The sequence below is a fragment of the Iamia sp. SCSIO 61187 genome, from assembly GCF_019443745.1.
Classification (GTDB): domain Bacteria; phylum Actinomycetota; class Acidimicrobiia; order Acidimicrobiales; family Iamiaceae; genus Iamia.
On sequence record NZ_CP050948.1, the window covers coordinates 5,035,441 to 5,138,143 of the forward strand.

Annotated in this window: 93 protein-coding genes, 3 tRNA genes, 2 pseudogenes and 1 riboswitch (1 of these 99 cut by a window edge); of the genes and pseudogenes, 34 read left to right on the plus strand and 64 right to left on the minus strand. The window is 75.5% G+C overall.

Features of this window, described 5'->3' with window-relative positions; all coding sequences use genetic code 11:
• Positions 1 to 595, minus strand: partial view of a hypothetical protein gene (locus HC251_RS24255; protein ID WP_219943190.1) — the 5' portion only. 359 nt of this gene lie to the left of the window's left edge; 595 of the gene's 954 nt are visible here — the first part of the coding sequence; its start codon is at positions 593 to 595; its stop codon lies off the left edge, out of view.
• 188 nt (positions 596 to 783) lie between these two features.
• On the opposite strand from HC251_RS24255, the gene HC251_RS24260 reads away from it, so the two are divergent.
• Positions 784 to 2,760, plus strand: coding sequence for an SEC-C metal-binding domain-containing protein (locus HC251_RS24260; RefSeq protein ID WP_219943191.1), 1,977 nt, complete (start codon positions 784 to 786; stop codon positions 2,758 to 2,760).
• 109 nt (positions 2,761 to 2,869) lie between these two features.
• Here the strand turns inward: HC251_RS24260 and HC251_RS24265 are convergent, their stop codons facing one another.
• The 6 genes from HC251_RS24265 to HC251_RS24290 all read right to left on the minus strand — a co-directional run bounded on the left by HC251_RS24265 (position 2,870) and on the right by HC251_RS24290 (position 6,369).
• Complete coding sequence (locus HC251_RS24265; protein WP_219943192.1) at positions 2,870 to 4,336, minus strand: hypothetical protein; 1,467 nt, start codon at positions 4,334 to 4,336, stop codon at positions 2,870 to 2,872.
• Positions 4,337 to 4,890: 554 nt separating this feature from the next.
• Complete coding sequence (locus HC251_RS24270) at positions 4,891 to 5,259, minus strand: DUF5615 family PIN-like protein (RefSeq protein WP_219943193.1); 369 nt, start codon at positions 5,257 to 5,259, stop codon at positions 4,891 to 4,893.
• Positions 5,256 to 5,486, minus strand: a complete 231-nt coding sequence (locus HC251_RS24275) for a DUF433 domain-containing protein (protein WP_219943194.1) — start codon at positions 5,484 to 5,486, stop codon at positions 5,256 to 5,258. Before HC251_RS24275 ends, HC251_RS24270 begins: the two co-directional genes overlap by 4 nt.
• 49 nt (positions 5,487 to 5,535) lie before the next feature.
• Positions 5,536 to 5,934 (minus strand): hypothetical protein, encoded by a 399-nt coding sequence (locus HC251_RS24280; RefSeq protein ID WP_219943195.1) that lies wholly within the window; start codon positions 5,932 to 5,934, stop codon positions 5,536 to 5,538.
• Positions 5,935 to 6,022: 88 nt separating this feature from the next.
• Positions 6,023 to 6,096, minus strand: a tRNA-Arg gene (locus tag HC251_RS24285).
• Between the two features lie 27 nt (positions 6,097 to 6,123).
• Positions 6,124 to 6,369: a hypothetical protein gene (locus HC251_RS24290; protein WP_219943196.1), complete on the minus strand. Its 246-nt coding sequence runs from the start codon at positions 6,367 to 6,369 to the stop codon at positions 6,124 to 6,126.
• Positions 6,370 to 6,468: 99 nt separating this feature from the next.
• On the opposite strand from HC251_RS24290, the gene HC251_RS24295 reads away from it, so the two are divergent.
• Positions 6,469 to 7,386 (plus strand): alpha/beta hydrolase, encoded by a 918-nt coding sequence (locus tag HC251_RS24295; protein ID WP_219943197.1) that lies wholly within the window; start codon positions 6,469 to 6,471, stop codon positions 7,384 to 7,386.
• Positions 7,387 to 7,399: 13 nt separating this feature from the next.
• Here the strand turns inward: HC251_RS24295 and HC251_RS24300 are convergent, their stop codons facing one another.
• The 3 genes from HC251_RS24300 to HC251_RS24310 all read right to left on the minus strand — a co-directional run bounded on the left by HC251_RS24300 (position 7,400) and on the right by HC251_RS24310 (position 13,144).
• Positions 7,400 to 11,233, minus strand: coding sequence for an SCO7613 C-terminal domain-containing membrane protein (locus HC251_RS24300; protein WP_219943198.1), 3,834 nt, complete (start codon positions 11,231 to 11,233; stop codon positions 7,400 to 7,402).
• Between the two features lie 403 nt (positions 11,234 to 11,636).
• A complete protein-coding gene (locus HC251_RS24305; RefSeq protein ID WP_219943199.1) occupies positions 11,637 to 12,626 on the minus strand; it encodes an acyl-ACP desaturase in 990 nt (329 codons plus the stop codon).
• Between the two features lie 161 nt (positions 12,627 to 12,787).
• On the minus strand, positions 12,788 to 13,144 hold the full coding sequence (locus HC251_RS24310; RefSeq protein WP_219943200.1) for a transglycosylase SLT domain-containing protein: 357 nt from the start codon (positions 13,142 to 13,144) through the stop codon (positions 12,788 to 12,790).
• Between the two features lie 244 nt (positions 13,145 to 13,388).
• On the opposite strand from HC251_RS24310, the gene cas5 reads away from it, so the two are divergent.
• Positions 13,389 to 13,700 (plus strand): CRISPR-associated protein Cas5, encoded by a 312-nt coding sequence (gene cas5, locus HC251_RS24315; RefSeq protein WP_219943201.1) that lies wholly within the window; start codon positions 13,389 to 13,391, stop codon positions 13,698 to 13,700.
• 86 nt (positions 13,701 to 13,786) lie between these two features.
• On the opposite strand, the gene HC251_RS24320 is transcribed toward cas5, so the two are convergent.
• The gene (locus HC251_RS24320; protein ID WP_219943202.1) at positions 13,787 to 14,434 is read right to left on the minus strand and encodes a hypothetical protein; all 648 of its coding nucleotides are present in this window, start codon (positions 14,432 to 14,434) and stop codon (positions 13,787 to 13,789) included.
• Between the two features lie 128 nt (positions 14,435 to 14,562).
• On the opposite strand from HC251_RS24320, the gene HC251_RS24325 reads away from it, so the two are divergent.
• Positions 14,563 to 16,080 (plus strand): glycosyltransferase family 39 protein, encoded by a 1,518-nt coding sequence (locus tag HC251_RS24325; protein WP_219943203.1) that lies wholly within the window; start codon positions 14,563 to 14,565, stop codon positions 16,078 to 16,080.
• A 123-nt stretch (positions 16,081 to 16,203) separates the two neighbouring features.
• On the opposite strand, the gene HC251_RS24330 is transcribed toward HC251_RS24325, so the two are convergent.
• A tRNA-Ser gene (locus tag HC251_RS24330) sits at positions 16,204 to 16,292 on the minus strand.
• A 197-nt stretch (positions 16,293 to 16,489) separates the two neighbouring features.
• On the opposite strand from HC251_RS24330, the gene HC251_RS24335 reads away from it, so the two are divergent.
• From HC251_RS24335 to HC251_RS24355, 5 genes are all read left to right on the plus strand, one after another.
• Positions 16,490 to 17,128: a hypothetical protein gene (locus HC251_RS24335; RefSeq protein ID WP_219943204.1), complete on the plus strand. Its 639-nt coding sequence runs from the start codon at positions 16,490 to 16,492 to the stop codon at positions 17,126 to 17,128.
• 31 nt (positions 17,129 to 17,159) lie between these two features.
• Complete coding sequence (locus tag HC251_RS24340; protein ID WP_219943205.1) at positions 17,160 to 18,014, plus strand: hypothetical protein; 855 nt, start codon at positions 17,160 to 17,162, stop codon at positions 18,012 to 18,014.
• 128 nt (positions 18,015 to 18,142) lie between these two features.
• Positions 18,143 to 21,700 (plus strand): BTAD domain-containing putative transcriptional regulator, encoded by a 3,558-nt coding sequence (locus tag HC251_RS24345; protein WP_219943206.1) that lies wholly within the window; start codon positions 18,143 to 18,145, stop codon positions 21,698 to 21,700.
• A 114-nt stretch (positions 21,701 to 21,814) separates the two neighbouring features.
• Positions 21,815 to 22,966 (plus strand): LLM class flavin-dependent oxidoreductase, encoded by a 1,152-nt coding sequence (locus HC251_RS24350; protein WP_219943207.1) that lies wholly within the window; start codon positions 21,815 to 21,817, stop codon positions 22,964 to 22,966.
• Positions 22,967 to 22,970: 4 nt separating this feature from the next.
• Positions 22,971 to 23,966 (plus strand): DMT family transporter, encoded by a 996-nt coding sequence (locus tag HC251_RS24355; protein WP_219943208.1) that lies wholly within the window; start codon positions 22,971 to 22,973, stop codon positions 23,964 to 23,966.
• A 35-nt stretch (positions 23,967 to 24,001) separates the two neighbouring features.
• Here the strand turns inward: HC251_RS24355 and trmB are convergent, their stop codons facing one another.
• From trmB to HC251_RS24385, 6 genes are all read right to left on the minus strand, one after another.
• On the minus strand, positions 24,002 to 24,649 hold the full coding sequence (trmB, locus tag HC251_RS24360) for a tRNA (guanosine(46)-N7)-methyltransferase TrmB (RefSeq protein WP_219943209.1): 648 nt from the start codon (positions 24,647 to 24,649) through the stop codon (positions 24,002 to 24,004).
• Positions 24,650 to 24,704: 55 nt separating this feature from the next.
• Entirely contained in the window at positions 24,705 to 25,778 is a 1,074-nt protein-coding gene (locus HC251_RS24365; RefSeq protein ID WP_219943210.1) for an ABC transporter ATP-binding protein, read from the minus strand.
• A 38-nt stretch (positions 25,779 to 25,816) separates the two neighbouring features.
• Positions 25,817 to 27,439, minus strand: a complete 1,623-nt coding sequence (locus HC251_RS24370) for an iron ABC transporter permease (protein ID WP_219943211.1) — start codon at positions 27,437 to 27,439, stop codon at positions 25,817 to 25,819.
• Between the two features lie 62 nt (positions 27,440 to 27,501).
• Positions 27,502 to 28,680 carry a thiamine ABC transporter substrate binding subunit gene (locus tag HC251_RS24375; protein WP_219943212.1) on the minus strand — a complete coding sequence of 393 codons (1,179 nt, stop codon included), beginning with the start codon at positions 28,678 to 28,680 and terminating at the stop codon, positions 27,502 to 27,504.
• Positions 28,668 to 28,780: riboswitch (TPP riboswitch) on the minus strand. It overlaps the preceding gene by 13 nt.
• Positions 28,781 to 28,812: 32 nt before the next feature.
• The gene (locus HC251_RS26120; protein WP_219943213.1) at positions 28,813 to 31,887 is read right to left on the minus strand and encodes a LuxR family transcriptional regulator; all 3,075 of its coding nucleotides are present in this window, start codon (positions 31,885 to 31,887) and stop codon (positions 28,813 to 28,815) included.
• A 198-nt stretch (positions 31,888 to 32,085) separates the two neighbouring features.
• Entirely contained in the window at positions 32,086 to 32,934 is an 849-nt protein-coding gene (locus HC251_RS24385; protein WP_219943214.1) for an alpha/beta fold hydrolase, read from the minus strand.
• Between the two features lie 68 nt (positions 32,935 to 33,002).
• Between HC251_RS24385 and HC251_RS24390 the strand changes: the two genes are divergently transcribed.
• Positions 33,003 to 33,743, plus strand: coding sequence for a YafY family protein (locus HC251_RS24390; RefSeq protein ID WP_219943215.1), 741 nt, complete (start codon positions 33,003 to 33,005; stop codon positions 33,741 to 33,743).
• Positions 33,744 to 33,809: 66 nt separating this feature from the next.
• Here HC251_RS24390 and HC251_RS24395 read toward each other — a convergent pair whose 3' ends face one another.
• Positions 33,810 to 34,400 carry a dihydrofolate reductase family protein gene (locus HC251_RS24395; RefSeq protein ID WP_219943216.1) on the minus strand — a complete coding sequence of 197 codons (591 nt, stop codon included), beginning with the start codon at positions 34,398 to 34,400 and terminating at the stop codon, positions 33,810 to 33,812.
• Between the two features lie 328 nt (positions 34,401 to 34,728).
• Between HC251_RS24395 and HC251_RS24400 the strand changes: the two genes are divergently transcribed.
• Together HC251_RS24400 and HC251_RS24405 are read left to right on the plus strand one after the other, a co-directional pair.
• A complete protein-coding gene (locus HC251_RS24400) occupies positions 34,729 to 35,070 on the plus strand; it encodes a nuclear transport factor 2 family protein (protein WP_219943217.1) in 342 nt (113 codons plus the stop codon).
• Between the two features lie 61 nt (positions 35,071 to 35,131).
• On the plus strand, positions 35,132 to 35,920 hold the full coding sequence (locus HC251_RS24405) for a nucleoside phosphorylase (protein ID WP_219943218.1): 789 nt from the start codon (positions 35,132 to 35,134) through the stop codon (positions 35,918 to 35,920).
• A gap of 127 nt (positions 35,921 to 36,047) precedes the next feature.
• Here HC251_RS24405 and HC251_RS24410 read toward each other — a convergent pair whose 3' ends face one another.
• Positions 36,048 to 36,620, minus strand: a complete 573-nt coding sequence (locus tag HC251_RS24410) for a hypothetical protein (RefSeq protein ID WP_219943219.1) — start codon at positions 36,618 to 36,620, stop codon at positions 36,048 to 36,050.
• Between the two features lie 263 nt (positions 36,621 to 36,883).
• On the opposite strand from HC251_RS24410, the gene HC251_RS24415 reads away from it, so the two are divergent.
• A complete protein-coding gene (locus HC251_RS24415; RefSeq protein ID WP_219943220.1) occupies positions 36,884 to 37,402 on the plus strand; it encodes a GNAT family N-acetyltransferase in 519 nt (172 codons plus the stop codon).
• Between the two features lie 37 nt (positions 37,403 to 37,439).
• On the opposite strand, the gene HC251_RS24420 is transcribed toward HC251_RS24415, so the two are convergent.
• From HC251_RS24420 to HC251_RS24455, 8 genes are all read right to left on the minus strand, one after another.
• Positions 37,440 to 38,177, minus strand: coding sequence for a DUF899 domain-containing protein (locus HC251_RS24420; protein ID WP_219943221.1), 738 nt, complete (start codon positions 38,175 to 38,177; stop codon positions 37,440 to 37,442).
• Between the two features lie 101 nt (positions 38,178 to 38,278).
• On the minus strand, positions 38,279 to 39,148 hold the full coding sequence (locus tag HC251_RS24425; protein WP_219943222.1) for an MBL fold metallo-hydrolase: 870 nt from the start codon (positions 39,146 to 39,148) through the stop codon (positions 38,279 to 38,281).
• Between the two features lie 160 nt (positions 39,149 to 39,308).
• Positions 39,309 to 40,577, minus strand: a complete 1,269-nt coding sequence (locus HC251_RS24430) for a cation:proton antiporter (RefSeq protein WP_219943223.1) — start codon at positions 40,575 to 40,577, stop codon at positions 39,309 to 39,311.
• Positions 40,578 to 40,620: 43 nt separating this feature from the next.
• On the minus strand, positions 40,621 to 41,631 hold the full coding sequence (locus HC251_RS24435; protein WP_219943224.1) for a potassium channel family protein: 1,011 nt from the start codon (positions 41,629 to 41,631) through the stop codon (positions 40,621 to 40,623).
• A 224-nt stretch (positions 41,632 to 41,855) separates the two neighbouring features.
• Positions 41,856 to 43,820, minus strand: coding sequence for a hypothetical protein (locus HC251_RS24440; RefSeq protein ID WP_219943225.1), 1,965 nt, complete (start codon positions 43,818 to 43,820; stop codon positions 41,856 to 41,858).
• Between the two features lie 173 nt (positions 43,821 to 43,993).
• Positions 43,994 to 44,081, minus strand: a tRNA-Ser gene (locus tag HC251_RS24445).
• Positions 44,045 to 45,523 carry an alpha-L-fucosidase gene (locus HC251_RS24450; protein WP_219943226.1) on the minus strand — a complete coding sequence of 493 codons (1,479 nt, stop codon included), beginning with the start codon at positions 45,521 to 45,523 and terminating at the stop codon, positions 44,045 to 44,047. Before HC251_RS24450 ends, HC251_RS24445 begins: the two co-directional genes overlap by 37 nt.
• A gap of 91 nt (positions 45,524 to 45,614) precedes the next feature.
• Positions 45,615 to 46,607, minus strand: coding sequence for a fatty acid desaturase family protein (locus HC251_RS24455; RefSeq protein WP_219943227.1), 993 nt, complete (start codon positions 46,605 to 46,607; stop codon positions 45,615 to 45,617).
• A gap of 78 nt (positions 46,608 to 46,685) precedes the next feature.
• Between HC251_RS24455 and HC251_RS24460 the strand changes: the two genes are divergently transcribed.
• The 3 genes from HC251_RS24460 to HC251_RS24470 all read left to right on the plus strand — a co-directional run bounded on the left by HC251_RS24460 (position 46,686) and on the right by HC251_RS24470 (position 48,666).
• Positions 46,686 to 47,024 carry a hypothetical protein gene (locus HC251_RS24460; RefSeq protein ID WP_219943228.1) on the plus strand — a complete coding sequence of 113 codons (339 nt, stop codon included), beginning with the start codon at positions 46,686 to 46,688 and terminating at the stop codon, positions 47,022 to 47,024.
• Positions 47,021 to 47,842, plus strand: a complete 822-nt coding sequence (locus HC251_RS24465; RefSeq protein ID WP_219943229.1) for a PaaX family transcriptional regulator C-terminal domain-containing protein — start codon at positions 47,021 to 47,023, stop codon at positions 47,840 to 47,842. The genes HC251_RS24460 and HC251_RS24465 overlap by 4 nt, the downstream gene beginning before the upstream one ends.
• 83 nt (positions 47,843 to 47,925) lie before the next feature.
• Positions 47,926 to 48,666, plus strand: coding sequence for a sulfite exporter TauE/SafE family protein (locus tag HC251_RS24470; RefSeq protein WP_219943230.1), 741 nt, complete (start codon positions 47,926 to 47,928; stop codon positions 48,664 to 48,666).
• On the opposite strand, the gene HC251_RS24475 is transcribed toward HC251_RS24470, so the two are convergent.
• A complete protein-coding gene (locus tag HC251_RS24475; protein ID WP_219943231.1) occupies positions 48,614 to 49,216 on the minus strand; it encodes a TetR/AcrR family transcriptional regulator in 603 nt (200 codons plus the stop codon). The two genes, HC251_RS24470 and HC251_RS24475, sit on opposite strands and share 53 nt — an antisense overlap.
• A gap of 68 nt (positions 49,217 to 49,284) precedes the next feature.
• On the opposite strand from HC251_RS24475, the gene HC251_RS24480 reads away from it, so the two are divergent.
• Positions 49,285 to 50,220, plus strand: a complete 936-nt coding sequence (locus HC251_RS24480) for an SDR family oxidoreductase (protein ID WP_219943232.1) — start codon at positions 49,285 to 49,287, stop codon at positions 50,218 to 50,220.
• Between the two features lie 22 nt (positions 50,221 to 50,242).
• Entirely contained in the window at positions 50,243 to 52,054 is a 1,812-nt protein-coding gene (locus HC251_RS24485; RefSeq protein ID WP_255566544.1) for an ABC transporter ATP-binding protein, read from the plus strand.
• A gap of 38 nt (positions 52,055 to 52,092) precedes the next feature.
• Here HC251_RS24485 and HC251_RS24490 read toward each other — a convergent pair whose 3' ends face one another.
• The 6 genes from HC251_RS24490 to gluQRS form a co-directional block, all read right to left on the minus strand.
• Positions 52,093 to 52,809 (minus strand): dienelactone hydrolase family protein, encoded by a 717-nt coding sequence (locus HC251_RS24490; RefSeq protein WP_219943233.1) that lies wholly within the window; start codon positions 52,807 to 52,809, stop codon positions 52,093 to 52,095.
• Between the two features lie 13 nt (positions 52,810 to 52,822).
• Positions 52,823 to 53,539, minus strand: coding sequence for an MBL fold metallo-hydrolase (locus HC251_RS24495; protein WP_219943234.1), 717 nt, complete (start codon positions 53,537 to 53,539; stop codon positions 52,823 to 52,825).
• Positions 53,540 to 53,736: 197 nt separating this feature from the next.
• Entirely contained in the window at positions 53,737 to 54,621 is an 885-nt protein-coding gene (locus HC251_RS24500) for a S9 family peptidase (RefSeq protein ID WP_219943235.1), read from the minus strand.
• Between the two features lie 25 nt (positions 54,622 to 54,646).
• Positions 54,647 to 54,886: an antitoxin gene (locus HC251_RS24505; RefSeq protein ID WP_219943236.1), complete on the minus strand. Its 240-nt coding sequence runs from the start codon at positions 54,884 to 54,886 to the stop codon at positions 54,647 to 54,649.
• Between the two features lie 30 nt (positions 54,887 to 54,916).
• Positions 54,917 to 55,867 carry a L,D-transpeptidase gene (locus HC251_RS24510; protein WP_219943237.1) on the minus strand — a complete coding sequence of 317 codons (951 nt, stop codon included), beginning with the start codon at positions 55,865 to 55,867 and terminating at the stop codon, positions 54,917 to 54,919.
• Between the two features lie 66 nt (positions 55,868 to 55,933).
• Entirely contained in the window at positions 55,934 to 56,821 is an 888-nt protein-coding gene (gluQRS, locus tag HC251_RS24515; protein ID WP_219943238.1) for a tRNA glutamyl-Q(34) synthetase GluQRS, read from the minus strand.
• A 197-nt stretch (positions 56,822 to 57,018) separates the two neighbouring features.
• On the opposite strand from gluQRS, the gene HC251_RS24520 reads away from it, so the two are divergent.
• Positions 57,019 to 58,728, plus strand: coding sequence for a glycosyltransferase family 39 protein (locus tag HC251_RS24520; protein ID WP_219943239.1), 1,710 nt, complete (start codon positions 57,019 to 57,021; stop codon positions 58,726 to 58,728).
• A 44-nt stretch (positions 58,729 to 58,772) separates the two neighbouring features.
• On the opposite strand, the gene HC251_RS24525 is transcribed toward HC251_RS24520, so the two are convergent.
• The 8 genes and pseudogenes from HC251_RS24525 to panB form a co-directional block, all read right to left on the minus strand.
• Complete coding sequence (locus HC251_RS24525) at positions 58,773 to 59,447, minus strand: maleylpyruvate isomerase N-terminal domain-containing protein (protein ID WP_219943240.1); 675 nt, start codon at positions 59,445 to 59,447, stop codon at positions 58,773 to 58,775.
• A 53-nt stretch (positions 59,448 to 59,500) separates the two neighbouring features.
• Positions 59,501 to 60,931: a replicative DNA helicase gene (dnaB, locus tag HC251_RS24530; RefSeq protein WP_219943241.1), complete on the minus strand. Its 1,431-nt coding sequence runs from the start codon at positions 60,929 to 60,931 to the stop codon at positions 59,501 to 59,503.
• A 331-nt stretch (positions 60,932 to 61,262) separates the two neighbouring features.
• Positions 61,263 to 61,709 carry a 50S ribosomal protein L9 gene (gene rplI, locus HC251_RS24535; RefSeq protein WP_219943242.1) on the minus strand — a complete coding sequence of 149 codons (447 nt, stop codon included), beginning with the start codon at positions 61,707 to 61,709 and terminating at the stop codon, positions 61,263 to 61,265.
• Positions 61,710 to 61,885: 176 nt separating this feature from the next.
• Positions 61,886 to 62,140, minus strand: a pseudogene (rpsR, locus tag HC251_RS26125) (30S ribosomal protein S18); the annotation flags it as partial.
• A complete protein-coding gene (gene ssb / locus HC251_RS24545) occupies positions 62,140 to 62,670 on the minus strand; it encodes a single-stranded DNA-binding protein (RefSeq protein ID WP_219943244.1) in 531 nt (176 codons plus the stop codon). The pseudogene rpsR and the gene ssb, both read right to left, overlap by 1 nt.
• Before the next feature lie 18 nt (positions 62,671 to 62,688).
• A complete protein-coding gene (gene rpsF, locus HC251_RS24550; RefSeq protein WP_219943245.1) occupies positions 62,689 to 63,036 on the minus strand; it encodes a 30S ribosomal protein S6 in 348 nt (115 codons plus the stop codon).
• A 242-nt stretch (positions 63,037 to 63,278) separates the two neighbouring features.
• On the minus strand, positions 63,279 to 63,935 hold the full coding sequence (locus HC251_RS24555; protein ID WP_219943246.1) for a DUF192 domain-containing protein: 657 nt from the start codon (positions 63,933 to 63,935) through the stop codon (positions 63,279 to 63,281).
• A gap of 221 nt (positions 63,936 to 64,156) precedes the next feature.
• On the minus strand, positions 64,157 to 65,038 hold the full coding sequence (gene panB / locus HC251_RS24560) for a 3-methyl-2-oxobutanoate hydroxymethyltransferase (RefSeq protein ID WP_219943247.1): 882 nt from the start codon (positions 65,036 to 65,038) through the stop codon (positions 64,157 to 64,159).
• A gap of 138 nt (positions 65,039 to 65,176) precedes the next feature.
• Between panB and HC251_RS24565 the strand changes: the two genes are divergently transcribed.
• Positions 65,177 to 65,365, plus strand: coding sequence for a hypothetical protein (locus HC251_RS24565; protein WP_219943248.1), 189 nt, complete (start codon positions 65,177 to 65,179; stop codon positions 65,363 to 65,365).
• On the opposite strand, the gene HC251_RS24570 is transcribed toward HC251_RS24565, so the two are convergent.
• Complete coding sequence (locus tag HC251_RS24570) at positions 65,362 to 67,575, minus strand: transglycosylase domain-containing protein (protein WP_219943249.1); 2,214 nt, start codon at positions 67,573 to 67,575, stop codon at positions 65,362 to 65,364. The two genes, HC251_RS24565 and HC251_RS24570, sit on opposite strands and share 4 nt — an antisense overlap.
• Before the next feature lie 105 nt (positions 67,576 to 67,680).
• The gene (locus HC251_RS24575; RefSeq protein WP_219943250.1) at positions 67,681 to 68,097 is read right to left on the minus strand and encodes a DUF5318 family protein; all 417 of its coding nucleotides are present in this window, start codon (positions 68,095 to 68,097) and stop codon (positions 67,681 to 67,683) included.
• A 138-nt stretch (positions 68,098 to 68,235) separates the two neighbouring features.
• Here HC251_RS24575 and HC251_RS24580 point away from each other — a divergent pair, with 138 nt between their 5' ends.
• Together HC251_RS24580 and HC251_RS24585 are read left to right on the plus strand one after the other, a co-directional pair.
• On the plus strand, positions 68,236 to 68,997 hold the full coding sequence (locus tag HC251_RS24580; protein WP_219943251.1) for a class I SAM-dependent methyltransferase: 762 nt from the start codon (positions 68,236 to 68,238) through the stop codon (positions 68,995 to 68,997).
• A 44-nt stretch (positions 68,998 to 69,041) separates the two neighbouring features.
• On the plus strand, positions 69,042 to 69,353 hold the full coding sequence (locus HC251_RS24585) for a hypothetical protein (RefSeq protein ID WP_219943252.1): 312 nt from the start codon (positions 69,042 to 69,044) through the stop codon (positions 69,351 to 69,353).
• A 67-nt stretch (positions 69,354 to 69,420) separates the two neighbouring features.
• Here the strand turns inward: HC251_RS24585 and HC251_RS24590 are convergent, their stop codons facing one another.
• The 8 genes from HC251_RS24590 to HC251_RS24625 form a co-directional block, all read right to left on the minus strand.
• Complete coding sequence (locus HC251_RS24590) at positions 69,421 to 69,801, minus strand: type II toxin-antitoxin system death-on-curing family toxin (RefSeq protein ID WP_219943253.1); 381 nt, start codon at positions 69,799 to 69,801, stop codon at positions 69,421 to 69,423.
• Positions 69,798 to 69,995, minus strand: a complete 198-nt coding sequence (locus HC251_RS24595) for a ribbon-helix-helix protein, CopG family (protein WP_219943254.1) — start codon at positions 69,993 to 69,995, stop codon at positions 69,798 to 69,800. Before HC251_RS24595 ends, HC251_RS24590 begins: the two co-directional genes overlap by 4 nt.
• A gap of 47 nt (positions 69,996 to 70,042) precedes the next feature.
• The gene (locus HC251_RS24600) at positions 70,043 to 71,599 is read right to left on the minus strand and encodes an acetolactate synthase large subunit (protein ID WP_255566545.1); all 1,557 of its coding nucleotides are present in this window, start codon (positions 71,597 to 71,599) and stop codon (positions 70,043 to 70,045) included.
• A 35-nt stretch (positions 71,600 to 71,634) separates the two neighbouring features.
• Positions 71,635 to 73,041 carry an FAD-binding oxidoreductase gene (locus HC251_RS24605; RefSeq protein WP_219943255.1) on the minus strand — a complete coding sequence of 469 codons (1,407 nt, stop codon included), beginning with the start codon at positions 73,039 to 73,041 and terminating at the stop codon, positions 71,635 to 71,637.
• 58 nt (positions 73,042 to 73,099) lie between these two features.
• Complete coding sequence (locus tag HC251_RS24610; RefSeq protein WP_219943256.1) at positions 73,100 to 75,331, minus strand: hypothetical protein; 2,232 nt, start codon at positions 75,329 to 75,331, stop codon at positions 73,100 to 73,102.
• A 68-nt stretch (positions 75,332 to 75,399) separates the two neighbouring features.
• A complete protein-coding gene (locus tag HC251_RS24615) occupies positions 75,400 to 76,872 on the minus strand; it encodes a hypothetical protein (protein WP_219943257.1) in 1,473 nt (490 codons plus the stop codon).
• Positions 76,872 to 77,375, minus strand: coding sequence for an RNA polymerase sigma factor (locus HC251_RS24620; protein WP_219943258.1), 504 nt, complete (start codon positions 77,373 to 77,375; stop codon positions 76,872 to 76,874). The genes HC251_RS24615 and HC251_RS24620 overlap by 1 nt, the downstream gene beginning before the upstream one ends.
• Before the next feature lie 113 nt (positions 77,376 to 77,488).
• On the minus strand, positions 77,489 to 78,904 hold the full coding sequence (locus HC251_RS24625) for a CCA tRNA nucleotidyltransferase (protein WP_370651324.1): 1,416 nt from the start codon (positions 78,902 to 78,904) through the stop codon (positions 77,489 to 77,491).
• A 101-nt stretch (positions 78,905 to 79,005) separates the two neighbouring features.
• On the opposite strand from HC251_RS24625, the gene HC251_RS24630 reads away from it, so the two are divergent.
• Both HC251_RS24630 and HC251_RS24635 read left to right on the plus strand, forming a co-directional pair.
• The gene (locus tag HC251_RS24630; protein WP_219943260.1) at positions 79,006 to 79,626 is read left to right on the plus strand and encodes a helix-turn-helix domain-containing protein; all 621 of its coding nucleotides are present in this window, start codon (positions 79,006 to 79,008) and stop codon (positions 79,624 to 79,626) included.
• On the plus strand, positions 79,623 to 80,405 hold the full coding sequence (locus HC251_RS24635; protein WP_219943261.1) for a hypothetical protein: 783 nt from the start codon (positions 79,623 to 79,625) through the stop codon (positions 80,403 to 80,405). The genes HC251_RS24630 and HC251_RS24635 overlap by 4 nt, the downstream gene beginning before the upstream one ends.
• 248 nt (positions 80,406 to 80,653) lie before the next feature.
• On the opposite strand, the gene HC251_RS24640 is transcribed toward HC251_RS24635, so the two are convergent.
• Positions 80,654 to 81,736 carry a type IV pilus twitching motility protein PilT gene (locus tag HC251_RS24640; RefSeq protein WP_219943262.1) on the minus strand — a complete coding sequence of 361 codons (1,083 nt, stop codon included), beginning with the start codon at positions 81,734 to 81,736 and terminating at the stop codon, positions 80,654 to 80,656.
• A gap of 85 nt (positions 81,737 to 81,821) precedes the next feature.
• Positions 81,822 to 82,829 (minus strand): histone deacetylase, encoded by a 1,008-nt coding sequence (locus HC251_RS24645; protein WP_219943263.1) that lies wholly within the window; start codon positions 82,827 to 82,829, stop codon positions 81,822 to 81,824.
• Positions 82,830 to 82,900: 71 nt separating this feature from the next.
• On the opposite strand from HC251_RS24645, the gene HC251_RS24650 reads away from it, so the two are divergent.
• The 10 genes from HC251_RS24650 to HC251_RS24695 all read left to right on the plus strand — a co-directional run bounded on the left by HC251_RS24650 (position 82,901) and on the right by HC251_RS24695 (position 93,129).
• On the plus strand, positions 82,901 to 83,650 hold the full coding sequence (locus HC251_RS24650; protein WP_219943264.1) for a GNAT family N-acetyltransferase: 750 nt from the start codon (positions 82,901 to 82,903) through the stop codon (positions 83,648 to 83,650).
• Positions 83,647 to 85,710: a DUF6049 family protein gene (locus tag HC251_RS24655; RefSeq protein WP_219943265.1), complete on the plus strand. Its 2,064-nt coding sequence runs from the start codon at positions 83,647 to 83,649 to the stop codon at positions 85,708 to 85,710. Before HC251_RS24650 ends, HC251_RS24655 begins: the two co-directional genes overlap by 4 nt.
• Before the next feature lie 71 nt (positions 85,711 to 85,781).
• Positions 85,782 to 86,627, plus strand: coding sequence for a DegV family protein (locus HC251_RS24660; RefSeq protein ID WP_219943266.1), 846 nt, complete (start codon positions 85,782 to 85,784; stop codon positions 86,625 to 86,627).
• Positions 86,628 to 86,819: 192 nt separating this feature from the next.
• On the plus strand, positions 86,820 to 88,508 hold the full coding sequence (locus HC251_RS24665; RefSeq protein ID WP_219943267.1) for a serine/threonine-protein kinase: 1,689 nt from the start codon (positions 86,820 to 86,822) through the stop codon (positions 88,506 to 88,508).
• Positions 88,505 to 89,086, plus strand: coding sequence for an RNA polymerase sigma factor (locus tag HC251_RS24670; protein WP_219943268.1), 582 nt, complete (start codon positions 88,505 to 88,507; stop codon positions 89,084 to 89,086). The genes HC251_RS24665 and HC251_RS24670 overlap by 4 nt, the downstream gene beginning before the upstream one ends.
• Positions 89,083 to 90,066, plus strand: coding sequence for a hypothetical protein (locus tag HC251_RS24675; protein ID WP_219943269.1), 984 nt, complete (start codon positions 89,083 to 89,085; stop codon positions 90,064 to 90,066). The genes HC251_RS24670 and HC251_RS24675 overlap by 4 nt, the downstream gene beginning before the upstream one ends.
• A 48-nt stretch (positions 90,067 to 90,114) precedes the next feature.
• Positions 90,115 to 90,486, plus strand: a complete 372-nt coding sequence (locus HC251_RS24680) for a hypothetical protein (RefSeq protein ID WP_219943270.1) — start codon at positions 90,115 to 90,117, stop codon at positions 90,484 to 90,486.
• Between the two features lie 92 nt (positions 90,487 to 90,578).
• Positions 90,579 to 91,541, plus strand: a complete 963-nt coding sequence (gene trxB / locus HC251_RS24685) for a thioredoxin-disulfide reductase (RefSeq protein WP_219943271.1) — start codon at positions 90,579 to 90,581, stop codon at positions 91,539 to 91,541.
• An 86-nt stretch (positions 91,542 to 91,627) separates the two neighbouring features.
• Complete coding sequence (gene trxA / locus HC251_RS24690) at positions 91,628 to 91,954, plus strand: thioredoxin (RefSeq protein ID WP_219943272.1); 327 nt, start codon at positions 91,628 to 91,630, stop codon at positions 91,952 to 91,954.
• 161 nt (positions 91,955 to 92,115) lie between these two features.
• Positions 92,116 to 93,129, plus strand: coding sequence for a peptidoglycan-binding protein (locus tag HC251_RS24695; RefSeq protein ID WP_219943273.1), 1,014 nt, complete (start codon positions 92,116 to 92,118; stop codon positions 93,127 to 93,129).
• 316 nt (positions 93,130 to 93,445) lie between these two features.
• On the opposite strand, the gene HC251_RS24700 is transcribed toward HC251_RS24695, so the two are convergent.
• The 9 genes and pseudogenes from HC251_RS24700 to rpmH form a co-directional block, all read right to left on the minus strand.
• Positions 93,446 to 94,348, minus strand: a complete 903-nt coding sequence (locus tag HC251_RS24700) for a ParB/RepB/Spo0J family partition protein (RefSeq protein ID WP_219943274.1) — start codon at positions 94,346 to 94,348, stop codon at positions 93,446 to 93,448.
• Positions 94,335 to 95,249: a ParA family protein gene (locus HC251_RS24705; protein WP_370651267.1), complete on the minus strand. Its 915-nt coding sequence runs from the start codon at positions 95,247 to 95,249 to the stop codon at positions 94,335 to 94,337. Before HC251_RS24705 ends, HC251_RS24700 begins: the two co-directional genes overlap by 14 nt.
• Positions 95,250 to 96,982: 1,733 nt before the next feature.
• A pseudogene (locus HC251_RS24710) lies at positions 96,983 to 97,177 on the minus strand (O-methyltransferase); the annotation flags it as partial.
• Between the two features lie 1,601 nt (positions 97,178 to 98,778).
• Positions 98,779 to 99,432, minus strand: a complete 654-nt coding sequence (locus HC251_RS24715; protein WP_219943276.1) for an RsmG family class I SAM-dependent methyltransferase — start codon at positions 99,430 to 99,432, stop codon at positions 98,779 to 98,781.
• A gap of 16 nt (positions 99,433 to 99,448) precedes the next feature.
• Positions 99,449 to 100,369 (minus strand): RNA-binding cell elongation regulator Jag/EloR, encoded by a 921-nt coding sequence (gene jag / locus HC251_RS24720; RefSeq protein WP_219943277.1) that lies wholly within the window; start codon positions 100,367 to 100,369, stop codon positions 99,449 to 99,451.
• 5 nt (positions 100,370 to 100,374) lie between these two features.
• Positions 100,375 to 101,568 (minus strand): YidC/Oxa1 family membrane protein insertase, encoded by a 1,194-nt coding sequence (locus tag HC251_RS24725; RefSeq protein ID WP_219943278.1) that lies wholly within the window; start codon positions 101,566 to 101,568, stop codon positions 100,375 to 100,377.
• Entirely contained in the window at positions 101,568 to 101,942 is a 375-nt protein-coding gene (gene yidD / locus HC251_RS24730; protein ID WP_219943279.1) for a membrane protein insertion efficiency factor YidD, read from the minus strand. Before yidD ends, HC251_RS24725 begins: the two co-directional genes overlap by 1 nt.
• Positions 101,939 to 102,277, minus strand: a complete 339-nt coding sequence (locus HC251_RS24735; RefSeq protein ID WP_255566777.1) for a ribonuclease P protein component — start codon at positions 102,275 to 102,277, stop codon at positions 101,939 to 101,941. Before HC251_RS24735 ends, yidD begins: the two co-directional genes overlap by 4 nt.
• Entirely contained in the window at positions 102,274 to 102,408 is a 135-nt protein-coding gene (rpmH, locus tag HC251_RS24740) for a 50S ribosomal protein L34 (protein ID WP_219945796.1), read from the minus strand. Before rpmH ends, HC251_RS24735 begins: the two co-directional genes overlap by 4 nt.
• Between the last annotated feature and the right edge of the window lie 295 nt (positions 102,409 to 102,703).

Sequence of the window (102,703 nt, forward strand, 5' to 3'; positions counted from 1 at the left end):
CGGGCTTGGCCCACTCGTGGTACTTCGTCTCGACGCCGACGATCCCGCGTCGCCCGCCGCCGAGGTCGAGCAGGAAGGCGACGTCGAAGGCGCTCCGGTTGCCCAGGTAGGCGGGGTCGCCGCGGCCGGGCGAGTGCTCGAAGCGCACCTCGGCAACCCGGCCAGGGGTGTCAGGCCAGAGGTCGTGCACCAGGTCGTCGGCGAGGGCCAGGTCGGCCCACGCGGGGCCGAACAGGTTGAAGCACAGCGGCATCGACGAGAGGAGGTCGCCCCAGAGCCGCCTCGTGTTGAGCGTCTGCCACGGCTCCTTGTGGGCGATCCGGTGGCGAACAGCGTCGTGCGCAGCCGGCGTGAGGAAGTTGGCACCTGTGGCCACGGCGTGGTCGTGGTCGATGCGGCTGCCGATCGGCCGTTCCCCGCCTCCACGGGCGGCGGGCACGGACTGCGACCCGATCGGCAGCCCCTGGGCCTCCCGCCAGTGGGCCTGGCGCAGGCGCAACGTCCGCCGGAACGCCGTCATCTCCGCGCCGGGCACCCGGTCGACGCCTTCCCACACCTGCGCCGCCTCCAGCTCCGCCCGGCTCGGTCCGCCCATGGCCCGAGCCTGCCACCGATCGGCCCGGGATGTGGCGGCGCCGGGCCGGTCCAACCCTGCGATGTCGCGGAGAGAGGACGTGACGAACGGGCGAGAGCGGGGTACGCAGCGCCCGAGGGACGCGGCCGCCCTCTCCCGCACGGGGCCACCGACCGCCGGACATCGACTCCCACGTTCCGGAGGCTCCCATGCTCGACGACGACACCCTGCTCGACCGCGCCCTGGCTGCGCTGACCACGCCGCTCACCCGGGCCGAGCTGGCCACGGCCCTCGACCTCGCCCCGCACGGCCACGAGGCCGAGGCGGTGATCGACGAGCTGCTCATCGGTCGGCGGGCGGTCGACGTCGGCGACGGTCGCATCGCCTTGGCCGCCGGGCTGCTCGACGGCCTCGTGTCGTGGCATCGCCTCGAGCCGGTCGAGGCGGGGACCCGTCGCCTCGCCTTCGGGGTCGACGGCCTGATCGCCCTCGACCTGGCGCCCGATCCGTTCGACGTGCTCGTCGGCGACGTGGCCGTCGAGGTCGACCCGCCCGACCTCACAGACGGCGACATCGACCGGGGGCCCTCGGTGCAGATCCCCGACGACTGGGCCCCTCACCTCCGGGCGGGAGACCTGGTCGCCCTCGTCCTCGACGGTGACCGGGTGCGGCTCCGCTCCGAGGACGAGGTCCCGCCGCGGATCGCCGGCGCGTCGGACGAGATCGCCGTCGGCGCTCTGGCGTCGGCCCTCACCGCAGCCGCCGCCGTCGCCGGGGCGCCGCTCACCCACCTGCGCGACCGGGACCGCCCCCCGGAGGACCAGTGGGTGCTGGACCTGTCCGAGGCCGGCCCGCTCCTCCTGGCCGACCACCGCGGTGCTCTGCGCGGCCTGGACAGGTTGCCGCTGCGCGAGGCCGTCGCCCGGGTGGGCCTGCAGGTGAGAGGCGGTGTGGTCGCCGGCCCGGCGGTCGACCGGCGACAGCTCGAGACCTACCTCGTGGGCCGGATCGTCTTCCCCGACGCCCCGTGGGAGAGGAGCCGCGAGGTCGAGGCCTGTGGCATCGCCTACGGCGCCATCGCCGGGCCCGAGACCGACACGTACGACGAGCGGGCGACGGCGAGGGCGCTCGACCAGCTGCTCCGCTCGCCCACCGTCGCCGACGCGATGGTCCGTCACCTGCGGCTCGTGAACGCCACCGTGGTCGGCGTGGCCGAGCGGCGCATCCGGACCGTGCGGCGCAAGTACCGGCAAGCTCCCGGCCCGGCGTGGGTGCACGCGTCGCTCCTGCTGCGCCAGGCCCGAGCCCACGATGCCCGGCGGGTGCTCGAAGGGGTCGCGAGCGCCATCGGCGTCGACGGCGCTCACGCCGAGTGGCAGCTCGCCCTCGAGTGCGCCGCCCACCTCCGCTTGGTCGCCGGCGACCTGAGCGGTGCCATCGAGGTGCACCGTCGGGTCGGCGCCGACGTCCTCGCCGACCGCCTCGACACCTGGGACCCGCCGCCACCCGACGTCGGCCGGAACGACCGGTGCCCGTGCGGATCCGGCGCCAAGGCCAAGCGGTGCTGCCTGGGCTCGCCGACGCCGCTCCCCCTCGCGGGCCGGACTGGGCTGCTCTGGGAGAAGATCACCGGCTGGGCCCTGGGCCAGCAGATCCTCAGCTTCATGTCGACGATGATGCTGGGCCGGCTCACCGCCGTGTACGGCCTCGACCCGTGCACGGGCTTCGACGCCGCCTTCGACGCCGTGCTGCTCGAGGGCGGCGGGGTGGGCGCGGTGCTTGACGAGGTCGGCGGCCTGCTGCCGGACGACGAGCAGGACCTGGCCGTGCGCTGGCGCCACGGTCGTCACCGGCTCTGGCACGTCCAGCCCAGCGAGGGGGCATCGCCGGTGTGGCGAGACGTGATCAGTGGCGAGCGAGCGGTGGTCGCCGGGCGGTTGGACCACGTCCGTGAGGTCTCCGGTCTGCCGCCGGTCGGCGCCCACGTCGTCGCCGCCCTGCTCCCGGGACCGCTCGGCCACCACCTCGTCGGGGCACCGGTGGCGGTCGTGGCCGCCGACGTCACCGAGGTGCGGGACCGCATCGCCGCCGGCCCCGACGTCGTGGCGCTCGTCGTCCTCGTCGCCGACCTGCACCGCCGAGCGGCCACCGGCGGCGACCCCGGCGGGCTGAGCGACGCCGCCTGACGGTCTTCGGCTGTCCAGCCCGAGGCGTGACCGGCAACGAAGTCGGGGTTCTCTTGAGGGTCGAAGGCTCACCGACAAGGCTCCGCAGCGGTCCAGGCCGCGCCCGGGATCAGTCGAGGGTGGCGAACCAGCGGCGGTTCACCGGGAGGGTCCGGCTGAGGACCTCCTCGTCCTCCAGCAGCGTGAGCACGGCCCGACGCACGTCCCGGTCGAGGGGGCGGTTGGCCAAGCCGAGCATCTGCACCACCTGCGGGGTCGGGTCGAGGTGCAGGCACCCGACGAGGCGGGATCCGGCGAACAGGCCGACCAGGGTGGCCGACCCCTCCACCACCGCCGGCCCGAACGTCCCGACGCAGCTGCGCAGAAGGCGGCCCCACCGCTCGAGGTCGCGAACCGTGCGGGGGAGGACGAGCGTGACCCCAGCCCGCTCGCTCCCGTCGACGGCGGCGGCCCACGACGGCATCGGCAGCGCAGTCGCCGGGACGACCGGGGCGGTGGCGGCCGGGGCGACCACCATCCGCTCGGTGAAGCGACCGTGAGGGGTCGGACGGACGACGGCACGGGGGGTCGCCGTCGGTGCGGACGGCAGGGGCTCGGCCGCGAAGAGGCGTGGGCTCCTATCCCCGTTCCCTGCGTCGGGCCCGGCCGCGGGCAGGGCGGGGTCGGCTCGAGCGGCGATGGCCTCGGTCTCGGTGGTGCGGGCTGGCGGGCGGCGAGCCCGTCGCCGGCGGACGGGTGGGGACGGGGCCGGCGGCGCGGTGCGCACGAGGGAGCGGCAGTGGTCGAAGAGGCCGACCAGGCCGGACGGCAGACGGCCCTCCAGCCGGGGCTCCACGTCCGGCCAGATGCGGGACAGGGCCACGAGGTCGTCGATGCCCGACGCCGTCGTCCCGGCCTCGGCCAGGAGCCGCCGCGCCCGGACCGGCCCCAGCCGTCCCACGACCGGACGGACCGCCGCCACCTCGTCGACCGTCAGCGTGCGGTGCGGCGGGCCCGACCAGGTGAGCTCGTCGAGCAGAGCGACGATCCGGTCGCCGTCCAATACGGTGCGGCCGGCCACCGCCAGGGCGAGGGCGGCCAGCCCCGGCGGACGGGGCCCCGACCCCTCGCCGGCCAGCGCCCGGGCCATGGCCCCGACCGTGGGGCGCGTCGCCGAGGCCCCGAACGCCCGGCGCGCCCCGTCACCGGCCCGACGGCAGGCCACGATCGGCACGGCCCACCGGGGCACCTCGGCGAGCGGCGTGCAGCCGGCGTCGTAGGTCGCCCCGAGGAGGGGGAGGGCGGCGCCGCCCAGGTGCCCGAGGAGGCCCAGGCCGTCGTCCTGCGGCGCCCACCCATCGCACCGGGACGCCACCCGACCGAGCGACCGGCGCACGTCGTGCCCCACCGCCGCGAGCGACGTCCGACCCTCGGACGCGGCATGGTCCAGGCACGCCACGACCGCGGCCGGGTGGGCGCTCAGGTCGACGCCGACATCGGGCCGTCCGAACATGGCCCGCACCACGACCCGCCCGGCCTCCGGGACGAGGCGCACCGCCGGCCGCTCACCCACCCGCACGACCTCGGCCCCGTCCACCCGTCCACCCCTCGGCACCCGGCCAGGACACCACGTCCCGGGCGGACGAACAAGTGTCCGCCGGTGTCCTCCTCGGCGTCGGTCAACGGGGGTGCGATCGAGGTGTTCGGAGCCAGCGGCAGACGGGGACATCTCCCGCTCGGCATCACGACGGCTGCCGCCCACGGTGCGCTCCAGGCAGCGGCGCCGGACGTCGGCCGATCGCCCCAGGTAGACCTTGATCCGCCAGGCCTCGCCGCCCCGGTGTTGCACGTGCCCTCAGCGAGGACCTCTCGTTGGCCATGACCCGTCGGGATGGCCGACGGATTGCCACGAGAGGTCCGGTTCGAGGCGATGGTCAGGTCGTCGAACCCGATGACCTGCACATCCTTGCGCGCTCGGAGGGACTCGAACCCCCAACCTTCTGATCCGTAGGCGGATCCCGTAGGTCCGTCTCGTGTTGTCGCGTGCCGCTCTACCAGGTCAGGTGCGGTGCGCGATCCGGCGAGTGCGACCGAATCCGGCTCGGTGACGCCTGGTGGTTGCCAGAGGGATTGCCAAGCGTCGAGGACTCCTCATCGGATCGGAAGGTCCCTGATGGCGAGCCGGGTGGGGCTCAGCGAGACGATGACACCCCGGTCGAGGTCTTCGGCGATCTGCGGGAGGTTGGCGACGAGGAGGTCCGTGTGCACCTCCGCAACGAGCTCGGCGACGTGTCGGAGGTGCACCACCGAAGGGCTCTTCGTCCGCCGCATCGCGAGCAGCGCACCGAAGTCGCTGTCGGCAGTCACCACGACGAGGCCGTCCTCCGCGGCTCGATCGAAGATCTCGTCGTCCGTCGCCGTGAGAAGGTCGAGGTCCGCGACATGGACCGCGTCGAACCCGGCTTCACGCAACGATTCGGCAACGCGTGGCGAGAGGTTCGCGTCGAGCAGCAGCCTCACGCCGGCCGGGCGACCGGCACCTCGCGCTCGTTCACCGCAGCAGCGGCGTACTCGAGAGCGGCGAGCACGTCATCGCGCTCGAGGTACGGGTAGTCGGCCAGGACCTCGTCGGTCGTCCGGCCGGCGGCGAGCTGGCCGAGGACCATGCCCACCGTGACCCGCGTGTCGCGGATGGTCGGCAACCCACCCATGCGGGCCGGATCCACGACGATGCGCTCGAACGTCATGTGGCAAGCCTACGACGGCCTCGGTGTCGACACCGCTCCTCCACCCGGCTCAGAGGGTGACGCCCTCAGCGAGGACCTCGTCTCGTAGCCGCTCCTCGAGCGAGTCCGGCGTGCCGACGTCGACCTTCACTCCCAATGCCTCTTCGAGCTCGGCGCCTATGGCGAGGATCTCGATCGTGCGGGGAGCGACGCTGGCGCGCTTCACCTCCAGCCAGCGGTCGAGCAGCTCGCCGAACGTCATCGGCGCCGCACCCGCGTGGCGGCCCTCGTCGACCTCGACGGCCAGGCGGGCCATCCCCCGCTCGGCGTCGCGTCTGGTGCCGCGCACCGTCCGCTCCAGGTAGCGCTTCCGGCCGTCGGCCGAACGCCCCAGGTAGACCTTGATCCGCCAGGCGTCGCCGCCGCGGTGTTGCAGGTGCCCTCGCATGAGGACCTCCTCGTTGGCCATGACCCGCCGGGATGGCCGACGGATTGCCAAGAGGGGTCCGGTTCGAGGCGATGCTCAGGTCACGAACCCGATGACCTGCACATTCTTGCGCGCTCGGAGGGACTCGAACCCCCAACCTTCTGATCCGTAGTCAGATGCTCTATCCAATTGAGCTACGAGCGCAGGGATGCAGACCCTACCGGACCCGCTCTAGGGCGCTCCACCCAGCTTCCGCCGCAGCCAGCGGCGCACGAGGGCGAAGGCGGCGGCGACCACGGCGAAGAAGACGACCACGGCCACCATCCCGGTGCCGGCGCCCCGGGCCGCGCCGGCGGCGCCGGCCCAGAGGAGCACGAACGGCACGAGCACGAGGATCGCCACCACACCCACCCAGGCGCGGTTGGGCGCGTCGGCGGCGGCTGGCTCGTCGTCGTCCCAGTCGTCCCATGCGGACATGACCCGAGGCTACGGCCGCTGTGCTCCGCTCGGCCGAGGACGTGGCAACACCTCAGCGTCGCACTCCCGGCCTGCCGTCCGGCGTGGGACGATCGGGCGGTGAAGTGGGCGTCGGTCGTCGTGGCGATCACCCTGGTGGTTGCGGCCTCGGCGTGCACCCCGCCGTCGCCGGCACCGCCGGCCGTGACGTGCACCAACCGCACGACCCGTACGACCCGGGACATCCCGTACGCCTCGGTCCCCGGCGTCGACCCGGCGCTCCTGGCGCTCGACCTCACCATCCCGGATGCCCGCGAGGGGTGCGGGCCGACGCCGGTGGTCGTGTGGGTGCACGGCGGCGGGTTCGCCGTCGGCGACAAGGCCAACGGTGTCGACGCCATGGAGGGATGGGCCGCGGTGCAGGGCTGGGCGTTCGCCAGCGTCAACCACCGGCTCTCACCCCGTCCACCGTCCGACGACCCGGATCGGGTCCTCCACCCCACCCACGTCGGTGACGTCGCCGATGCCGTCGGCTGGCTGGTCGACCATGCGGCCGAGCGCCGCCTCGACCCCGAGCGGATCGTGCTGGTGGGCCACTCCGCCGGTGCGTTCCTCGTCTCGATGCTGGCCACCGACGACCGCTACCTCGCCGACGCCGACGTCGAGCTGAGCCAGGTGCGGGCCGTCGCCAGCCTCGACACCCGCTACGACATCGTCACCGAGATCGCCGAGGGCGGGGCCACCGCCGAGGCCATGTACCGCAACGCCTTCGGCGACGATCCGGCGGTGTGGCGCGACGCCTCGCCGCTCACCCACGCCGGGACCAGCCCGGATGAGCCGCCGTTCGTCGTCGTCACGCGCGGCCAGCCGGCCCGGGTCGAGTCCGCCCGCACGTTCGCCGCCGCGCTGGACGAGGGGACCCTCGTCGACGCCTCGCCCCTCACCCACGCCGAGGTGGGCGACGCCCTCGGCGAACCGGGCGACACCGTCATCACACCGGAGGTGACCGCCGCCTTCGAGGCCGCGCTCCGAGCCTGAGCCCCGCCCTCGCTCAGCGGAGGCGGGTGAAGGCGTCACGGGCCTGGCGCAGGTCCTGGCGGCGCTGCTCGAAGGTGGCGCCGACGGCGAGGAGCACCAGACCGGCCACAGCGAAGGTGACGTACCGGGGCAGCTCGACGCTGACGGGCCCGAGGTGGCGCACGGCCAGCACGCCGACCGCCGTCGCCCCGATCGCCAGCGGGGCCTGAAGGCGGGCGGCAGCGCCCCACACGGCGGCAGCGGTCCCGAGAGCGACGACGGCGACGGTGCGCACCGGGTCCGGGTCGACCAGGGCCAGGACCGTGGTCGGCCCGGCGGCGGCGACCAAGCCCACGCCGAACCGCTCCCACGACCCGAGGCCGCGGCGGGCGCCGACCACGCCGCCCACCAGCAGCGCCCACGCCGCCAGGGGGACGGTGTAGGCCTCGATCACGTCGACCTCGGCCCGGCCGGTCTGGATCCACCCCAGAACGACGGCAGCGGCGGTGGCGACCAGCCACGCCGGCCGGCGGCTCGGACGCAGGGCGGCGCCCGCGGCGGTCACGCCCACCACGGCGACGAACGGGCTCAGCTCCAGGACCGAGCCGACCCCCAGCGCGGCCACGGTCGTGCCGGCCAGCGCCACTGCGACCATGACGTCGACCACCACGGCCGCGCCCGCCTCGCCCCGCCGCTCGAGCACGGCGGCGATCGGTGAGGCCACGGCTGCCGCCAGGGCCACGGCCAGCGGGCCGGAGGGACCCGGCGCCTCGAGCACCCAGGCGTCGAGGGCCACGCCGCCCAGCACCACGCCCAGCGCCGCTCCGACCCAGACCGATGCGTCGGGCGAGCGCCGCAGCACCTGCTCGACGGCGAGGGCCGACACCACCACGCCCACCAGCACCGTCCACCCGATCGCCCACGGCGTCGACGCCACGGCGACGGCGGTGCCGAGGAGGGCGACGACGCCGGCGGCGACCAGCAGCTCGGGGTCACGGGGCCGCAACCGGACGACGGTGCCGACGGCCAGGACGACCACGCCCAGCCCGGCGACGGTCGCGGCCACGGTCAGGCCGGCGGCCACGGGCACGACGGCCAGGGCGGCCACGCCGACGAGCACGCCGAGCGCCCGGCCCACCCGCCGGCGCAGGAGCCCGACGGCGCCGACCACGCCGGCGACGGCGAGGAGCTGCACGACGGTGGCACCGCCGGGGACGTCCGCCCCCGAGCGCTCGAGTGCCGGGCGCAGCCAGTCGACCACGACGACATCGGCCCCGACGCCCGGCGCCTCGGTGGCCCGCTCGACCAGGGCGGCGACGACCGTCAGCACCGTCATGGCCGGGACGACCGCCAGTGCCGCGGCGGCGACCAGGGCGACGCCGACCGGGGCGGCCCAGGGCCGCTCGGGATCCCGGACGGACAGCGCCGCCGCTCCCAGGGCGACGACCGCGGCGCCGGCGAGCACGGCCGCCACCCAGCCGTCGGCCTCGAGGCCACCGGCGGCCAGCGCCACGCCGAGCAGCACGGGCACGACGGCGGCACCCAGCCCGACCGCCGCCGACGGACGATCCGCTCCGGCCAGCGCCGCCCCCACGGCGAGGGCGGCCAGGGCGGCGAGCAACGCCACCGACCCGGCCGGGCCCGCCGCCGGCGTGTCCAGCCACCCGGCCAGGCCGAGGAGCGTCGCCCCGGCCACGGCCGCGACCCAGGCGGTCGCCCCACCGGCGACCAGCACCGAGCGCACCCGCCTGGGTTCGACCAGCGACGCGAGCAGGGCGGCGGCCAGCGCCTCACCGATCAGCACGGCGACCAGCAGGCTCGGCGTCGCCTGGTCGACGACGGCCAGCACCACGGGGAGGAAGGCCAGTCCCGTCCCGGCGGCCACGACGTCGGTCCGGCGCACGACCGTGCCCACGGCGATCGACGCGCCGGAGAGACCGGCCATCACGGCCAGGGCGCCGAACCGGTCGACGGGGTCACCGCCGGTGATCTCGGCGACGGTCAGCACCACGGTGCCGAGGGCGGTCGCCGACCAGAGCGCCCACCCGCCGACGGTGGCGACGCCCCTCTCGGCGACGGTGAGGAGGCCGTCCCGCCCGGCCAGGCCGAGGGCGACCACCGCCTGCACGGCGGCGACGGCGAGGAAGGTCGTGGCCGACCACGGCTCGGCCGCCACCAGCAGGGCCGGGGCCAACGCCAGGGCGGTCCCGGCGGCGCCGAGGAGGTCAGCCGTGGGGTCGCCGCCGGTCGCGGCCCGGGCCGGAGGACGACCCTGCGGGCGCTGGCCTCGACCGACGCTCCCTACCCGGCCCATGGTCGCCGCCCGGCGGGCGAGGGTGATGGTGGCGGCGGCGAGCACGGCCAGGACGACGGCCGACACCCACGGGGTGGTGCCGGGGGCCCGGTCGCCGACCTGGTCGAGGGCCAGCACGAGGCCCCCGGCGGCAGCGGCCACCCAGCACACCGGTCCCCCGGTGCCGGCGACGGCGGTCTGGGCCCGGCTCAGGACGCCGAGGCCCACCGTGCTGGCGGCTAGGGCGACGAGCGCCTGGACGGCCAGGGTCGCCACGACGACCGTGGGCGAGCCCGTCCCGACGGCCAGGAGAAGGGCGGGGACGAAGGCCAGCGCCACGCCGGCCCCGTCGACCACCTCGGCGACGCGGGGCGCGTCGCCGGTGAGCTCGTCGACCTCGGCGGCGGGGGCCTGGCGCCGCACGGCGGCCAGGGTGGCGATGGCCAGGGCGGCGAGGACGGCGGCCGGGCCGACGGGGTGGGCCACCGGGTGGGTGGCCAGGCCGGCCCCGGCCACGACCAGGGCGCCGGCCACGGCGGTCAGCCACGAGCCGGCGGCGCCGACGGCGACGACGGCCCGGTCGAGGCGACGGTCGGCCAGCCGGACGGTCAGGACCCCGGCCCCGACGGCCTGGAGGGCGAGGGCGGCGACGACGGCCATCGGCTGGTCGCCGGCCGCCAGCACGAGCGGCACGAAGGCGAGGGCGGTGCCGGCCAGGGCGAGGGTGCGGATCCCCGTGCGCCGCCCGGCGGCGATGGTCCCGCCGGCCACCAGGGCGAGGCCGCCGACCCACGCCCACTGGGCGGGGACGACGCCGTCGAGGCCGACCCGGGCGACCTGGACGTCGGCCAGGGCCAGGGCGACGGTGACGGCACCCAGCGACTCGGCCGTGGCCACCAGGTCCCGGCGGCGGCAGGCGACGGCCCCGGCGCCGATCACACCGGTCAGGCCGACGACGAGGGCGCCCTGGGCCCAGGCGGCCAGGTCCGACCAGCTCACGGCGGCGAACACGGCCACGGCGGCGACCAGGCTCAGGGCACCGAGCCCGACGAGCACCTCGGCGGCGGTGAACGAGGGGCGGGGTCGGCCGAGGCTCGGTGGTGAGGTGGAGGGCGGGGTGGGGGGCGCGGTCGTCGCCGCGGCTGCGGCGGTCGGGGCCGACGTCGGCGCGCCCGGCAGCGGGGGGACGGCGGTCGGGGCGCCGACGGGGGCGGGCGACCACGGGGCAGCGGGGGCCGGGGGCGGGGCGACGGCCGGAGCGGGGCCGGGGACGCTCGCGGGACCCCGGTCATGGCCCCGGGTGGGCTCGGGGGCCGAGGGCGTCGGCACCGACGGCCGGGGAGCGGGACCGCTCGCCGGCGCGGCCGGGGCCTCGGCGTCGGTCAGGAGGCGGCGGACCAGGTCGTTGCGGATCCGGCACAGGTCGAACAGGTCGTGGTCGACCCGCCAGAGCGTCTCACCGTCGGGGCCGGAGAACGTCGCCCCGCAGCGGTCGCAGCGGGTGGCGCTCAGCCGGTCGGAGCAGATCGGGCAGGTCGTGGCCGACGGCGGGGGGAAGGACACGGTGCGGGGCATGGCCCCACCGTCCGCCGATCAGCCCCGGCCGGGGACCCGGTGCCGCCCCCACGTCGCCCTGGGGGGTCACCTATGGCGTGGCCGACGACCTCGTCCTGGTGTCGTTCGGAGCCAGGCACGCAGTGACCGTCGTGTGACACATCCAGGCTGGTCGGGCCAGGTCACGGCGAGCCTGGCACCTCTCGACCGTCGCAGGACACATCGACCTGGTGGTGCGCCTCACGACCTCCGCAGGACAGATCGACCTGGTGGTGCGCCTCACGACCTCCGCAGGACACATCGACCTGGTGGTGCGCCTCACGACCTCCGCAGGACACATCGACCTGGTGGTGCGCCTCACGACCTCCGCAGGACACATCGACCTGGTGGTGCGTCTCTGGACTTCTCAGGACGCACCGGCGGGTCAGGCGTTGGTGAGCTCGGGCTCGGGCTCGGGGGTGGGGGTGCCGACCTCGTCACGGGACGGGGTGGCGTCGCCGGTCCGGGCCCGCTCGGCGGCCTCGGTCTCGGCCCAGCGGTCGGCCAGGCGGCGGCCGGCGCGGCCGACGCGGTCGATGCGCTTGAGGAGACGGGCCCGGGAGGCCTCGGCCTCGGGGGTCAGGCCCTCGAGCTCCTCGAGCGCCCAGTGGCGGACCACGACGGGCACGAGGATCTGCTCGTGGTGGACCTTGAGGTCGTAGATGCCGGCCTTGGCGATGGCGAGAGCGTGGCTGGCGAAGTCCTTGATGCCGGTGCCGGGCATCTCGAACTCGGTGACCTGGCGCTCGATGGCCTCGACCACCGGCGACGGGTCGATCTCGAGGGCGGCCGAGACCAGGTCACGGTAGAGCAGGTGGTGCAGGTTCTCGTCGGCACCGACGCGGGACATCACGGCGTAGCCGGCGGGGTCGTCGAGCAGCTTGCCGGTGGAGCGGTGGGCGATGCGGGTGGCCAGCTCCTGGAGGGCGACGTACACGAGACCGTCGACCGGGGTCTCGGGCTCGGGGACCACGCCGTGGGACACCTGGTGCATCCGGGCCCGCTCGAGAGCGACGGGGTCGACCATGCGGGTCACGGTCAGGTAGTCGCGGATGACGATCGAGTGCCGCCCCTCCTCGGCCGTCCAGCGCCGGGCCCACGTGCCCCAGGCGTCACCGTCGCCGAACATCCGGTCGATGGTGTGGAAGTAGTACGGGAGGTTGTCCTCGGTGAGGAGGTTCACGAACAGCGAGCTGCGCACAGCGTCTGGCAGCGGGGCCTCGTCGCCGGACCACTCGGAGGTGCCGGTGGCCTCGCCCACCCGGTCCCACGGGACCAGCTCGTGGGGGAACCACTCCTTGGTCTTGGCCAGGTGGCGATCGACCAGGCGCTCGAGGGTCGGGGTCAGCTCGGCCAGCAGGGTCGCGTTCTCCATCCCCCCACCCTACCTACCGGTCGGTAGGGCGAAACGATCGGGTCCGGTGACACCTGGCCCACCCCCCGGTCGGGGGACCATCGGGGGGCGGCCGAGACGCGCCGGAGGCGGCGCCCCCGGGGGGACGCCGCCTCCGATCAGACCTTCAGGTGCGGGCCGCCTCAGGCGTACCGGCAACCCCAGGGGCTCCAGCTACCGCCGGCCTGGTCGAAGATGCGCTTGGCGACCCGGGAGTTCACGTAGGGGTCGTAGATCTGGGTCCAGCTGTAGCCCATGGCCTGGACCATCGGCTTGTGCACGGTGTTGATCTGGAACAGGCCGTGGTTGCCGCCACCCGGGCTGACGGCCCGGGGGTTGAGGCTCGACTCGCAGTCGGCGACCCGCACGGCCTTGTCGTACTGCGAGCCGAAGCTCTGCTGGATCGCCGTCCTGACGCTCGTCTGCTCGTCGCAGGCGCTGAGGCCGGCGATGAGCCCGATGACCAAGGTCAGGGAGAGGGCGAGGCGCTTCACGTACATGGGCTCCTTGAGAGTGCGTCCCGCCTGCCCCCGGCCCGTCCCTGCGGCGCAGGATCTGACGGGGAGAGCGGGGGGGCCCGGACGAGCGTCGGTGCTCGGTGGGGGAGGGCTCCCCGGCGGCTGAGGGCGTCAAGATATGACGGACCGGTTACGAAACGCAAGATCACGTGACGTGATCGGGGTCACACCGGCTCGGCCGGGCCCCTCCGGGGGCGGGCCGGGGGGCCGCCTACGCTGCCCGGTCATGGCCCTCGCGCCCCCCTCCCGACCCGCCCTCGCCTGGTTCGCCGTCCTCGACGGCGGGGTCGCCGCCCTGTCGGTCCTGGCCCTCAGCCCGGCCGCCTACGACGCCGCCCGCCGGACGGTGCCGCTCCCGAGCCGAACTGCACTGCAAGGGCTGCTGGGCCTGACGGGAGCGCTCCACGTCGGCGAGGCGATCTACGCCCGGCGCACCGCGGCCCGCCACGGGCTCGCCGTCGGCCCGTGGACGCGCCAGACCTTCGTCGTCGGGTTCCCCTCGCTGCTCGCCCTGCGCCGGACCATCGCCGCCACCTGAGGCCGCCGTCCCGCAAGCGACATCGTCGTCACCTCGGCGTCACACACCGCGCCCGGCGGTGCCCTCGCCGCTCGGTCGGGGTGACCTCAGCCGGCGGCGAGGACGACGGCGGCGCCGAGCCGGGCGCCCAGGTCCGCCGCCGGCGCCCGCACGGCCGGCGTCGCCCGCAGGGTCTCGGTGGGCTGGACGAGGGCGACGACGACGTCGCCGGCGTCGGCCGGGGGCGGCGCTCCCCCCTCGGCGACCGGGTGCGTGCTGGCCACGGCCTGGCCCACCACCCGGCCCAGGCCGAGCGGGGCGACGGCGACGCCCTCCGACCGGGCGGCACCGCCGGGCCCGGCCGCCATGGCCGGGGCGACGAGGACCAGGAGGGCGACCGCCGCGGCGGCGCCGAGGGCGAGACGCCGGGCGACGCGCCTGTCGAGGCGCTGCGAGGACCGGGCCCGGGCCGCGGCGACGGCGCACCGGGGCGGGGAGACAGGTGGACGTCGGACGTCGAATCGCCAGCGAATCGCCGTCCGACGGGCGACCCCGGGCGACGACGGGGTCGCCGCGGGGCTGGCGGGGGTCGCGGCCGAGCTCGCCGGGAGCGGCTCGGCGGCGGTCTGGGCCAGGGCCGCGAAGGTGGCGTCGTCCAGCACCGGGACGGCATCGAGGGTGGCGGGCTCGGTGAGCAGCAGGCGGCGTCCCGCCGGGCTCGACGGGCTCGCCCAGGGCGACGTGGTGGTGGGCACGGGACCTCCGTAGGACGACCCTGTTGTCCCACCGACCCCTTGGAGATCGGTTGTGGTTCGCTGGAGCCGCCCGCGGCACCGCCGTCGACGGGTCTCGGCGCCGGCCGGGGGCAGTAGGTTCGGCGCCGGTGGAGGCCACCGCGACCCGATCCCGCCGCGGTCTGGTCGCCCTCGTGGCCACCGTCGCCGTCGTCGCCGTGGCCTTCCTCGTGGCGGTGGCGCCGTGGGCGACCGACGACTTCGGCTACTCCCTCGACGGGTTCAACGGGGCGGCGTGGGGCCTCGGCGCCCGGGCCCTGGCCGACGACCCCCTCGACAGCCGGCTCGGCGGCGTCCGCCCCGAGGGCGACCGCTACGCCAACCACCCGCCGCTCACGGTCTGGAGCGCGGCGATCGGCAGCGCCGTCTCGGGCGACGAGCCCGCCGCCGTCCGGGCGCCGGCGCTGCTGGCCGGTCTGCTGGCCCTCGCCGTCCTGGCCCTGCTGCTGCACGACGCCGGGCTCCGACCCGCCGCCACCGCCGCCGGCGTGGCCCTCGCCGGGACCAGCGGGATGTTCCTCACCTACGGGGCCATGCTCGACACCCCGGTCGTCTCGCTGCCGTTCGGGCTGCTGGCCCTCGCCGCCGCCCAACGGGTGTGGCAGCGCCGCCCGCCCCCGACGCCGGCCCTCGTGGCGATCGGGGCCGTGGCCGCCCTGGCCGGCTGGCAGTCCGCCCTCGCCGCCGGCCTCGGCGGCGCCACCTGCCTCCTCGCCGCCCCGGGGGAGGGCCCGTCACCCCGGCGTGGTGCGGTCGCCCTCGGGGCGGGGATCGCCGCCGGCGCGGCCGTGACCCTGGGCTGGGCGGCCTGGGTGCACGGCGGGCTGCGGCCGCTGATCGACCAGGCCGGTTTCCGCAGCGGCGTGCGTCGGTCGGACGCCGCCGCCGGCTGGCTCGACCGCCTCGGACGCCACCTCGACGACCTCTACGGGCCGGCCCCGGTGCTGGCGGCCATCGCCGTGGCCGTGGCCCTCGGGCTGGTCGCCGGCCCCGGGCGGGCCGACGGGACGCGGTGGTGGCGGCCGGCCGGCCTGCGTCCCGTCCTCGCCGTCCTCGTGGTGACGGTCGTGGGCTACACGCTGCTGTTCCGCAACGGGGCCGCCGTGCACGACTACTGGACCTACTGGGGCGTCGCCCTCGTCGGCGCCGGCGCCGCCGCCGTGGTCCAGGTGCTGACGGCCGACGACCGATCACCGCTGGCCCGCCTCCCCGACGGGATCCGGACCGGGGTCGTCGGGGTCGTCGTCGTGGCCCTGGCGGTCGCCGGGTACGGGCGCCAGAGCGGCGCCGAGACCCGCATCCGCGAGGGCCTCGACGTGATCCCCGTGCTCGAGCAGGTCGACCGGCCGGACCGGCCGACCCAGGTCGTCGTGGCGGTGCGGGGCTCGTCGGGCGAGCTGCCCTGGGTGCACCACATCGTGCACGGCCGGGCGGTGACCGCCGACGACGTCGCCTCCCTGCGCCGGCTGCCCCCGGACCTGCCGGTGCTGGTCATCCTGCGGGGCCCGCCGTCGCCCGCCCTCCGGGCCCTCGCCACCGACGTCGACGAGGACGGCCGGTTCCTGCTCGTCCCCGCCGGGGACCTTCTCCGCCACCTCGGCGGCTGACGGCGGGGCGCACGGATGGTGCCTGGCACCATCCGTGCTGCACGCCGTGGTGGGGCCGGGCGCGCAGCATCCCAGACCGGATCGCCGGGGTGGAGCCCGGCTCACAGATCTGGGATGCCGCAGCGGAGAGGGTGGGATTTGAACCCACGGTGGGTGTGACCCCACACCTCCTTAGCAGGGAGGCCCGATCAGCCTGACTCCGGCACCTCTCCGTGACCGCCGATGGTACAGGCCCGGCGCCGCCGGCTCGTCTCGGAGGCGGCGCGGGCGCTCAAGCGGGGCACAAGGCCGCCACAAGGGGGCCCGGCGAGGGTGGCGCCATCCCACCGGGGCGGCCGGCATCCCCCTGCCGGTCGCCCCCCTCACTCTCACGGCCGCCACCCGGTCGCCGCACCACCCAGGAGCACCCATGAAGAAGTCCCGGACCCGCACCGCCGGGCGCGTCGCCCTGGCGACCGTCCTCAGCGCCGGCCTCCTCCTCACCGCCTGCGGTGACGACGACGACAGCACCGCCAGCGACGACACCGCGGCGGAGACCACCGAGGAGTCCACCGAGACCACCGAGGAGGCGCCCCTCGACGACGCCACCACCGAGGTCGAGGACGGCGTCCTCACCGTCGAGCTGGTCGACTACGCCTTCGAGAACCTCCCCGAGTCGGTGCCGGCCGGGACCCAGCTCGCCGTCGAGAACACCTCGACCGAGGAGTTCCACGAGCTGATCGCCTTCCGCCTCCCCGACGACGAGGAGCGCACCTCCGACGAGCTCGTCGAGCTCCCCGAGGACGAGCTGATGGCGCTCTTCGCCGGCCCGCCCGCCACCGTCTTGCTGGCCGGCCCCGACGGCGGCGAGCAGACGGCCGCCGTCGGCGACGGCACCCTGACCGAGCCCGGCCGCTACGTCCTGTTCTGCTCGATCCCGACCGGCGCCGACCCGGCCGAGCTCGAGGCCCAGGCTGCTGACCCCGAGGCCGGCCCGCCCGCCGAGGACCCCGACGCCGGCCCGCCCCACTTCGTGCACGGCATGCACGCCGACCTCGTCGTCGAGTAGTCCCAGCCCCGACGACGACGACCCCCCGACCGTGCTCCTCCCGCAGCCCGACCTGACCCGTTCGCCCCGGGACCAGGACGAAGGGACGAGGAGCACGGTCGGGGAGGTCCTGGCCATCGCCCCGGACACCTACGTGGTGCCGGGGTGGTGGTCGTCCCCCGGACGCGCCGGCGGCCTGGCCCTCGGGAGCCTCGTGGTGCGGGGCCGGTCGTGCGCGGTGGTCGACACCGCCCCCGCCCCCCTCGCCGACGACTGGCTCGCCGCCGTCTTGGCCCTCGTCGACCCGGGCGAGGTGCGCTGGATCGTGGCCTCCGCCCTCGACCCGGTGCGCGCCGGGTGCGTGCCCGCCCTCCAGACGCTCGCCCCCCGGGCCACCGTGGTCGTCCCGGGCCGGGGCTGCGCCACGCTCGACCTCGGCGACGGGACCGTCGTCCACGTCCACGAGGACCCCGGCCCCGGTGCCCCGCCCGCCCCTGCGCCGAGCACGACGGGCGGGCCGTCCGCGCCGGCGCCGCTCCCGGCGGTGCCGCCGGGCCAGCTGGTCGTGGAGGTGCGCCACCGGCGGCTGCTGTGGACCGACCTGGTCGGCGGACCGCTCCCCCGCCCGGCCACCGACGTGGCCGTCCTCGACGACGCCACCCTCGTCGCCGCCCTCGCCGGCCGCCCCCGACCGCTCCTCGCCGGCGAGGCGGAGCGGACCGCGGCGCTCGACCTGCGCGTCCTGGCCTCGCCCCTCGGGCCGGTGGCCCGGGGCCGCTCGATCGGGCGGGTCCTCGACCTGACCGAGGCGGCCGAGGCCCGCCGCCCCGCGACCGCCCTCCCGCTCGCCGCCCTCACCGGCCCGCTCGGGCGCGAGCCGTGGAGCGGCCCCGCCCCGGCCCCGTGACACCCCTCCGGGGTGCCGGGCACCGACCGCGCCACCGACCGGCCGCCCCGTCGACCCCCCGGCCGACACCACCACCCCGGCCCGCCGCGAGACCGGCGATCCCGGCCGGGGCGGTACGGTCGGCGTCCGTGGGGGGACCTCCGATCACGGTGCGCCTGCTGGGTCCGGTCGAGGTCGACGTGGCCGGCGAGCCGCTCGGCCTGCGGGCCCGGCTCCCCCGCAACCTCCTCGTCGCCCTGGCCCTCCAGCCCGGGCGGGTCGTCGGCACCGACGCCCTCGTCACCGCCCTGTGGGGCGACACCCCGCCCGACAGCGCCCTCGGCACCCTCCAGTCGTACGTGTCGACGCTGCGCCGGGCCCTCGGCGACCGCGAGCGCGACCAGCCCGTCCTCGACCGCCGGGGCGACGGCTACGTCCTCGTCGTCCCGCCCGACGCCGTCGACACCGTCCGGTTCGAGCAGATGGTCGCCGAGGCCCGCCGGGCGGACCCGGCCGCGGCCCACGACCTGCTGGCCGACGCCCTCGCCCTGTGGCGGGGACCGGCCCTCGCCGACGTGGCCAGCGAGCCCTTCGCCCGCGCCGCCGCGGCCCGACTCGACGAGCTGCGGGTCGGCGCCGAGGAGGAGCGCATCGACGCCGGGCTGGCCCTCGGCCGCCACGCCGAGCTCGTCCCCGAGATCGAGGCCCTCGTCGCCGCCCACCCGCTGCGGGAGGGGCTGACGGCCAAGCTCGTCGTCGCCCTCTACCGCTCGGGCCGCCAGGCCGACGCCCTGCGCGCCTTCGAGCGGACCCGCACCGCCCTGCTCGAGGAGCTGGGCATCAGCCCGTCGGCCGAGCTGGCCGCGCTCGAGGGGGCGGTGCTGCGCCAGGAGCTCGACGCCGCCCCGCCCCCGCAGGCGCCGCCCACGCCCGTCCCGACCCGCCCGCCGACGGCGGCCATCGAGCCCGTCGACCTCCCCACCGCGGTGGCCACGACCCGCCGGGCCGACAGCCCGTTCGTCGGCCGGGAGTCCGAGCTCGACCGGCTCGAGGTCGCCTGGGCCGACCGGGACCGGGGCCGGCGCGTGCTGGCCGTCAGCGGCGACGCCGGCATCGGCAAGACCCGCCTGGTGGCCGAGGTCGCCGCCCGCGTGCACCGCCGGGGCGGGATCGTGCTGTGGGGCGCGTGCACCGCCGACACCGCCTCGGCCTACCGCCCCTTCGTCGAGGCCCTCCGCCCGCTCGGGCGGCGGGCCGCCGGCACCGGCCCGGCCGGCCCCGGTGCCGCCGCCCTGGCCCGGCTGCTGCCCGAGGTCGTGCCCGCCGGCGAGCCGGTGCCCACCGGCGGCACCGGCGACGACCGGGGCCCGCTCTTCGACGCCGTCACCGACCTCCTCGCCCGGACCACCGAGGGCACGCCGACGCTGGTGGTCATCGACGACCTGCAGTGGGCCGACCCGGCGTCGTGCGCCCTGCTGGTGCACCTGGCCCGGGCGACCGAGCTGGCCCACGTCCGCCTGGCCGTCACCTACCGCACGGCCGAGACGACCCTCCCCCACCCCTCGGCCCGGGCCCTGGCCGACCTGCGCCGCCTGCGCCTGGTCGAGCAGCTCCCCCTGGCCGGCCTGGACGACGCCGCCACCGCCGCCCTCGTCGCCGGTCTCGCCGGCGACCGGCGCGACGAGCTCGACGACGACCTCCACGAGCGCACCGAGGGCAACCCCTTCTTCGTCGAGGAGCTCGTCGCCCACCGGCTGTCGTCCACCGCCCCGGCCGACCGCCTGCCCGTCGCCGTGGTCGACGTGGTCGAGACCCGCCTCGCCGACCTCGACCCCGAGCACCGCCGGATCCTGGCCTCGGCGGCGGTGCTGGGCCGCTCGTTCCCGACCGACCTCCTCGCCACCATCCTCGACCGCGAGGTGCCCGACCTCCTCGACGCCATCGACGCCGCCGTCGAGGCCCACCTGGTTGTCGAGGACGCCCCGCCCGTCGGCCGCTTCGCCTTCGCCCACGCCCTCATCCGCGACGGGCTGCTCGAGGGCATGACCGCGCTGCGCCGGGGCCACCTGCACCTCGCCGCCGCCGACGCCATCGCCGCCCTTGGTCCGCCCGACGACCTGCTGGCCGAGCGGGCCCACCACCTCGTCGCCGCCGGCGACCTGGCCGAGACCGTCTGCACCGTCCTGGCCCTCCACGCCGCCGCCCGGCGGGCCCTCGCCGTCGCCGCCTACGACGAGGCCGAGCTCGACTGCCGCCTCGCCCTCGACCGGGTCGACCTGGCCGCAGCCTCGCCCGAGGCCACCGACGTCCTCCTCACCCTGGCCGAGGTCCGCACCGCGCTGGGCGACGCCGAGGGGGCCCGCCAGGTCTACCGCTGGGCCGCCGACGCCGCCCGGGCCCAGGGCGACGGGGCCCGGCTGGGCCTGGCCGCCACCGGCCTCGGCGCCGGATCCGGCGTGGGCGTGCCCATGGACCTGCAGGTCGTCGATCACGAGCGGGTCGAGTGGCTGGAGACCGCCCTCGCCCTGCTCGACGGGGTGGACGAGCCGGCGACCGACGGGCCCGCCGCCGGCGTCGCGCCCGCCGCCCTCCGCACCCGGTTCCTGGCCCACCTGGCGGTGGCGGTCTACGACGACGACATCGAGCGGGCCGTCACCCTGAGCAAGCAGGCCGTCGCCGCCTCCGAGGAGCTCGCCGACCCCACCTACCGGTCGGCCGCCCTCATCGCCCGGCGCATGGCCCTGTGGTGCCCGGAGGCCGACATCGACGAGCGCGTCGCCGTCGGCGCCGCGGCCGTGCGGGAGGCCGACGCCGGCGGCGAGCTGCTGTACCGGATCGTCGCCCGGCTGGCCCACCTCTCCGACCTGATGGAGGCGGCCGCCCTCGACCGCTACGACGCCGTCCTGGCCGAGGCCGACGACCTGTGCCGGCCGCTCCACCAGGCCCGCTGGGACTGGCTGTGCGACATGTCGGGGGCGTCGGGGCTGCTGCTCACGGGCCGCTACGCCGAGGCCGACGAGGTCCTCGCCGCGACCATCGCCCGGGTCGGCGAGGCCCACGGCACCATGCCCCTCTACGTCGAGATGTCGTCGCGGATCGTGCTCGAGCGCGACCTCGGTTTGCTCGAGCGCAGCGTCGCCCGCCTGCGGCCGGTGGAGGGGATCGCCCCCCGCCCGATCTACGACGCCGCCGCCGGGTTCAGCCGGGTCATGAGCGGCGACCCCGAGGGCGCCGCCGCCTGCCTCCGCCCCCACGCCGAGGTCGGCCTGGCCGACGTCCCCCGCGACCACCTGTGGGCCATGACCGTCGGCTGGTACGGCGAGACGGCCCACATGCTCGGCGACGCGCCCACCGCGGCCCTCGTCGCCGACCTGCTGGCCGGGCGGGAGGAGCGCATGCTGTGCATGGGCGGGCTGGTCGCCGCCGGGCTCGTCGGTCGGGTGCGGGGGCTGGTCCTGGCCACCGCCGGCGACCTCGACGCCGCCGTGGCCGTGCTCGACCGGGCCCTCGACGGCCACCGCCGCCTCGGGCTGCGCCCGTGGGTCGCCCGCTCGGCCCTCGAGCTGGCCCGGGTCCTGCGCTGGCGGGGCGACACCGCCGACGAGGCCCGGGCCGTCGCCCTCACCGCCGAGGGCGAGGGCATCGCCGCCTCGTTGGGGATGGCCTCCCCGCCCGAGCCGATCCGCCCCGACGGGCTCGGCCAGTAGCGTCCGGACGCCGTCGGAGCCACCCGCACGGATGGTGCCTGGCACCATCCGTGGTCTTCCACCATCCGGTTCCGCCCCGGCGGCTGCGAGCCCGACCACAGGAGACGTCGAGACATGAGCGAGCGGTTGCGGTTCGGCGCCTTCCTCGGCCCCCACCACACCGTGGGCGAGAACCCGACGCTCGCCCTCCACCGCGACCTCGGGCTGCTCCAGGCGCTCGACGGCTTCGGCTACGACGAGCTGTGGGTCGGCGAGCACCACTCCGGCGGCGTCGAGATCATCGGCAGCCCCGAGGTGTTCCTCGCCGCCGCCGCCGAGCGCACCCGCCACGCCCGGCTCGGCACCGGCGTGGTCGCCGTCGCGTACCACAACCCCCTGTGGGTGGCGGAGCGGATCGTCCTGCTCGACCACCTCACCCGGGGACGGGTGATGCTCGGCCTCGGCCCCGGCGGCATCCCCACCGACGGGCTGATGGTCGGCGTCGCCCCCGAGGACACCCGCGAGCTGCTGGCCGAGGGCGTGCGCTGCATCACCGCCCTCCTGCGGGGCGAGGCCGTCACCAGCGACACCCCCGTGTGGCGGCTGCGCGACGCCCGCCTCCACCTCCAGCCCTACTCGCCGGACCTGGAGGTGTGCGTCTCGGTCGTCGCCTCCCCCACCGGCGCCGCCCTGGCCGGCACCCACGGCCTCGGCATGCTCTCCATCGGCGCCACCCAGCCGGCCGGGTTCGAGGCGCTGGCGTCGCACTGGTCGGTCGTCGAGTCCGCCGCCGCCGTGTCCGGTGCCGCGGTGGACCGGCAGCGATGGCGGCTCGCCGGGCTCCTCCACATCGCCGAGACCCGCGCCCAGGCCGAGCGCGACGTCGCCCACGGGATCGAGTCGTGGTTCCGCTACTACCAGTCGATCGTGGCCGTCCCGCAGGTCGACCTGGGCACGGCGTCGAGCGTGGGCGAGATGGTCGACTACATCCGGGAGTCGGGTCTCGGCGCCATCGGCACGCCCGACGACGCCATCGAGCAGATCGAGCGGCTGCGAGCCCGGGCCGGCGGGTTCGGCACCTACCTGGCCTTCCTCCACGAGTGGGCGAACCCGCAGGCGACGCTGCGCAGCCACGAGCTGCTGGCCCAGCGGGTCATGCCCCACTTCCAGGGCCACCGGGCCGCGGGCGAGGACGCCGCCCGGCGGGCCCGCGAGGCGCGGGCCGAGCTCACGGTGCGGGCCCAGGGCGCCCACGACGCCGCTGTGGCCCGCCACCGCGCCGGCTGACGAGGTGGCGGCGTCGGAGGCGGCTCGGGACGCGGCCCGTGCCACCGCCCGCCCGTCACGGGTGGTCGTCGTCGGCGTGCTCGCCGTCGGCATCGTCGCCGTCTCGGCCTCGGCCCTCATCACCCGCGAGGCCTACGACGCCACCGGCGGCGGGTCGACCGGTCGGGGCCTGCTCATCGCCCTCTCCCGCCTGGCCCTGGCCGCGGCGCTGACGCTCCCGGCGTGGCGGACCCGCGGCGACGCCCCGGCCGTCACCCGCCTGCTCCCGCCCGGCACCGGGGGCCGAGCCGTCGCCGGTGGCGTGCTGCTCGGGCTCCACTTCGGGACGTGGCTGCCGTCGCTGGCCTTCACCTCGATCGCGGCCAGCACCACGATCGTCACCACCGTCCCGGTGTGGGTCGTGCTCCTGGTGTGGGCGGCGCGGGGCCAGCGGCCGTCGGCCCGGACCGGTGTCGGGATCGCCATCGCCATCGGCGGCGGGGCGCTGGTCGCCCTGGGCGACGTCGACGGGCTCGACGCCGGGTCGAACCCGCTGCTCGGCAACGTGCTGGCCCTGGCCGCGGCCGTGACCTACTCGGCCCACCTCCTGCTCGGCCAGGAGGTGCAGGCCCGGGGTCTCGGGATCTGGCGGTGGACCACGGTGGTGACCACCGTGGGCGCCGTGGCCCTCGTCCCCCTCGTCGTGGCCACGGCGCCGGGCGAGGGGCCGTTCCCGCTCCGGTTCTGGGTGGCCGTCGTCGCCCTGTGCGTCGTGTCCCAGCTGGTGGGCCACTCGTCGCTGACGTGGTCGACCCAGTGGATCAGCCCCACCCTCGTCTCGGTGGCCATCCTCCTCGAGCCGGTGCTGGCCAGCGCCGGGGCCGCCGCCCTCTACGACGAGGTCCCCGGCGGGCTGGTGCTGCTCGGCGCCGCCGTCCTCGTCGTCGGCGTCGGCCTCACCACCCTGGCCGAGCGGCCGTCGGACCCCACCCCCGCCGACGAGCCCGTCCGCGCCCCCTGAGCACGGAGTGGGTCAGACCCACTCCGTGCCGGCGGTCAGCGGCGGGTGGCGCAGACGTCGTGGATCGTGCGGCCGGCGGCCCGGCCCAGGGCCTCGTAGGTGGTGACCGGGCGGTCGGGGCGCTCGGCGGTCGGATCGATGGCGAAGCGGCCGTCGGCCTCGACGGCGGCCACGACCTGGGCCGCGTAGCCCTCCCAGTCGGTGGCGACGTGGAGGGTGCCGCCGGGCGGCAGGACGCCGGCGACCGTGGCCACGAGCACGGGATCGACCAGGCGCCGGTGGTGGTGGCGGCGCTTGGGCCACGGGTCGGGGAACAGGATGCGGACGTCGTGCACGTCGCCCGGTGCGGCCTCGGCCAGGAGGCTGCGGACGTCGGCCTCGGCCAGCCGGACGTTGGTCAGCCCGGCCTCCTCCACGGCGAGCAGGGTGGCCGCCGCGCTGGGGCGGTGCAGCTCGACGGCCAGCACGTCGCGGTCGGGGTGGGCGGCGGCCCAGGCGACGGTGGCCTCGCCGTTCCCGATGCCGACGTCGAGCATCCGATCGGCGGAGCGGCCGAACGCCTCACCCAGCCGCTCGCCGAGCGGACGCCCCGGGTCGAGGTCGACGGCGTAGCGGGGGCCGAGCTCGGCCAGCACCCGGACCTTGGCCGCCGACATGCGGCCGCGCACCTTGGTCGTGGCCACCGTGCCCGGCGCGGGTGGGGGCCGGAGCGAGGCGTCAGCGGTCGGGTCGATCCCTTCAGCCTGCCCCGTCGGGGGTGACGGGGCGGACGTGGGCCGGGTCGACGGTGACCTCGACCTCGGCGCCGACCGCCGGCGGGGTGCTGGTGTGGAGGGACAAGACGACGCCGTCGACGTCGAGCACCACCCGCGACGTGGCGCCCCGGAAGCGCACGTCGAGGACCTGGGCCCGGTGGGCGATGAGCCCGACCCCGCCGCCGAGCCCGTCCTGTCCGTCCCCGTCCCCCTCCACGGGGGATGAGGGTCGACCGAAAAGGGTGAGGGCCGCCTCCTGGACGACGCAGGCCTCGGCGGGGAGGCCGAGGCGGCGGGCGTCGTCGGCGTCGAGGACGTCGGCGTGGCCGAGGAACCGGGCCACGAACGCCGAGCCGGGGTCGCGCCACACGGCGGCGGCCGGCCCGTCGCGGACGATGGCCCCGGCCCGCATGACCACGATCCGGTCGGCGACGGCGTAGGCCTCCTCCTGGTCGTGGGTGACGTGGACGGCGGCCAGGCCCAGCTCGCCCAGGACCCGGCGCAGCTCGACGGCCAGCTCGTCGCGCAGCACCCGGTCGAGCGAGCCGAGCGGCTCGTCGAGCATCAGCAGCCGGGGCTCGGGGGCCAGGGCCCGGGCCAGGGCGACGCGCTGGGCCTCGCCGCCGGAGAGGGTGTCGACGGTGCGGTCGGCGAACCCGGCCAGCCCGACCCGGGCCAGGGCGGCGTCGACGCCGGCAGCCTGCTCGGCCCGGCTGCGCCCGGCCATGCGCAACCCGAAGGCCACGTTCTGGCCGACGGTGCGGTGCGGGAACAGGGCGTGGTCCTGGAACATGAGGCCGAAGCCGCGCCGGTCGGGCGTGAGGCGGGTGATGTCGACCCCGTCCCAGCGGACGGTGCCCGCCGCCGGCGCCTCCAGCCCGGCCACCGCCCGGAGCAGGGTGCTCTTGCCGCACCCGCTCGGGCCCAGCAGGGCGACGACCTCGCCCGGCGCCACCGCCAGGTCGACCCCGGCGACTGCGGTCGTCGCCCCGAACCGCACCACGAGCCCCTCGACCGCCAACCCCCCGGCGGACCGGGGATCGGGTGCGTCCTCCACGGGGGGGATCTGATCACGGGTCCGGGTGGGGTGCGGGATCACCATCCGAGGGCGTCCCTGGGACGGAGGCGCTCGATGACGAGGACGCTGGCGACGGTGAGGGCGGCGAGCACGACGCCGAGGGCCATGGCCTGGCCCCGCAGGGCGGCGCCGGGCTGGCCGAGGAGGCGGAACATGGCCGTGGGGACGGTGGGGGCGTCGGGGCGGGCGAGGAACGACGTGGCCCCGAACTCCCCCAGCGACACGGCGAAGGCGAAGGCGGCCCCGACGAGCAGGGTCCGGGCCACCAGCGGCACGTCGACCTCCCACCGGGCCCGCCAGGGCGAGGCGCCCAGGACGGTGGCCGCCTCCCGCGTCCGGGGGTCGACGGCCCGCAGGGCCGGCACCAGCGACCGCACCACGAACGGCAGGCCCACCAGGGCCTGGGCGATGGGGACGATGGCGGCCGACGAGCGCAGGTCGAGCGGCGGTGCGTCGAGGGCGATGAGGAGCCCGAAGCCGAGGGTGACGGCGCTGGTGCCCAGCGGGACCATGAGGGCGACGTCGACAGCACGCGACGACACCCGCCCGGCGTGGGCCACCACCACCGCGGCCAGCCCGCCGACCACGACGGCGATCAGGGTGGCCGCCACCGCGTAGGTCAGCGACGTCCGCACCGCCTCCAGCGGGGCGACGGACAGGCCGGTGTCGCCGTCGGTGGCCAGGGCCCGGAAGTGGCCCACGCCGTAGCCGTCGCCCACGGCCAGCGAGCGCTCGACGAGGACCCCCACGGGCACCACCACGAGGAGGGCGGCGGGGGCCAGGGCGGCGGCCACCGCGAGCCGCAGCCGGGCGGTGGCCAACGGCCGGGGCGGCACCGGGTTGCGCACCACCGCGCCCGCCGCGGCCCGGCGCTCGGCCACGCCCACGGTGGCGACGAGGGCGACGACGACGAGCATCTGGAGCAGCGCCAGGGCGGTGGCCGTCGCCAGGTCGGTGCGCTGGGTGGCGTAGCGCCAGATCTCGGTCTCGACGGTGGGCCGGCCGGGCCCGCCGACGGTGAGGATCACCCCGAACGAGGTGAAGCAGAACAGGAAGACGATGCCGGCCGCGCTCCAGATCGCCGGGCCGAGCCGGGGCAGGGTGACCTCCCGCAGGACCCGCAGGCGGGACGCGCCCAGCACCCGCGCCGCCTCCTCGGTCCTCGGGTCGAGCAGGGCCCAGTGGGACCCGACGACCCGCACCACGACGGCGACGTTGAGGACCATGTGCGCCAGCAATACGGCGGCGACGGTCCGCTCGAGGTGGAACCCGTCGCTGCCGTCGACCCCGACGCGCTCGAACGTCGCCTGGAGGGCCGCGCCCACCACGAGCGTCGGGAGGACGAAGGGAACGACGAGCAGGGCCCGCACCAGCCGGCGGCCGGGCAGGTCGACCCGGGCCACGGCCCAGGCCGCCGGCAGGCCGACGACCAGGCTCAGCGCCGCCGACGCCGCCGCCTGGGCCACGGTGAAGGTGACCAGCCGGCCCGTCGAGCGCCGCCGCACCACGTCGAGCGCCGAGCCCTCGGTCAGCCCCCGCTCCAGGATCGTGGCGACGGGGTAGGCGAAGAACACGGCGAGGAACGCCACCGGCCCCACGGCGACCAGCGCCCACAGCAGCCGGCGGCGCACGGTCGTCACCCCCTTCCCGGCACCCAAGCGCGCCCGCGGTGCTCTTCGGTGCCGGGAACGGTGGGTGGGGGTCACCGGAGGACGATCTCGGTCCAGCGCTCGGTCCACTCGTCGCGCCCGGCCTCGATCTCGGCGGGGGTCAGGGTGAGCCGGTCCTCGATCACCGTGCGGTGGGCGACGTACTCCTCGGGCAGCTCGGCGTCGGGGTGCACCGGCTCGACGAACATGGTGAGCGGGATGTCCTCCTGGAAGGTGGGTGAGAGGAGGAAGTCGACGAGCAGGGCGGCGGCCTCGGGGTGCTCGGTGCCGCGCAGCACGCCGGCCAGCTCGACCTGGCGGAAGCAGGACTCGGCGACCACGCCGATGGCGGGCTCGTCGCGGGGCGGGTCGGAGTAGACGACGTCGGCCACCGGGCTCGACGCGTAGGAGGTCACGATCGAGCGCTCGCCCGAGCCGGCCCCGAAGCTGTCGTTGTAGGCCTCCTCCCAGCCCGAGGTGACCTCGACGCCGTTCTCCCGCACGTCGGCCCACCAGCCCTCCCAGCCGTCGGCCCCGTACTCGGCGATGGTGGCGAGGAGGAAGGCGAGCCCGGGCGACGAGGTCTCCGGGTTCTCGGTGACGAAGGCATCGGCGAAGGCCGGGTCGGTGAGGTCGTCGAGGGACTGCGGCGCGTCGGCCTCGTCCGGGAACGCGGTCTTCGAGTAGTTGAGGCACACGTCGCCGACATCGATCGGCGTGGCCAGGTCGTCGACGGCGATCTGGTGCTCCTCGGCCACCTCGTCGAGGGCCGCGGGCCGGTAGGGGACGAACAGCCCGGCCTCGGTGCCCCGGCACAGGAACGTGGTGTCGATGCCGAACATGACGTCGGCCACCGGGTCGCCGGCGGTGAGGATCGCCTGGCTGACCATGGTCCCGGCGTCGCCGGCGCTGACCACCTCGACCTCGACGCCCGTCTCCTCGGTGAAGGTGTCGAAGATGCCGTCGGAGACGGCGAAGGAGTCGTGGGTGGCAAGGGTGACGGTGGTGCCGTCGACGTCGGCCTCCGCCGCCTCCTCCGGGTCGATGGGCTCGGGGAGCTCCTCGGGCCGGCAGGCATCGGCGGCGGGCTCGGTCGTGCCCGACTCCCCGGCGCTGGTGGACTCGGGGTCGTCGGTGCACGCCGTCAGCCCCACGAGGAGGGCGAGGGGGACGGCCACGGCGGCCGCGCGGGCGCGGCGACGACGGGACGGGACGGTGGTCTGGTGGGACACGAGATTTCCTCCGCTGGCATTGCCCAGGTCAGGTGTGCGGGTCGACGGCGGGTCCTGCCGTCCTCTCAGCCCGTGGCCACGAGCTCCCCGATTCGGTTGTGGACCGACCCTACCCCTCGACGCCCGGACCCTCTACGGCGCGACCCCGGCGCGGTGGGCGACGGCGGCGGCCTGGGTGCGGGAGCGGACGCCGAGCTTGGCCAGGATGTTGCTGACGTGGACCCCGGCGGTGCGGGCGCTGATGAAGAGGGCCTCGCCGATCTCACCGTTGGTCCGGCCCTCGGCCAGGAGGGCCAGGACCTCGGCCTCCCGGGCGGTGAGCCCGAGGTCGCCGTAGGCGGCGCCCGGGTCGCTCGGGGCCTCCCCGCCTCCCCCGCCGGTCGGGGGGCGGGCACCGGTCGCGCTCGGGGTCGGACGGGTGGTCGGTCCGCCGGGCGGTGCCGGGCGGAGGTCCCCCAGGCGGGCCCGGCGGGCCAGGGCGTCGACCTCGGCGACGAGCGGCGTCGCCTCGATGGCGGCGGCCTCCTGGCGGGCGGCCCGGGCGACGATGCCCGCCTCGGCGGAGTCGCCGGCGGCGGCCAGGGCCTCAGCCCGCCGCCAGCAGGCGTAGGCCCGGTGCCAGCGGTGGTCGAGCTCGGTGGCGCGGTCGACCACGACGGCCCACCGTTCGGCCTCGCCGGTCGGGTCCTGGGCCCGGCCCCGGGCCACCTCGGCGGCCAGCAGGGCGGCGGCGAGCGGGAGGGGGAGCGTCACGAGGTGGGCGCCCTCGATCGACGGGGCCAGCGCGGCGGTCGCCTCCAGGGCGGCGCGAGCCGCGGCCCGGTCGGCGTCGCGGCGGCCGGGGTCGAGGGCGTGGTCGGCCTGGATGCGGGCCACGATGGTGAGGATCTCGGCGCGGAACTGGGCCTCGGACCCGTGCGCCCCGCGGTCGAGCACGACGGCGGCCGCCGGCGCCGGGTCCTCGCGGGCCCGGGCGAGCCAGGCGTGCTCGAGCCGGACGCGGGTCAACGCCCCCTCGAACTGCAGGTTGGACTCGCCGTCGATGATCGGGGCGATGCGCTCCACGACGGCGGGCACGGCGTCGGCCCGCCCCTGGCGCAGGTCGATCCACGCCGTGGTGAGGGCGCTGTGGAGCCAGGCGACGTGGCCCTCGCCCTCGACCCGCCGGTCGACCAGCGCCCGGGCCTCGGGCAACCGCCCCAGCCCGACGAGGACCTCGGCTGCGTTGAGCCGGGCGAAGCCGAAGCGCCGCAGCCCCCGCTCGAGGGCCCGCTCGTGGCCGGCGAGGGCCAGCGCCAGCGCCCGCTCGGACTGGCCGAGGAGCCGCAGGGCGTCGGAGAGGTTGACGTAGGCCCGGCTCTCCCAGTCGAGGTCCCCGGTCTCGGTGGCCAGGGCCAGGGCCGACTCCAGCAGGCCCAGGCCGGCCTCGACATCGAGGCCGGTGAGGATCAGGTCGTGGCCCAAGACGTGCTGGGCCCGGCCGAGGGTCGACCGGTGCCCCACCACCTCGGCGTCGGCCAGGGCGACCCGGGCCGCCTCCAGCCCGGCGTGCGGGTCGCCGGTGAGGGTCAGGCTGTGGGAGAGCTCGATCTGGACCCGGGTGCGGTTCCGGCTGGGCCGGTCGGGGAACGTCGCCAGGGCCTGGCGGAGCAGGTCGATCGACGCCGCCGCCCCGCCGGTGGAGCGGAGGACCCGGCCGAGCAGGGCCACCAGGGCGGCGCGGCCCTCGGCCCGGTCGTCGGGGCCCAGCCCCGTGTCGGGGTGGGCGTCGTCGTGGGCCAGCTCGGCCTCGATGAGGGCCTGGGCCCGGGCCAGGCGGTTGCCCAGGACCAGCCCGGTGGCGGCCTCGAGGGCGGCGTCGAGGCGGGTGCGGCCCGCCGCCGCGGCGGGATCGTCGACGCTGTCCCAGGTCTCGAGCACCCGCTGCATGTGCTCGGTCGCCTCGGCGAAGGCGTAGGCCCGTCGGGCCGCCTCGCCGGCCACGACGGACCAGCGCAGGGCCTGGGCTGCGTCGTGGGCCTCCCGCCAGTGCAGGGCGATGCGGGCGGCGATCGCCGGGTCCTGCTCGGCCCGGTCCCGGGCGGCCAGGCCGGAGGCGAAGGCGGCGTGGAGCGCCGTCCGCTCGGCGGGGAGGAGGTCGGCCTCGACGACCTCGCGGGCGAGGGCGTGGCGGAAGTCGACGCCCTGGTCGTCGGCCACCAGCACCTGGTGGGCCAGCCCGACCCGCACCCGGGCGGCCAGCTCGGCGGCATCGAGCCCGGTGACGTGGCGGAGGAGGGCGTCGTCGACCGGTCCCGTCGCCGTGCCCGGCCCCAGCGCCCGCGCCACCTCGCCCACCTCGGGCGGGAGGGCGTCGATGCGCAGCTGGAGGACGTCCTGCAGGCCGGGCGGGACGTCGGTGGAGTCGCACGCCTCCACGCCGGCGGCGACCAGCTCCTCCACGAAGAAGGGCAGCCCGCTGGAGCGGCTGACGACCCGCTCGAGCAGCCGGGGCTGGAGCTCGGCGCCGGCCAGGGCGGTGGCCAGGCGGGTGACCTCGTCGGCGTCGAGGGGCTCGACGGTGACCGACCGGACCGACGGCAGCCGCCGGAGCTCGACCAGCGCCGGACGGAGGGGGTGGGTGCGGTGCAGCTCGTCGGTCCGGTAGGTGAGGACGACGAGGACGCGCAGCCCGTCGAGGTTGCGGGCCAGGAAGTCGACCAGGTCGAGGGTGGACGCCTCGGCCCAGTGGAGGTCCTCCAGGACGAGGGCGACGGGCCGGTCCCGGCCCAGCCGGTCGAGGAGGCCGATCACCAGCTCGAACAGCCGGGCCGGGTCGGTGGTCATCTGGTCGAAGACCGCGGGCGCCCCGCCGGCCGGGCCCAGCTCGGGGAGGAGGCGGGCCAGGTCGGTGCGGGCCGGGCCCACGATGCGGTCGCGCTCGGCCTCGTCGAGGCCCCGCAGCAGGCCCCGCAGGGCGCCGGTGAGCGGGGCGAAGGGCTGGGCCCCCGAGCCCCGCGACGGCGTCGCCCCGAGCAGCCAGGTCCCGCCCGCCTCGAGGACCAGCGGCCGCAGCTCGGCGACCAGACGGCTCTTGCCCACGCCGGCGTCGCCGCCCAGCAGGACCACGCCCGGCACCCCGTCGACGGCCCGGCCCCACGCGGTCCGCAGCCCGCCCAGCTCGGCCGAGCGCCCGACCAGCTCCGACGCGGCACCCGGCACCTGCACAGCGCCCAGTGTGGCAGCGCCGTCCCCGCCCGGCGCCCGGGTTCCTGCCAACCGCCGCGACCTCTCGGCGCCGCCGGTGCGCCGCCCCTCGCCGCGGCGGTGTCGGGCGCTGCGCCTGGCCTCGTCGCCTCTGCTGTTCTGGCGCGACCCGGGGGCGCGGGCGCGCCCTGGTCGCGTCACGACGGTGCCGGGGGCCGCTCACCCGGTGACGGCGTCGAGGATGGTCGCCCACAGGGGGATCACCAGGAGGTGGCCGACGCCGTCGGTGGTGTGGCGGGTGACGTCGACCAGCCGGTCGGCCCACCAGTCGCCGTGGTGCGGGGCGACGACGTCGTCCTCGCTGTAGACGAGGTGGGCCGGCGCCCCGATCGACCGGGGGTCGAAGCCCCACGGCGCGATCTGGTCCGAGACGATGTCGGTGGCGCACCCGAGCGCCCCCTGGGCGAACGCCGCGGCCATCATCGCCCGCACCCGCCCTCGCACCGCGGCGTCGGCCAGCAGCGGCTCGTCGGCCGGGCCGGCCAGGAAGGCCATGCCGTCGCCGTCGCCCACGGCGGCACCGAGGATCTCGGCCAGGTGGGCCGTGGCCGTGCGCGGCTCGGGCCGCAGGGCGTCGAGCATGGCCTGGTGGTCGGCCGGGACGAACGACAGGTCCTCGGGCGACGGCGTCCCCACCAGGGCCAGGGCCCGCACCCGGTCGGGGTGGCGGGCGGCCAGGGCCGCGGCCACCCGGCCACCGTGGGACCAGCCCACGACGGCGGCCTCGCCCACGCCGAGGTGGTCGAGCACGGCGGCCACGTCGTCGGCCGCCCGGGTGATGGTGGGCACGACCTCGGCCGGGAGCGGGGTCGAGCCGCCGTAGCCGGGCCGGTCGACGGTGAGGAGCCGGATCCCGGCCGCCGCCGTGGCCGCCGGGTCGGGGTCGAGCACCCGGGAGCCGGGCGACGAGTGCAGCAGGACGACGACGGATCCGTCGGCGTCACCGTGGTCGTCGACGGCCACGTGGCGGCCGTCGGGGAGCGTGATGGCGTGGGTGGTGGTGGTCATGGGGCGTACTCTGCGGGGGCGCTGGTGACACCGTCCTGTCACCGTCTCGGAGATCTCCCGGAGCCACCGTGAACCGCACCGACAGGCTCTACGCCATCGCCGAGGAGCTGCGGCGGGCGGGGCCGGCGGGACGGACGAGCACGGCGCTGGCGGAGCGGTTCGAGGTGGCGACGCGCACGGTGAAGCGGGACGTGCTCGCCCTCCAGGAGGCGGGCCTGCCCATCTGGTCCACCGCCGGGCCGGGCGGAGGCTACGTCCTCGACGAGAGCGCCACCCTCCCACCGCTGACCTTCTCGTCCCGGGAGGCCATCGCCATCTCCGTCGCCCTGGCCATGGGGCCGGCGCTCCCGTTCGCCCCCGACGGCCGGTCGGCCCTGGCCAAGCTGCTCGCCGCCATGCGGCCCGAGGACCGGGCCGCGGCCGAGGCCCTCGGTGGGCGCATCTGGACCCGGACCCGCCCCGACGGGCGCGATCCCGAGGACCGCTCGGGGCCGATGCGCGCCGACGTCCGCCCCCCGGCGGCCCGGGTCGTCGACGAGGCCATCCGGGACCAGGTCGTGGTGGTGATCGACTACACCGACGGCCGCGGGGAGGTCACCGAGCGGCGGCCCGTCGAGCCGCAGGCCTACGCCCTCGACGGAGACCAGTGGTTCCTCCTCGCCTGGTGCCGGCGCCGCCGGGCCGGGCGGTGGTTCCGCCTCGACCGGATCGACCGGGCCGTCCTCACCACCGAGCGCACCACCCCACGCGACCTTGTCGAGGTGTTCGGGACGGCCCCCGACGACGCCGCCCCCCTGGTCCTGCGCTGACGGCCCCGGCGGGCGCACGGATGGTGCCAGGCACCGTCCGTGCGTCGCTCCGTCGGCGGCGGGCGGTCAGCCGCGCTGCACCGGGTAGCGGAGGTGCAGGGCCCGCCGGCCCGGGACCACGGTCGGGTCCTCGAGGAGCAGGTGCCCCTGCGCCAGCCTGGTGAAGTGGGGGATCCCCTCGCCGAACAGGACCGGGACGAGGCTGACGCACACCTCTTCCACCAGGCCGAGGTCGAGCGCCTGCTGGGCCACGTTGGCGCTGGCGATGGTGACGTCCTTCGTCCCCGCGATCTCCCTCGCCCGGGCGACGGCCGCCTCCACCCCGTCGACGAAGGTCGTCGTCGGCCACCGCGCCGCGGCATCCGACGGCGGGCGGTGGGTGACCACGACGACGGGGGCTCCCGCCGGGTGCCGGTCGCCCCAGCCGTCGGCGATGTCGAACAGCCGTCGTCCGGCGATGAGGGCCCCGACCTCCTCGGTGAGCCCCCGGAGGACCTCCGCGCTGGCGTCGTCGACGGCGAAGGTCACCTCCTCGTTGGGGTTGGGGACGCTCACGTCGCCGGCGCTGTACCAGTCGAACAGCTCGGCGGGCTGACCGTCGGGCTGGGCGATGTAGCCGTCCAGCGACATGGTCATGTGGGTCAGGACCTTGCCCATCGGGGGCCTCCTCTCGTCACGGGCGAGACCGCCGAGGGCCTCGCCGGGCGCTGCTCGCGCCCGCTCGGTGGCCCGCACAGGTTCGACGCTCGACGAGCGCGCCGCTCATCGGCCGCAGCCGCCCCCGGGCCGACCCCGAACGGGACCGGCCTTCGCCGTCGCCTGTCCTCCGACCCCACCCACCACCCTGAGCGACCTCGCTCCGCTCGGGCTGTCACACGTCCTCCGACCCCACCCACCACCCTGAGCGACCTCGCTCCGCTCGGGCTGTCACACCCCTTGCGTAGGGTCCGACGTACCCCATCAGCCCGGGCGGACAGGAGGCCCCATGACCGACACCCGCACCGCCGTCGAGACCTACTTCCGCACCTGGAGAGAGCGCGACTTCGCCGCCTTCTGCGCCAACCTGGCCGACGACGTCACCTTCCGCGGCCCCATGGGCACGGCCGAGGGCGCCGACGCCTGCGCGACCGGGATCGAGGGCATGAGCCAGATGCTCGAGGACGTGGCCGTCACCAAGATCTTCGTCGACGGCGACGACGCCGTGACCTGGTTCGAGCTCCACACCAAGGGAGGTGCCGTCCTGCCCGTGGCCAACTGGAGCCACGTCACCGACGGCCGGGTCGACCGCATCCAGGTCACCTTCGACCCGCGGCCGATGCTGGGCTGAGCGGCGGCGGCCGCCGGGGACGGCCGGTAGGTTCGCGGCCCCGACCACCCTGGAGCGCCCCATGGCCGACGACGACCGGCTCTACCACATCGGGTTCGCGCCGTCGGACCTGCCCGCCGGCACCGAGATCGCCCTGCTCAGCGGCGACCCCGGACGGTCGGCGCTCATCGCCACCGAGCACCTGGCCGACGGGCGCGCCCTGTCCCGCAACCGGGGGCTCGACGCCTTCGTCGCCACCCTCCCCGGGGGGCGGCCGGTCGTGTGCGCCACCAGCGGCATGGGCGCCCCGTCGATGAGCATCGTGGTCAACGAGCTGGTGCAGGCCGGCATCTCGACGATCATCCGCATCGGCACCAGCGGGTCGATCCAGGACCACGTCCGCACCGGCTCGGTGGTGGTGGCCCACGCCGCCCTCACCAACCAGGGCGCGGCCGACGACATCGCCCCGCCCCGCTACCCGGCGGCGGCCGACCCGTTCCTCACCGTGGCCCTCGCCCGGGCCGCGGCCGAGCTCGGGATCGACCACCACGTGGGCACGGTGGCCTCGGCCGACACCTTCTTCGAGGGCCAGGAGCGCTCGGCGTCGTCGGCCAACCCCCACCTGCTCCGCCGGCTGCACGGGATGATCGACGAGTACGCCGCCCTCGGCGTCCTCAGCTTCGAGATGGAGGCGGGGACGCTGTTCAAGATGGGCGGCGTCTACGGCTTCGCCGCCGGGTGCGTCCTCGGCATCGTGGCCCAGCGCACCGAGGACGAGCGGCCGAACCTGACCGAGAAGGACGCCGCCGTCGACCGCGCCCTCCACGCCGCCGTCGCCGCCGCCGACTCCTGGACCCCCCGGTCGGGTTGACGCCGGTCGAACCTGCGACACCACGCGGCATGCGACAGCAGGCCTGGGTCGTGCTGGCGTCGGCGTCGCACGTGTGGGTCGAGGGCGTTCTGAGCCACCGGCCGGCCACCGGTGGCCGCATCCTGGCTCAGAACGGACCCGAGGGGTCCGGGCGGCGGCGGGTCCGGGCGACGACGACCCCCGTGACGAGCACGGCGACGAGGGCGGCGGCCGGGGCGACGACGTGGGCCACCAGGGTGACCGAGTAGGTCTCAGGCGACACCTCCACCCCGTCGACGAGGACGAACCGCACCTCGTCGCTGAAGCCGGCCGCCCACCATCCGTCGACGTCGTCGCCGACCATCACCCGGCGCAGGCCCAGCTGGTCCCACGCCACCATCGGACCGGTCACGACACCGACGCTCGCCCCGACCACGGCGACCACGGCCGGGACCCCCACCGCGAGCCGTCGGGCCCAGCCGCGCCCCTCGCCGACCATCGCCGCGAGGGCGGCGATGAGCACCAGCACGGCGAGCCCGAGGAGCAGGACCAGGGCCACGCCGGGGGCGTCCGACCAGGCCAGGCTGGATCGAGCGGCCCGGTGGATCAGGTCGGGGTCGGCTCCCGGCGCCGAGGGCCGGTAGTCGCGCACCAGCCAGCCGGCGGTGACCGACGCGACGACGCCCGCGACCAGCGCCAGACCGACCAGGCCCAGCGTCACCCTCGCCACCCACCGTCTCCCCATCGCACGGAAGCATGCCAGGCCGTGGGACGCGACGTGCCTGGCACGTCGCGTCCCGGGACCGACGCGTCGATGGCGGCGCGCGACCACCGGGGTGGACCTGCGACGCGGCGCACCCTGCGACAGGCAGCCAGGTCTTCCTGGTCAGCTGTCGCATGGTCGGGTGGGTCGCATGGTGGGGACGGGCTGAGCCGGTGGCGCCGGCGGTCGGGGCGCCCCGGTGGGGGCGTCAGAATGGAGGGGTGGAGCCTGCTCGCGCCGTGGACGTGCGGCCCGCCACCGAGGCGGACCTGCCGGCCATCACCCACCTGTTCAACGTCCTCATCCCGACCACGGCGACGGCGTGGCGGGAGCACCTCGCCGACGACGACGAGATGGCCACCTGGTGGGCCGACCAGGAGGCCAGGGGCAACCCGGTCCTGGTCGCGGTGGCCGAGGGGCGGGTCGTGGGCTACGCCACCTGGACGGGCTTCCGGGGTGGCGACCGGTTCCCGGGCTACCGCCAGACCGTCGAGCACACGATCCACGTCGACGGTGACCAGCACGGCCGGGGCGTGGGGCGGGCCCTCCTCGAGGCGCTGGTCGACGAGGCCCGCCGGCGCTCGGTGCACGTCGTGGTGGGCGCGGTCGACAGCGAGAGCGAGGGCTCCATCGCCTTCCACCGGGCCCTGGGCTTCACCGAGGTCGGGCGCATGCCCGAGGTGGGTCGGAAGTTCGGCCGCTGGCTCGACCTCGTCCTCCTCCAGCGCATCGTCGACTAGGGCCACGGATGGTGCCTGGCACCATCCGTGTTCCGACTCAGCGGGCGAAGTCGGGGGTGGTGCCCCGGAGCGAGTCGCTCCGTCCCGCCGGCTCCTCCCAGTCCTCCTGGCGGCCCAGGGCGGTGAGGTCGAGGTAGGCGTAGGACCCACCGGTCCACTCGGCGCCGCGACCGAAGCTGCTGTAGGTGTGGAACACGTCGTCACCGACCCGCAGGAAGCAGCTGGTCCCCGGTTGCTCGCCCGACCAGCCCGCCCACGACGGGTCCTGCGCGGCCCACTCCGCCTGCGAGCGGTAGTTGTACTCGGCGGGCATCACGGACTCGTCCAGGGTGACGTGGAAGTCGTAGTTGAACCGGCTCCCGAACGACGAGTACCAGGGGAACGTCCAGCCCTTCTCGGCCCTGTAGGCCTCGATCCTCTCCAGCGGCGCCCGGGACACGTCGACGAGGCGCGTGTCGCGGGTGGCGAGGTGGGCGCGCAGGCCGTCGGACATCTCCTCGGCCCCGGCGGTGCAGCTGGGGCAGCCCTCGGTCCACTCGGGGTCGAACATGAAGTGGACGACGATCAGCTGGAGCTGGCCGTCGAAGAGGTCAAGCAACCCGACCTCGCCCTCGGGCCCGGTGAAGCGGTAGTCCGCCTCGACCCTCACCATCGGCAGCTGGCGGCGCTTGGTGCTGACGGCGTCGCGGGCCCGGGTCAGGGCCTTCTCCTCCTCCAGCAGGGCGACACGGGCGGCGCGCCACTCCTCGGGAGACACGATCGGGGGCGGCGGCATGGGGGCCTCCTCGGCGCGGGGGTGCGTCGAGGGTGGACCGACCGGCCCGCCCCGACTCATCGGTCGCCTGGAGCGGCCTGCAGACGGCGCCCGGTCGACGGTCAGCTGCGACCGACCGGGGTGAACCGGAAGGTCTCGGCCTCGGAGCGGACCCGTCCGGCCGGGGCGGTCGGGAAGTGGGTCCCGACGACCAGGGCGCCGGTCGTGGCCGCCGTCTCCAGGAGGCGGTGCCGCGTCGCCCGGGCCTCCTCGACGTCGGCGTCGGCGACCTCGGCGGTGTCGGGGGCGGCGCACTGGAGCGGGTGGTGGATGAAGTCGCCGGTGATCAGGCCGACCTCGCCCTCGGACTCGATCCACAGCGACACGTGCCCCGGTGTGTGCCCGCCGGTCGGCTCGAGGCGCAGGCCGTCTCCGAGGTCGGTGTCGGGCTCGACCACGTCGGCCAGGCCGGCGTCGAAGATGGGCTGGATCGACTCGGCGTAGGCCTCCTCCTCGCCCGGGACGTCGGCGGCGCGGCGGTGGGCCAGCTCGGCCTCGACGTAGAGGTGGCGCGCGGCGGTGAAGGTCGGGACCCACGCGTCGCCGTCGCGGCGGGTGTCCCAGCCGATGTGGTCGGCATGGAGGTGGGTGTGGACCACGAGGTCGACGGCCTCGGCGGTGAACCCGGCGTCGGTGAACCGGGCCCAGAAGGGCCAGTCCTGGTCGTTCCAGAAGGGGAGCTGGAGGCGCTTGCCGTTCCCCACGCACGGGTCGACCACGATCGTCCTGTCCCCGACCTCGACCACGAAGGCCTGGACGGCGAAGGCGATGGTGCCGTCCTCGGCCGCGAAGTCGGGGACGAGCCACGGGATCCGCTGGACCTCGGCGGCCGTGACGCCCGGGAAGAACAGCTCGGTCGGGATCCCGGCCGTCTCGGCCTCGACCACCCGCGTGATCCGCACCGCCCCCACGTCCCATCGCTGCAGATCCATGCCGCACTCTCGCACCTCGCTCGGGCCCGGCGCCTCTGCGGCGGAGGAGGTCGCCGGTGACCGCCTCGACGTGCCGGGATGCGGTGCGGATGGGCGAGGGTCGGCGTGACCGGTCATCCCCCTGGCCGACGGCGTGTGCCTGGCACGATCCGTCGGCCGGTCAGGGCAGCGGGCCCTCGAGCTCGAGGTGCTCGCCCTCGGGCGCCTCCTGGCCGGTGGCCCGGCGGTAGGCCCGGACCGCCGCCATCGACGTGATGGCGTGGCCGAGGACGGAAGCGGCCACCGCCAGGGAGCCGGCCACGAAGATCCGCTCGGCGTCGGCCACGGCGTAGCGCTCCACGTAGGCCAGGTAGTAGATCGCCGCCGCCCCCAGCGGCCCCGACCAGCCGATGAAGGCGGCCGACACCGGTCCCGTCCCGGTCACGACGAGGGCGGGGAAGGCGACGGGGAGGCGCCGGACGACGAAGGTCCACAGGGCGAAGGCGACGCCACCGACCCCCAGCACGGGCCACCACTCGTCGACCGGGAGCACCGTCCCGAAGGCGAGGAACACCACGGTCAGGGCCACCTTGGTCACCGAGCGGTGCACGGTGTGGATCGGCTCGCGCAGGTCCTCGGGCAGGCCCTCGCTGAAGAAGAGCCCGGCGACGAAGGCGGCGAAGATGCCGGACCCACCGAGCAGGTGGGCCAGGCCCAGGACGGTGAGAGCGACCCCCGTGCTGGCCAGGGGGAACCAGTCCTCCTCGGCGAGGCGCTCGACCCCGGCCACGTCGGTGAGCAGCCGCAGCCCGTAGCCCACCGCCGCGCCGACGACGACAGCGATGCCGATCTCGCGGCCGGCCTCGACCGCCCACTCGCCGAGCACCTGGCCGCCGTCCGCCGTCGCCCAGAGCCCCGCGAGGAGCACGAAGGGGAGGGCCAGCCCGTCGTTGGCCCCCGCCTCCACCTGGAGGCTCATCCGGACCCGCCGGGGCAGCGACCGGTTGGGTGTCACGCCGGTGACGAGGGCCGAGGCCACGCCGGGGTCGGTGGGGGTCAGGGTGGCCCCGAGGATGAGAGCGGCCGACGCCGGCAGGCCGACCAGCAGGCTGGCGCCGACGCTCGTGACCAGCCACATGGCGGGCATGACCACCACGAGCAAGACGACGAGGCGGCGCCGGTCGGCGCGGAGGTCGTCGGGTCGGGTGCGCAGAGCGATGTCGAACACCGACAGGGAGAGGGCGACGCGGGTCAGCTGCTCGAGGAGCTTCCCCCGCACCACGACCGACGCCGGGTCGAGCAGGTCGAGGGCGTGGGGTCCGACCACGACCCCGGCGGCCAGGGCCAGGAGGATCGGGCTCAGGGCGTACCGCTTCACCACCCGCGACGACAGCCCGAACAGGACCAGGGCGAGGCCGGCGAGGACGAAGACGCGGTCGGCGTGGATCACCGGGCGCACCGCCGGGGCGCCATCGCGCCGCGGCGCGACGTGGTCACGGTGCGCTCGGCTCCTCGGGCGCCGGCCAGCCGTCCTCGGCGAGGAGGGCGGCGAGGAGGGCCCGTCGGGGCTCGCTGGGCGCCTCGGCCTCGGTGTAGCGGTCGGGGGCCACGGTGGGGACCCCGGCGGCGACGAGCGGGGCCAGGTCGGGCGGCGGGAGCGGTGGGCCCGACGGCGTCAGGAACGCCGCGCCCAAGGTGTCGAGGAAGCCGGTGATCGCCCGGTCGAGGGGCCCGGTCGCGGCCCGGTCGGGGCGGTCGTCGGCGGCCACGCCGTGGTCGAGCAGGTGGAGGGCCTGGCTGAGGTTGGCCACGTTGATCGCGGCGGCGCTGTCGGCGGTGCGGCTGTGGAAGTAGTGGAGCACCGGGTAGGCGAGGTGCTGCTGGCGGATGCTGTGCACCAGCGGGGTGAGGGACACGAGGTGCTGGTCGAGCGAGCCGAACCCGGAGCCCGTCCAGGCGTTGGTGACGATCTCGTGGGGGGTCGATCCCAGCGACGCCACGGTGCTGGCCAGGCTGCGGCGCTCGGCGGCCGCCGACGCGACGGGGACGAGGTAGGTGATGGCCAAGGTGACGAAGACGAGACCGGACGCGGTGGCCATCACGGTGGCGACCTGCCACCAGCCGGTGCCCGGCCGGAGCTCACCGTTGCCCAGGGTGAACACCGTGTAGCCCGTGAAGTAGAGCCGCTCCACCAGCCCCGCGGGGCGACCGGTCGCGGCGTCGCGCACCGCGCCGTCGGCCGAGGCGAGCACGAGCGCCCACCCGAGGAGGACGAGACCCACCCACGTCGCGAACGTGATGAGCACGATCGACACGCCGGCGAAGGTGAGCCGCCGGTGCGAGGGCCACCGTCGGTGGGCGCGGAGGTGGCCCTGCCAGACCCAGGAGGCGAGGCGACGGGTGACGGGACCGCCACCGCTGCCGGCGGCGATCGTCGTCCAGGTGACGTCGACCAGGGCGACGACGACCAGCGTCAGACCCACCGGGCGGAGCAGGACCGTCACGGGTGACCGGGCGCCGCGCCGGCCGCCTGCGCGCCGGCGTTCCCGCCGGCGTCGCTCGGTGCAGGGTGGTCAGGGTGCGGCTCCACCGCCGAGGCGCCTTCCCGATCCGCCTCCTCGGAAACCCGAGGTGATCGGGGCGGCGGCGCAGCGCGACGATCCGCCCGGTCCGCCACGTCGGCGTCTCGCCGCTGCGCCCCTCCGGACGAACGCGGCCCGCAGCTGCGCTAGCAGCGGCCGTCGCTGCGGCCCCGGTTGGGGGCGAGGGTGAGCGCCACCTCGGCCTCCACCCGCCGACGGGCACGTTCCCACCGCTCCAGCGAGCGCGACACATCGGCGGGCACCGCGACGAGGCCCAGGTCCCGCAGCCCTCGGAGGTACTGGACCAGACCGCGCGACGGGTCCTCGGCGGCGATGAGGACGCGACGCAGATCCTCGCGGATGGCCTCAGGGGCCCCGTCCCGCACCGCGTCGGGGATCTGCACGACCCCGGCCTCGAGCGCTCGGCCGACGAGCTCGGCCTCGTCGGCCATCTCGGCGCGCGCCGACCCGGACGACCGGGCGGCGGCGACCTCGAGGTCACCGGGCCGGCGCTGCTCGATCCCGAACCCGGTCTCGAGGTGGAGCCGCCAGGGGGCACTGCCGTCCTCGCAGCGATCGCGGCCGAAGCGACGGAGGTCCACGCCGGTACCCCTGTCGAAGGTGAACTCGATGCCCCTGCGCTGGAGCTCCCCCAGGAACGTGTACCGGTGCGGGCTGAGAGAGCTGCCTCGGGAGAAGTCGATGACGATCGGGCCGTCGACGTCGAGCCTGTCGAGGCTGTCGCCCAGCTCTCGCAGCAGCTCCTGGGCGACGGGACGTTCGGCGAAGGCCTCCCTGCTCTCGATCGGCATGCCGGCGTCGGACCACACCATGGTCCCGGCGAGGATCGCCATCGCCACCAGCGCCACGGGCGCCACCCGCCGGCGAGACCACCCGCCCCGCGGCACCAGCGGAGCGACCGCCAGACCGATGGCCGTGGTGGCCAGGATCGCGATCGGCCACATCCAGTAGTAGTTCTGCGGGGCGAGGATCCCCCCGAAGGAGGGCGGGAGCTTGATCGCGGCGTAGAACCCACCGATCAGGGCGGTGGACGCCACCGCGACCATCGCCACATCGTGCGCCCGCCGCCGGACCGTCCAGGCCGTCGCCCCGAGGATCACCGCCCACGCCGCCAGCGCAAGCCACTCCGACGCCGAGGCCGGCGTCCCGGGCGTGACCAGCCTGACGGCGAACTCACCCATGCTCCCCGGCAGCCAGAACGGTGGCAGGAGCACGTGCGAGGTCATGCTGACCGCGCTCTGGAGGCCGCCACCTCCCTCCCTGATGTCGTCTCGGAAGAGGACCCCGCTGAGGTTGCCGATGCCGAACAGCTGGTCCCAGATCGGCTGGGCCCAGCACACGAGGCCCACCAGAGCCGCCAGCGCGACGGTGCGCACGGTTCGACGCTCGAACCAGTGGCCGTGCGTCGCGCGGGCGAGGGCGACGGTGGACACCGCCACCACCGCCACCGTCGGGTAGGCGTAGGAGAGGTGCGTCTGGAGGATGATGCTGGCCACGACGACTGTGGCGGGAAGGGCCCACAGACGCCCCGCCCACAGCGCGACGCAGAGCCAGAGCAGGCACCAGAAGGGCATGATCAGCGCGAACTGCTGTCGGGCCTGGAGCAGGGCGATGGCTCCCATGGACGCCTCGAGGGCGACGGTCCCGGCCATGGCGGTGAGGGCGCCCGTGGAGGGCCGGAGCGCCCGGGCCGTCGCCCACACCACGATGACGAACGCCGCGTTCCACGCCCCGAGCCCGACCGCCGCACCCCAGTACGGGTCGAGCCGCGTGAACGGAGCGATGAGGATCTGGTTGAGGGAGCCGAGGTTGTTCAGCTGGCCGTCGACCCCACCGGACCCGCTGCTCCAGTGGCCGATCAGCGGGTGGTGGTCGGTCAGGACGTCGCGCGACCTGATCACGATCTGGCCGGAGTCGCTGAGCGGCACCCATCGCACGACGATCGCCCAGACCACGACGGCGACGATGGGGGCGAGCGCCACCCCGAGCGCAGCCCACTCGATCCCGCTGACGCCAGGTCGCGTGGGCGGGAGACGGTCGGGTGTGCCGGCCGGTGCGGCCGGCGGAGGCGCGATCTCGGTGCCGAGCATGGCGGTCGGCGGCCCTCCTTCGGATCCGCTGGAACGTTCGCCGCCGCTCCGCAGCATCCGCCTCCGCGCCGAGGGTGATGGCCTCTCACTCCGATGGGGGTGGCAGGAGGGGGCGTCGGCCGCCGCCGGTCAGGACGGGGCTCGACACCCCCTCGAGCCCCTGCGTGCCGTGCTGGCGGAGCGGGGGGGATTCGAACCCCCGGGGCCGTGAAGCCCGGTCGCTTTCAAGGCGACTGCATTCGTCCGCTCTGCCACCGCTCCGCCTCGGAGCGTAGGCCGATCCGCACGGCGTGGGCGGCCGCGGGCGGGACGTCGTGGGGCCAGGCGAGGACGAGGTCGTGGCCCCACGCCGTCGCGGTGAGGTCGCCGTGGCCGAGCAGCGTCACCGGTCGCTCGGCCAGGGGGGCGAGGCCCGGCAGGGTCACCGCCGCCCCCGACGGGGTGGCGAGCAGCACGGCGTAGAGCGCGCCGTCGCGCTGGGTGAACCGCACGTCGACGCCCTCCTCGGTGGTGCCCGCCGCCTCCACCCAGGGCCGGGTGCCCACCAGGGCCTCGCCGGCGACGTCCATCCACCCGCCGAGGGCGCCGAGCCTGGTGGCCTCCCGGGCGAGGATCGTGCCGTCGGCGTCGGGGCCCACGTTGAGCAGCAGGTTGCCGTTCTTGGCGACCATGTCGACCAGGCTGCGGACCAGGTCGTCGGGGTCGATCAGGCGGTCGTCGGGCTCGGCCCGGTTGTACCCGAAGGCGGCCCCCATCCCCCGGGTCGCCTCCCACCGGTGGTCGGTGGCGGCCGGCGGCGAGTCGTACTCGGGCGTGCGGAAGTCGGCGAGCGGGTGCCCGGGCGCCGAGCCGGTCTCGGGCAGCCGGGGCAGGGCGGCCCGGACGGTGGCGTTGACCGCGCTCCGCACACGCGGCCGCTGCAGCCCCGGCGGCGGTGGGCGCCAGCGGTCGTTGATCGTCCCGTCGGGGACCCGCCGGAGGTAGTCGACGAGGAACGCCCGCAGGTCGAACCCGGCGGGCGCGCCGATGTCGCTCCACACCACGCTGGGCTCGTAGCGGTCGACGAGCTCGCGCAGGTGGGCGTCGACGTAGGCGACGTAGCCGGGGTCGCTCGGGATGCAGGCCAGGCCGTCGGCCGGCTCCCGGATGGGCAGGTCCTCCCAGGTCCAGTCGAGGCCCACGGAGTAGTACGTGCCGAAGCGCAGTCCCCGGCGGCGCACGGCCGCCGCCAGCTCGCCGACGACGTCCCGCGGCGCGTGCCACCCCGGGCGGCGGGGGTTGGGCACGTCGCTGGGCCAGAGCAGGTAGCCGTCGTGGTGCTTGGTGACGAGGACGACGTAGCCGGCCCCGGACCGGGCGAAGCGGTCGGCCCAGGCGTCGGGGTCCCAGGCGTCGAGGCCGGCCTCGAACGGCACCCGGAAGTCCTCGTAGGGCGCGTCGCCGTAGGTCGCGGCGTGGTGGCGCGCCGTCGGGCTGCCGGGGATGCGGAGGGCGTTGGCGTACCACTCGGCGTAGGGCAGCTGGGCGCCGAGGTCGCCCGGCCGCTGGCGCAGCAGGTCGAGCATGGTCTGGCCGGGGGGCAGCACCGGCGCCCAGGCGGGGACCGAGAACAGCCCCCAGTGGACGAAGATCCCGAGCTTGGCGTCGTCGAACCACGGCGGCGTCCGGTGCCCCGGGATCCGCTGGTCGCGTCGTCGGCTCATGTGGCAACCCCCCTGTCGGTGTCGATCGGGGTGGATGCTGCCCCATCGCCGGAGGCGGGCGCACGGATGGTGCCTGGCACCGTCCGTGGGGTCAGGCCGGGCGGGGGACCTCGTCGCCGGCGGCGAGCGAGCGCCACAGGGCGAGGTAGCTGGGGTGCTCGAGCTCGTCGGGGACCCAGCCGCTGGCCCGCAGCTCACGGTGCATCTGCGGCAGGTTCCGCCACGGCACGCCCATGTCGACGTGGTGGGCCAGGTGCCAGCCGATGTTGTACGGGACCAGGAAGAAGCGCGACACCAGGTGCTGGCGGACGGTGTGGGTGGTCCGCCGCCTGTCCCTCGACCGCTCCATGCCGCCGTGCTCGGCGATGGCCCGCAGCCGGTTGATGACCCGCCACTCGGTCATCCACGGCACGAACCACAGCAGGTACAGCTCGGGCCGGCCGAGGACGGTGGCGACGACGACGAAGCCGGCCTGGACGACCAGGATCCGCCGGGCGTGGGTGCCGAACTCCTTCATCCGGGCCCCCCGGATGAGCGAGCGCAGGTTCTTCCAGCCGCTCTTGCCCAGGGCGTCCCGGGTGAGCTTGCGGCGCAGCGACGCCCGGCTCACCGGGTAGCCCACGTAGAGGTTCATGTCGGGCTCGTGGGGGCCGAACTCCTCCTTGTGGTGGGCGATGTGGCCCCGGCGGTACAGGTCGGTGGAGATGAAGCCCGGGTAGCCCACGATCCAGCGCCCGACCCAGTCGTTGACCCGCTTGTTGGGGAACAGGAGCCGGTGGGCGGCCTCGTGCGAGAGGGCGGCGAAGGCGGCGTGGGTGCGGCCCATCCACACGAAGGCGACCAGGTACGCCAGCGGGTGGCCGATCCAGGCGGCGAGGGCGATGAGCCCGACGGACTGGGCGTAGACGCTGGCCACGGCGGCCACGTTGCGGGCGACCGGGATGCGGCGCAGCTCGGCCCGGACCTCGGGGACGGCCTTCCCGGTGATGCCGAGCCGCTCGGTCGGGAGGACGTCGGGCAGCAGGTCGGGCGCGGGGACCATCGTCGGACGGTCCACGACGGGCGGAGCGGTGGGTGCGGCCACGCCCCGATCTTACAGTTCGGGATCGCTCGTCGCCACCCCGTAATGGCGTTCGGCCCGGCCCCGTATGCTGGTCCGCCCATGGCCGTCGATCCCCCCGACCCCGCCGGCGACGGCACCCGCGTCGTGCGCCGGCCCTGGCGCTCGGCGCTGGTGCTGGTGTGCCGCGAGTGCGACGGAACCCGGGGCTTCGGACCCAAGCAGGTCCGCAAGGCGCTCAAGGCCGACGCCAAGGCGCACCTGCCGGCCAAGGCGGTGCGGGTCGCCTCGGTGAGCTGCCTCGACGTGTGCCCCAAGCGGGCCGTGACCGTCGCCGTGGTCGGCGTGGGCGAGACGGCGGTGACGATCAGCGACCGCGCCGGCGCGGCCCGGCTGGTGGACCGCCTGGGTCGGGCGATCGTCGCCGACGGCGGCGCGTGACCACGGCCGACGGCCCTTGGCGCCCCGACGAGGAGCGGCCGCTCACCGCCCGCTCGGTCGTGGCCTCCACCCTCCTCGGCGTGCGCCCGCCCCGGCTGCCGACCCGCGACCTCGTCGGCGCCTGCGAGCTGTTCGGCATCAGCGACGGCACGGCCCGGGTGGCCATCAGCCGCATGGTGGCGGCCGGGGAGCTGGAGGCCACCGACGGCGGCTACGCCCTGACCGGCGCCCTGCTCGACCGCTCGACCCGGCAGGACCTCAGCGCCGACGCCGCCACCCGCGCCTGGCGGCTCGGCGACGGGTGGACCATGGCCGTCGTCGTGGGCGAGGCCCGGCCGGCGGCCGAGCGCACGGCCCTGCGCCGGGCCACGGCGGCGCTGCGCCTGGCCGAGCGGCGCGAGGGGGTGTGGCTGCGCCCCGACAACCTCCCGGCCGGCGGCCTGCCCGAGGCCGAGGCGCGGGTCGCGGCGCAGTGCGACCGCTTCACCGCCGTCCCCGCGGGTGACCCCGCCGTCCTCGCCGCCGCCCTCTGGGACCTCGCCGGCTGGGCCGTGCGGGCCCGGCGCCTCGTCGCCGCCCTCGACCGCACCGAGGCGGCCCTCGCCGCCGGCCGGCGGGCGGCGCTGCCCGAGGGCTTCGTCCTCTCCGCCGCCGTGCTGCGCCACCTCCAGGCCGACCCCCTCCTCCCCCCGGTCCTCCTCCCCGACGACTGGCCCGGGCCCGCCCTGCGGCACGCCCACCGCACCTGGCGCCGCGCCTTCGAGACCACGTGGGCGACCCGGGCCCGAGCGGCCCGCGCCGACGCAGGAGGCGCCTGAGCGGGACAGCGCCGGCCCGAGCGGCCCGCATCGGCGCCGGACAGGTACTGGACAACCTCATAGACAAGTTATAGACAAGTGCGGTGGACGTGGGCGAGGTGGTGCTGATCGGCGGGGGCGCGCTGGTGACCTCGGCGCTGACCGCGGTGCTCGGCTTCGGGGGCGGGATCGTGCTGCTCGCCCTGCTGCTGCTGGTCGTCGACCCCATCGTGGCCATCCCGCTGCACGCCGCCATCCAGATCGCCTCCAACGGCAGCCGCACGGTGATCCGCCGGCGCGACGTCGACTGGGGCATCGTCACCCGCTCGTCGCTGCTCCTGCTGCCCGCCGGCGCCCTGACGGTCCCGCTGGCCCGGGCCGCGCCCGAGGCCGCCCTCCAGGTCGCCATCGCCGTCACCGTGCTGGTCGCCACGTGGGTGCCGGAGCGGACCGCCCTCGAGGTGCCGGCGCCCAGCGGGCCGGCGTGGATCGGCGTGGGCGCGGTCGCCGGTGCGCTCAACCCGCTCGTCGGGGCGACCGGGCCGCTCTTCGCCCCCCTCTACAAGGCGGCCAGCGCGACCCGCCAGCGCTTCGTCGGGACCTTCGCCGGCACCCAGGTCGCCGGCCACCCGGCCAAGCTGGTGCTGTTCGGGGCGGCCGGTCTGGCGCCCACCGGCCACCTGCCCGCCGTCGCCGCCGGGATCGTCGGCGTCGTGGTGGGGACCGAGCTGGGCAGCCGGGTCCTCGACCGGATGAGCGAGCAGCGCTTCCGCTCGCTCTACCTCGCCGCCATCACCGCGGTGGCGGTGTACCTCGTCGTCGACGGCGTCGCCGGGGCGGGGTAGCGGGGAAGCCGAGGGCGGTGAGCAGGGTGGCCACCGCCGTGCCCAGGGCGACGTCGAGGTCCCCCTCCCGGTGGAACTGCCAGACGGTCAGGGCGCCCTGCCACTGGGCCACGACGAGCCGCCCGACGCCGGGCGGGGCGCCCGGGAGCCGGCGCTCGACGGCGGCGGCGAGCGCCGCGATCCAGGCCTGGCCCCGCGCTCGCAGGACCGGGTCGCGCAGGTCCTCGCGCAGCAGGAGGATCTGGTCGGCCTCCTCGGCCGGGTCGTACTGGCCGCTCAGCGCGACCACCATCGCCACGACGCCCTCCGGGCCGGGGCCGGCCTCCTCGTCGGCCGCCGCGGTGGCGGCGTCGAGCATGTCCCACGCCCGCAGGAGGGCGGCCTGGAGGAGCCCGGCCTTGGTCCCGAACCGCTGGACGAGGGTGGCCGGCGCCAACCCGACCTCGGCCGAGAGAGCCGAGAACGTCAACGCCGCCGGTCCCCGGGTCTCGGCCAGGCGCAGAGCGTCGTCGAGGATCGCCTCGTCGGTCACAGACCTCTTGCGCGGCATCGGCGCATCGTATACGAATGGTCGTTCACAAACGATCGTTCACAAACGATGAGACGGAGGTCCGCACCATGGGCACGTTGGACGGGAAGGTCGCGCTGGTCGCCGGGGCCACGCGCGGAGCCGGACGGGGCATCGCCGTCGAGCTGGGGGCGGCCGGCGCCCACGTCTTCGTCACCGGTCGCACCACCCGGTCCCACCGATCCGAGTACGACCGGGACGAGACGATCGAGGAGACGGCCGAGCTGGTCGAGGCCGCCGGCGGCCGGGCCACGGCGGTGCAGGTCGACCACCTCGAGACCGACCAGGTCGCCGACCTGGTGGCCCGCATCGACCGCGACGCCGGGCGCCTCGACGTCTTGGTCAACGACATCTGGGGCGGCGAGAACCTGGTCGACTGGGACACCCCCGTCTGGGAGCACGACCTGGCCAAGGGCCTCCGCCTCCTGCGGCTGGCCGTCGACACCCACCTGGTGACGAGCCACCACGCCCTGCCCCTGCTGATCCGCCGGCCGGGTGGCCTCGTCGTCGAGATGACCGACGGGACCACCGAGTACAACGCCGCCACCTACCGGCTCTCGGCCTTCTACGACCTGGCCAAGTGGTCCGTGATCCGGCTGGCGTGGGCCCAGGGCCACGAGCTGGCCCCGCACGGCGCCACCGCGGTGGCGCTCACCCCGGGCTGGATGCGCTCGGAGATGATGCTCGAGCACTACGGCGTCACCGAGGACACCTGGCACGAGGTCATGGACCGGCCCCACGTCGAGCCCCACCCCGACCCCCGGCACTTCGGCATCTCCGAGACGACCCGGTTCGTCGGGCGCGCCGTCGCCGCCCTCGCCGCCGACCCCGACCGGGCCCGCTGGAACCAGGCCTCGCTGTCGTCGGGCCAGCTGGCCCAGGAGTACGGCTTCACCGACCTCGACGGGAGCCGGCCCGACGCCTGGCGCTACCTGGTCGAGGTCCAGGACAAGGGGCTCACCCCGAACCCGGAGGCCTACCGGTAGGCGCCCTCCGTAGGGTGCCGGGGTGGACGTCCAGCTGCCCACCACCGACACCCGCTCCCCCCTCCGACGCCTGTGGGCCTACACCGGTGGCCACCGGCGCCAGGTCGTGGCGGCCATCGCCGTCACCGTGCTCAACAAGCTGGCCGACGTCATGCCCGAGCTGCTCATCGGCGCGGCCGTCGACGTCGTCGTGCGGCGCAAGGAGTCCTTCGTCGGCGAGCTGCTCGGCATCGAGAGCCTGACCGGGCAGCTGACGGCGCTGGCCGTCGTGAACGTCGGCGTCTGGCTCGTCGAGTCCGGGGCCGACTTCGTCGCCCACCTCCTGTGGCGGAACCTGGCCCAGACCGTCCAGCACCAGGCCCGCATGGACGTCTACGCCCACGTCCAGGACCTGGAGCTGGCCTGGTTCGAGGACCAGTCGACCGGCGGGCTGCTGTCGATCCTCAACGACGACGTCAACCAGCTCGAGCGGTTCCTCGACATCGGCGCCATCGACATGCTCGCCACCGCCGTCAACGTCGTCTTCGTCGGCGCCGTGTTCTTCGTGGTCGCCCCCGAGCTGGGCCTGGTGGCCTTCCTCCCCATCCCGGTGATCATCTACGGCTCGATCCTCTTCCAGCGCCGGCTCGAGCCCCGCTACACCCGGGTCCGGCAGGCGGCCGGCGACGTCGGCGGGCTGATCGCCGGGAACCTGGCGGGCATCGCCACCATCCGGGCCTTCACCGCCGAGCGGCGCGAGGTGGCCCGCGTCGAGACCGCCAGCCGGGGCTACCGCGACGCCAACGGCGACGCCATCCGCCTGTCGTCGGCGTTCACGCCCATCATCCGCCTGGCGATCCTGGCCGCCTTCACCGCCACCTTGATCGTCGGCGGTCGCGCCGCCCTGCGGGGCGACCTCAACATCGGCATCTTCTCGGTGCTCGTCTACATGACCCAGCGCCTGCTGTGGCCGCTGACCCGGCTGGGCGAGACCTTCGACCTCTACCAGCGGGCCATGGCGTCCACCCGCCGCATCCTCGACCTCCTCGCCGTGCACCCGACGATCACCTCCGGCGCCGGCGCGCTCCCGAGTGGTGGCGCGGGAGACGTTCGCTTCGAGGCGGTCGACTTCTCCTACGGCCCCGGCACCGCCCCCGTCCTCAACGGGTTCGACCTCCACGTCCCGGCGGGCGAGACCCACGCCATCGTCGGCTCCACCGGCGCCGGCAAGTCGACGGTCGTGAAGCTCCTGCTCCGGCTGTACGAGCCGACCGCAGGGGCGGTCCGCATCGACGGGGTCGACGTCCGCGACGTCACGTTCGCCTCGCTGCGGGGGGCGATGGGCTACGTGGGCCAGGACGTCTTCCTGTTCCAGGGCACGGTCCGGGAGAACGTCGCCTACGGGCGCCCCGACGCCACCGACGAGGAGGTGGTCGAGGCGTGCCGCCGGGCCGAGGCCGACGCCTTCGTGCGCGAGCTGCCCCACGGCTACGACACCGTCGTGGGCGAGCGGGGCCAGAAGCTCTCCGGTGGTCAGCGCCAGCGGCTCTCGATCGCCCGGGCCATCGTGCGCGAGCCCCGCATCCTCGTCCTCGACGAGGCCACCTCGGCGGTCGACAACGAGACCGAGGCCGCCATCCAACGCTCGCTCGAGGCCGTCGGCCGCGACCGCACCGTCGTCGTCATCGCCCACCGGCTCTCGACCGTCCGCCACGCCGACCGCATCCACGTCCTCGAGCGGGGCCGGGTCGTGGAGTCCGGCACCCACGACGAGCTGGTCGCCACCGGCGGGCTCTACGCCGCCCTCTGGCGGGTCCAGACCGGCGAGGCCGACGCCCTCCCCGCCCTGGACTGACGGACGCGACGTGCCTGGCACGTCGCGTCCTCGTGGAGCTACGGGGCGAGGTGGTGGCGGAGGAACTCGAGGGTCTGCGGGCGGCTGACGGCGGCGGCGGCGGGGTCGTGGAACAGGGGCGCCCGGTCGTTCTCGAAGGCGTGGCCGGCGCCCCCGTGGATCCGGATCGTCACCGGCTCGGCCGGGCCCACGGCGGCGTCGACGGTCGCGATCTGCTCGGCGCTGATGTACGGGTCGGAGCCCCCGAAGTGGAGCAGCGTCGGGCAGCTGATGTCGCTCACCCGATCGGCGGCGTCGGCCACACCGGAGCCGTAGTAGGAGACGCACGCCGCCGGATCGCCGTCGGCCGCGACCAGCCAGGCGATCGTGCCGCCCAGGCAGTAGCCGAGGACCGCAGGGGTGCCGGTCACGGTCTCGTGGGCGCCCAGCACGCCGAGGGCGGCGACGGCGTCGGCCACGGCCGCGGGCACGTCGAGCTGGCCGGCCACGGCGGCCGCGGCGGCCAGGCCGGCCTCGTCGTGGGAGGCGGTGAAGCCCGGCTCGATGCGCCAGAAGAGGTCCGGCGCGCCCACGACGTAGCCCTCGGAGGCCAGCTCGGTGGCTACCGCCCGGATCCACTCCCCCACCCCGAAGATCTCCTGGACCAGCACGATGCCCGGTCCCGTCCCCGACGCCGGCAGCCACACCGGGAGGTCCATCGTCCCCCCGTCGAGCTCGACGGACAGGGTGGTCGCGGGGTCGACGGGATCGGTCACGGGGCCTCCGGGGTCATCGGGCGAACATCATCATCCACTGCTCCTGGGTCTGCGGGCGGAACACGACGTTCCGCTGGCGGACCTCGGCCATGGGGGCCGCCGGCTTCTCCGAGTAGAGGTGACCCGGGTAGAGGACGGCGTCGTCGGGCACCTGGCTGAGCCGCTGGGTGAGCGACAGGTACATCTGCTCGGGGTCGCTGCCGGGCAGGTCGGTGCGGCCGCACCCGTCGAGGAAGAGCGTGTCCCCGCCGAGGAGCTTGCCCTCGACCAGGAAGCACTGGCTGCCCGGGGTGTGGCCCGGCGTGTGGATCAAGGTGATCGGGATCTCGCCGACGGTCACGGTGTCACCGCTGGCGTGGCCCACGAGGTGGTCCTCGCTCACGCCGGTGGCCTTGGTGACCCACTCGACCTCGTCGGCCTGCACGTGCACCGGCACGTCGGTCCGGTCGAGCAGCTCGGCCAGCCCGGCGATGGGGTGGCCCATCAGGCTGCCGCCCACGTGGTCGGGGTGATAGTGGGTGGCGAGGGTTCCGACCAGCCGCATCCCGTCGGCCTCGAGCCGGTCGAGGACGCCGGGGACGTCGTAGGCCAGGTCGACGGCGACGGCCTCGCCCGTCTCCCGGTCGCCCACCAGGTACACGAAGTTGACCATCTGCTGGGCGATGGCGTCGTCCTCGGCGACGTCCATCCCGGCGAGCAGCTGGCGGAAGTAGAGGCGGTCGTCGGCCATGGGTTTCATGCTGGCACCTCGGGCCCGGTCCCACACCGTCCTGACACCGCTGCCGGCCAGGCGTGGCGCCTGGCGCGAACAGAACCGAGGATGGCGACGGAGGACGTTCCGATGAGCGGGACCGCACCAGCCGGCTTCGTGGCCACGCCTGTCCGCTCGCGCTCCTGGCACCGGTCGGCGGTCGGTCGAGGCGCCGGTCAGGCCCAGCGCTCGGTCAGCCAGGCGACGACGGCGGCCCAGGCGCTCGACTCGGGGTCGATGACCACGAAGTGGTCGCCGTCGGGGACGAGCTCGAGGGTGACCTCGTCGCCAGCCTCGACGGCCCGGTCGCGGTAGGCCACCGACTGGGTCGGCGGGACGACCACGTCGTCCACGCCGTGCACCAGCAGCGTCGGCCGCCCCAGGGGCAGGCGCTCGATGGGCGAGGCCAGCCCGTACCGGTCCCCCGCCTCGGACCCGGCGTTGCCGCCCATCAGGTCGTCGACGGCGCCGTCCCCCAGCCCCTCGAAGGAGCCGGCGGCCAGGTTGACCACGCCGGCGAGGGACACCACGCCGTCGGGAACGACCTCGGGCCCCGCACCCGGGGCGTCGGCCGGCAGCCCGGAGCGCAGCGCGGTCCACAGGGCCAGCGTCCCTCCGGCGGAGTGGCCGACGACGGCCACCCGGTCGAGGTCGAGGTCATGGTCGTCGGCCAGGACGGCGAGGTGGTCGACGGCGCGGCCCACGTCGGTGAAGGTGGTCGGCCAGCCGCCGCCGGGGCCCGACGGTCGGTAGTCGACGTTCCAGGCCGCCCACCCCTGCGCCGTCACCGAGGCGACGAGCGGGTCCATCAGGGTCCGGTCGTAGATCGGCCGCCAGAAGCCGCCGTGGACGAGCACCACGACGGGGTGGGGTCCGCCGCCCTCGGGGCGCGAGAGGGCCCCCCGCTGGAGCTCGTCGTCGTCGCCGTAGGCGATCACGTCCCCGGTGCCCTCCTCCTCGGTCGCAGCGTCGTCGTCCCCTCCGGGCCACGAGCACCCGGTCGCGGCCCAGGCCACGCCCGCCCCGGCCAGCGCCAGGGCGGCGCGGCGCGACAGCTCCACGCCCGGACCGTCGCCGCTCGTCCCGCTACTCCTGGGCCCGGGTCTTGGCCTTGGTCTTGTGGGCCTGCTCCTCGGCCTTGTCGACGCCCTTCTTGGCCGCGCCGGCGACCTTGTCGATCGTGTCGCGGTGCTTGCGACCGGTCTTGGCGTCGACGACCTCGGCCGCCTTGTCGATGCCGTCGTCGACCTTGCTGGCGTTGTCGGCGATGGCGTCGGTGACCTTGTCGATGGCGCCGCTCTTCTTGAACCTGTCCAGGAACCCCATTGCTGTCTCCTCTCGGGAGGTCGGTCGACCCTAGGCGACGACCTCCACCGGGGTGCCGGTGGGCGAGAGAGCGGTGACGGCGTCGATGTCCTCGTTGCGCATGCGCACGCAGCCCGCGCTCGCCGGGGTGCCGATGAGCGCCGGGTTCTGGGTGCCGTGCATGGCGACCTGGCCGACGCCCCCACCGAAGCTGGTGTGCACCTCGGAGAAGCCGGTGAAGCTCAGCTGCCCGGTGCCGTAGGCCCGGTGCGGCGGCGACAGGCGGACGACCCCGTCGACGAAGAACGTGCCGAGCGGCGTCGGCGACGACGCCTTCCCGGTGGCCACCGACGTCTGGAGCACCACCTCCTCGCCCCGGTAGACGGTGAGCCGGCGGGCGCCCCGCTCGATCACGATGTGGTGCTCGACGGTCCGCAGGGTGACGTCGCCGGCGCGGATCCAGGCGAGGGCCGAGTTGGGCCGGGACATGATCTGGGCCCGCAGCCAGCCCCCGCGGCGCTCCCGCACCAGGAAGGTGAGGGGCAGGCCCTCCCAGGTCGGGTTGTCCAGGGCCCGGCCGCTCGGGACGGGCACGTCGGGGGCCGAGAACAGCGGGACGCTCGGACCCACGGCATCGGCGACGGTGAAGCGCTCGGCCCACGGCCGCTCGAGCGGTGGGGCGATGGCCAGGCCGTCCTCGGCCGGCGTCGCCGGGATGGTCGGGGGTGCGGTGGTCGTGGTCGACGTGGTGGCCCAGCGGCCGTCGACCTCCGGCTCGGCCACCGCCGGCTCGCCGTCGGCGACCGTGGCGGCGATCTCGGGGGCGCTCCGGTCCACCACGACCAGCGCCACCCCGACGACCAGGACGGCGAGGACGCCGATGGCCAGGGCGGCGCGACGAGCCCGGCGGCGACGGTGCGGTCGCGGCGGCCCGGTGGTCGGGGCCGCACCGGGATCGGGCGGCTCGGTGGCCGCGACCGCGTCGGGATCGGGGGCACCCACGGCCCGCGACGCTACCGACGGGACCGGCCCGGCGGTCCTCGGGTCCCCCGGCCGGGGGAGGTCGGATCAGGGCACCACCCACGCCCCGTCCCACACGGTCGGGCGGCGGGGGAGGGCGGCCCGGTCGAGCGGCGGCGGGTCGGCTCCCGGGTCGGCCAGGCCGAGCGAGGCCGCCAGGCGGGCCCGCACCACGGGGGCGGCGACGCCGGCCCGGGTGGCGTCGGCGAGCGTGACCGAGCCGTGCCGCTTGGCCAGGCGGGCCCCGTCGGGGCCGAGGACGAGCGGCACGTGGAGGTAGGCGGGGGTCGGCAGGCCGAGCATCCGGGCCAGGTGGGCCTGGCGGGGCGTCGACGACAGGAGGTCGTCAGCCCGGACCACCTCCTCGACCCCCTGGTCGGCGTCGTCGACGACGACCACCAGGTTGTAGGCGGGCAGGCCGTCGTTGCGGCGCAGCACCACGTCGTCGACCACCCCCCGGATGGTCCCGTGGAGGGCGTCCTCGACGGCGACGGCCACGCCGTCGGAGCGCAGGCGCAGGGCCGGGGGGCGGCCCTCGGCCTCGCGGGACCGGCGACGGACGGCGGGCAGGTCCCGGCACGTCCCGGGGTAGGCGTCGGGGGCCTCGTGCGGGGCCCGGGTCGCATCGCGGATCTCGCGCCGGGTGCAGTAGCAGGGGTAGGTCAGCCCGGCGGCGACGAGCCGGTCGAGGGCGTCCTCGTAGAGGTCGCGCCGCTCCGACTGGCGGACCACGGCCCCGTCCCAGTCCAGGCCCAGGCGCCGCAGGTCGGCCAGCTGCCCGGCCTCGTGCTCGGGGCGCGAGGAGGGGTCCAGGTCCTCGACCCGCAGCAGGAAGGCGCTGCCGGCGCCGCGGGCGGCCCACCACGCCAGCAGGGCGGTGCGCAGGTTGCCCAGGTGGAGCGGGCCGCTGGGGCTGGGGGCGAACCGGCCGATCACGGGCCCAGGGTGGCACCTCGGCGCACGGGCGCGGCGCGGCCCGCCGACGATCCGTGCGAGCGCCTCGTCTGACGGCTCTCACCCGTCGGTGTGAACGGCGTGGGAACGGTCGGCGACATCTGGGCGCGCCCCGGGACGCGCCGGCCTCGGGCTTCGTACCGTGCCGCCAGCACGGGCGTCACGGCCCGGACCGACCCATGACCGCCACGACCGACGCCTCCCACGGCCCCCGCGCCGGGCTCCTCGACCCCCGGGATCGGTCGCGCTCGGGCCGATCGCTGCGGCGCCGGCTCGTCCCCCCTGCGGTCGGGGCCGTGGTCCTGCAGGGCCTGGTCGTGGCCGGCGACGTGATCCCCGCCGTCGACACGCTCGTCTACCTCGAGTCGGGCCGGAACCTGGTGGCGGGGGACGGCTTCACCCGCTCCGGCGGACCCGAGCTGCACTTCCCGCCGCTGGTGCCGGCCGCGCTCGGCGTCCTCACCCGGGTCCTGGGGACCGAGATGGGCGCGGTTCGGGTGTGGGAGCTGGCCTCCGGGCTGGCCCTCGCCGCGGCCGTCGTCGCCCTGGCCCGCCGGCTGTGGGACGACGACGATGCAACCGTCGTCGCCGCCTGGATCGGTGGCACCGTCGCCGGCCTGGCCCCGATGCTGGTGCGCCGGGGGTCGGGGTCCGAGGCCATCACCGCCGCCCTCCTCCTCGCCGCCCTGGTCGTGGCCCTCGGCCCCCGACCCTCGGCCGGAGGTGGGCGGCCCCGCCTGGGGGCGCTGGCGGGGGCGGGGGCCCTGGCCGGGCTGGCCTACCTGGCCCGTCCCGAGGCCCTGCTGCCCGCCCTCACCATCGGGGCCGCGCTCGTCGTCGACGGGCTCCGCCGCAGTCGCCGCGGCCTCGACCCGTCGGCCGCCGTCGTCTTCGGCCTCGGGCTGGCGCTGCTGGTCGGCCCGTACCTCGTCTACCTGCACGGGCACACGGGGTCGTGGGCGCTCACGGCCAAGAGCCAGGACGTGTCCATCGAGGCCTGGCGGGCGGTCGCCGAGGACGACCGGGCCGCGCGCGACCAGATCCTCTACGCCATCGACGAGACCGGGACGGGCCTGGCCGACGACACCAGACCCCTCACCGCCCTCGCCCGGGAGCACCCACGGGCGTGGGCCGGGATCGTCGGCGTGAACGTGCGGACCATCGCCCGGCTCTACCTGGTCCCGGCCTCGGACGAACGGGTCGCCCTCATCCCCCTCCCCCTGCTCGCGGCGGCGACGTGGGCCGCGGTGCGCGCCCGGCGACGTCCGGCGGTGGTGCTGGCCGCGGCCGTGGGCGCCCTGCCCCTCGTCACCTGCACCGTGTTCTTCGCCCAGCCCCGCTACCTCGTCCTGACCACCGCGGTCCTCGCCGCGCTGGCCGCCGGGGGCATCGTGTCGTGGTGGCGGCGGTTGCCCGGGCGGTGGCCGTGGGCCCTCGCCGCCGCCGTGCTCCTCTGGTCCGGGGCCGCGACGACGGCCGAGTCCTGGACGCACCTGCCCGGCACCACCCGGGGGGAGACCACCACCTACGCGACCGTCGGCGAGTGGTTCCGCACCTACACCGACCCCGACGCCCGGCTGATGACCCGGTCGTTCCACCTCCAGCACTACAGCCAGCGCCCGGTGGTCGCCCTGCCGGCCGCCGACCTCCCCGCCGTGATCGCCTTCGCCCGAGCCCGCTCGGTCCGCTACCTCGTCGCCGACGCCCGGACGATCCGGGCCCGCCGGGCCCCGCTCTACGACGCCCTCATCCTCGCCGCCGACCCGCCCGGCCTCCACGAGGTCGCCGTGTTCGGCACCGGGCGCCGGACGATCCGCATCTTCGAGCTGGACCCGGCGCCACCCCCCACCGGCCTGCCCCCGCTCCCGCTCGGGTTCGTCGGCGACTGAGCCCGGCTCGGCACCGCCCGCCCCCGCTCAGCCTCGATCCACGCTCAGACCTCGCGGAGCGGCGTGGCGCGCGGTCCGAAGACGAACAGCGGTGTCAGGTCGGGCGGGGGGATGGGGTCCCAGGCGAGGTGGCGGACCTCGGCCCGGGAGCGCCGGCCCAGGCGCAGTCTCAGCACCTCGAAGGCGGTGGTCCGCACCCGGTACGTCGGACCCGGCGCCGGCTCGGACCGCAGCGCCGCCCCGCCCGGCAGCACCACCTCGAGCGTCCACGGCGCGGCGAGCACCCCGACGAGGGCCTCGGCGGCGGCGCCCACGATCGGCTCGTCCCGGCCCCCGGGGCGGTCGAGGGCATGGCGGACGTCGTGCTCGTGGGACACCACGTCGAGGACGGCGGGCCAGATCTCCCCGGCGGTGACCACCTCCTCGAACGCCGGCGCCAGCTCGTCCCAGCGGGCCAGGAGGTCGTTCCCGGCAGCGGTGGCCGCCCGGGCCACCTGCTCGGCGGTGAGCTCCTCCGACGGGGGTCCGGTGATCCGCCCGGCCAGGGCGTCCTCCACGGTGCCGACGAGGTGCGCCACCACGCCCCGCACGGTCCATCCCGGGCAGGCCGGGACGGGCCGGTCCCACTCCTCCTCGGACACGGAGGCGAGGAGGGCGGTCAGACGGGCCCGTCCCCGGGCGTACTCCTCGCCCAGGAGACGGGGCGCCGTGTCGGTCACCCGGCCATCCTGGCCCAGCCGCCGTCGCCCTGCGCCGATGGCCGGCCGAGGGGTCAGGTGTCCTTGGGCATCGACTCGAAGCGGGTGTGGTGGCCGAGGAAGCTCAGCATCACCTTGCCGGTGGGCCCGTTGCGCTGCTTGGCGATGGCCAGCTCGGCCATGCCCTGGTTCTCCTGGGTCGGCTCGTAGACCTCGTCGCGGTAGAGGAACATGACGATGTCGGCGTCCTGCTCGAGCGAGCCGGACTCGCGTAGGTCCGAGAGCATGGGGCGCTTGTCGGCCCGCTGCTCCAGGCCCCGGTTGAGCTGGGCCAGGGCGACGACCGGGCACTCGAGCTCGCGGGCGAGCAGCTTGAGGCCACGGCTGATCTCGGCCACCTCGACCTGGCGGCTCTCGGCCGAGGTGCGGCCGGTCATCAGCTGGATGTAGTCGACCACCACCATCCCCAGGCTGCCGACCTCGCTCCGCAGGCGCCGGGCCTTCGAGCGGATCTCCATGATCGAGACGTTGGGGTTGTCGTCGATCCAGATCGGCGCCGTCCCCAGCCGTCCCATGGCCCGGGCGATGCCGTTCCAGTCGGACTCCTGGAGGCGGCCGTTGCGGATCTTCTTGGAGTCCACCCGCGCCTCGGAGCACAGGATCCGCTGGACCAGCTCGAGCTTGCTCATCTCCAGCGAGAAGACCAGGACCGGGTTGTCCTTCATGGCCGCGTGGGTCGCCATCCCGAGGGCCAGGGCGGTCTTGCCCATGGCCGGGCGGGCGCCCAGCACGACGAGGGCCCCGGGCTGGAGCCCGGCGGTGATCTCGTCCAGGTCGTGGAACCCGGTGGGTGTGCCGGTGATCTCCGAGCCCCGGTCGTGGAGCTCCTCGATGCGGTCCATGGTGGCGCCGAGGAGGTCGGTGAGCTGGGCGGTGCTGCCCTCGCCCTCGTGGCGGGCGATGTCGAACACCAGCGACTCGGCCTCGTCGACGACCTTGCGCACGTCCTCGGGCACCCCGTAGGCCCGCTCGGAGATGGAGCCAGCGGCCCCGATCAGCCGGCGCAGCAGCGAGTGGTCCTTGACGATGCGGGCGTAGTGGGCGGCGTTGGCGGTGCCGGGGGCGTCGGCCTGCAGGTCGACGAGGGCGGCGGTGCCGCCGGCGGCGTCGAGCAGGTCGCGCCGGCGCAGCTCGTCGGCGACGGTGATGGGGTCGGCGACCTCGCCCTTGGCGGTGAGGACGGTGATGGCCTCGTAGATGTGGGCGTGGGCCGGCCGGTAGAAGACGTCGGCCCCGGGCACGACCTCGGCCGCCGCGGCCACGGCGTCGCGCGACAGCAGCAGCGCACCGAGGAGGGCCCGCTCGGCGTCGAGGTTGTGCGGGGGCACCCGCGCCCCGGAGCCCCGGCCGCCGCCGCTGGCGGCGCGTCGCACCGCCGATCCCAGGTCCGATGGCGGTTCGTCGTCGAACGGGGGGGCGTCGTCGAAGGGGGGAGCGTCGGTCATCGCAGGAGCAGCTCAGGGGTCGAGGGCCGCCCGCCGGGGCGGGCGCGGGGGATCAGGGCGGTGGGCTGGGCGCGCCACGGGAGAGCCCGGCCACCCTGCCGGTCCGCTGCCTCCCCGCCGCACTCCCGGCGTCGCTCCACCATCCACCGATCGGGTCTGTGGAAACAAGAGGTCGCTCCCTGTGGAGCGCGGTGTGGACGAGGTGGACGGACTGTGGACGGCGGGCGACGACGAGGTGGCGCCGGGCGCGCCGGGGACCGACCCGCGACGGGTCGGCCCCCAGCGTCTGGTGCGATGCGATGCGCGGTCCGGGCGATGCCGGACCGGGACATCAGGCCCCCACGACCTCGATGCGGACGGGGAACTGCACGGCGGGGTGGAGCCGGGCGGTGAGCTGGTGCTCGCCGGTCTCCTTGATGGGCTCGTCCAGGATCAGGCGCCGGCGGTCGATGACGATGCCGGTCTGCTCCTCGATGGCCTCGGCCACCTCGGCGGTGCCGACGGAGCCGAAGAGGCGTCCCTCGGTGCCCGCCTTGGCCGTCACCGTGACGGTGGTGGGCACGAGGACCTTGGCGACCTCCTCGGCCGACGCCCGGTCGGACGCGTCCTTGATGGCCCGCCGACGGCGCATGCCCTCGGCCTGGGCCTCGGAGCCCTCGGTGGCCTTGACGGCCTGACCCGACGGGAGCAGCAGGTTGCGGGCGTGGCCGTCGGCCACCTCCACCACCTCGCCCTTGGTGCCGACGCCCTCGACGTCGGCGTGGAGCACGACGCGCATCAGGCCTCGACCTCCTCGGTCGTCGTCTCGTCGGTCGTCACGTCGAGCTCGCCCTCACCGTCGCGCCCGCTGGGCGGCGGCGCGGTCGGGCGCGGCATGGGACCGTCGGGACGCAGGCCCCGCTCGCCCCGCTCGCCGCGGTCGCGGCCCCCGCCACCCCGCTGCTGGGTGATGCGGTTGGTGTACGGCAGCAGGGCCATCTCGCGAGCGTTCTTGATCGCCATGGCGACCTCGCGCTGCTGCTGGGCGCTGTTGCCCGTGACCCGGCGGGCCCGGATCTTGGCCCGGTCGGACATGAACCGCTTGAGGAGGTTCACGTCCTTGTAGTCGACGTAGTCGACCTTCTCCTGCGACAGGACGCTGATCTTCTTCTTGCCGCGCCGGCCGGTGTCCTTGTTCTTGCTGCCCCGCTTGGGCTTCTGCTGTGCCATCAGAACGGCTCCTCATCCATGTCGTTTCCGCCGCCACCGCCGGAGCTGCTGCCCCGGTTGCCGCCACCGGCGCCACTGCTCTCGTCGCGGTAGCCGCCGCCACCACCGCCGCGGTTGCCGCCGCCGCCACCGCCGCCGTAGCTGCCGCCACCGCCGCCGTCGCTGCTGCGCTCGTTCTTGGTGACCTGGGCCGTGGCCCAGCGCAGGCTGGGGGCGATCTCGTCGGCCACCACCTCGACCTTGGAGCGCTTGTCGCCGTTGTCGGTCTCCCACGAGCGCTGCTCGAGGCGACCGCTCACGACGACGCGGGTGCCGCGCCCGAGCGACTCGGACACGTTCTCGGCCATCTGGGCCCAGCACTTGACGTCGAAGAAGGAGACCTGCTCCTCCCACTCGTTGGTCTGGCGGTTCTGCCAGCGGCGGTTGACGGCGAGGCCGAAGGTGGCCACCGCCTGCCCGCTCGGGGTGAACCGCAGCTCGGGGTCACGGGTGATGTTGCCCGTGAGGGTCACGCTGTTGTCGTTTGCCATCGGTCGTTCCTCCGGCCTCTAGGCCTCGGCCGCAGCCGGGGCGGCCTGCTCGCCCATGAGGCCGCGTCGGGCGGCCTCACCGTCGGGCAGGCGGATGAGCTTGTGGCGGACGACGTCGTCCGCGAGCCGCAGTGTGTTCTCGAGGCGGTCGAGCGCGCCGGGCTCGGCCAGGATCTCGAGCACCACGTAGAAGCCCGTGCTCTTGTGGTCGATCTCGTACGCGAAGCGCCGAGTCCCCCACTTGTCGGTCGTGGCGGTCTCGCCGCCGGCTTCGGTGATCTGCGCGTGGATCCGGTTGATCCCTTGCTGCACCGTGGATTCATCGAGGTCACCGTCGAAGATGACCATCAGCTCGTACGCTCGCATGGCGAGTCAGCACCTCCCTCTGGACCCGGGCGACCGGGGCGCCGGTCGGTCCGGCGCAGGGTTCGTTTGGAACCGCGCGATGCTAGGGGCCGCCGGGCCGCGACGCGAAGTCCGCCTCCGCCGGTGCGTCCCGCCGGGGGCGCCGTCCTCCGCCTGGGGCGGTCCGATCCTGTCCATGGGCCCATCATGCGCGAGGGGTGCGACAGTGGAGCGGCGGGAGGCGGCGCCGGGGTCGGGTGGGGTCAGTCCGCGGCCGTCCGCGGCGAGCAGGCGCCGCCCACCTCGAGGCGGGCGTCGGAGCCCTCGGCGAGGCCCAGGGGGGCGAGGCCGCCCTGCTCGACCTCGAGGGCCATCCGGTAGGGCCCCTCGGCCGGGTAGGACGGGCAGGCGTCCTCGGCCGGCGGGCAGGGGTCCATGTCGGCGGTGCTGACCACGGCGCCGTCGGCGTCGAGGTAGGCGATCGACAGCGGGAGGAGGGTGTCCTCCATCCAGAACCCGCCCTCGGCCTCGTCGTCGAACCGGAAGAGCATCCCGTCGTAGCCGCCGAGGTCGGTGACCTCCATCAGGCCGCGCTGGCGCTGGGCCGGGGTGTCGGCCACCAGCACGCACAGCACGACGGGCTCGCCGTCGGGACCGTCGACGATGCGGACCTCGACCTCCCCGAACCCGGGGATCTGGGTGCGGCCCTCGGCGAAGGGCCCCTCGACCGGCGGGAGCGTCGCGTCGGCGGGGGCGGGGCCCGAGGTCGACAGCGGGGTGGTGCCGGAGTCGTCCCGCTCGGTCGTCGTCGACGGCGTGTCGTCGGCGGCGGACCCGTCGCCGCCGCACGCTCCGAGCAGGATGGACACGACGAGCACGGCCAGCAGCCCGCCCCTCCGTCGCCGCCGCCGGTGGATCACCGGCCCATCATGCCCGGCCCGGCCCCGAGGCGGCCCTCGGTCGACCGGTTCTGTCGCGCTCAGGCGTCATCGGTGAGCGCCTGCCGCGACAGAACGGCGCCGACCCGCCGGCCGACCGGTTCTGTCGCGCTCAGGCGTCGTGGGTGAGCGCTGGCCGCGACAGAACGGGACCGACCCGCCGGCCGAGCCGTTCGCCAGACGTCCAGGTCTGCGTCCTGGGCTCAGCCGTCGGCGCCGTAGAGGCCCAGGGTCTCGGCCACCGCGGCGGAGAGGTGGTAGCTCTCGTCCGGGCCGGGGAAGGCGCCGGTGCGGACGTCGTCGGCGAAGCGGCCGATGGCGGCGGCGGAGTCGGCGCCGACGTCGGCGTAGCGGCGCACGAACTTGGGCGCCATGCGCTCCTCGATGCCGAGGACGTCGTGGTACACGAGGACCTGGCCGTCGCAGTGCGGGCCGGCGCCGATGCCGATGGTGGGGACATCGATGGCGTCGGTGACCATCCGGCCGACCTCGTCGGGGATGCCCTCGAGCACCACGGCGAAGGCGCCGGCGTGGGCGAGGGCCTTGGCCGCCCCGACCAGCTGGGTCGCGGCCTCGCTGGTGCGGCCCTGGACCTTGAACCCGCCCATGGCGTGCACCGACTGCGGGGTGAGGCCGATGTGGCCCATCACCGGGATCTCGGCGTCGACCAGGGCCTCGACCATGGGCAGCCGCTTGCGGCCGCCCTCGAGCTTGACCGCGCCGGCGCCGGCCTTGATCAGCTGGGCCGCGTTGCGCACCGTGTCGGCCCGGTCGACGTGGTAGCTCATCCACGGCAGGTCGCCCACGACCAGGGCCGACGGCTTGGCCCGGGCCACGGCCGCGGTGTGGTGGGCCATGTCGTCGATGGTGACCTGGAGGGTGTCGTCGTAGCCGAGCACGACCATGGCCAGGCTGTCGCCGACCAGGATCATGTCGACGCCGCCGGCGTCGGCGATGCGAGCGCCGGGGGCGTCGTAGGCGGTGACCATGACGAGCGGGTCGGCGCCGTCGCGCACCTTCCGGGAACGGATCGCGGGGGCGGTCACAGGACGACGGCGAGTGCCGTCACCGGTGGTGGGGGCCATGGGGCGTCTCCTCGGTTCCGTCCAGCGCCTGGTGGCTGCCAGCGGTCGGTCGAGAGCGTATCGACCACCCGGGACAACACGCCACCCGTGCCGCCGTGTTCCCGACCGGACCGTCGAACCCCGTTAGCGTCGGGTCCGATGGAACGTGGCTCCTGCGACTCCTGCGGCGAGGTCGACTGCGACGACCTGCTCGCCCTCCACCGCCTCTACGTCACCCCGGAGGCGTGGGACACCGACGGCTCGGTCACCCGGGTCGACGAGGTCGAGCGCTGGTGCGCGGCCTGCCGGGCCAACTACCCGCACGAGCCGGCCGGCGCCGCCTCCTAGCCGTCGGGCGCGGCCAGGTCGCCGTCGCCCCCGGCGCCCTCGGGCACGACCGGGTCGGTCGGCACGACCGGCTCGGTGGGCTCCACCTCGGCCGGCGCCGTGTCGGTGACCTCGGGCTCGGTGCTCGGCACCGTCCCCGTGCCCCCACCCGTGCCGCCGGTGCCGCCCCCGGTCGACCCCGAGCCGGACCCCGACGCGGGCACGTAGGACTCCTGCAGCTCGACGTCCCACGGCCAGCCGAACTCGAGGTCGGCGGGCTCGGGGAACTCGGCGACGGGGGTGTCGGCGGTGGCCAGCTCCATGAAGCGCCGCCAGATCCGGGCCGGGAACGTGCTCCCGGACACGGTCTCGCCGCGCAGCTGCTCCATGGGCCGGTTGCCCTCCGGGTAGCCCATCCAGAAGGCGGCCGTGAGCGTCGGCGTGTAGCCCACGAACCAGGCGTCGCGGTTGTCCTGGGTGGTGCCGGTCTTGCCCGCCGCGGGTCGGCCGAAGTCGGCGTCCTCGCCGGTGCCGTGGTCGATCACCTGCTGGAGGGCGTGGGTGACCCGGGACGCCTGGTCGACGTCGAGGACCTGGGTGCGCTGGGCGCCGAACTCCTCGATGACGTTGCCCTGGGCGTCCTCGACCCGGGTGATGACCCGGGGGTCGATGCGGGTGCCCTGGTTGGCGAAGGTGGAGTAGGAGGCGGCCATGTCGAGCACCGAGACGTCGCCGGCCCCCAGCACGAGGGACGGGAAGGGTTCGGGGAACTCGGCGGTGACGCCCAGGTCGTGGGCCATGTCGATCACCGCCTGGGGTCCCAGCTCGATCATCATCTCGGCGTAGGCCGTGTTGGCCGAGCGGGCGGTGGCCTCGGTCAGGGTGGTCACGCCACCGCAGCAGCCGCCGCCCACCAGCCAATCGGCCCCGCCGTTCGCACCGGGGAACACCGCGCTCGAGGGCGAGTGGATGAGCGACTCGACCGAGTAGCCCTGCCGCATGGCCTCGGCCAGGGCGAAGGCCTTGAACGTCGACCCCGCCTGGCGACCGCTGCCGCCGCCCTCGGTCCCGACGGCGAGGTTGACCTTCTGGGTGGCGAAGTCGGTGCCGCCGACCATGGCCCGGACCTGGCCGGCGTCGTCGATGGCCACGAGCGACCCCACCGGGTCGCCGGGCTGGTTCAGCGTCTCGGTCACCGCCGTGAGGGCGTGGCCCTGCATGGTGCGGTCGAGGGTCGTGTACACCCGCAGACCACCGCCGAAGACGGTGTCGTCGCCGTAGCGCTCGGCCAGCTGGGCCCGGACGTACTCGATGAAGTAGTCGCCCTGCACCTGCGACACGAGGGGGTCGACCTCGACGCTGTTGGACGCCTCGTAGGGGATCACCCCGCCGAAGAGGTTCATCTCGACGGCGTCGGCCTCGTCGCGCTCGTCCCGGGTGATCTTGTCCTCCTCGAGCATGGCGTCGAGGACGGTGCGGCGGCGGCGCTTGGCCTCCTCCGGGTCGGTGTAGGGCTCGGCCCGGTGCGGGGAGCGGATGAGCCCGGCCAGCAGGGCGGCGTCGGCCAGGACGAGGTCGCCCACGTCCTTGTTGAAGTACACCTGGCTGGCGGCCTGGACGCCGTAGGCGCCGCGGCCGAAGTAGATGGTGTTCAGGTAGTTCTCGAGGATCTGCTCCTTGGAGATCTCCTGCTCCAGCTTGATCGCCATGACGGCCTCGCGGATCTTCCGCGTGAGGGTCCGCTCGTCGGTCAGGTAGACGTTCTTGACGTACTGCTGGGTGATGGTCGAGCCGCCCTGGCGCGACGCCGAGTTGCCCATGATGTCGGTGTAGGCGGCCCGGGCGATGCCGAGCGGGTCCACGCCGCCGTGCTCGAAGAAGTCCCTGTCCTCGGCGGCCACGACGGCGTCGATGAGCACGTCGGGCATCTGCTCGAGCCGCACGTTGACCCGGTCCTCCTCGCCGTGGAGGGTGGCGGCGGCGTTGTCCTCGTCGCACTGCCCGGGCAGCACCTCGGAGGTGCAGATGAAGGTCGTCTGGGCCTCGACCGGCGGCTCGGTGGGCAGCTCGACCCGGGACACGACGAAGCCGGCGCCGGTGACGGCGACGATGGCCATCAGGGTGGCCAGGTAGAACAGCCGGCGCCACCGCCAGAAGATGTTGCGCCGCCTGACCTCGCCCGAGCGCGTCGTCTTCAGGTTGTGGGCCGGGATGGGTCGGTTGCGGAGCATGAGGAGGGGCGGCGCGCCGACGCGAGGGGGCGGGCACGGCCGGCGGGAGAGCCTACCGGGGTCCCTCCGGCGGAGTCCCGTCGCGGCGCCGGTCCGCGGGGCGGCTCAGGGGGCGGCGCGGCGGGCGGCGTCGCCCCGGCCGAGGACCCACGTCCGGGCCAGGTGGTTCCACCCGCACCCGGGGCAGACCTCCACCACGTAGCAGGTGAAGGTCCCGGACCGGCGGGCGAGGGCCTGCAGCTCGGACCGCTTGGTGATGCACCGCCCGAACGCCGGGAGGCGGGGCCCGAACACGTAGCTGACGAGGTGGAGCTTCTCCTCCTCGCAGATCGGGCAGTCGACCTGGGTGGCGTCGCCGACCTCGCGCGCGGCGCGCATCAGCTCGGGGTGGGCGTCGCAGATGTCGGTGCGGGCCAGGCGGCCGCGACGGTGCTCGGCGATCAGGTGGCGGCGGGCCAGGCGGTAGTCGATCTGGCCACCGCCCGATCCCGACCCGCGCATCTCGTCGGGGCGGAAGGGCACCCGACGAGGCTACCGAAGGGCACCGGGCCCGCGACGCCGGTGACGACGCCGACCGGACGGGACCGCCGGCGGCGCGGTCGCCGCTCCGGGGTCGGGGTCATCCGCGGCGGCCGGGGTCGGTCGGGCGAGACTCGGAGCATGACCGACGCCCCCCCTGGCCGCGCCTGGTCGCGCCCGACCGCGGCCGGCCCCGACGGCCAGACGCTCCCCACCGACGTGGCCACCTACGGCCCCGGCCTCCCCACGGAGGCCGAGCTCCGCCTCCTCGGCTCCCTCGAGGGCAAGCGGGTCCTCGACCTCGGGTGCGGGGCCGGCCACGCCGCCGTCGCCTTCGCCCGGGCCGGGGCCAAGGTCATCGCCGTCGACCCCTCGGCCGACCAGCTCGACATGGCCCGCGACGCCGCCGACCGGGCCGGGGTGAAGGTCGAGCTGGTGCAGGCCGGCCCGGCCGAGCTGGCCTTCGTGCGCGGCGACGGCATCGACCTGGCCTGGTCGGCCTACGCCCTGGCCGAGGCGCCGGACCTGGACCGGGTGTTCCGCCAGGTGCACCGGGTGCTCCGCCACGAGGCCCCGATCGTCTTCGCCCTTCCGCACCCGGCGTTCACCATGTTCGTGGCCGGGCGCCAGAGCCTGGAGGGATCGACGGGGTCGCCGCCGGTGCCCCGGCGGACCTACCACGACGCCACGCCGTACACCGTCGACCGGGGGGGCGACCGGGTCACCGACACGCCCCGCACCATCTCGACCCTGTTCACCTCGCTCACCCGCATCGGGTTCCGGGTCGACCACCTGCTCGAGCCGCCGGCGCAGCGCGACCAGGTCCCCGCAGGGGCGTGGGTCGAGGCCATGGCCTGGGTGCCGCCGACGCTCGTCCTGCGGGCCCGCAAGCAGGGCATCTGACGGCATCCGCGGCGGCAGTCCCCGTCACGGGGGAGACTGGGGCCGTGGCCGAGCCGGTCGGTGACGACGAGACCTTCAGCCGCGGCATCGAGCAGGCCCGTGCCGCCCTGGGCCGACCGGCGCCCACCCGCCGCCGGCCCCGGCCCCGCGCCGTCCCCGAGCCCGACGCCGCCCCCCCGGCCCGGCGGGCGCGCCCCCGGGCGGTGCCCGAGCCCGGGCCGGTCCCCGAGGTCCCCGAGGCGACCGACGACGACGAGCGCGACGCCCGCATCGCCGAGCTCGAGGCCGAGAACGCCCGCCTGCGCGCCGCCCTCGCCCGCATCGCCGAAGAGACCGGCCAGGCCCTGGAGGATTGATCCGACCGGCGCCAGGCAGGTTCGCTGAGCCGAGCGAGGACTCGCACGAGAGGCGGGCGTCGGCGCGTCAGCGCACGTCCTCGACGAGAGCTGCAAGGCGGGGTGCAATGTCGGCGATCTCGCGGAGCTCGCCCCGGGCGACGGCGATCACCAGGTTGTAGGCCTCGTCGTTCGTCCCGACCATTCGGTGGCCGTTGACGGCGTAGAAGACGCTGGTGGCGGCCAGGCCGAGCCGCTTGTTGCCATCGACCAAGGCGTGGTTCTGCACGATCGAGTGGAGGAGGGCGGCCGCCTTCTCGTGGATGCTGGGGTAGGCGTCCTCACCGAACACGGTCGCCTGCGGCCGAGCGACGGCAGACTCGATGAGACCGAGGTCTCGCACCGGCACCTCCCCGCCCAGGACCCGGGACGCTATGTGCAAGACCTCCTCGATGGTGAGGTGGATCACCGACCCAAGCGCTCCAAGGCATCGGCGTACCGCTCGAGGGTGTCGTCGATGGCGGCGTCGATCAGGTCGCCACGGGATCGTCGCGCGATGTGCTCCCGGATCGCCTCGCGCGCGAAGTCCTGCATGGATCGCTGCTCGCGCTCGGCCTGGCGGCGCAGGGCCGCGGTCTCGTCGTCGGTCAGGCGCAGGGTCATGGCCATGCCGAGATGGTACCGCCGGTGATACCGCCGATGCCTGTCGGTTACAGGGTCGGCGGGAGCATGGCCTCGACGAGGGCGGGGCCGGGGATGGCCAGGGCCCGCTCGAGGGCGGCGGTGAAGCCCTCGGCGTCGGTGGCCCGCTCGGCGGGGACGCCCAGGCCCTGGGCCACGGCGCAGAAGTCGGTGGTCGGGTTGGTGAGGTCGAGCATCGACAGGGCGGCCGGGCCCGGGTCGGTGGCGCCGACCCGCTGGAGCTCCATGTTCAAGATGGCGTAGCTCTGGTTGTTGAGCAGGATCGTGGTGACGTCGAGGCCCTCGCGGGCCTGGGTCCACAACGCCTGGATCGTGTACAGCGCCGAGCCGTCGGCCTGGAGGTTGATCACCTTGCGGTCGCCGGCGGCCACCGCCGCGCCGGTGGCGACGGGCATGCCCTGGCCGATCGAGCCCCCGGTGAGGGTCAGCCAGTCGTGGCGGGGGCAGCCGGCCGTGGCCCCCGCCACGAACAGGCCGGCGGTGTTGCCCTCGTCGGAGACGATGGCGCCCTCGGGCAGCAGGTGGCCCAGGGCCTCGGACATGGTCTGGGCGGTGAGCTCGCCGGTCGGGGCGTCGGGGCGGACGGCAGCCTGGCGCTCGACCTCGGCGGGGGCGCCGAGGGCGTCGGCCAGGGCGACGAGGGCGGCCACGGGGTCGACGCCGCCCTCGTCGATGTGGTGGACCTGGCAGCCGTCGGGCACCAGGACGCTGGCCTTGCCGGGGTAGGCGAAGAACGACACCGGCTCCTTGGTGTCCACCACCACCAGGTGGCGGAGCCCGGCCAGCTGCATCTCGGCGAACTCGGCCAAGTAGCCCAGCCGGTCGATCGGTGGCAGGCCGGCGCCACGGGCCAGCCGGGCCGGGAACGTCTCGCACAGCAGCTTGGCGCCGCTGCCCGCTGCGGCCCGGGCCGCGGCCACCAGCCCGGCCTCGTCGCTGACCACCCGGCCGCCGACGAGGAACCCGGCGGGCTGGCCGTCCCGGAGGGCGGCGGCGACGGCCTCGATGCGGTGGGGCAGGGGCGCGCCGGCGGCCGCGGGGGCGGTGGGCTCGGCCGGCCCTCGGGCCTCGGACCAGGACACGTCGGCGGGGAGGATCAGGGTGGCCACCTGGCCCCGGCCCTCCCGGCTGGCGGTGACGGCGTCGGCGGCGTCGGCGGCCACGCTCTCGCTGCCGGTCGAGGTGCGGACCCACCCCGACACGGCCCGGGCGACGGCCTCGATGTCGCTCTCCAGCGGAGCGTCGAGCTGCTTGTGGGGCAAGGCGTGGTCGCCGACGATGTTGACGATCGGCGTGTGGGCCCGACGGGCGTTGTGGAGGTTGGCCCAGCCGTTGGCCAGGCCCGGTCCGAGGTGGAGCAGGGTGGCGGCGGGCTTGCCCGCGACCCGGGCGTAGCCGTCGGCCGCGCCGGTGACCACGCCCTCGAACAGGCCGAGGATGCCGCGCATCTCGGGGACGTCGTCGAGGGCGGCGACGAAGTGCATCTCCGACGTCCCCGGGTTGGTGAAGCAGACGTCGACGCCGCAGCTCACGAGCGTGCGGATGAGGGCCTGGGCTCCGTTCACCGGAGTCCTCCTTGGGTGGTGTGGGGGTCCGGCACTCAGCCCGGCTCGACGTCGAGCAACGTTCCGGGGTTCAGCGTGCCGTGGGGGTCGAAGGCGGCCTTGATCCGCCGCATGAGGGCGATCTTGGCCGGATCCTCCAGTTCGAGGAACAGGTGCTGCTTCTCGGTGCCGATGCCGTGCTCGCCCGAGATGGCGCCCCCGACGTCCATGCCGGCCTGGAAGACCTGGCGGAGCGTCTCGCGGCGCACGTCGGCGTCGGCCTGGAAGATCGACAGGTGGACGTTGCCGTCACCGGCGTGGCCGCAGCCGGCGATCCACGACCCGCTGCTCGACGCGATCTCCGACACCCGGCTCAGGTACTCGGGGATGCTGGCCCGGGGGACCACCACGTCGAGGATGTCGTCGGCCCCGTTGGCCTTGGCCACCCAGAACGCCTTCTCGCGGGCGTCGATGAGCCCGGCGCCGGCCGACGGGGGCAGCACGTAGACGTCCAGGGCACCGGCCCCGCCCATCATCTCGGCGACGAGCGCCGTGTCCTCCTCGACCCGCTCCTCGGTGCGCGCCTCCACCACGATCACGAGGTAGGCGAGGGCGGTGTCCTTGATGTCCTGGGGGATGCCCAGGTCGAGGCCGACGAAGGCGGTGGCCGCGGCCATCGTCATCAGGTCGATGTACTCGAGGATCATGGGCCCGACGCCGCTGCGCACGACCTCGGGGACGACGCGGGTGACCTCGTCGAGGGTGGCGAAGGGCGCCAGCACCGTGGCCGAGTGGGGCATCCGGGGGTGGAGCTTGAGCGTCACCTCGGTGACCAGGGCGAGGGTGCCCTCCGAGCCGACGATCAGCTGGGTCAGGTCGTAGCCGGAGGTGGCCTTGACGACCTTCCCGCCGGTGCGGATCACCTCGCCCGAGGGGAGGACGGCCTCCAGCCCGAGGACGTGGTGGCGGGTGACGCCGTACTTCACGGCCCGCATGCCCCCGGCGTTGGTGTTGACGTTGCCGCCCAGGCTGGCGCTGTTCTCGCCGGGGAACACCGGGTACACCAGGCCGTGGGGCGCCAGGGCCTCGTCCAGCTCGGCCAGGGTGATGCCGGGCTGGACCACGGCCATGTGGTTCTCGGTGTCGATCTCGAGGATCGCCCGCATCCGGTCGAAGGCCACGACCACGCCGCCCTCGACGGGGATGGCGGCACCCGACAGCCCGGTGCCCGACCCCCGCGCCGTCACCGGCACCCGGGCGTCGTCGCAGCGGCGCAGGACCTCGACGACCTCGGCCGTCGTCCCCGGGCGCACCACCGCCGACGGGGTCACCCAGGTCGCGGTGAGGGCCTCGTCGTGGGTGTCGTCCTCGCCGATGGCATCGCCGCTGGTGATGTGGTCGGCCCCGACGACGCCGGCCAGATCGGCCAGCAGCACGTCGGTGTCGGAGGTGGTGGCAGCCATCGGTCCCCCTGGACTCGGCTCGGCGCGGTCACCGGATGATGGCACGGCCTGCGCGCCGCTACTCCAGGTCCCGCGTCATGGCGGTGAAGTCGAGGGCGAGGGAGGCGTCGCCGGCGGCGAGGGCGAAGGTCTGGTCGAGCCGCTCGGTGGTGCCCCACGGCGACTCGTGGCGAGGGTGGTCGGCGATCGGGACCTCCTCGCCGGCGACGGTGAACGCCCCCTCCGAGCCGAAGGTGACCACGCCGGACGACGGGGACTCCCACTCCACGGTGAAGCCGTCCTCGGTCCGCTCCACGACCGGCTCGGACGTGGTGACGGCGGCGACGAAGTCGTCGAGCGAGCCGTCGTCGTCGGTGCCGACCTCGACGATCCAGACGTTGTCCGGCCCGCCCTCGGCGACCAGGTCGAACGGCTGGGTCATGCCGTCGGTGGCCACGACGGCCGGGTCGTGCTCGCGCCACGTCGGTGCCCGCCACGACCAGAGGCCGATGAACCCGCCCCCCTTGCGGGCGATGGTCCAGTGGCCCTCCTGGGTCACGGCGTCGAAGCGGTCCTGCGGGACGTAGGCGTGGGTGAAGGGCTGGTAGCCGAACACCGACCACAGGAGGGGGTCGGTGCCCTCGTCCCAGGCCGGCTGGTAGATGTGGATGGCGGTGCGCTCGTGCTGGGCCGACCGGGGCATCGACGCCTCGCCCGTCCAGTACCCGGGGTCGGCATCGTCCCGCCACTCGGTGCTCTGCTCGACGTCGGTCACCGGGTGGGTGGTGAACACCAGGGCGTCCGCGTCGACCTGGGCCTTCCAGGCGTGGACCTGGTCCCGCATCTCGCCGAAGCGGTGGTCGAGCACCGACGCCAGCGACACCGCGGGGTGGCGCCAGGCGTAGGTGTTGGCCTCCGAGAGGAAGCCGAAGTTCACGACGGCCCGGCGCTCGCGCACCCACTCGCGGATGCGCTCGGGGTCACGGCCGTTGAGGTCGGCCAGGACCTTGATCTCGACGAACAGCTCGGTGTCCCACAGCCGGTGCTCGGTGGCCTCGGCCACGCTGACCCGGGTGGTCTGCCACATCCCGACGGCCCCGAGCGACCACCAGAAGGGCATGGTGGCCGGGTCCTCGAAGTCGTAGCCGAAGGGGGCCTCGACCTCGTCGGTGATCTCGGCGCCGGCGTCGACGTAGATGCCGTGGCGCTCGCGGACGACGCTGGTCTCGGTCGACGTCGCCACCTCGACCAGCGCCTGCGGGACGCGGTAGCGCTCGGCCGCGGCCAGGTAGGTCGCACCGGTGTCGGTGGTCGACCGGTAGTCGAACGCGGTGTCGTCGAAGAGGAGCTTGGCCGAGCCGAAGGTGGCCTCGTGCCGGGCCGTCATCTTGTCCTTCTTGTAGGTCCGCCCGTGGGGTGCGGCGTAGCTGCCCTCCTGGAGGTGGACGGCCACGTCGGCCAGGCACAGGTCGAGGGTCATGGCCGCGGCGGCGACGACCTCGGCGTCGTCGGCCAGCTCGACCAACGTCACCAGCGGCGTGATGTTCTTCAGCATGTAGACGTTGCTGTGCCACTCGAAGAAGCCGAAGCGGGACCGCTCGTCGATCCACTCGAGGATGGGCTGCCGGGAGCGCTCGAGGTGCTCGGCGCCGCTGAGGCCGGTGACGGTGAAGGTGTCGTCGGGCCACCACTGGCCGGCCAGGTACTCGTCGGTGAGCGTGATGAGCCGGTGGTTCTCCGACCAGTACCAGAGGTTGTCGAGGCGGTCGTCGGGCAGCGGGTCGTCGTAGCGGTAGCGGTTGGCCACGAACCGCTCCCGGATGGCGTCGAGGACCGGCTGCGGCAGCGACGTCATGTCGGTGTCGCCCCGCCCCAGCGCCCACAGCCAGTGGAGGTACATGAGGTCGAAGTCCCGGGTGTCCTCCCAGTCGTCGATCTTCTGGAGGACCTCGGCCAGCGAGTCGACGCTGACGTCGTCTCGTCCCCAGGTGTAGGCGTCGTCGCGACGGGCCCGGACCAGGTGGACGGCGATGCCGGTGGGGTTGTCGGGGTGCTCCTCGCCCCCGGCGAAGGCGAGGTAGGCCTCGACCCGCTCCTGCCACAGCTCCTCGTCGATCAGCCCCGCCGAGCCCGGCGCCGCGACCACGGCCGCAGCCTCGTCGCGATCGTCCGCCCCTGCGGCGTCACCGCCGCCGCCCTCATCGTCGCCGCCACCGCTGTCATCGCCGGACGAGCAGGCGGCGGCGAGGGCGACGAGACCGGCGGTCCCGGCCGCACCGAGAAGGAAGCGACGACGATCGAGCGGCGACACGGATCCCCCTGGACCAGCCGGTGACGAGCAGCCGACGGTACCAGCGCGAGCGCCCGGGCCCGGCTCGCTCAGCTGTGGCTGCCCATGCCCGTCACCCGCGCCTCGGCGAGGACCTCCTGCCCGACGGCACCGGTCCCGACCCCGACGACCATGTCCTCGTAGAGGCAGCGGGTACCGGGCGACGGCGTGCAGGGCGGTGGGTCGGTGGAGTCGACGTCGATGCGGAGCCGATCGTCCGTCCCTTCGGGCGGGCCCAGTACGACGCTGGCGTCGAGGAGGATCAGCCCCTCCGCGGCGAGCTCGCTCACGCCCGCGCCGGAGACCTCCATGGTCAGCGACGTCCGGAGGGCCTCCCAGCGGTCGCGGGCGACGAGGTCGGCCCCGTCCGCCGCCAACGGGAGGGTGACCCGCCAGCCGTCGCGCTCGAGGAGCAGATCGGTCGTCCCGGCCTCATCGACCACCTCCGGGCCCCGCGGCGGGCCCGGGGTCACGGGGGTGAGCGTCACCGTGTGGACCGTCTCCTCACCGTCCACCCGGGCCCGCGCCGAGACCGCGAGGATCTGCCAGCCGAGACCGACCGGGAGCTCGACATCGACGTCGTCGCCCGTCGGCAGGGGGATCAGCAGCACCTCGGAGAGCGGCGGGCGCTCCACACCGTCGACAGCCTCGATCCTCACCTCGGCGACGAGCGCCTCGGCCGCCGCGGCGGGCCCGTCGACCTGGACCAGGACCGTGCCGTCGGCGAAGCAGCGCCACGGCGGGGGCGGCGACGCGCAGCCGGCGATGAGGCCGCCCCCCGACCAGGTGACGCTGACGCCGGCGCCGCCGGCCCCTCGGAGGCGGCGAGAGGCGGAGATGACCGTGACCCCGGGGCCCCGCAGACCGATCGGCCCCTCGGGGCTGACGTCGAAGGCGAGGCCGCGACCCAGCTCGGCGATGGCGCTCGCCGGGAGGTCCTCGTCGCCGCCGTACGCCGTGGCGACCACCATGGTCGCCAACCACCCGTGGTGGGCGACCGCCACCGACGTCAGATTGCCCTCCCGCACGACGGCGCGACCCTCGCCCAGATCCTGCTCGACGGTGGCCCCGGCCGTGACGAGGTCGGCGATGGTGCCGCGCTGGAGCTCGACGCTCCGGGGGTCGGGGAGGCCGTCGAGATCGAGGCTCACGAAGCCACCCTCCGGCTCGTGGGCGGAGGGGCCGGGGACGACCACGTCGACCCGGGTGCCGTCGGGCAGGAGCAGGCCCTCGCCCGGCGGGGCCGGCACCGTGCCGCCGACGTCGCTGACGCCGCGCCCGGCGGCGACCTCGTGGGCCGGGCCGGCATCACGGGTGGACGCGACCAGACCGGCACCGACGGCGAGGGCGGCGAGCACGGCGGCCGCCGCGAGCCACCGCCCGCGGGCCCGCTCGCGGCGGCGGGCGGGCCCGGTGATGTCGGGCGGTCGGGTCAGGTCGCGATCGAGAAGGTCTTCGACGAGGTGCTCGCACGCCTCGGCGGTGCGGCGGAGTCGGGCCTCGACCTCGGTGGTGGTGGGCATCAGCGGTCCTCCTCGTCGGCGAGCGTCGAGGCCAGGGCGGCCAGGGCGCGGGTGTGGTGGGTGCGGGCGGTGGGCTCGGCGATGCCCAGGACCCGCGCCGCGCTGGCCACCGTCTCGCCGGCGAAGTACACGAGCACCACGACCTGGGCCTGGCGCTCGGGCAGCGAGCGGACGGCATCGAGCACCTCGACCGAGGCGTCGTCGAGCGTCGCCTCGGGGGTCGGAGCGAGCGGCCGTGCCCGCCGGCGGGCGCGGGTGCGATGGGTGCTGATCGCCAGGTTGAGAGCCACGCGACGCAGCCACAGGTCGGGCCGGTCGTAACCCCCGACCCGGTGCCACTCGCGCTGGGCCCGGGCGAAGGCCTCGCCGACGATGTCCTCGGCCGCCGCCCGATCCCCTCCGGTCAGGGGGACGACGGTGCGCAGCAGGTCGCGCTGGCACGCCCGGAAGACGTCGTCGATGTCCGCACGGGGCGGAGCGGCGGTGGGTTCGACCTCGACCATCTCCCCCTCACACGCCCCGGCCCCCCGGAACCGTGACATGGCGTCAGGTCTGTTGCTGGGCCCACGTCCTCCGACCCCGCCCACCACCCTGGAGGCGCACCAGGAGTGGGGCCCTACGGGCGTGCATCCCGCTGCTCCGACCACCAGGTGTCGAGGCGGGCGCCGGCCTCGTCGGGGTCGAGGGGGCCCTCCTCCATGCGGAGCTCGAGGAGGAACGCCAGGGCCTGGCCCACGATCGGGCCGGGCGGGACGCCGAGGCGGTCCATGACCGCCTGGCCGTCGAGGTCGGGCCGGATCGCCTTCAGCTCCTCCTCGGCCTCGAGGACGGCGATGCGCTCCTCGAGCTCGTCCATGCGGGCGGCGAGGGTGCGGGCCTTGCGCTGGTTGCGCGTCGTGCAGTCGCAGCGGGTCAGCTCGATGAGCTGGGGCAGGAGGGGCCCGGCGTCGCGGACGAACCGGCGCACGGCGGCGTCGGTCCACCCCAGCCGGTAGGTGTGGAACCGCAGGTGCAGGAACACCAGCTGGCTGACGGCCTCGATGTCGTCCTTGCTGTAGCGCAGGGCCTGCATCCGCTCCCGGGTCATGCGGGCGCCGACCACCTCGTGGTGGTGGAAGCTGACCCCGCTCCCCTTGTCGAACGAGCGGGTCTTGGGCTTGCCCACGTCGTGGAAGAGGGCGGCGAGGCGGGTGATGCGGTTGGGCTGGCCCTCGTCGTCGACGGCGCTGACCTTGCCGACCACCGCGATGGTGTGGGCCAGGACGTCCTTGTGGCGGTGGATGGGGTCCATCTCCAGCCGCATGGCGGGCAGCTCGGGCAGGAACTGCTCGGCCAGACCGGTGTCGTTCAGGAACCACAGCCCGGCGGCGGGATCGTCGACGACGATGAGCTTGTCGAGCTCGTCGCGGATCCGCTCGGCCGAGACGATCTCGAGCCGGGGGGCCATGGCCTCGACGGCGGCGACCAGCTCGTCGGTCGGGGTCAGGCCGTAGCCGGCGATGAAGCGCGCCGCCCGCATCATCCGCAGGGGGTCGTCGGAGAACGACTCCTCGGGGGTGAGCGGCGTGCGGAGGATCCCGGCGGCCAGGTCGGCGGCGCCGCCGTGGGGGTCGACCAGGCGGGGCTCGGCGATGCCCACCTCGAGCGCCATGGAGTTCACGGTGAAGTCGCGGCGGGCCAGGTCGTCGGTGACCGAGTCGGAGAACACCACCTGCGGCTTGCGGCTGTCGTCGCTGTAGGCCTCGGCCCGGTGGGTGGTGATCTCGTAGAGCCGGCCGCCGATCTTGCAGCCGATCGTGCCGAAGCGGGCGCCCTGCTCCCAGACGGCCTGGGCCAGGGGTCCGACCACGGCGAGGATCTCGTCGGGGCGGGCATCGGTGGTGAGGTCGAGATCGTCGGCCCCGCGGCGCTCGACGCCGAGGAAGTGGTCCCGGACCACCCCGCCGACCAGGTACAGGCGGTGACCGGCGGCGACGAAGGCGTCGGCCAGCGGCCGCACCTCGTCGAGGGTCGCCTGGAAGCGGTCGGGGATCACCCGTCCACGGTACCTGCGGGCCCCGTCGCGCCCCGAGGCCGGATCGGGCCAAGGATGGTGCCTGGCACCGTCCGTGCATTGACAGGACTTCCTGTCCATTGGAGGATGGGCCCGTTCCGCCGCCCACCGTCGCCCTGCTCGAGGACCCCGAGCGGGTGCGGCTCGCCCTCTCCCCCCTCCGACGGGAGCTCCTCGAGCGGTTCCGCCAGCCCGCCTCGGCCAGCCAGGTCGCAGCCGCCCTCGACCTCCCCCGCCAGCGCGTCGGCCACCACGTGCGGGCCCTCGAGGCCGCGGGCCTGCTCGAGCTGGTCGAGGAGCGCCCCCGCCGGGGCTGCACCGAGCGCATCCTCCGGGCCCGGGCCGACGCCTTCGTGGTCGACCCGTCGGTCCTCGGCGCTGGCCCGACCTCCGACGACCGCCACGCCGCCGAGCACCTCATGACGGCCGCCACCGGCGTGGTGCGCGACGTGAGCCGGATGCAGGCCGCCGCCGCCGAGGAGGGCACGCGCCTCTTGGCCTTCACCCTCGAGGCCGAGGTCGCGTTCGCCGCCCCCGCCGACGTCCCCCGCTTCACCGACCGCCTGGCCGAGGCCGTCGCCGCCGTCGTCGCCGAGTTCCACGACCCCGACGGCCGGCCCTACCGCGTGGTCGCCGGCGGGCACCCCGCACCTGCCCCTGTCCCTGCCCCCGCGTCCCGCCCCCCCGAGGAGACCCCGTGAGCCGCGAGCCCTACCTGTCCGTCACCGTGGCCGCCTCGGCCGACGCCGTCTGGCACGCCCTGCGGGACCCCGACGAGATCCTCCGCTGGTTCGGCTGGGAGCACCCGGGGATCGAGGACGAGATCGCCCTCATCTTCCACGGCGACGTGCCCGCCGGCACCGAGCTCCCCGAGGGCCTCGACCCGTCCATCGAGGTCGACGATGCCGCCCGCACCCTCCGCACCGGCGCCCACCTCATCGAGGTCCGCGACGCCTCGGGCCAGGCCGTCGTGCGGGTCACCCGGGTGATCGACGTGGGCGACGCCGGCTGGGAGGTGTTCCACGCCGAGATCGACCACATCGAGGAGGGCTGGCTGACGTTCTTCCAGACCCTCGCCTTCGCCGCCGCCCACCACCCGGGCCAGCCTCGCCGGACGGCCTTCGCCATGGGCCTGCTCCCCGGGGCCGACCCGCTGGCGACGCTCGGCCTGGCAGCGGTGCGAGACGTGCCGGTGGGCGAGCGCTACGAGGCCACCTTGGCGACGGGTGACGCTCTCGCCGGCACGGTGTGGTTCCGGTCCGAGCGCCAGGTCGGCCTCACCGTCGACGGCTGGGGCGACGGCCTCCTCGTCGCCGCCGCCCAACCGGGCGGCACCGACGAGAGCAGCTCGGCCATGGCGATCGCCTCGACCTACGCCCTCGACGACGCCGCCGTGGCCGCCCTCGAGACCCGCTGGGCGGCTTGGTGGGCCGAGAACACCGTCACCCCGCCAACAGCCGAGACGGCTGCCGAGGCCTGAACCGGGCATCACCCGGAGCCGGACGAGACGAGCCCAGACGACGCCCGCCCACCCATGAGGTGGATGGCCCGCACCGGGGTCCGGCCCGGCGCAGCCGCAGGGGGGTGCGGGGGATCTCCCCCCGCCGAGGCGAGCGTGGCGGCGAGGAACGAGCCGTCCGCCGCCGGGAAGGTCTTCAGCGCCGAGCGCAGCGAGGCACGCTCAGCTCGAGGAAGAGCCCGAGCGAAGCGAGGGGTCTGACGAGAGACTCAGTACGCCGCCGCCATGCCGGCGTGCTGCATGGCGATGCGGAGGTCCTCGGGGCGGGAGGCGGCGGCCACGGCGTCACGGACGCTGATGGTCGAGTCCCGGTACAGGTTGAGCAGCGCCTGGTCGAAGCTCTGCATGCCGTGGTACTCGCCCTCGCGCATGAGGGCCTCGAGGGTGGCCTCGTCGGCCCCGCCGGCGATGGCCTCGGTGATCTTCTGGGTGCCGATCAGGACCTCGACGGCGGGCACCCGGCCCCGGCCGTCGACCCGGTCGAGGAGCCGCTGGGCGATGACGCCCCGCAGGACCTGGGCGATCGAGTAGCGGGCCTGGCGCTGGAGGTGGGGCGGGTAGAAGTCGACGAGGCGGGAGATGGTCTCGGCCGCGGTGAGGGCGGCCATGGTGACGACGACGAGCCGGCCCGAGAGGGCCTCGGACACGACCCGCTCGGCGGTGGCGGCGTCGGGGATGTCGCTGACGAAGATGACGTCCGCGTTCTGGCGGCCGACGCGGCGCAGGGCCTCGGAGATCGACGTGGCGTCGCTGCCGACCTCGCGCTGGCTGACGAGCGAGCGCTTGTCGGCCAGGAGGACCTCGATGGGGTCCTCGATGGTGACGATGTGGCGGGCGCGGGTGGCGTTGACGTGGTCGAGGATGGCGGCGACGGTCGTGGTCTTGCCCGAGGCGGCGGGGCCGGCGACGACGATGAGGCCGGCGTCCTCCATGGCCAGCTTCTCGACGGCGGCGGGGAGGTTCAGGTCGGCGATGGCGGGGGCGCCGGGGACGACGCGGCGGATGGCCAGGCTCAGCGAGCCCCGCTGGCGGAACACGTTCACCCGGAAGCGGCCGACGCCGGCGACACCGTGGGCCACGTCGACCTCGCCCTTCTCCAGCAGCTCCTCGGCCTTGGCCACCGGCAGCAGCTCGGTGAGGACCTGCTCGATCTCGGCCGGGCCCATGGTGGGCATGTCGGTGGGCTGGAGGTGGCCGTCCACCCGCACGTGCGGCGGTGAGCCGACCTTGACGATGAGGTCGGAACCTCGCCGCTCGGCCAGGTGGTGGAGGAGGTGGGCCAGGTCGGGCACGCGGGTGGTCTCCGGGAGGGGTGGGCTTCGGCGCAGACGGACCGCGCCTCTCTCCGTCGGCTGACCTGCGACGTTCCTGAGGACCTCAGCGCGCCCGGTCGTGGACCTGGGCGGCGGCGGCCACGGCGTCGGCGCCGGGGCCCCCGGAGGTCGGGGGCTCGGGCCGATGGTCGACGTCGAGGACGCGGGCCAGGGTGGCGCCGACCGAGTCGGCCAGGCCGTCGAGGTCGTAGCCGCCCTCGAGGAAGAGGAGCCGTCGCCCGGCGGGCACGAGGGCCAGCAGGTCGGCGGTCAGGTCGGCGAAGTCCCCGGCCCGGAGGCCCAACCCGGTCAACGGGTCGGCCCGGTGGGCGTCGAACCCGGCCGAGACCAGCAGCCAGGTGGTGCCGTGGGCCTCGGAGGCCGGGGCGATGAGGTCCTCGACGGCCCGGCGGTAGACGTCGCCGGTGGCGCCGGCCGGCAGCGGGACGTTGATGGTGGAGCCGAGGCCCTCGCCGGCGCCGATGTCGTGGAGCGCGCCGGTGCCGGGGTACAGCGGCCACTCGTGGAGCGACACGTACAGCACCCGCGGGTCGCGCCAGAACACCTCCTCGGTGCCGTTGCCGTGGTGGGCGTCGTAGTCGACGACGAGGACCCGCTCGCCCCGGTCGGCGAGGGCGGCGGCGGCCACGGCCACGTTGTTGAACAGGCAGAACCCCATGGCCCGGCGGATGGTGGCGTGGTGACCCGGGGGGCGCACGGCGCAGAAGCCGGCCGCGGCCTCGCCGCCGTCGAGCCGGTCGATCAGCTCCAGCCCGGCGCCGGCGGCCAGCCGGGCCGCCTCCATCGAACCGGGGCCCATGGCGGTGTCGGCGTCGATGTTGCCGCCGCCGACCGCGCCGAAGCGCTCGAGCGCCTCGACCAACCGACGGTCGTGGACGCGCGCCAGGTCGTCGTCGGTGGCCAGGCGGGGCGTGACCTCGACCAGGGCCTCGCCGAGCCCGGCGGCGCGGATCCCGCGGGCGACGGCGTCGAGCCGGGCCGGGCGCTCGGGGTGGCCCGCGCCGGGCTGGTGCTCGGCGAAGCGCGGGTCGGTGGCCACCAGCAAGGTCACGGACCGACGCTATCCCCGCCCACCCCGGGCGCCCCGCCCCGGAGCCGGCCCGGCCGTAGGCTCGCGCCTGCGTGGACGCCGACATCCCCTCCCCTCCCCCGGTGCCCCCACCGCCGCTCCCGGGCCGGCACCCGGCCGCCGTCGTGCGCACCGTGCCCTGGCGGGGCCGCGACGACGTGACCCTCGTGACCGTCCGCCCCGGCGCCCCCCCGCCCTCGGTGGCCGAGATCACCGCCCTCGCCGAGCGCGCCGCCCGGTCGGGCGTCCGGCGCCTCGTCACCGGCGCCCTCACCGACCTCGAGCAGGAGCCCTTCCTCCAGGCCGGCTTCGGCGTCCACGACCGCCTCCACCTGCTCCGCCACGACATGGTCGACGTGCCCCCCGCGAGCAGCCCGGTCCGGCTGCGGCGGGCCCGGCGGATCGACGTCGACGCCGCCCTCGCCGTCGACGCCCGGGCCTTCGAGCCGTTCTGGCGGCTGGACCGGGGCGGGCTCGACGACGCCCTGGCGGCGACGGCCGCAGCCCGGTTCCGCGTTGCGGTGCAGGGCGACGACGGGGCCGTCGTGGGCTACGCCGTCACCGGGCGGTCGGGGTCGCGGGGGTACCTGCAGCGGCTCGCCGTCGACCCGCAGCTGTGGCGCCGGGGCGTGGGCGCCGCCCTCGTCGCCGACGGCCTGCGCTGGCTCCGCCGCCGCCACGTCCGGGTCGCCGTGGTCAACACCCAGGTCGGCAACGACGGGGCCTACGCCCTCTACCGGCGCATGGGCTTCGTGCCCGAGCCGCGGGGGCTGACCGTGCTGACGCTGGCCCTGGCGCCGTGATCGCCCGCCGGCTCGCCGCCGTGCTGGCGTGCCTCGCCGTCGTCGGGGTCGGCGCCGCCCCGCCCACGCTCGCCGTCCCGAGCCCCGTGGCCGCCCAGGCCGCCCCCGCCCCCGCCCCCACCTTCTCGGGCGTGTCGCAGACCCCGTGGGTCACCCGGGACGGGACGTGGAACCTCACCCTCGCCCTCGACGGTGCGCCGCCCGGGTCGACGATCACCGCCGACGTCCGCGACCGGGTCGCCGACGAGGCCGAGTACACCCGGGCCCTGCTCGGCGTGGTCGACGGTCAGCGCTGGTCGATCCCGGACGTCGCCGTGGACGCCACCGCCACCCGGCCCGACGGAACCCGGGCGGTGACGCTGGCGGTGAGCCTGCGCCGAGACGCCCCCGACGTCGCCCAACCGGGCTGGCGGTTCCTCCCCGACGGCCTCCCGCCGGGGGTGTACCCGGTCGACATCCAGCTGGTCGACGCCGACGGCACCGACCTCACCCGCCTCGTGGTCCCCCTCACCCGCGTCCCGTCCGGCGAGGAGGCCGGCGCCGACGACGCCCCCCTCCTGGTGGCTCCGGTGCTGGCGCTGGGCGACGACCCGACCCTCGCCCGCGACGGCGGTCCCGAGCCCGACGACGCCATCGCCCAGGAGGTCGACGACCTGCTCGAGGGCCTCCTGGCCGCCGAGGACCTCCCGCTGACCCTCGTGCCGCGCCCGGCCGCCATCGAGTCCCTCGCCCGCGAGGAGGACGGCCCCGAGGCCCTCGCCGACCTGCTGGGCACCATGCGGTCCCGTCAGGTCGTCGACGGCCCCTACGTCGACGTCCCCCTCGGGCCGTGGGTCGAGCGCGGCCTCACCGACGAGCTGACCCGGCAGCGGGCGCGGGGCAACCGCATCCTCACCGAGCACTTGGGCCGGGTCGACAGCAGCACGTGGGACGGTCGGTCCGGACTCACGCCCGCGGCGGCCGCCGCGCTGTGGTCCGTGGGCGTCCGCAGCGCCATCGTCGCCCCCGGCGCCCTGGGGCCCGAGCCGGTGCGCGGCCCGGTGACCATCCCCGCCGGGGCCGGGCAGACGATCGAGGCCGTCGTGCCCGACCCGGACCTGACCGCGGCGATGGCCCGCCGCGACGACCCGATCCTCGACGCCGCTGACCTGGCCGCCTCCCTGGCCATCCGGGCTGCGAGCGCCACCGAGCCGCAGGGCGTCGCCCTGTCCCCCCCGCCGGGGTGGATGCAGGAGCCGGCCCGGATCGGCCTGATGGGCCAGGTGCTCCTCGCCCCGGACGCGCCCGTCCGCCCGGTCACGCTGGCCGACCTGCTCGAAGCCGTCCCCGCCGTGGAGTCCCGCGAGCTGGTCTCCACCGTCCCCGTCGACCTGGGCGAGTACCCCGAGCGGCTCGGTCTGGCCCGGGCCCGGCTCGGCTCCTACGCCGCCATGGTCGGCACCGACGTGGCCGAGGTCGGCGCCCTCGACCAGCGCCTCCTCCTGTCGGGCTCGGCGTCGCTCACCGCCCCGGAGCGGTCGAGGTCGGTCGAGATCGTCCTGAGCATGACCGAGCGCCGGTTCCGCGCCGTGCAGGCGCCGGCGAGCCAGGTGGTCACCCTGACCTCCAGCGACGGGTCCGTCCCCCTCACCGTGGTGAACGACCTCGACGAGCCGGCCACGGTGACCGTCGAGGTGCGGTCCAACAGCCGGGTCGAGGTCCGCAGCTTCGACGCCCAGCAGGTCCTCGAGCCGGGCCCCAACCGGGTGAGCATCCCGGTCCACACCCGGGCGCCGGGCGACTCCTCCATGGAGATCACCATCCGGTCCCCCGACGGCGAGGTCATCCTCGACGAGGTCGACTACACGGTGCGGTCCACCGCCGTGCCCGGCGTCGGGATCGTGCTGTCGATCGGCGCCGTCGCCTTCCTCATCGTGTGGTGGGCACGCCACTGGCTGCGCGACCGCCGGGGCCGAGGTGGCGACGACGGGGGCGGCGACGACCCGCCCGACCCCGACCCGACGCCGGGTGACCCGCCCGCCGCCTCCGCACCCCGGCCGGCGGAGCTCGTCGCGACGTAACCTCCGGCGCACCCACCGGGTCCGACGCGGGATCGGCGCCCCCCGGTGCCGACCGACCCCGGAGGATCCGAATGGCTGGCGTCCGCCTCGTCACCGACAGCTCGTGCGACCTGCCCCAGGACGTCGTCGACGCCCACGGGATCACGATCGTGCCGCTCACGATCCGCTTCGGCGACGAGGAGCTCACGGACCGGGTCGAGCTCTCCTCGGAGGAGTTCTACCGCCGCATGGGCACCTTCGACGGCCTGCCCGAGACGGCCGCGCCGTCGCCGGGCGCCTTCGAGGAGGCGTTCCGCAAGGCCGGTGCCGACGGTGACGCCGTGATCTGCCTCACCATCTCCTCGGCCCTCTCGGCCACCATGGCCTCGGCCCAGAACGCGGCGCGCGCCGTCGAGGGCGACCTCGACGTGCGGGTCATCGACTCCAAGTCCATCACCGCCGGTCTCGGGACCCAGCTGACGCTCGCCGCCGAGGCCGCGGCCGGTGGCGCCGACGTCGACGAGGTGGTCTCGGTCATCGAGGCCGCCATCCCCCGCACCCACATCCTCGGCGGCCTCGACACCCTCGAGAACCTCCGCAAGGGCGGCCGCATCGGTGGGGCCCAGGCCATGCTCGGCACCATGCTCTCGGTGAAGCCGGTGGTCGACATCAGCACCGGCGTCGTCGAGGAGGCGGGCAAGGTCCGCACCCGCAAGAAGCAGATGCTCTTCCTCATCGACAAGCTCAAGGAGGCGGGGGACGTGGAGCGGCTGGTCGTCTGCGACGGCGAGGCGCCCGACGCCGAGGAGTTCGCCGACCTCGTCGCCGAGGTGGTGCCGCGCGAGCGGTTCACCCGCTCGACCATCGGCCCGGTCATCGGGGCCCACGGTGGCCCCCGCATGATCGGCATCACCTGGTTGGCCGCAGCCACGTCGTAGAGGTCGCCGCCACGGACCCGGCGTGCTGCTGGGCCCGTTCCCGCCGAAGCGGCTGCGCCGTCGGCCCGATCCGACGCAGGCCGGTGAAGGGGCTGCCGCCAGCCCGCCGGACCGCGCCGCAAGCCGGCGGCGGGGGGTGGACCCCTCCGGGTGCCACCTCGGTCCGCACCGGCTCCCCCTAGGGTCGCAGCCATGGGCTCCCCGCCTCCGACCGGCGCGCCCGGTGCCGCCCGATCCGGGGCCCTGCTCGCCGGGCGCTACCGGCTGGACCACCCCCTGGCCACAGGGGGCATGGCCCGCGTCTGGGAGGCCCGCGACGAGGTCCTGGGCCGACCCGTCGCCGTCAAGGTCCTCCTCGAGCACCTCGTCGAGGACGACTCGTTCGTCAGCCGGTTCCGGGCCGAGGCCCTGGCCGCCGCCCGCCTGACCCACCCCTCGGTCGTCTCGGTGTACGACACCTGCTCGGCCCCCGGCCTCGAGGCCATCGTCATGGAGCTCGTCGACGGCGAGACGCTCCGCCAGCGCCTCGACACCGGGCGGCTCGACCCCCCGGAGGCGGCCCGCATCGGCGCCCGCATCGCCGAGGCGCTGGCCGTGGCCCACCGGGCCGGCATCGTCCACCGCGACATCAAGCCGGCCAACGTCCTGCTCTCGGACACCGGCCGGGTCGTCGTCACCGACTTCGGCATCGCCAAGGCGGCCGAGGGGGCCGACCTCACCACCGGCGGGCAGATGCTGGGCACGGCCAAGTACCTGGCCCCCGAGCAGGTCGAGGGCCAGCCCGTCGACGGCCGGACCGACGTCTACGCCCTCGGCATCGTCCTCTACGAGGCGGTGTGCGGGCGCGTGCCGTTCGCCGCCGACACCGAGGCGGGGACGGCCCTGGCCCGGCTGCACGCCGACCCGACGCCGCCCCGGGTGATCCGCCCCGACCTCGACGCCGACCTGGCCCGCGTGATCGAGCGCTGCATCGCCCGCGCCCCCGCCGATCGCTGGCCCGACGCCACCAGCCTGGGCCGCAGCCTGAACGCCATCGCCCTGGGCCGCACCCTCCCGCCCGACCCCTCCCCCCGCCCGGCGACGCCGGCCCCCGCGCTGGCCAAGCCCGCCGGGCCCGCCCCCGAGCCCGGGACCCGGTCCTGGCGGGGGCCCGAGGACGATCCGTCCCGCTCGTGGCGGGCCCCCGAGCCCGCCGCGCCGCCGGCCCGCCCGGCCCCCGCCGCCGCCCCCCGACCGTCGCCCCCGCCGGTGCGGCCCGCCCCGCCGGCGCCGCGCGCCCCGGTGCCCCACGGCCCCGTCGCCGGCCCCCCGGCTCCCCACCGCCCGCGCCGGCGGCTGGGGCCGACCCTCGCCCTCGTCGCCGTGCTGACCGTGTCGATCCTGGTCATCGCCGCCCTGGGCTGGCAGATCCTGGGGCCCGGGTCCACCGAGACCCTCACCCCGACGGCGGCCACCGCCTTCGACCCACCCCCGGGCGACGGGGTCGAGCGCGACGACGAGACGCCCCGGGCCATCGACGGCGACGCGGCCACGGCCTGGCGCACCGAGCGCTACAACAACAACCCGGTCATCGCGGACGCCGTGGGCAAGCCCGGCGTCGGGCTCGTCCTGGAGCTCGGCGAGGCTCGTCGGGCCGAGCGCCTGCACATCACCTCCCCGAGCCGGGGCTGGACGGCCCAGGCCTACGTGTTCGACGCTGTGCCCACCGGCCCGTTCGTGGACGAGGAGGATCCGGTGGACGAGCAGAGCGGCATCGACGGTGATGCCTCGTTCTCGCTCGGGGGTCGCGAGGGCGCCGTCGTGGTCCTCTGGATCACCCGGGTCAGCGAGGACGAGCGCACCGTCGAGGTGGCCGAGGCCCGGGTCGAGGTGGCGGGGTGAGCCCCTCGTCGCCCGACCCCGACGCCGACCTCCTCCCCGCCGCCCAGGCCGGCGACCGGGACGCCCTCGACGCCCTGCTCCGCCGGCACGAGGCCCACCTCCACGCCGTGTGCCGCCGGATCACCGGTGACCCGACCGACGCCCTCGACGCCCTCCAGGACGCCATGATCGCCATCGTCCGGGGCCTCCCCCGGTTCGACGGCCGGTCCAAGGTCGGCACCTGGATGCACCGGGTGGCCACCAACGCCTGCCTCGACGAGCTCCGCCGCCGGCGCCGCCGCCCCACCGACCCCCTCCCCGAGCACGAGACCGACCCGCACGACGGCGCCCCCACCGTCGCCGACACCGTCACCGACCGGACCAGCATCGACGCCGCCCTCGCCCTCCTGCCCCCCGAGTACCGCGCCCCGCTGGTCCTGCGCGACCTCATGGGCCACGACTACGCCACCATCGCCGAGATGCTCGACATCCCGCCGGGCACCGTCCGCTCCCGCATCGCCCGCGGCCGCGCCGCGCTGTCCCGCCACCTCACCGGGAACCAGGGCGATGCCCCCGACCGTCCCACCCTCAAGCCATGACCACCCCCGACCACGATCCTCAGCTCGACGACGGGCCCTTCGACGACGACACCCTCGCGGTCCATGCCGTCGTCGACGGCGAGGCCACCGCCGAGCAGCGTCGGCGGGTGGCCCGCGATCCGGCGCTGGTCGCCCAGGTCGCCGCCTTGCGGGTCGTGGTCGACGCCGTGGCCGAGCCCGTCGCCCCCCCGCCCGACGACGTCCTGGCCGCGATCCGCGCCCGCGCCCTCGATGCCGCCGGCCCCGCCGCCGCTGACGAGGCCCTCCCGGCCGAGCCCCTCCCGGCCCCGGCCGCGCCCCGGCCACCGGCCGACCTCGGCGCGGCCCGGGCCCGGAAGGCCCGCCGTCTGCCCCCCCTGCCCGCCGTCGCCGCGGTGGTCGTCCTCCTCGTCCTCGTGGGCGTCACCCTGCTCGTGACCGCCACCGGCGACGGCGACGGCGACACCGGCGACCTGAGCGCGGCCGACGCCACGATCGGCGACGAGGAGAGCAGCACCGCCGGCCGGGACGAGGCCGACGCGGCCGAGGGGGGCGCCGGCGGCGGGGAGGCGTCCGCCGAGGACGCCCCGTCGACCACCGCCGCCGCCGGCGCCGCCACCGACGCCCTCCTGGCCCTGGCCACCGCCTCCTTCCCGTCCATGGCCGACCTCGAGGCCGCCGTCCGCACCGTCGACCCCGAGACGCTGCGCTTCCCCGCTGACGGCACCGCCGGATCGACGACCGCCCCCTCGCCCGCCGACGACGACCTCGCCGCCCAGGCCTTCGCCTCCAACCCGGCCGCCACCCGCTGCGACACCGTCCTCCGCGCCGGCGAACCCGACCTCGAGCCGGCCGTCGCCGCCACCATCGTCGATCTCGCGGGCACACCGGTCCTCGTGCTCACCACGCCGGTCCCGGTCTCCGACGACGCCCCCACCGGCTTCCGCCTCACCCTGCTCAACGCCGTGGACTGCTCGCCCCGGGGCGCCGTCCTGCGCTGAGGGCCCGCCCGGGCCGGGCGGGCCGGGGGGCCGCTAGGCTCGGCACCCGTGCCCGACCTGAACAAGCCCACCGCACCGGCCGGCAGCAGCTCTGGCGGTGACTGGCCGGCCCAGGCCACCGACGCCATCGTCGGCCTCGTCGACTCGGTCCGGGACAAGGTCAACGGACCGGCCACGTCGATGGCCCGCGGCGTCGTCTACGGCACCCTCGCCGCCATCGTCGGCACCGCCGCCCTCGTCCTGGGCTTCGTCCTCCTGGTGCGCGGCATCGACATCCTGGCCCAGGTCGTCCTGGACGCCCTGGACATCGAGCGCGCCGGCCGCGCCGCGTGGATCGCCCACCTCGTCACCGGGCTGCTCTGCCTGGTCCCCGGCCTGCTGCTGTGGCGCAAGGGCACCCACGCCCCCGCCGCCGACTGACCGGAATACCCCCAGGGGGTTCCCTGTTCCTGTGAACGGGTCCACCGACCGGCACGCCGCCATCGGGGACCCGACGAGCGCCTGGAGGCTCCGTGCCCGCTGACCACCGCCAGCTGATCATCATCGGTTCCGGCCCCGCCGGCCTGACCGCCGCCATCTACGCCTCCCGAGCAGCCCTCGACCCGCTGCTCCTGGAGGGCGAGCCGTCGTCCACCACCGACCAGCCCGGCGGTGCCCTCATGACCACCACCGAGGTCGAGAACTTCCCCGGCTTCCCCGAGGGGATCATGGGTCCCGACCTCATGCTGGCCTTCAAGCAGCAGGCCGAGCGCTTCGGCACCGAGCTGCGCATGGAGAAGGCGACCAAGGTCGACCTCTCGGCCCGCCCGTTCCAGATCTGGGTGGGCGACCCCGACGCCGCCGAGCCCACCTACACCGCCGACGCCGTCATCATCTCGACCGGCGCCCGCCCGGTGATGCTCGACCTGCCCGGCGAGCAGGAGCTCGTCGGCCACGGGGTGTCGACCTGCGCCACCTGCGACGGCTTCTTCTTCCGCGACCACGACATCGCCGTGGTCGGCGGGGGCGACTCCGCCCTCGAGGAAGCCCTGTTCCTCACCAAGTTCGCTCGCTCGGTGACCGTCGTGCACCGCCGCGACGAGCTCCGGGCGTCGAAGATCATGCAGGAGCGGGCCCTGGCCAACGACAAGATCCACTTCGCCTGGAACAGCGTCGTCGACAGCATCGAGGGCACGACCACGCTGGAGAAGGTCCGGCTCCGCGACGTCCTCACCGACGAGGTCCGGGACCTGCCGGTCACCGGCCTCTTCGTCGCCATCGGCCACCGCCCCAACACCGACGTGTTCAAGGGGCAGGTCGCCATGGACGACGGCGGCTACATCGTCACCTCGCCCGACGGGTCCCTGACCGACGTCGAGGGCGTGTTCGCCTGCGGCGACGTGCAGGACACCGTCTACCGCCAGGCCATCACCGCCGCCGGCTCGGGCTGCATGGCCGCCATCGACGCCGAGCGCTGGCTCGAGGCCCAGCACTAGCCCGCGGAAGAACCACCGGCCCCTGCCGGTTGCACGCCCCGCCGGACACACCGTCCCCCGATCGCGATCCACGAAGGAGAGCCACCATGGCCAACGGAGTCGAGACCCTCACCACCACCACGTTCGACGAGACGGTCGCCACGTCCGACCTGCCCGTCCTCGTCGACTTCTGGGCCGAGTGGTGCGGCCCGTGCAAGGCGATCGCCCCCATCCTGGAGGAGATCGCCGGCGAGCACGGTGACCGCGTGCGCATCGCCAAGATCAACGTCGACGAGAACCCGGACATCGCCCGGCGCTTCGACGTGATGAGCATCCCCACCCTGATCCTGTTCAAGGAGGGCACCGCCGAGGCCCGCCTCGTCGGGGCCAAGGGCAAGAACCAGCTGGTCCAGGAGATCAGCGCCCACATCTGATCTCGGCCGGGGGCCGCACCGGACCCCCTGACGTCCGTCCCCCGGGGGACCGGTCCCACGGCCGGTCCCCCGGTCGCGTCCAGGCGTGTCCCTCGGGCCCACTCGCCTCCGCCTCGCCGGGCGCCGGACCGAACGCGGTGGCCAGGCTCTAGCCTGCGGCGGTGCCCGACCGGACCTCTGCCGCCCGTCTCGCGACGGGCGCCGACCCCCTGCCGCTGCGCCGGGGCGATGCCGGGCCGGCGGTGGAGGACCTCCACCACCGCCTGCGCCGGACCGGCGCCCAGCCCGGGGTCGACGGCGTGTACGACGAGGCCACCGAGGCGGCCATCCGGGTCTTCCAGGCCGAGCGCGGCATCCGCGTCGACGGGGTGTGCGGCGCCCAGACCTGGACCGCCCTGGTCGAGGCCGGGTGGCGGCTCGGCGACCGCCTCCTCTTCGAGCGCCAGCCCATGCAGCGGGGCGACGACGTGGCCGAGCTCCAGACCCGTCTGGGCGGCCTGGGCTTCCTCGACGACCGGGTCGACGGCTTCCTCGGCCCCCGCACGCGCCAGGCCCTGCAGGACTTCCAGCGCAACTGCGGGCTGACCGTGGACGGGATCTGCGGCCCCGAGACCATCGCCGAGCTGGTGCGCCTGGGGACGCGCACCCCGACCGAGGTGAAGGCCGGCGTCGTGGAGCGGGCCCGCCTGCGGGCCACCCCCCGCCACCTGACCGGGCGCCGCATCGTGGTGGGTGACCTCGGCGGCGTGGCCGCCCTGGCCGCCACCGTCGACCGCGTCCTCCACGCCCTGGGCGCGGTCACCAGCGTCATCTCCCACCCCGACGGGTCCGCCCAGGCCCAGGAGGCCAACGCCCTCGACGCCGACCTGTACATCGGGCTCGGCATCGCCCCCGAGGCCCGCTGCGCCTTCTACGCCACCAACGGCTTCCTCTCCGAGGGCGGGCAGCGGCTGGCCACGTTGGTGGCCGACGAGCTCGGGGACCCGGCGCTGGGGCTGGACCAGATCGCCGTCATCGGGATGCGCCTCCCCGTGCTGCGCGAGACGCGCATGCCGGCGGTGGTCTGCGAGCTCTCCCCCGCCCGGGCCGTCGTCGAGCTCGGGCCGCTCCTCGCCGAGCGGATCCGCACGGCCGTCGACGCCTGGGTCACCGACCCGCTCCCCGCCCAGACCTGACCGCCCCCCTCACCTCCAACGGGTGATGCCACCCGGATCGCCGCAGAGGCCCCTCAGCGGCCGTCTGCCGGCCTGTGGGGGCTCTCGGCATGGATGGGTGCGGGCGATCGGGCCGTCCGCGTCCCATCCTCATGCGCTGATGGAGGGCTGACCGCCAGCTCGGTGCTGACGGATCGCCGAGGAGCAGCGAGTCTCGACCTCTCTCGTCGCCGGTCCCCGTCCCGCCGTCCCTCCCGCGCGCCAAGAGGGTCACCGTTGTCCACCGAGTTGTCCACAGGCTGTGGTCAACGGTGAGGAGAGGTGGAGGGGGCGCCCCTCACGCCGACGGCGGGGTGACAGCAGTGGGGTCGGTGAGGATGCGGTAGATCCGCTCCAGGTCCTCCACCGTGGCGAAGTCGATGACGACCTTGCCCCGCTTGGCCCCCATCGAGACCGAGACCCGGGTGTCGAGCCGGTCCGACAGCAGGCCCTCGAGCTCGAGCAGGCCCGGCGGCCGGGTGTGGCCGGGCTCGGCCGGCGCCTTGGCCGCGGGGGTGGTCCCCGTCTGGCGGGCCCGGACGGCCTCCTCGACGTCGCGCACGGTGAGCGACCGCTCGACGCACCGGCGGGCCAGCGCCTCCTGGTACGCCCGGTCGGGGCTCCCGAGCAGCGCCCGGGCGTGGCCGGCGGACAGCTGCCCGTCGCGCACCATGCGCTGGACCGAGGGGGGCAGCTGGAACAGCCGCAGGATGTTGGCCACCGCCGACCGGGACCGACCGACCTTGCGGGCCACGTCGTCCTGGGTGAGGCCGAAGTCCTCGATCAGCTGCTGGTACGCCCCAGCCTCCTCGAGCGGGTTGAGGTCCTGGCGGTGGAGGTTCTCGACCACGGCCTGCTCGAGCGACGTGCTGTCGTCGATCGTGCGCACGACGGCCGGGATGCGCGACAGCCCGGCGCGGCGGGCGGCCCGCCAGCGGCGCTCGCCGGCGATCAGCTCGTAGCGCTCCCCCGCCGGGCGCACCAGGATCGGCTGCAGGACGCCCAGCTCCCGCACCGACGCCGCCAGGGACGCCAGGCTCTCCTCGTCGAAGTGGCTCCGGGGCTGGTGCGGGTTGGGGTCGATGTCGCCCACGGCCAGCTCGGTGAGCCCGGGGCCGGTGACCGGCGGGGCCTCGGAGGGCTCCGAGGAGCCGGGGATGAGCGAGTCGAGACCTCGCCCCAGGCCGCTACGCCGGGCCACGGCTCACCTCCTTGGCCAGCTCCCGGTAGGCGATGGCCCCCCGGGACGACGGGTCGAACGTGATGATGGACTGGCCGTAGGACGGAGCCTCGGACAGGCGCACGGTGCGGGGGATCACCTGCCGGCAGACCTTCTCGCCGAAGTGGTCCCGCACCTCCTGGGCCACCTGGTCGCTCAGCTTGGTCCGGGCGTCGTACATGACCAGCACGATGGTCGACACCCGGAGGTTCCGATTCAGGTTCTTCTGGACCAGGGAGACGTTGCGGATGAGCTGGCCCAGCCCCTCGAGGGCGTAGTACTCGCACTGGATGGGGACCAGGACCTCCTCGGCCGCGGCCATGGCGTTCACCGTGAGCAGGCCGAGCGAGGGCGGGCAGTCGATCAGGACGTAGTCGAAGTCGTCACGCACCTGGTCGATGGCGTTGCGGAGGCGCATCTCCCGGCTGAAGGCGGGCACCAGCTCGATCTCGGCGCCGGCCAGGTCCAGCGCCGAGGGGGCGACGAGCAGGTTCTTGATCGCCGTGCCCTCGATGCAGTCCTCCATGGGGGCGTCGTGCAGGATCACGTCGTACATCGACGTCTCGAGCTCGCGCACGTTGATCCCGAGCCCGGTGCTGGCGTTGCCCTGCGGATCCAGATCGACGACCAGGACGCGGTAGCCCATGACGGCGAGGGCGGCGCCCAGGTTCACCGCCGTGGTGGTCTTGCCCACCCCGCCCTTCTGGTTGGCGATGGCCAGGACGCGGGGCAGCCCGTCGCGGGGGAGGCCGTCATCGGTCTCTTCGGGCTCGGGACGGGGCGCCGGCTCCGGTGCGGCGGGGGGAGCCTCGTCGACGGCACGAAGGGCCTCGAAGATCGCCCTGCTGCGCTCGTCGACCGGCTCCTGCGACGTGGACGGCACCGAGCCATCCTCGCGGCCAAACCCTCGACGTGCAAGGACCCTCGCCGGGTCACCCCCTGTTTCACGTGGAACACGGTCCTCGGCCCCGTTGGGCCGCGCACCGGGGGATGGACCGGCGCCGGGCGGTCCGGGACCGGCTGACCCGCCCCAGGGACGGCCGTCGCCCCCGAGCGCGGAGCGCCGGGCGTGGCGAGCCGCTCGGCACCGGTGCCGGCCGTGCGCTTCGGTCCCGCCCCCGACCACCGTCCCGTGGTCGGTGACGGAGGGGAGCCCCGGTCGGGCGCGGTGCATCCCCGGGCGCCTCGCGAGCGGCCGGACGGTCCCCCGGCCGGGCCGCCCGCCGCGCCAGCCCTCGCCCCGACCGCCGGACAAAGGGTGAGCCGCTCGTCTCCCGGGCGCGACGCGCCACCGGTGCCCCTCGTGCTCGGCTCCGGTCCTGCCTCCGACCGTCATCCGGAGCCCGGAGAGGGAAGAGGGCCCGTCGTGCACGGGTGGGGCCCCGGACGCCGCCACGAGCCGGCGACCTCCGACCCGGCGGGCCCGTCCGCCACGCCAGCCACCCCGACTGCGGTCCGAGGCGCCGGCACGAGGGTCCGCCGTCCCGCCCCCGCCCCACGGAGGCGATCCCGAGCTCCCCCCGCTCCGTCGCCCGACGGTCCTCGACCGGTGCCGGCGCGGGGGCGCCTGCGGGCGCCCCCGACCGGGGCCGGTGCGTCGGCGCCTGTGCGGGTGGCGAGCGACCCTGGAGGCCCGATCGCCGGCCCGTGACCTCCCCGAGACCCGGTGACCGACCGCGCCACCGGCTGCTGGTGCCGGTCACCCACGCGACGTTGCCGCCACCATCGGCCCGGCATGGGAGCCGCGTGGGACGGACCCGCCGACCGGTGCCAGGAGCGCGAGCAGACAGACGTGGCCACGAAGCCGGCTGGTGCGGTCACGCTCATCGGACCGATCCCCGTCGCCATCCTCGGTTCTGTTCGCGCCAGGCGACATCGGTGTCCGGTGGCGCTCTCAGAACGGCGCCGGCGGCCACACCACCGGCGGCCGAACCGACCACCGACACGCCGCCCTCTGCCTGGCCATCGCGTTTCCGGATCACCGCCATGCTGATCGACCGCCGCACCCAGCACCCCCGACCCATCCCGCTGAGCCTCCCGGCACCATCCGTGGCCCACCCGGTGCCAGTGGCTGTTTCACGTGGAACAACGCCGACGCGATCTCCACCGGCCCGCTGGGAACTCCAGCCGTGGACCGTCGCCGGCGCGTGCCGACGGCGCCTGGCGGCCCCTCACCCGGTTTCATCGCCACCGGGCGCGAGCCGGAGGTGCCTCGCCCCATCCGGGGCGGCCCGGTGTCCCCGAGGGGCGCCGGCGACGGGAGGCGCCACCAGGACGCCCGTCGACATCGCCGTCGCCCGGCGTTTCACGTGGAACATGGCGGGCGCGCCCGCCATCGGTCCGGGGGTTGCACCCGTCGACCGTGCCCGGCACGTCCTGTGCTAGCTCGTCGGCGGCCATCCGAGCGCACCAGCTCCCCGCACCAGCCCGAGCGCGAGACGTGCCTGGCGCCATCGGTTGGCACACCCGGCTCCAGGCAGGTTGCTTCAGCAGAACACGGGCGGCCGCCTCCGACATCGGCCCGTCCGGGGCCCGCGACGGCCCCAGCCGGACGGCAGCTCTCCACGGACCACAGGCGGCCCTCGCCCACCGCGCCCAACGGCGTCAGAGGTCCCCGGCGAGGGTCTCGGCCGCCGGGGCGATGCGATCGGCGACGCCGGGGTCGTCCCAGGCCTGCCGGGCGATCGCCGTCCACTCCTCGCTCACATCGCAGCAGACGAGACGCCCACAGGCGGCCAGGCCGCGGGCGATGGCCAGCGCCGACATGCCCGTGAAGGTCCCCACCTCGACCGCCCGCCGGGCCCCGGTCACCCAAAGGCCGGGCCCCGGGCCACCGCACCCCGCAACGCCCGCACCAGGACCGTCACGTCGGCGCGGGCGCCCACGGGCCGAGGGGACCCGGTGCGAGATGTGGGTGACTGGCCCGCACGGCGGGCGTGTTCCATCCGAGGGTCCGGCCCGACCGACCCGGCCCCTGGTTCCCGCCGCCGCAGACGGACGGCCCTTCACCGGGCTCGTGGTCGTGCGCCCGAGGACGTCGTCGGGAGGGCGCCATCCCGACGAGGGAGCGGGTGTGTTCCGGCGAAGGTCGATGGAACGGCCGACACGCCGAGAGGCGGGGCCCGGCCCCGGTGGACCGGGGGAGGCACACCGCGAGACCCAGGCGGCCGGGCCCGGTGGGCGAGTGCCGAGCAGACCGGGGAGGAGCCGGCCACCGGGCCGGTCCGCCGATTCCTGAACCGGGTGCTCGGTGGGCCCGCCTCCGCCTCACCAGCGGGTCGGCAGCCCCAACGAGGCCACGGAGGGAGCGAGCTCGGGCCGGGGCCGTGTCGGCGCTGATCGCCGTGCCGCGCGGGCGCTCCTGGGGAGCGGCCGCGCGGGTCGCGCCACTGTCACGGCGCGGCTTCGACGATCGGCGAGGACGGTCGCAGCGGCGACGCCCTAGCCCCCGACCCGCGCCCTGCTGCCGGCGAGGCCTCGACCGGCGCTCGGTCGGGCGGCGCCGGCCGGGGGCCCCGGTGTCCGGGATCGGGGCAGGGTGCGCCCTCCCACGGTCGTGCACCCTGCTCGGCGCACGCACCGGGGGGGCTCGACCGGGCCGCGGCCGGTCAGCCGGGGCGTGGGGGAGCCCTGGCACCCTGCCCCGCCGGGAGCCCGGCCCGCCGGCCGTGGGCGAGCGTCTGGCAGGGGGCCGCCGGCCACGACCGGTGCGGCGCCACCCGGACCGGCAGGGCCCCGGTGGGGTCGAGGCTGCTGCGCCCCGCCACCGACACTCCCCGGTCAGGTCGACGCCGCGCCGCGCCGGGGCGTGGCGACCCCCGTCGCGGCCGTCCAGGCGGACCGCTCCGGCGCCGCTCGGGCCATCGGACCCGTCCGACGGCGGACCAGGGGCCCGCCCAAAGGCCCGTTGCCGGCGACGGGCCCCCCGGGAGGACGCGACGCGATGATGCCGTAGGGCGCGGCCCATGGAAGGAACGGGACCGAGCCCGGCCCGCGCCCACGCCTCGTCGCGGGCCTCCCCGCCATGCCTGTACCGGGCAGCCCCGACGACCGCCGTTGCCGCTTCGCGTCCCGCGTCCAGGTCTGGCCGGCACGGCGGTGGAGGGTCGACCCGGTCGAGGGCTGGCGCCCGGGTCGCTCCCGCCCCTGCTGCGGGCCCCCGCCGTGGTGCGGCGCTCCTCGCGGCGACGAGGGCCGGGGTCGCCGCGGCGCGGGGGTCCGCCGGCGGGGTCGCCCGTTCGCAGCTGCAGCTCGAGCCCGACCGTCGAGTGCGTGTTTCACGTGGAACAGACCACCGCTCGCCCATGAACACCCGCCCACGGTGGGGTGAACCCCTGCCACCGGGTGCGAGGCGGCGCCGTCCACAGGATGTGGAGGACTCGGTGGACAACCTCCACCGGACCTTCACCAGATCAGAACAGGGGCCGGCGGGTCGGCACCCCGGGACGACGGGGGAATCGGTCCGGGCAGGCCTCGACCTGGCGGAGACGGGTGTAGGTCGCGCCCTCGACCTGTCGCGTCTCCTCGCGCTCCAGCCCCAGGAGGGCGAGCGCGGCGGCGTCCCAGCGGTCGCCGGTCGCATCGGGGGGGTCGCTGACGACCAGGACGCCGCCGACGGCCAGCAGAGGAGCGGCGCACTCGGCGGTCACCGCCGGCGGGCCGAAGCTGCGGGCCAGCACCACGTCGTGACCGGCGCGCAGGACGTGGTCGCGACCGGCCTCCTCGGCCCGGGCCCAGTGCACCGCCACCCGCTCGCCGATCTGGAGGGCGGCCACGCAGAGCTCGAGGTAGGTGCAGCGCCGCTGGCTGGCGTCGAGGAGGACGACCCGGGCCCGGGTCCAGTGCTCGACCGCCACGACCAGCCCGGGCACGCCCCCGCCGCTCCCGAGGTCGAGCACCGTGGCCGGCTCGTCGGCGACGAGGGCGACGTAGCCGGCGCTGTGGGCGCGGAGGGCGGCATTGGTCTCGCGGCCGACGACGGCGCGCTCTCGCTGCTGGTCGAGGATCTCGGAGAGGGTCCGGGCGCGAGGACGCCCGCCCCCCTGATCGATGGGGGCGGGCGTCACCGGTGGTCTGGGGTGGTCAGGTGTCGGGGAGGACCACGACGCGTCGACGGGGCTCCTCGCCCTCCGAGGTGGTGCGCACCCCGTCGATGCCGTTGATCGTGTCGTGGACGACCTTCCGGTCGGGCGGCGACATGGGCTCGAGCGCCCGGGCGGTGCCGCTGGCGGCGACCTCCTCGCCGATCTTGGCCGAGAACTGCTCGAGGGCCTGGCGCCGGCGCTCGCGGTAGCCGCCGATGTCGATGCGGACCCGACCGTCCTGGCCGCCGGGCGCGGCTCGGAAGACGACGGTGCGGGCCAGCTCGTGCACGGCCTGCAGCGTCTGGCCCCGGGGCCCGATCAGCAGCCCGAGGTCGGAGCCGATGACCTGGACCTCACGGGTCTCGTCATCGATCTCGGCCACCTCGATGGTGGCCTCGGCGCCGAAGGCGTCGACGAGGCCCCGGACGAAGGTCTCCACCGCCTCGACGTGCTCGTCGAGGGTGAGTGTGGGCTCCACGCTGTCTCCTTGCTCGGCCTCCCGGCCGGTGTCGCGATCACCGCGGGCGCCGGAGTCGCGGCCCCCGCCCTGGCCGCCGCGGCTGCGCCGACGGCGGCGCGGGCCCGAGGACCCGGAGTCTGTTGACGAGTCGTCAGCAGCGGGTGCGTCGGCCTCGGCCGGGGCGGACCCGCCCTCGTCGCTCGGCGCCGCCGGGGCGTCGTCACGACCCTTGGCACCCCGCGGGGAGCGCTTGCGGTCGCGCCGCTCCTGCTTGGGGGGGTGCTGCTTGGGCACGACCCGGGCCCGCACCCGGGCCTTGCCGCGCGTGCGTCCGAACAACCCCGGCTGGGGCTCCTCGACGACCTGGACCTCCGCGTCGGCCTCGTCGACGCCCAGGGTGTCGAGTGCCTGCTCGGTGGCCTCCTGGACGGTGCGCGAGGTGATCTCGACCCATTCCACGTTGGCTACTTCCTCTTCTTCTTGTTCTTCGATCGGTTCTGGGGGGACGGCGCCGAGCGGCTCGGCGCCTGGCGGTTCGGGCCCTTGGCGGCGGCGCCCTTGGGCGCGCCCCCCTTGGCCGGCGCCTTGGTGGTGGTGGCCCGACCGCCGCTGCCCTTGGCGGCGGCGCCCTTGCCCTTGCCGGCGCCGGAGCGGCCGCCGGACTTGGTCATGTCGACCTTGCCCTTGCCCTTGCTCGCCCCGTTCGACGCCGGGGCGTCGCGGTCGGGCAGGTGGATGAGCCCGCCGAAGAGGCCCTTGCGCCCCTCGGGCACGGTCTCGTCCCGGCTGACCTTGGTGTCGATGCCCTTGGCCTTCAGCTGCGCCTCGCGGGCGGCCTTGGCGTCCTCGCTGTACATGGTGTGGGTGATGAAGGCCTGCTGGCCGATCCGGTAGAGGTTCGACACCACGAAGTAGAGGACGATGCCGGCCGGCAGCGTCAGCGAGAAGACCGGCAGGAAGAACGGCATGATCTTCATCAGCGCCTGCTGCTGCGGGTTGATCTGCGACTGGTTGCCCGAGTTGCGGGCCATGATCTGGCGCTGCTGGTAGAAGGCGGTCACGGCCACGATCAGGACCAGCACCAGGTAGGGGAAGGCGTGGGCCAGGCCGCCGTCGCTCAGCCGGTTCGAGAAGGTGTCGGCCAGGTCCAGGCCGAACCCGGGCATCTCCCGCGCCCGGGACAGGTCCTGGTACAGGTTCGTGGTGTGGTCGAGGTACTTCGGGTCGAAGGTGCCGAAGAGGTCGAAGCGGCCCTCGCTGCCCGCGTCGCGCACGAAGCCGGCGACCGCCGTGCCCATGTCCTCGCCGTAGGACCGCTTCCGGGTCAGGCCGTTCAGCACCTGGTAGAGGACGATGAACACCGGCGTCTGGACGATCAGGGGCAGGCACCCGCCCAGCGGGCTGATGTTGTGCTCCTTGTAGAACGCCATCATCTCTTCGTTGAGCTTCTGGCGGTCGTCCTTGTGCTTCGCCTGCAGCTTGCGCAGCTCGGGCTGCAGCTGCTGCATGGCGATCATCGAGCGCGTGCTCTTGAGCGTCAGCGGCGTGACCAGGATCATCACGCCCAGCGTGAGGAGCATGATCGCCCCGGCGTAGGAGCCGGTGAGGTCGTAGAGGGCCGACAGGGCCGAGGCGATGCCGTCGAAGAGGAAGTCCATCAGGCGATCCGATCAACCAGGGACGAGGAGAGCGGCTCGCCCTCCGACGAGGCCGGCTCGGGCGGACGAGAGGTGCGGTCCTCGGTGGACCGAGCGGCGCGGGGCTCGGGACCCAGGCCCGACCGGCCTGGCGTCGACGAAGGAGGCGCAGAGAGCAGGGGCACCGGGTCCCAGCCGTGGCCGCCGAAGGGCCGGCAGCGGCTGATCCGGCGGACGGCCAGCCACGAGCCCCGGGCGGCGCCGTGGACCTCGAGGGCCTCCACGGCGTAGGCCGAGCACGAGGGCGTGAAGCGGCACGGGGAGGGGCGGCCGGCGCGGGCGGCCTGGTAGGTGCGCACCGCGCCCCGCAGGACCCGGGCGACGGTGCCGGTCACGGCCCGTCCCCGGCGGCCCGGTGCAGGGCCCGGGCCAGGTCGGCGCGGACCGAGGAGAACGGGGCGGTGGCCACCGAGGGGCCGGCGGTGACGACCGCGGCCCCGCCCGGGACGGCGCCGTCTCGGGCCAGGTCGTCGAGGGCGGCCCGGAGGCGACGGCGGATCCGGTTGCGGACGACGGCGGTGCCCGTGCGGCGCCCGATGGCGAACGCGACGAGGAGCCGGCCGTCGTCGGACGGGCCGGCGAAGCGGACGGTCACGGGGCCTGCCCGGCCCCGGTGGCCCTGCTCGCGGACGAGCTGCAGGGTGCGACGGTCACGAAGCGGGGCGATCAGGCCGACAGCTTCGCCCGGCCCTTCTGACGGCGCGACCGGATGACGGCCCGGCCGGCCTTGGTCGACATGCGCTGGCGGAAGCCGTGCTTCTTGGCTCGGCGACGGACGTTGGGCTGAAAGGTGCGCTTCACTGCTCTCCTCCTCGGACCCCGCGCCGTCTTCGGCTCGCCCCCGTCGGGCGACGGGCACGACCACGGGTGCGCCGGCCGGCGAGGCCGGTGGCGACCGATCCGTGGACGGGCGCGGACATCCCGTGTCGGCACGGGACCAGGTGCAACGGTAGAGGTCGCCGCCGCGGACGGGCAACACGCGGGTGGGCGCCCGACCACCTTCGGCCCCCCCGATGGGGCCCGCCGTGGCGACCCTGACCCCCTGACCAGGCCCGACGAGGCCCTTGCGCCCCCCTGTGGACAGAGTGGTACGGTC

What these genes read in the sequence shown, in the direction of transcription:
- HC251_RS24570 (WP_219943249.1), bottom strand. Translation starts at nt 67,575, where the DNA reads ATGCTCCGCAACCGACCCATCCCGGCCCACAACCTGAAGACGACGCGC.
- HC251_RS24480 (WP_219943232.1), top strand. Translation starts at nt 49,285, where the DNA reads ATGGGCACGTTGGACGGGAAGGTCGCGCTGGTCGCCGGGGCCACGCGC.
- HC251_RS24520 (WP_219943239.1), top strand. Translation starts at nt 57,019, where the DNA reads ATGACCGCCACGACCGACGCCTCCCACGGCCCCCGCGCCGGGCTCCTC.
- HC251_RS24420 (WP_219943221.1), bottom strand. Translation starts at nt 38,177, where the DNA reads ATGCCGCCGCCCCCGATCGTGTCTCCCGAGGAGTGGCGCGCCGCCCGT.
- rpsF (WP_219943245.1), bottom strand. Translation starts at nt 63,036, where the DNA reads ATGCGAGCGTACGAGCTGATGGTCATCTTCGACGGTGACCTCGATGAA.
- HC251_RS24615 (WP_219943257.1), bottom strand. Translation starts at nt 76,872, where the DNA reads ATGCCCACCACCACCGAGGTCGAGGCCCGACTCCGCCGCACCGCCGAG.
- rplI (WP_219943242.1), bottom strand. Translation starts at nt 61,709, where the DNA reads ATGCGCGTCGTGCTCCACGCCGACGTCGAGGGCGTCGGCACCAAGGGC.
- HC251_RS24280 (WP_219943195.1), bottom strand. Translation starts at nt 5,934, where the DNA reads ATGGCCAACGAGGAGGTCCTCATGCGAGGGCACCTGCAACACCGCGGC.
- HC251_RS24305 (WP_219943199.1), bottom strand. Translation starts at nt 12,626, where the DNA reads ATGGAGAACGCGACCCTGCTGGCCGAGCTGACCCCGACCCTCGAGCGC.
- HC251_RS24580 (WP_219943251.1), top strand. Translation starts at nt 68,236, where the DNA reads ATGACCGACGCCCCCCCTGGCCGCGCCTGGTCGCGCCCGACCGCGGCC.
- HC251_RS24335 (WP_219943204.1), top strand. Translation starts at nt 16,490, where the DNA reads ATGAAGAAGTCCCGGACCCGCACCGCCGGGCGCGTCGCCCTGGCGACC.
- HC251_RS24385 (WP_219943214.1), bottom strand. Translation starts at nt 32,934, where the DNA reads ATGACCACCACCACCCACGCCATCACGCTCCCCGACGGCCGCCACGTG.
- HC251_RS24395 (WP_219943216.1), bottom strand. Translation starts at nt 34,400, where the DNA reads ATGGGCAAGGTCCTGACCCACATGACCATGTCGCTGGACGGCTACATC.
- HC251_RS24275 (WP_219943194.1), bottom strand. Translation starts at nt 5,486, where the DNA reads ATGACGTTCGAGCGCATCGTCGTGGATCCGGCCCGCATGGGTGGGTTG.
- HC251_RS24440 (WP_219943225.1), bottom strand. Translation starts at nt 43,820, where the DNA reads ATGCTCGGCACCGAGATCGCGCCTCCGCCGGCCGCACCGGCCGGCACA.
- HC251_RS24620 (WP_219943258.1), bottom strand. Translation starts at nt 77,375, where the DNA reads ATGGTCGAGGTCGAACCCACCGCCGCTCCGCCCCGTGCGGACATCGAC.
- HC251_RS24660 (WP_219943266.1), top strand. Translation starts at nt 85,782, where the DNA reads ATGGCTGGCGTCCGCCTCGTCACCGACAGCTCGTGCGACCTGCCCCAG.
- HC251_RS24425 (WP_219943222.1), bottom strand. Translation starts at nt 39,148, where the DNA reads ATGGATCTGCAGCGATGGGACGTGGGGGCGGTGCGGATCACGCGGGTG.
- cas5 (WP_219943201.1), top strand. Translation starts at nt 13,389, where the DNA reads ATGGCCCTCGCGCCCCCCTCCCGACCCGCCCTCGCCTGGTTCGCCGTC.
- HC251_RS24260 (WP_219943191.1), top strand. Translation starts at nt 784, where the DNA reads ATGCTCGACGACGACACCCTGCTCGACCGCGCCCTGGCTGCGCTGACC.
- HC251_RS24475 (WP_219943231.1), bottom strand. Translation starts at nt 49,216, where the DNA reads ATGCCGCGCAAGAGGTCTGTGACCGACGAGGCGATCCTCGACGACGCT.
- HC251_RS24350 (WP_219943207.1), top strand. Translation starts at nt 21,815, where the DNA reads ATGAGCGAGCGGTTGCGGTTCGGCGCCTTCCTCGGCCCCCACCACACC.
- HC251_RS24400 (WP_219943217.1), top strand. Translation starts at nt 34,729, where the DNA reads ATGACCGACACCCGCACCGCCGTCGAGACCTACTTCCGCACCTGGAGA.
- HC251_RS24495 (WP_219943234.1), bottom strand. Translation starts at nt 53,539, where the DNA reads ATGGCCGACGACCGCCTCTACTTCCGCCAGCTGCTCGCCGGGATGGAC.
- dnaB (WP_219943241.1), bottom strand. Translation starts at nt 60,931, where the DNA reads ATGACCGACGCTCCCCCCTTCGACGACGCCCCCCCGTTCGACGACGAA.
- HC251_RS24290 (WP_219943196.1), bottom strand. Translation starts at nt 6,369, where the DNA reads ATGTCCGCATGGGACGACTGGGACGACGACGAGCCAGCCGCCGCCGAC.
- HC251_RS24505 (WP_219943236.1), bottom strand. Translation starts at nt 54,886, where the DNA reads ATGGGGTTCCTGGACAGGTTCAAGAAGAGCGGCGCCATCGACAAGGTC.
- HC251_RS24595 (WP_219943254.1), bottom strand. Translation starts at nt 69,995, where the DNA reads ATGACCCTGCGCCTGACCGACGACGAGACCGCGGCCCTGCGCCGCCAG.
- HC251_RS24450 (WP_219943226.1), bottom strand. Translation starts at nt 45,523, where the DNA reads ATGAGCCGACGACGCGACCAGCGGATCCCGGGGCACCGGACGCCGCCG.
- panB (WP_219943247.1), bottom strand. Translation starts at nt 65,038, where the DNA reads ATGGCCCCCACCACCGGTGACGGCACTCGCCGTCGTCCTGTGACCGCC.
- HC251_RS24725 (WP_219943278.1), bottom strand. Translation starts at nt 101,568, where the DNA reads ATGGACTTCCTCTTCGACGGCATCGCCTCGGCCCTGTCGGCCCTCTAC.
- HC251_RS24605 (WP_219943255.1), bottom strand. Translation starts at nt 73,041, where the DNA reads ATGGCTGCCACCACCTCCGACACCGACGTGCTGCTGGCCGATCTGGCC.
- HC251_RS24675 (WP_219943269.1), top strand. Translation starts at nt 89,083, where the DNA reads ATGACCACCCCCGACCACGATCCTCAGCTCGACGACGGGCCCTTCGAC.
- HC251_RS24565 (WP_219943248.1), top strand. Translation starts at nt 65,177, where the DNA reads ATGGAACGTGGCTCCTGCGACTCCTGCGGCGAGGTCGACTGCGACGAC.
- HC251_RS24460 (WP_219943228.1), top strand. Translation starts at nt 46,686, where the DNA reads ATGGCCGTCGATCCCCCCGACCCCGCCGGCGACGGCACCCGCGTCGTG.
- trxA (WP_219943272.1), top strand. Translation starts at nt 91,628, where the DNA reads ATGGCCAACGGAGTCGAGACCCTCACCACCACCACGTTCGACGAGACG.
- HC251_RS24300 (WP_219943198.1), bottom strand. Translation starts at nt 11,233, where the DNA reads ATGCCCCGCACCGTGTCCTTCCCCCCGCCGTCGGCCACGACCTGCCCG.
- HC251_RS24665 (WP_219943267.1), top strand. Translation starts at nt 86,820, where the DNA reads ATGGGCTCCCCGCCTCCGACCGGCGCGCCCGGTGCCGCCCGATCCGGG.
- HC251_RS24310 (WP_219943200.1), bottom strand. Translation starts at nt 13,144, where the DNA reads ATGTACGTGAAGCGCCTCGCCCTCTCCCTGACCTTGGTCATCGGGCTC.
- ssb (WP_219943244.1), bottom strand. Translation starts at nt 62,670, where the DNA reads ATGGCAAACGACAACAGCGTGACCCTCACGGGCAACATCACCCGTGAC.
- HC251_RS24405 (WP_219943218.1), top strand. Translation starts at nt 35,132, where the DNA reads ATGGCCGACGACGACCGGCTCTACCACATCGGGTTCGCGCCGTCGGAC.